The sequence below is a fragment of the Pseudomonas quercus genome (genome assembly GCF_012033695.1).
GTDB classification, from domain to species: domain Bacteria; phylum Pseudomonadota; class Gammaproteobacteria; order Pseudomonadales; family Pseudomonadaceae; genus Aquipseudomonas; species Aquipseudomonas quercus.
Genome location: NZ_JAAVJI010000004.1, coordinates 1 through 110,897, shown reverse-complemented (window position 1 = coordinate 110,897; position 110,897 = coordinate 1). Strand labels below are relative to the sequence as shown.

Annotated in this window: 115 protein-coding genes and 1 riboswitch (1 of these 116 running past the window's edge); of the genes, 26 read left to right on the top strand and 89 right to left on the bottom strand. The window is 61.1% G+C overall.

From position 1 onward, the window contains the following. Window positions 1-642, top strand: the 3' portion of a protein-coding gene (locus HBH25_RS09305; protein WP_168083636.1) for an amidohydrolase family protein. The gene continues 108 nt to the left of window position 1, outside the view; 642 of the gene's 750 nt are visible here — the last part of the coding sequence; the start codon falls outside the window, past its left edge; its stop codon occupies window positions 640-642. 20 nt (window positions 643-662) lie between these two features. On the opposite strand, the gene HBH25_RS09300 is transcribed toward HBH25_RS09305, so the two are convergent. Genes HBH25_RS09300 through cobO form a run of 10 tightly spaced genes read right to left on the bottom strand, consistent with a single transcriptional unit; the run spans window position 663 to window position 9,423 of the window. Continuing rightward, on the bottom strand, window positions 663-1,373 hold the full coding sequence (locus HBH25_RS09300; RefSeq protein ID WP_168083856.1) for an adenosylcobinamide-GDP ribazoletransferase: 711 nt from the start codon (window positions 1,371-1,373) through the stop codon (window positions 663-665). Then, entirely contained in the window at window positions 1,373-1,945 is a 573-nt protein-coding gene (locus tag HBH25_RS09295) for a histidine phosphatase family protein (RefSeq protein ID WP_168083635.1), read from the bottom strand. The genes HBH25_RS09300 and HBH25_RS09295 overlap by 1 nt, the downstream gene beginning before the upstream one ends. Further along, the gene (gene cobT / locus HBH25_RS09290) at window positions 1,942-2,994 is read right to left on the bottom strand and encodes a nicotinate-nucleotide--dimethylbenzimidazole phosphoribosyltransferase (RefSeq protein WP_168083634.1); all 1,053 of its coding nucleotides are present in this window, start codon (window positions 2,992-2,994) and stop codon (window positions 1,942-1,944) included. The genes HBH25_RS09295 and cobT overlap by 4 nt, the downstream gene beginning before the upstream one ends. Beyond that, a complete protein-coding gene (gene cobU, locus HBH25_RS09285; RefSeq protein WP_168083633.1) occupies window positions 2,991-3,512 on the bottom strand; it encodes a bifunctional adenosylcobinamide kinase/adenosylcobinamide-phosphate guanylyltransferase in 522 nt (173 codons plus the stop codon). The genes cobT and cobU overlap by 4 nt, the downstream gene beginning before the upstream one ends. A 1-nt stretch (window position 3,513) precedes the next feature. After that, a complete protein-coding gene (locus HBH25_RS09280; protein WP_168083632.1) occupies window positions 3,514-4,971 on the bottom strand; it encodes a cobyric acid synthase in 1,458 nt (485 codons plus the stop codon). Beyond that, window positions 4,971-5,960 (bottom strand): threonine-phosphate decarboxylase CobD, encoded by a 990-nt coding sequence (gene cobD, locus HBH25_RS09275; protein ID WP_168083631.1) that lies wholly within the window; start codon window positions 5,958-5,960, stop codon window positions 4,971-4,973. Before cobD ends, HBH25_RS09280 begins: the two co-directional genes overlap by 1 nt. After that, window positions 5,953-6,858, bottom strand: coding sequence for an adenosylcobinamide-phosphate synthase CbiB (cbiB, locus tag HBH25_RS09270; protein ID WP_420708468.1), 906 nt, complete (start codon window positions 6,856-6,858; stop codon window positions 5,953-5,955). The genes cobD and cbiB overlap by 8 nt, the downstream gene beginning before the upstream one ends. Then, window positions 6,858-7,508 carry a 5,6-dimethylbenzimidazole synthase gene (gene bluB, locus HBH25_RS09265; protein ID WP_168083630.1) on the bottom strand — a complete coding sequence of 217 codons (651 nt, stop codon included), beginning with the start codon at window positions 7,506-7,508 and terminating at the stop codon, window positions 6,858-6,860. The genes cbiB and bluB overlap by 1 nt, the downstream gene beginning before the upstream one ends. Then, window positions 7,505-8,815, bottom strand: coding sequence for a cobyrinic acid a,c-diamide synthase CobB (locus tag HBH25_RS09260; RefSeq protein WP_168083629.1), 1,311 nt, complete (start codon window positions 8,813-8,815; stop codon window positions 7,505-7,507). Before HBH25_RS09260 ends, bluB begins: the two co-directional genes overlap by 4 nt. Continuing rightward, the gene (gene cobO, locus HBH25_RS09255) at window positions 8,812-9,423 is read right to left on the bottom strand and encodes a cob(I)yrinic acid a,c-diamide adenosyltransferase (protein ID WP_168083628.1); all 612 of its coding nucleotides are present in this window, start codon (window positions 9,421-9,423) and stop codon (window positions 8,812-8,814) included. Before cobO ends, HBH25_RS09260 begins: the two co-directional genes overlap by 4 nt. A gap of 136 nt (window positions 9,424-9,559) precedes the next feature. Further along, window positions 9,560-9,771, bottom strand: a riboswitch (cobalamin riboswitch). Between the two features lie 94 nt (window positions 9,772-9,865). Here cobO and HBH25_RS09250 point away from each other — a divergent pair. Then, window positions 9,866-11,176: a PQQ-dependent sugar dehydrogenase gene (locus HBH25_RS09250; RefSeq protein ID WP_168083627.1), complete on the top strand. Its 1,311-nt coding sequence runs from the start codon at window positions 9,866-9,868 to the stop codon at window positions 11,174-11,176. Between the two features lie 22 nt (window positions 11,177-11,198). Here the strand turns inward: HBH25_RS09250 and HBH25_RS09245 are convergent, their stop codons facing one another. From HBH25_RS09245 to HBH25_RS09225, 5 genes are all read right to left on the bottom strand, one after another. Beyond that, entirely contained in the window at window positions 11,199-11,753 is a 555-nt protein-coding gene (locus HBH25_RS09245) for a C40 family peptidase (RefSeq protein ID WP_168083626.1), read from the bottom strand. 138 nt (window positions 11,754-11,891) lie between these two features. Then, window positions 11,892-12,551, bottom strand: a complete 660-nt coding sequence (locus tag HBH25_RS09240; RefSeq protein ID WP_168083625.1) for a C40 family peptidase — start codon at window positions 12,549-12,551, stop codon at window positions 11,892-11,894. 413 nt (window positions 12,552-12,964) lie between these two features. Next, the gene (gene hda, locus HBH25_RS09235; RefSeq protein ID WP_168083624.1) at window positions 12,965-13,672 is read right to left on the bottom strand and encodes a DnaA regulatory inactivator Hda; all 708 of its coding nucleotides are present in this window, start codon (window positions 13,670-13,672) and stop codon (window positions 12,965-12,967) included. A 107-nt stretch (window positions 13,673-13,779) separates the two neighbouring features. Further along, on the bottom strand, window positions 13,780-14,853 hold the full coding sequence (locus tag HBH25_RS09230; RefSeq protein WP_168083623.1) for an AI-2E family transporter: 1,074 nt from the start codon (window positions 14,851-14,853) through the stop codon (window positions 13,780-13,782). Between the two features lie 8 nt (window positions 14,854-14,861). Continuing rightward, a complete protein-coding gene (locus tag HBH25_RS09225; RefSeq protein WP_168083622.1) occupies window positions 14,862-15,917 on the bottom strand; it encodes a DUF2066 domain-containing protein in 1,056 nt (351 codons plus the stop codon). Window positions 15,918-16,119: 202 nt separating this feature from the next. Between HBH25_RS09225 and purM the strand changes: the two genes are divergently transcribed. From purM to HBH25_RS09205, 4 genes are all read left to right on the top strand, one after another. Beyond that, window positions 16,120-17,178: a phosphoribosylformylglycinamidine cyclo-ligase gene (gene purM, locus HBH25_RS09220; protein ID WP_168083621.1), complete on the top strand. Its 1,059-nt coding sequence runs from the start codon at window positions 16,120-16,122 to the stop codon at window positions 17,176-17,178. Then, the gene (purN, locus tag HBH25_RS09215) at window positions 17,178-17,828 is read left to right on the top strand and encodes a phosphoribosylglycinamide formyltransferase (protein WP_168083620.1); all 651 of its coding nucleotides are present in this window, start codon (window positions 17,178-17,180) and stop codon (window positions 17,826-17,828) included. The genes purM and purN overlap by 1 nt, the downstream gene beginning before the upstream one ends. Before the next feature lie 8 nt (window positions 17,829-17,836). Continuing rightward, entirely contained in the window at window positions 17,837-18,550 is a 714-nt protein-coding gene (locus HBH25_RS09210) for a DUF3108 domain-containing protein (RefSeq protein WP_168083619.1), read from the top strand. 235 nt (window positions 18,551-18,785) lie between these two features. Next, window positions 18,786-18,977 (top strand): hypothetical protein, encoded by a 192-nt coding sequence (locus HBH25_RS09205; protein ID WP_168083618.1) that lies wholly within the window; start codon window positions 18,786-18,788, stop codon window positions 18,975-18,977. A gap of 509 nt (window positions 18,978-19,486) precedes the next feature. Here the strand turns inward: HBH25_RS09205 and HBH25_RS09200 are convergent. From HBH25_RS09200 to HBH25_RS09160, 9 genes are all read right to left on the bottom strand, one after another. Continuing rightward, entirely contained in the window at window positions 19,487-20,026 is a 540-nt protein-coding gene (locus HBH25_RS09200; protein ID WP_168083617.1) for a DUF2058 domain-containing protein, read from the bottom strand. 18 nt (window positions 20,027-20,044) lie between these two features. Continuing rightward, window positions 20,045-20,896, bottom strand: coding sequence for a nucleoside triphosphate pyrophosphohydrolase (mazG, locus tag HBH25_RS09195; protein ID WP_168083616.1), 852 nt, complete (start codon window positions 20,894-20,896; stop codon window positions 20,045-20,047). Further along, window positions 20,893-23,139: a GTP diphosphokinase gene (relA, locus tag HBH25_RS09190; RefSeq protein WP_168083615.1), complete on the bottom strand. Its 2,247-nt coding sequence runs from the start codon at window positions 23,137-23,139 to the stop codon at window positions 20,893-20,895. Before relA ends, mazG begins: the two co-directional genes overlap by 4 nt. A gap of 79 nt (window positions 23,140-23,218) precedes the next feature. Further along, window positions 23,219-24,589, bottom strand: coding sequence for a 23S rRNA (uracil(1939)-C(5))-methyltransferase RlmD (gene rlmD / locus HBH25_RS09185; protein ID WP_168083614.1), 1,371 nt, complete (start codon window positions 24,587-24,589; stop codon window positions 23,219-23,221). Continuing rightward, window positions 24,589-25,491, bottom strand: coding sequence for a cysteine synthase CysM (gene cysM / locus HBH25_RS09180; protein ID WP_168083613.1), 903 nt, complete (start codon window positions 25,489-25,491; stop codon window positions 24,589-24,591). Before cysM ends, rlmD begins: the two co-directional genes overlap by 1 nt. Before the next feature lie 132 nt (window positions 25,492-25,623). Then, a complete protein-coding gene (locus tag HBH25_RS09175) occupies window positions 25,624-26,544 on the bottom strand; it encodes a 5-oxoprolinase subunit C family protein (protein WP_168083612.1) in 921 nt (306 codons plus the stop codon). Beyond that, complete coding sequence (locus HBH25_RS09170) at window positions 26,541-27,269, bottom strand: 5-oxoprolinase subunit B family protein (RefSeq protein WP_168083611.1); 729 nt, start codon at window positions 27,267-27,269, stop codon at window positions 26,541-26,543. The genes HBH25_RS09175 and HBH25_RS09170 overlap by 4 nt, the downstream gene beginning before the upstream one ends. Next, entirely contained in the window at window positions 27,266-28,000 is a 735-nt protein-coding gene (locus tag HBH25_RS09165) for a 5-oxoprolinase subunit PxpA (protein ID WP_168083610.1), read from the bottom strand. Before HBH25_RS09165 ends, HBH25_RS09170 begins: the two co-directional genes overlap by 4 nt. Before the next feature lie 95 nt (window positions 28,001-28,095). Further along, a complete protein-coding gene (locus tag HBH25_RS09160) occupies window positions 28,096-28,992 on the bottom strand; it encodes a LysR family transcriptional regulator (protein WP_168083609.1) in 897 nt (298 codons plus the stop codon). Between the two features lie 197 nt (window positions 28,993-29,189). Between HBH25_RS09160 and HBH25_RS09155 the strand changes: the two genes are divergently transcribed. The 4 genes from HBH25_RS09155 (at window position 29,190) to HBH25_RS09140 (ending at window position 34,222) form a co-directional block, all read left to right on the top strand. After that, a complete protein-coding gene (locus tag HBH25_RS09155; protein ID WP_168083608.1) occupies window positions 29,190-29,906 on the top strand; it encodes a DUF969 domain-containing protein in 717 nt (238 codons plus the stop codon). Then, window positions 29,903-30,853 carry a DUF979 domain-containing protein gene (locus HBH25_RS09150; RefSeq protein ID WP_168083607.1) on the top strand — a complete coding sequence of 317 codons (951 nt, stop codon included), beginning with the start codon at window positions 29,903-29,905 and terminating at the stop codon, window positions 30,851-30,853. The genes HBH25_RS09155 and HBH25_RS09150 overlap by 4 nt, the downstream gene beginning before the upstream one ends. A gap of 122 nt (window positions 30,854-30,975) precedes the next feature. Further along, window positions 30,976-33,738, top strand: a complete 2,763-nt coding sequence (locus tag HBH25_RS09145; RefSeq protein ID WP_168083606.1) for a response regulator — start codon at window positions 30,976-30,978, stop codon at window positions 33,736-33,738. A gap of 61 nt (window positions 33,739-33,799) precedes the next feature. Continuing rightward, window positions 33,800-34,222 (top strand): hypothetical protein, encoded by a 423-nt coding sequence (locus tag HBH25_RS09140; protein ID WP_168083605.1) that lies wholly within the window; start codon window positions 33,800-33,802, stop codon window positions 34,220-34,222. Here the strand turns inward: HBH25_RS09140 and HBH25_RS09135 are convergent. After that, complete coding sequence (locus HBH25_RS09135; RefSeq protein ID WP_168083604.1) at window positions 34,204-34,683, bottom strand: TlpA family protein disulfide reductase; 480 nt, start codon at window positions 34,681-34,683, stop codon at window positions 34,204-34,206. The genes HBH25_RS09140 and HBH25_RS09135 overlap by 19 nt on opposite strands. A gap of 67 nt (window positions 34,684-34,750) precedes the next feature. Between HBH25_RS09135 and arsC the strand changes: the two genes are divergently transcribed. From arsC to HBH25_RS09120, 3 genes are read left to right on the top strand one after another with little or no spacing between them, the layout of a single operon-like run. Beyond that, window positions 34,751-35,101: an arsenate reductase (glutaredoxin) gene (gene arsC / locus HBH25_RS09130; protein WP_168083603.1), complete on the top strand. Its 351-nt coding sequence runs from the start codon at window positions 34,751-34,753 to the stop codon at window positions 35,099-35,101. Beyond that, window positions 35,101-35,715: an NAD(P)H:quinone oxidoreductase gene (gene wrbA, locus HBH25_RS09125; RefSeq protein WP_168083602.1), complete on the top strand. Its 615-nt coding sequence runs from the start codon at window positions 35,101-35,103 to the stop codon at window positions 35,713-35,715. Before arsC ends, wrbA begins: the two co-directional genes overlap by 1 nt. Beyond that, window positions 35,716-36,387: a DNA-3-methyladenine glycosylase I gene (locus HBH25_RS09120; protein ID WP_168083601.1), complete on the top strand. Its 672-nt coding sequence runs from the start codon at window positions 35,716-35,718 to the stop codon at window positions 36,385-36,387. 3 nt (window positions 36,388-36,390) lie between these two features. On the opposite strand, the gene HBH25_RS09115 is transcribed toward HBH25_RS09120, so the two are convergent. From HBH25_RS09115 to HBH25_RS09075, 9 genes are all read right to left on the bottom strand, one after another. Further along, window positions 36,391-36,543, bottom strand: a complete 153-nt coding sequence (locus HBH25_RS09115) for a hypothetical protein (protein WP_168083600.1) — start codon at window positions 36,541-36,543, stop codon at window positions 36,391-36,393. Further along, window positions 36,540-36,896, bottom strand: a complete 357-nt coding sequence (locus HBH25_RS09110) for a DUF1120 domain-containing protein (protein WP_168083599.1) — start codon at window positions 36,894-36,896, stop codon at window positions 36,540-36,542. The genes HBH25_RS09115 and HBH25_RS09110 overlap by 4 nt, the downstream gene beginning before the upstream one ends. Further along, window positions 36,893-39,325 (bottom strand): fimbria/pilus outer membrane usher protein, encoded by a 2,433-nt coding sequence (locus HBH25_RS09105; protein WP_168083598.1) that lies wholly within the window; start codon window positions 39,323-39,325, stop codon window positions 36,893-36,895. Before HBH25_RS09105 ends, HBH25_RS09110 begins: the two co-directional genes overlap by 4 nt. Further along, on the bottom strand, window positions 39,322-40,026 hold the full coding sequence (locus HBH25_RS09100; protein ID WP_168083597.1) for a fimbria/pilus chaperone family protein: 705 nt from the start codon (window positions 40,024-40,026) through the stop codon (window positions 39,322-39,324). Before HBH25_RS09100 ends, HBH25_RS09105 begins: the two co-directional genes overlap by 4 nt. Before the next feature lie 123 nt (window positions 40,027-40,149). Then, entirely contained in the window at window positions 40,150-40,785 is a 636-nt protein-coding gene (locus HBH25_RS09095; protein WP_168083596.1) for a DUF1120 domain-containing protein, read from the bottom strand. Window positions 40,786-40,817: 32 nt separating this feature from the next. Continuing rightward, a complete protein-coding gene (locus HBH25_RS09090; protein WP_168083595.1) occupies window positions 40,818-41,426 on the bottom strand; it encodes a DUF1120 domain-containing protein in 609 nt (202 codons plus the stop codon). A gap of 113 nt (window positions 41,427-41,539) precedes the next feature. Further along, window positions 41,540-42,364 carry a tRNA 2-thiocytidine(32) synthetase TtcA gene (gene ttcA / locus HBH25_RS09085; RefSeq protein ID WP_168083594.1) on the bottom strand — a complete coding sequence of 275 codons (825 nt, stop codon included), beginning with the start codon at window positions 42,362-42,364 and terminating at the stop codon, window positions 41,540-41,542. Between the two features lie 118 nt (window positions 42,365-42,482). After that, on the bottom strand, window positions 42,483-43,346 hold the full coding sequence (locus HBH25_RS09080) for a DMT family transporter (RefSeq protein WP_168083593.1): 864 nt from the start codon (window positions 43,344-43,346) through the stop codon (window positions 42,483-42,485). A gap of 67 nt (window positions 43,347-43,413) precedes the next feature. Then, window positions 43,414-44,271 (bottom strand): aspartyl/asparaginyl beta-hydroxylase domain-containing protein, encoded by an 858-nt coding sequence (locus tag HBH25_RS09075; protein WP_168083592.1) that lies wholly within the window; start codon window positions 44,269-44,271, stop codon window positions 43,414-43,416. 78 nt (window positions 44,272-44,349) lie between these two features. Between HBH25_RS09075 and HBH25_RS09070 the strand changes: the two genes are divergently transcribed. From HBH25_RS09070 to HBH25_RS09060, 3 genes are all read left to right on the top strand, one after another. Further along, a complete protein-coding gene (locus HBH25_RS09070; RefSeq protein WP_168083591.1) occupies window positions 44,350-44,772 on the top strand; it encodes a LysR family transcriptional regulator in 423 nt (140 codons plus the stop codon). After that, a complete protein-coding gene (locus HBH25_RS09065) occupies window positions 44,673-45,233 on the top strand; it encodes a LysR substrate-binding domain-containing protein (RefSeq protein ID WP_168083854.1) in 561 nt (186 codons plus the stop codon). The genes HBH25_RS09070 and HBH25_RS09065 overlap by 100 nt, the downstream gene beginning before the upstream one ends. A gap of 92 nt (window positions 45,234-45,325) precedes the next feature. Continuing rightward, window positions 45,326-45,820, top strand: a complete 495-nt coding sequence (locus HBH25_RS09060; RefSeq protein WP_168083590.1) for a SprT family zinc-dependent metalloprotease — start codon at window positions 45,326-45,328, stop codon at window positions 45,818-45,820. Between the two features lie 47 nt (window positions 45,821-45,867). Here the strand turns inward: HBH25_RS09060 and HBH25_RS09055 are convergent, their stop codons facing one another. The 4 genes from HBH25_RS09055 to HBH25_RS09040 form a co-directional block, all read right to left on the bottom strand. Then, the gene (locus tag HBH25_RS09055) at window positions 45,868-47,190 is read right to left on the bottom strand and encodes a dicarboxylate/amino acid:cation symporter (protein WP_168083589.1); all 1,323 of its coding nucleotides are present in this window, start codon (window positions 47,188-47,190) and stop codon (window positions 45,868-45,870) included. Window positions 47,191-47,462: 272 nt separating this feature from the next. Continuing rightward, the gene (locus tag HBH25_RS09050) at window positions 47,463-48,812 is read right to left on the bottom strand and encodes an ATP-binding protein (protein WP_168083588.1); all 1,350 of its coding nucleotides are present in this window, start codon (window positions 48,810-48,812) and stop codon (window positions 47,463-47,465) included. Further along, window positions 48,809-49,486 carry a response regulator gene (locus HBH25_RS09045; RefSeq protein ID WP_168083587.1) on the bottom strand — a complete coding sequence of 226 codons (678 nt, stop codon included), beginning with the start codon at window positions 49,484-49,486 and terminating at the stop codon, window positions 48,809-48,811. The genes HBH25_RS09050 and HBH25_RS09045 overlap by 4 nt, the downstream gene beginning before the upstream one ends. Window positions 49,487-49,604: 118 nt before the next feature. Continuing rightward, on the bottom strand, window positions 49,605-50,807 hold the full coding sequence (locus HBH25_RS09040; RefSeq protein ID WP_229631867.1) for an aminotransferase-like domain-containing protein: 1,203 nt from the start codon (window positions 50,805-50,807) through the stop codon (window positions 49,605-49,607). Window positions 50,808-50,984: 177 nt separating this feature from the next. Between HBH25_RS09040 and HBH25_RS09035 the strand changes: the two genes are divergently transcribed. After that, complete coding sequence (locus HBH25_RS09035) at window positions 50,985-51,809, top strand: NAD-dependent epimerase/dehydratase family protein (RefSeq protein ID WP_168083586.1); 825 nt, start codon at window positions 50,985-50,987, stop codon at window positions 51,807-51,809. Between the two features lie 46 nt (window positions 51,810-51,855). Here the strand turns inward: HBH25_RS09035 and HBH25_RS09030 are convergent, their stop codons facing one another. Both HBH25_RS09030 and HBH25_RS09025 read right to left on the bottom strand, forming a co-directional pair. Continuing rightward, window positions 51,856-53,025, bottom strand: coding sequence for a zinc-dependent alcohol dehydrogenase (locus tag HBH25_RS09030; RefSeq protein WP_168083585.1), 1,170 nt, complete (start codon window positions 53,023-53,025; stop codon window positions 51,856-51,858). Beyond that, window positions 53,025-53,837: an SRPBCC family protein gene (locus tag HBH25_RS09025; protein ID WP_168083584.1), complete on the bottom strand. Its 813-nt coding sequence runs from the start codon at window positions 53,835-53,837 to the stop codon at window positions 53,025-53,027. Before HBH25_RS09025 ends, HBH25_RS09030 begins: the two co-directional genes overlap by 1 nt. Window positions 53,838-54,014: 177 nt before the next feature. Between HBH25_RS09025 and HBH25_RS09020 the strand changes: the two genes are divergently transcribed. The 4 genes from HBH25_RS09020 (at window position 54,015) to HBH25_RS09005 (ending at window position 58,938) form a co-directional block, all read left to right on the top strand. Further along, complete coding sequence (locus HBH25_RS09020; RefSeq protein WP_168083583.1) at window positions 54,015-54,545, top strand: hypothetical protein; 531 nt, start codon at window positions 54,015-54,017, stop codon at window positions 54,543-54,545. Between the two features lie 19 nt (window positions 54,546-54,564). Beyond that, entirely contained in the window at window positions 54,565-55,578 is a 1,014-nt protein-coding gene (locus HBH25_RS09015; protein WP_168083582.1) for a zinc-dependent alcohol dehydrogenase family protein, read from the top strand. A 108-nt stretch (window positions 55,579-55,686) separates the two neighbouring features. Continuing rightward, complete coding sequence (locus HBH25_RS09010; RefSeq protein ID WP_168083581.1) at window positions 55,687-56,682, top strand: sulfate ABC transporter substrate-binding protein; 996 nt, start codon at window positions 55,687-55,689, stop codon at window positions 56,680-56,682. A gap of 210 nt (window positions 56,683-56,892) precedes the next feature. Further along, window positions 56,893-58,938 (top strand): acyltransferase family protein, encoded by a 2,046-nt coding sequence (locus HBH25_RS09005; protein ID WP_168083580.1) that lies wholly within the window; start codon window positions 56,893-56,895, stop codon window positions 58,936-58,938. Here the strand turns inward: HBH25_RS09005 and HBH25_RS09000 are convergent, their stop codons facing one another. The 10 genes from HBH25_RS09000 to ccmA are packed head-to-tail and all read right to left on the bottom strand — an operon-like array spanning window position 58,939 to window position 66,162. Continuing rightward, entirely contained in the window at window positions 58,939-59,358 is a 420-nt protein-coding gene (locus HBH25_RS09000) for a hypothetical protein (protein ID WP_229631866.1), read from the bottom strand. It abuts the gene before it with no gap. Beyond that, window positions 59,355-60,533, bottom strand: coding sequence for a c-type cytochrome biogenesis protein CcmI (gene ccmI, locus HBH25_RS08995; RefSeq protein ID WP_168083579.1), 1,179 nt, complete (start codon window positions 60,531-60,533; stop codon window positions 59,355-59,357). Before ccmI ends, HBH25_RS09000 begins: the two co-directional genes overlap by 4 nt. Then, window positions 60,526-60,981, bottom strand: coding sequence for a cytochrome c-type biogenesis protein (locus HBH25_RS08990; RefSeq protein ID WP_168083578.1), 456 nt, complete (start codon window positions 60,979-60,981; stop codon window positions 60,526-60,528). The genes ccmI and HBH25_RS08990 overlap by 8 nt, the downstream gene beginning before the upstream one ends. Beyond that, entirely contained in the window at window positions 60,978-61,511 is a 534-nt protein-coding gene (locus HBH25_RS08985; RefSeq protein ID WP_168083577.1) for a DsbE family thiol:disulfide interchange protein, read from the bottom strand. Before HBH25_RS08985 ends, HBH25_RS08990 begins: the two co-directional genes overlap by 4 nt. Beyond that, window positions 61,508-63,475, bottom strand: a complete 1,968-nt coding sequence (locus HBH25_RS08980) for a heme lyase CcmF/NrfE family subunit (RefSeq protein ID WP_168083576.1) — start codon at window positions 63,473-63,475, stop codon at window positions 61,508-61,510. The genes HBH25_RS08985 and HBH25_RS08980 overlap by 4 nt, the downstream gene beginning before the upstream one ends. Further along, window positions 63,472-63,915, bottom strand: a complete 444-nt coding sequence (ccmE, locus tag HBH25_RS08975; protein ID WP_168083575.1) for a cytochrome c maturation protein CcmE — start codon at window positions 63,913-63,915, stop codon at window positions 63,472-63,474. Before ccmE ends, HBH25_RS08980 begins: the two co-directional genes overlap by 4 nt. Further along, on the bottom strand, window positions 63,912-64,088 hold the full coding sequence (gene ccmD, locus HBH25_RS08970; RefSeq protein ID WP_168083574.1) for a heme exporter protein CcmD: 177 nt from the start codon (window positions 64,086-64,088) through the stop codon (window positions 63,912-63,914). Before ccmD ends, ccmE begins: the two co-directional genes overlap by 4 nt. Beyond that, window positions 64,085-64,846 carry a heme ABC transporter permease gene (locus HBH25_RS08965; protein ID WP_168083573.1) on the bottom strand — a complete coding sequence of 254 codons (762 nt, stop codon included), beginning with the start codon at window positions 64,844-64,846 and terminating at the stop codon, window positions 64,085-64,087. The genes ccmD and HBH25_RS08965 overlap by 4 nt, the downstream gene beginning before the upstream one ends. A gap of 24 nt (window positions 64,847-64,870) precedes the next feature. Continuing rightward, window positions 64,871-65,536, bottom strand: a complete 666-nt coding sequence (ccmB, locus tag HBH25_RS08960; protein WP_168083572.1) for a heme exporter protein CcmB — start codon at window positions 65,534-65,536, stop codon at window positions 64,871-64,873. Continuing rightward, on the bottom strand, window positions 65,533-66,162 hold the full coding sequence (gene ccmA / locus HBH25_RS08955) for a cytochrome c biogenesis heme-transporting ATPase CcmA (RefSeq protein WP_168083851.1): 630 nt from the start codon (window positions 66,160-66,162) through the stop codon (window positions 65,533-65,535). The genes ccmB and ccmA overlap by 4 nt, the downstream gene beginning before the upstream one ends. A 167-nt stretch (window positions 66,163-66,329) precedes the next feature. On the opposite strand from ccmA, the gene fliK reads away from it, so the two are divergent. From fliK to HBH25_RS08940, 3 genes are all read left to right on the top strand, one after another. Further along, window positions 66,330-67,910 carry a flagellar hook-length control protein FliK gene (fliK, locus tag HBH25_RS08950; RefSeq protein WP_168083571.1) on the top strand — a complete coding sequence of 527 codons (1,581 nt, stop codon included), beginning with the start codon at window positions 66,330-66,332 and terminating at the stop codon, window positions 67,908-67,910. Continuing rightward, window positions 67,907-68,254, top strand: a complete 348-nt coding sequence (locus HBH25_RS08945; protein WP_168083570.1) for an EscU/YscU/HrcU family type III secretion system export apparatus switch protein — start codon at window positions 67,907-67,909, stop codon at window positions 68,252-68,254. Before fliK ends, HBH25_RS08945 begins: the two co-directional genes overlap by 4 nt. A 169-nt stretch (window positions 68,255-68,423) precedes the next feature. Next, window positions 68,424-69,224 carry an RHS repeat-associated core domain-containing protein gene (locus tag HBH25_RS08940; RefSeq protein ID WP_229631864.1) on the top strand — a complete coding sequence of 267 codons (801 nt, stop codon included), beginning with the start codon at window positions 68,424-68,426 and terminating at the stop codon, window positions 69,222-69,224. An 80-nt stretch (window positions 69,225-69,304) separates the two neighbouring features. Here HBH25_RS08940 and HBH25_RS08935 read toward each other — a convergent pair whose 3' ends face one another. From HBH25_RS08935 to fliL, 23 genes are all read right to left on the bottom strand, one after another. After that, on the bottom strand, window positions 69,305-69,544 hold the full coding sequence (locus HBH25_RS08935; protein ID WP_168083568.1) for a hypothetical protein: 240 nt from the start codon (window positions 69,542-69,544) through the stop codon (window positions 69,305-69,307). A 155-nt stretch (window positions 69,545-69,699) separates the two neighbouring features. Continuing rightward, window positions 69,700-70,098, bottom strand: a complete 399-nt coding sequence (locus HBH25_RS08930; protein ID WP_168083567.1) for a DUF2802 domain-containing protein — start codon at window positions 70,096-70,098, stop codon at window positions 69,700-69,702. A 1-nt stretch (window position 70,099) separates the two neighbouring features. Next, the gene (locus HBH25_RS08925) at window positions 70,100-70,579 is read right to left on the bottom strand and encodes a chemotaxis protein CheW (RefSeq protein ID WP_168083566.1); all 480 of its coding nucleotides are present in this window, start codon (window positions 70,577-70,579) and stop codon (window positions 70,100-70,102) included. A gap of 66 nt (window positions 70,580-70,645) precedes the next feature. Further along, window positions 70,646-71,644 (bottom strand): CheW domain-containing protein, encoded by a 999-nt coding sequence (locus HBH25_RS08920; protein ID WP_168083565.1) that lies wholly within the window; start codon window positions 71,642-71,644, stop codon window positions 70,646-70,648. A gap of 1 nt (window position 71,645) precedes the next feature. Continuing rightward, window positions 71,646-72,434 carry a ParA family protein gene (locus HBH25_RS08915; RefSeq protein WP_168083564.1) on the bottom strand — a complete coding sequence of 263 codons (789 nt, stop codon included), beginning with the start codon at window positions 72,432-72,434 and terminating at the stop codon, window positions 71,646-71,648. A gap of 22 nt (window positions 72,435-72,456) precedes the next feature. Next, window positions 72,457-73,338 (bottom strand): flagellar motor protein MotD, encoded by an 882-nt coding sequence (motD, locus tag HBH25_RS08910; protein ID WP_168083563.1) that lies wholly within the window; start codon window positions 73,336-73,338, stop codon window positions 72,457-72,459. After that, window positions 73,338-74,081, bottom strand: a complete 744-nt coding sequence (locus HBH25_RS08905; RefSeq protein WP_168083562.1) for a flagellar motor protein — start codon at window positions 74,079-74,081, stop codon at window positions 73,338-73,340. Before HBH25_RS08905 ends, motD begins: the two co-directional genes overlap by 1 nt. Next, window positions 74,081-75,187 (bottom strand): protein-glutamate methylesterase/protein-glutamine glutaminase, encoded by a 1,107-nt coding sequence (locus HBH25_RS08900; protein ID WP_168083561.1) that lies wholly within the window; start codon window positions 75,185-75,187, stop codon window positions 74,081-74,083. Before HBH25_RS08900 ends, HBH25_RS08905 begins: the two co-directional genes overlap by 1 nt. 49 nt (window positions 75,188-75,236) lie before the next feature. Further along, on the bottom strand, window positions 75,237-77,408 hold the full coding sequence (locus HBH25_RS08895) for a chemotaxis protein CheA (RefSeq protein ID WP_168083559.1): 2,172 nt from the start codon (window positions 77,406-77,408) through the stop codon (window positions 75,237-75,239). 85 nt (window positions 77,409-77,493) lie between these two features. Then, a complete protein-coding gene (locus HBH25_RS08890; protein WP_168083558.1) occupies window positions 77,494-78,282 on the bottom strand; it encodes a protein phosphatase CheZ in 789 nt (262 codons plus the stop codon). A gap of 18 nt (window positions 78,283-78,300) precedes the next feature. Next, window positions 78,301-78,675 (bottom strand): chemotaxis response regulator CheY, encoded by a 375-nt coding sequence (locus HBH25_RS08885; RefSeq protein ID WP_178088909.1) that lies wholly within the window; start codon window positions 78,673-78,675, stop codon window positions 78,301-78,303. Between the two features lie 92 nt (window positions 78,676-78,767). After that, the gene (gene fliA, locus HBH25_RS08880; protein WP_168083556.1) at window positions 78,768-79,511 is read right to left on the bottom strand and encodes an RNA polymerase sigma factor FliA; all 744 of its coding nucleotides are present in this window, start codon (window positions 79,509-79,511) and stop codon (window positions 78,768-78,770) included. After that, a complete protein-coding gene (gene fleN, locus HBH25_RS08875; protein ID WP_168083555.1) occupies window positions 79,508-80,341 on the bottom strand; it encodes a flagellar synthesis regulator FleN in 834 nt (277 codons plus the stop codon). The genes fliA and fleN overlap by 4 nt, the downstream gene beginning before the upstream one ends. A 165-nt stretch (window positions 80,342-80,506) precedes the next feature. After that, window positions 80,507-81,832: a flagellar biosynthesis GTPase FlhF gene (flhF, locus tag HBH25_RS08870; RefSeq protein WP_168083554.1), complete on the bottom strand. Its 1,326-nt coding sequence runs from the start codon at window positions 81,830-81,832 to the stop codon at window positions 80,507-80,509. An 11-nt stretch (window positions 81,833-81,843) separates the two neighbouring features. After that, on the bottom strand, window positions 81,844-83,961 hold the full coding sequence (gene flhA / locus HBH25_RS08865; protein WP_168083553.1) for a flagellar biosynthesis protein FlhA: 2,118 nt from the start codon (window positions 83,959-83,961) through the stop codon (window positions 81,844-81,846). 841 nt (window positions 83,962-84,802) lie between these two features. Further along, on the bottom strand, window positions 84,803-85,963 hold the full coding sequence (gene flhB, locus HBH25_RS08860; protein ID WP_168083552.1) for a flagellar biosynthesis protein FlhB: 1,161 nt from the start codon (window positions 85,961-85,963) through the stop codon (window positions 84,803-84,805). A 3-nt stretch (window positions 85,964-85,966) separates the two neighbouring features. Next, the gene (gene fliR, locus HBH25_RS08855) at window positions 85,967-86,743 is read right to left on the bottom strand and encodes a flagellar biosynthetic protein FliR (protein ID WP_168083551.1); all 777 of its coding nucleotides are present in this window, start codon (window positions 86,741-86,743) and stop codon (window positions 85,967-85,969) included. 1 nt (window position 86,744) lies between these two features. Beyond that, window positions 86,745-87,014, bottom strand: a complete 270-nt coding sequence (gene fliQ / locus HBH25_RS08850; RefSeq protein WP_168083550.1) for a flagellar biosynthesis protein FliQ — start codon at window positions 87,012-87,014, stop codon at window positions 86,745-86,747. Between the two features lie 16 nt (window positions 87,015-87,030). Further along, complete coding sequence (fliP, locus tag HBH25_RS08845; RefSeq protein WP_168083548.1) at window positions 87,031-87,783, bottom strand: flagellar type III secretion system pore protein FliP; 753 nt, start codon at window positions 87,781-87,783, stop codon at window positions 87,031-87,033. Continuing rightward, window positions 87,783-88,235, bottom strand: a complete 453-nt coding sequence (gene fliO / locus HBH25_RS08840; protein WP_168083546.1) for a flagellar biosynthetic protein FliO — start codon at window positions 88,233-88,235, stop codon at window positions 87,783-87,785. Before fliO ends, fliP begins: the two co-directional genes overlap by 1 nt. Next, entirely contained in the window at window positions 88,235-88,699 is a 465-nt protein-coding gene (fliN, locus tag HBH25_RS08835) for a flagellar motor switch protein FliN (RefSeq protein WP_168083544.1), read from the bottom strand. Before fliN ends, fliO begins: the two co-directional genes overlap by 1 nt. A 33-nt stretch (window positions 88,700-88,732) precedes the next feature. Beyond that, window positions 88,733-89,701: a flagellar motor switch protein FliM gene (gene fliM, locus HBH25_RS08830; RefSeq protein WP_168083542.1), complete on the bottom strand. Its 969-nt coding sequence runs from the start codon at window positions 89,699-89,701 to the stop codon at window positions 88,733-88,735. Window positions 89,702-89,710: 9 nt separating this feature from the next. Continuing rightward, the gene (gene fliL, locus HBH25_RS08825) at window positions 89,711-90,226 is read right to left on the bottom strand and encodes a flagellar basal body-associated protein FliL (protein WP_168083540.1); all 516 of its coding nucleotides are present in this window, start codon (window positions 90,224-90,226) and stop codon (window positions 89,711-89,713) included. A 154-nt stretch (window positions 90,227-90,380) separates the two neighbouring features. Between fliL and HBH25_RS08820 the strand changes: the two genes are divergently transcribed. Together HBH25_RS08820 and HBH25_RS08815 are read left to right on the top strand one after the other, a co-directional pair. Then, a complete protein-coding gene (locus HBH25_RS08820) occupies window positions 90,381-93,371 on the top strand; it encodes a dermonecrotic toxin domain-containing protein (RefSeq protein WP_168083539.1) in 2,991 nt (996 codons plus the stop codon). A 546-nt stretch (window positions 93,372-93,917) separates the two neighbouring features. Further along, complete coding sequence (locus HBH25_RS08815; protein WP_168083537.1) at window positions 93,918-95,249, top strand: hypothetical protein; 1,332 nt, start codon at window positions 93,918-93,920, stop codon at window positions 95,247-95,249. A gap of 70 nt (window positions 95,250-95,319) precedes the next feature. On the opposite strand, the gene HBH25_RS08810 is transcribed toward HBH25_RS08815, so the two are convergent. The 16 genes from HBH25_RS08810 to HBH25_RS08735 all read right to left on the bottom strand — a co-directional run. Beyond that, window positions 95,320-96,750 (bottom strand): flagellar hook-length control protein FliK, encoded by a 1,431-nt coding sequence (locus HBH25_RS08810; protein WP_168083536.1) that lies wholly within the window; start codon window positions 96,748-96,750, stop codon window positions 95,320-95,322. Window positions 96,751-96,821: 71 nt separating this feature from the next. After that, entirely contained in the window at window positions 96,822-97,166 is a 345-nt protein-coding gene (locus HBH25_RS08805) for an Hpt domain-containing protein (RefSeq protein ID WP_168083535.1), read from the bottom strand. Between the two features lie 24 nt (window positions 97,167-97,190). Beyond that, window positions 97,191-98,900: an ATP-binding SpoIIE family protein phosphatase gene (locus HBH25_RS08800; protein WP_168083533.1), complete on the bottom strand. Its 1,710-nt coding sequence runs from the start codon at window positions 98,898-98,900 to the stop codon at window positions 97,191-97,193. Further along, window positions 98,900-99,205, bottom strand: coding sequence for an STAS domain-containing protein (locus tag HBH25_RS08795; RefSeq protein WP_168083531.1), 306 nt, complete (start codon window positions 99,203-99,205; stop codon window positions 98,900-98,902). The genes HBH25_RS08800 and HBH25_RS08795 overlap by 1 nt, the downstream gene beginning before the upstream one ends. Window positions 99,206-99,287: 82 nt before the next feature. Then, window positions 99,288-99,737: a flagellar export protein FliJ gene (fliJ, locus tag HBH25_RS08790; RefSeq protein ID WP_168083530.1), complete on the bottom strand. Its 450-nt coding sequence runs from the start codon at window positions 99,735-99,737 to the stop codon at window positions 99,288-99,290. Window positions 99,738-99,743: 6 nt separating this feature from the next. After that, window positions 99,744-101,102, bottom strand: a complete 1,359-nt coding sequence (fliI, locus tag HBH25_RS08785) for a flagellar protein export ATPase FliI (RefSeq protein WP_168083529.1) — start codon at window positions 101,100-101,102, stop codon at window positions 99,744-99,746. Then, complete coding sequence (gene fliH, locus HBH25_RS08780; protein WP_168083528.1) at window positions 101,092-101,853, bottom strand: flagellar assembly protein FliH; 762 nt, start codon at window positions 101,851-101,853, stop codon at window positions 101,092-101,094. The genes fliI and fliH overlap by 11 nt, the downstream gene beginning before the upstream one ends. A 151-nt stretch (window positions 101,854-102,004) precedes the next feature. Continuing rightward, the gene (gene fliG / locus HBH25_RS08775; RefSeq protein WP_168083527.1) at window positions 102,005-103,021 is read right to left on the bottom strand and encodes a flagellar motor switch protein FliG; all 1,017 of its coding nucleotides are present in this window, start codon (window positions 103,019-103,021) and stop codon (window positions 102,005-102,007) included. Then, complete coding sequence (gene fliF / locus HBH25_RS08770) at window positions 103,014-104,834, bottom strand: flagellar basal-body MS-ring/collar protein FliF (protein ID WP_168083526.1); 1,821 nt, start codon at window positions 104,832-104,834, stop codon at window positions 103,014-103,016. Before fliF ends, fliG begins: the two co-directional genes overlap by 8 nt. 14 nt (window positions 104,835-104,848) lie before the next feature. Next, on the bottom strand, window positions 104,849-105,184 hold the full coding sequence (fliE, locus tag HBH25_RS08765; RefSeq protein ID WP_168083525.1) for a flagellar hook-basal body complex protein FliE: 336 nt from the start codon (window positions 105,182-105,184) through the stop codon (window positions 104,849-104,851). A 1,005-nt stretch (window positions 105,185-106,189) separates the two neighbouring features. Beyond that, window positions 106,190-107,665, bottom strand: a complete 1,476-nt coding sequence (locus HBH25_RS08760) for a sigma-54 dependent transcriptional regulator (RefSeq protein WP_168083524.1) — start codon at window positions 107,663-107,665, stop codon at window positions 106,190-106,192. A gap of 238 nt (window positions 107,666-107,903) precedes the next feature. Then, window positions 107,904-108,197 (bottom strand): flagellar protein FliT, encoded by a 294-nt coding sequence (locus HBH25_RS08755; protein WP_168083523.1) that lies wholly within the window; start codon window positions 108,195-108,197, stop codon window positions 107,904-107,906. 16 nt (window positions 108,198-108,213) lie between these two features. Then, window positions 108,214-108,612, bottom strand: a complete 399-nt coding sequence (gene fliS / locus HBH25_RS08750; RefSeq protein WP_168083522.1) for a flagellar export chaperone FliS — start codon at window positions 108,610-108,612, stop codon at window positions 108,214-108,216. A 159-nt stretch (window positions 108,613-108,771) separates the two neighbouring features. Next, window positions 108,772-110,214 (bottom strand): flagellar filament capping protein FliD, encoded by a 1,443-nt coding sequence (gene fliD / locus HBH25_RS08745; RefSeq protein ID WP_168083521.1) that lies wholly within the window; start codon window positions 110,212-110,214, stop codon window positions 108,772-108,774. 82 nt (window positions 110,215-110,296) lie between these two features. Next, on the bottom strand, window positions 110,297-110,575 hold the full coding sequence (locus HBH25_RS08740; protein WP_420708456.1) for a flagellar protein FlaG: 279 nt from the start codon (window positions 110,573-110,575) through the stop codon (window positions 110,297-110,299). A gap of 155 nt (window positions 110,576-110,730) precedes the next feature. After that, window positions 110,731-110,897 (bottom strand): flagellin (locus HBH25_RS08735; RefSeq protein WP_281361133.1); only part of this gene is annotated, 167 nt, incomplete at its 5' end.

Below are 110,897 nucleotides of genomic sequence, written 5' to 3'. Positions count from 1 at the left end.
ACGCCCTTGGGGGTGACCGGCGGCGCCGTGGTGTCGGGGTCCTTCCAGGCGTTTGACCAGGCCTACCTGATCGACGCATTGAAACGCCTGGGCAAGGGGTTCGTGGGCGTGACCCAAGTGGAAGCGACTGTCACAGACCAGGCATTGGCCGACCTGCATACCCATGGCATACGGGCCCTGCGGTTCAACCTGCGCCGCGGCGGCTCCGAGCCGCTGGGCCAACTGGAACGCATGGCCCAGCGGGTGCACGCATTATTCGGCTGGCATGTGGAACTGTACGTGGACAGCCGCGACCTGGCGGGCCTGACGCCCCGATTGCTGCGCCTGCCAGCGGTCAGCATCGACCACTTGGGATTGAGCGGCGAAGGCCTGCCTGCCCTGCAACGGCTGGTGGAGCAAGGGGTTCGGGTGAAGGCTTGTGGTTTTGGCAGGGTCGATTTCGCCGTGGGCCCGGCCTTGCAGCAACTGGATGCGGCCAACCCCCACGCATTGATGTTTGGCAGCGACTTGCCGTCCACCCGTGCGCCCAGGCCTTTCCAGGCGGCCGATATCACCTTGATCAAAGATGCGCTGGGCGAGGCACGAGCGCAGGCCGTGCTGTGGCGCAACGCCCAGGCGTTCTACCGCTGTGGCCACCCGTAGCCGTTGCAACCTTTCTCCGCTCAAGCGGCCAGGCCTACCAACAGCACCACTTCCAGGCATTCCACCAGCGCGCCGGCGGTATCGCCTGTGGTACCGCCAAGGCGACGCATCAGCCACCAACGCAGGCCAACAAAGGTGGCAATTCCAATCAGCATCACCGCGCCGAGGGCCATGAACCCGGCCAGCAAGCAGGCCCCCACTACCCACCACCCTGCCGAGCGAGGCACATGGGTGGCCAGGGTTTCTCCAAGCCCGCCAGGCCGTACGTAAGGGGTGGTGAGAAACAGCGCCAGCAGTGCGGCCCGGGCCAACACCGGCACCCAGAGCCAGGCATGCCCAGCGGGTGCTATTGTCACTAAGGCGGTGAATTTCAGCAGCAGGAGCACTATCAGGGCCACGACCGCCATGGGGCCGCTGCGCGGATCCTTCATGATCGCCAAGGTGCGCCTGCGATCCCCATAGCCCCCTACCCAGGCATCCGCTGTGTCGGCGAAACCGTCCAGGTGCAGGCCTCCAGTAAGGGCTACCCAGGCCGCCAGCAATAGCGCCCCATGAAGCAGTGCCGGTGCCCCAGCCAGCCCCCGGTCCAGCACGGCCAGCAAGGTAGCGAACAACACCCCTACCGCGGGATAGAACAGCAGCGAACGCCCGTTCTCAGCTGCTGTGGGGATACGCTTGAGCCGCACGGGCAAGCTGCTGAGAAACTGCAAAGCGATCCACCAAGGCAGGATCATAAGGCGCTCCACTGGCCGGCGTCGCTGAGGGCCACAGGGTGCAGCTCGCCATGCCCCACAACCACCTGCAACAGCTCGCCAGGTGGCAACCCGCGGGCCTGGGCCAGCAGCACTCGCATCACACCGGCGTGGCTGATCACCAGCAGCCGCTGGCCGGTGTAGTTGGCCTGCAGCAGGTCGACAGCGCTGTTGATCCGTGCGCAAAACGCTGCCAGCGGCTCACCACCGGGCGGGGTGAAGCTGAACGGGTCCTCCCAGAACCGGCCAAGGGCGTCGGCCTGGTCTACCATCAGCTCAGCGGCTGAAAGGCCTTCCCACGCGCCAAAATGCAATTCACGTAGGTCTGGCACGGTCAGCAGCGGCAGTGATAGACGATCAGCCAGCACCGCTGCAAAGGCGGCACACCGTTGCAAGGGTGAGGTGACGATGGCATCCCAAGGCCCCTGCCCCGTGACAGCGGTTTCCAGGGCTGCCCAGCCTGCTGGTGTCAGCGCGTCGTCCAGGCTGCCGCGAAAGCCACCGCCGCGCTCGGTTTCACCGTGACGCAGCAGGTCCAGGCGCAGGCTCATTGGGCGCGGTCCGCCACGGCTGCTTCGGCAAAGGTGGCCATACCGTTGTGCAGTTCACAGGCCAGCCTCATCAGTGGCACCGCCAAAGCCGCGCCACTGCCTTCACCCAGCCTCAAGCCCAATGCAAGCAACGGCTGTGCGTTCAATGCCTCAAGCAAGCGTGCATGCCCCGGCTCTGCGCTTTGGTGAGCGAAGAATAACCACGGCAGGCAGCCGGGGTTCAAGCGTACGGCCAGCAACGCGGCGACCGAGCAGATGAACCCATCGACCAGGCACGGCACCCCGGCCTGGGCGGCACCCAGGTAACTGCCCACCAGGCCTGCGATTTCAAACCCCCCGAAACAGGCCAGCGCCGCGAGCGGCGCCTGAAGCTGCGGGGCGTGAGCCTCAAGGGCCGCCTCGATCACATTCGCCTTATGGGCGACACCTTGAGGGTCCAGCCCGGTACCGGGGCCGACCAGCTCGGCAGGGGCACAGCCCAGCAGCCAGCACCCTAACGCAGAGGCTGCTGTGGTGTTGCCGATGCCCATTTCCCCACCGATGAACAACTGTGCCCCAGCAGCGGCAGCAGCCTGGGCCGTTTCCCGCCCCACGTGCAGCGCCTGCTCGCACTGTTCTGGCGTCATGGCGGGCTCATGGGCAAAGTTACGGGTTCCTGCACCCAGCCGCACCTGGCGAACGCCGGGCAGGTCCAGCGGCACGACCGTGCCCAGGTCCACCACCGCCATCTGTGCGCCCAGGCTCCTGGCTAGCACGCTGATAGCGGCGCCCCCATTGATAAAGTTGCGCAGCATCTGGCCCGTCACGGCCTGCGGGTAGGGTGAGACCCCTTCCGCCACGATACCGTGGTCCCCAGCGAACAGGCCGATGTGCACATTGGCGACCTTGGGCGAAGGCGTGCCCTGTAGCGCTGCGAGCCGAACCGCGATAGCTTCGAGCTGGCCTAGGGAGCCTGCAGGCTTGGTCAATTGACGCTGACGCTCCTGTGCAACAGCCGTGAACTGAGTATGTGCTTGCGCACAGGGCGCTAGCCACCAGGCCGTGGTCATGGGGTAGGTCCTTTCAAGGTCAGAGGAAGGCCAGCCACGGTAAGCACCACGTGCTGGCAGCGTTCAGCGATAGCCTGGTGGAGCAGCCCAGCTTCATCCACATAGCGGCGGGTGAGCTCACCCAAGGGAACGATGCCCAGGCCGGTTTCATTGCTCACCAGAATGATCTCGCCAGGCAACTGGCCTAACGTGACCAGCAGGGCGTCTCGCTCAGTGGCCAGGCGTTCGGGGCTGTCCAGCATCAGCAGGTTAGTGAGCCACAGGGTCAGGCAGTCCACCAGCACACAGGCTCCTGGGGCGGCATGGGCGCTCAGTACGCTGGCCAACGCCAGGGGCTCCTCGACCAGTGCCCATTCCGCCGGGCGCCTGGCTTGGTGCAAGCGCACGCGGGCATCCAGCTCAGCGTCCCGTGGTTCGCTGGTTGCGATGTAGGTAACGGGCAAGCCGCTGGCCATCGCAAGGCTTTCCGCCAGCTTGCTTTTACCAGACCGCGCGCCCCCCAGTATCAGCCGGCGCATGTCACATGCCTCCTTGGCACAAGGTGCGCAGCCGCGGTGTGTCCAGATGCTGCTCCACCAGGTCGGCCAGGCGCTCGATATCACGCTCACGCAGGCCGTGGTAGTCCAGCTCGTTCGCCCCTTGCAGCCCCGCCCAATGCAGCAGTGCCGCGCAGGCAGGTGCCGACTCGAACAGGCCGTGGACATAGGTGCCCATCACTTGGCCGTCTGCGCTGATGGCACCGTCGTCTCGACCATCGGCCAGGCGTAGCGCCGGGCGGCACAGGTCTGGCCCCTGGCTGATGCCCGCATGGATCTCATACCCCTGCACGGGCACCGCTTCGGCCGATAGCCAGCCACTAACGTTGCGTAACTGTTTATCTGCCGCCAGGGTAGTCTCCAGTGCTAGCCACCCCAGCCCCTCGCTTACCCCCGCAGGCCCCTCCAGGCCAAGGGGGTCGGCGATGCGCTGGCCCAGCATCTGCAAGCCGCCGCAGATCCCCAGCACCTTGCCGCCATAGCGCAGGTGCCGGGTGATGGCCGTGTCCCAGCCGCCCTCACGCAGCCGTGCCAGGTCGGCACGGACACTTTTGGAGCCCGGCAAGATGATCAGGTCGGCCGGTGGCACCGGCTCGCCTGGCCGCACGAAGGTGAGCGCGACCTGGGGATGAAGGCGCAAAGGGTCAAAGTCGGTGTGGTTGCTGATGCGTGGCAGTACGGGCACCACCACACGCAGCAACTCGCCCTGCTTGGCCGGTTGCCGGCTGTCGACCGCGTCTTCGGCTTCCAGATGAAAGTCCGTGAGGTAGGGCAACACCCCTAGCACTGGCTTTCCAGTGTGGGCTTCAAGCCAGTCCAGCCCGGGCTGGAGCAAGGCAAGGTCGCCTCGGAAGCGGTTGATCACGAAGCCCTGTACCCGCGCCTGCTCGGACGGCGAAAGCAGTTCAAGGGTGCCCACCAGGTGAGCGAACACGCCCCCTCGGTTAATATCTGCTACCAGAATCACCGGGCAATCCACGGCTTCGGCAAAGCCCATGTTGGCGATATCGCCCTCGCGCAGGTTGATTTCGGCAGGCGAGCCCGCCCCCTCCACCATCACCACGTCGTAGGCAGCGCCGAGGCGTTCGTGGGATTCAAGCACGGCCTGCATGGCCGTGGCCTTATAACCGTGGTAGCGCAAGGCATTCATATTGCCCACCGCCTTGCCATGAATGATCACTTGAGCCCCAGTGTCACTGTTGGGCTTGAGCAGCACCGGGTTCATGTCGGTGTGTGCCGCTAGCCCACACGCTTGGGCCTGAACAGCCTGGGCACGGCCAATCTCGCCGCCATCAGCCGTCACAGCACTGTTGAGGGCCATGTTTTGCGGCTTGAAGGGCACCACTGTTTTTCCTTCACGGCGCAGCCAACGGCACAGCGCCGTCACCAAGGTGCTCTTGCCTGCGTCGGAGGTGGTGCCTTGTACCATCAGGGTCGGCATCAGGCCTCCTTGCTAAATGAGGCCAGGCCTTCGCCAAGCCGTTGCCAATGGGCTTCGCTGCTGGGCAGGCCAAAACGAAGGCTGCGGTTATGGAGAAACAGCCGCACCAGAATGCCTTGCCTGGCCAGGTGCAGGTAAAGGGCTTCGGCACGCTCGACCAGCACCCATTGGAACAGCGCGCACCCCCCTTCAGGCGCCAGGCCGTGCTCGGCCAGCAGCGCCGCAAGACGATCGGCCGCTTCTGTGCAGCGGGCTATCTGCTGGCGATGCCCGGCCTCGTCCAGCAGGCAGGCATGGCCCAGGGCACGGGTAGGGCCGCTAACGGCCCAAGGGCCCAGGTGGTCCAACAAGCCGGCCAGCAAGCGGGGCTCGGCCAGCGCAAAGCCTAGCCGTACACCGGCCAGGCCGAAGAACTTGCCAAAGGAGCGCAGCACCACCAGCCCTGGAAGGTGAGCGTCAGCCGCCAGGCTGTGCTGGGGCGTCATGTCCATGAACGCCTCGTCTACCACCAGCCATCCGCCCCGTGCCGCGAGGCGCGCATGCCACGCCAGCAGGCAGCTGCGCTCCAGCAGGCGGCCCGTAGGGTTGTTAGGGTTCACCACCACCAGTACATCGAGGCGGTCCAGGTAATCATCGGCTTCGCTGTCGGCGATTTCGCGTACCACATGCCCGCCTTTGCGCCATGCTTCGGCATGCTCGGCGTAACAGGGCGCCAGCACGCCTACCTTGCCAATGCGGCGAAGACGGGGCAATACCTGGATAGCTGCTTGGGAACCGGCCACCGGCAATACCTGACGCGCCCCGTAGTACTGGCAGGCGGCGGCTTCCAGGCCGTCATCGGGTTCGGGAAGGCGTGCCCAGGCCTGCGCTGGAATCGCAGGCACAGGCCACGCCCAGGGCGCGATGCCCGTGGACACATCCACCCACTCCCCCTCGTCACGCCCGAACGCCTGTGCAGCAGCACGCAGCCGCCCACCATGCTCAAGCATAGAATTGCCCCCCTACACAGATAATCAGCAGCCACAGCCAGACCCCGCGCTGCACCAAGCCCCAGGCGTTTTCAATGGACGAGGCGTCGGCGACCGGGCCTTCACCCAGTACCGGCCGGTGATGGACCTCCCCGTGATACATGGCCGGCCCACCCAGTTCTACGCCCAGGGCACCGGCGCCGGCAGCCATGACAGGGCCGGCATTGGGGCTGTCCCATAGCCGACCTTGCTGGCGCCAGCATCGCCAGGCCAGGCGGGTTTTGCCCAGCACGGCATAGGTAAGCGCCACCAGCCTGGCAGGCATCAGGTTGAGCACGTCATCGATACGCGCGGCGGCCCAGCCAAAACGTTCGAAACGTTCGTTGCGGTACCCCCACATGGCGTCCAAGGTATTGGCCAGGCGGTACATCACCACACCGGGCACGCCCCCTACTACGAACCAGAACAAGGCAGCGAATACGGCATCGCTACCGTTTTCCAGCGCCGACTCTGTGGCCGCTTTGGCCACACCCGTTCCATCCAGGGCTTCGGTATGTCGGCTTACCAGGCGGCCTACCCGCTCGCGTGCGCGTTCGAGGTCCCCGGCACGTAAGGCCTGTGCTACCGGCAACAGGTGCTCGCCCAGGCTGCGCAAGCCCAACGCCCAATACAGCACCAGTACCTCTACCACACCGCCAATCAAAGGCAGCCACGACAACAAGGTCAATATCAGCACGGGGGGCACTACGGCCATCAGCCAGGCGGTCACACCATGGCTGCGCCAGCCGTGGCCTGCGAAGTTGAACCGTTGCTCAAGCCGTTGCGCCAAATTGCCAAAGCCCACCAGGGGGTGCCATCGGCGAGGTTCACCCAGCAAAGCGTCCAGCGCGACCCCGGCAACACAGGTCAAGGCCAGCATCACAGTGTTGCCCCCCATGTATCGTTGAACACCAATTCATCGAGTGGGCGTTCTTGTGCCCAACCTTCAAGCACCAGCATCGGCTCCGGATAGAACTGGGCCACCGGCCCCAGGCACAGCACCGCCAAGGGCTTGCCGCCAGCGGGTATGCCCAGCAACGCACTCAGGCGCTCAGGGTCGAACAGGGATACCCAGCCCATGCCCAGCCCCTCGGCACGGGCGGCCAGCCACAGGTTCTGCACCGCGCACGACAGCGAGGCAATGTCCATTTCCGGCAACGTACGGCGCCCGAACACATGCTGTTCGCGGCCATCGGCCAAGGCCACCACCAGCAGCTCGGCACACTCAAGTACCCCTTGCACTTTGAGGGCCATGAAATCGTCGGCCCGCTCATTCAAGGCCTGGGCCGTGCGCAGGCGCTCTTCTTCCACCAAATGATGGATCGCACGGCGAAGGGCCAGGCTGCGGATACGGATAAAGCGCCAAGGCTGCATCAGCCCTACGCTTGGCGCCTGGTGAGCCGCTAGCAGCAAGCGTTGCAACACGTCAGGCGCTACCTCCCCCCCTATGAAGTGGCGCATGTCTCGCCGCTCGGCAATGGCGCGGTACACGGCTGCTTTCTCTGCGTCGCTGTAGGCGTGCTCGCTCATGCGGCCTCCTCGGCGGGGCACAGCAATGCTGCACTGGCGGCAAGGTCGGACGGAAAGTAGAAATGTACATAGGAGGCCGTTAGCCGGCCTACGCGGTAGATCGCCTCGGCCCCCCGCCCGCCGTTAGGGCTCCGGCCACGGGTAGTAGGCGCCCAGGGCGATGTGGTCAGGGAATGGTGGTAGGTGTGCCCTTTCAGGCACCCCTCCTCCAGCGCTACCTCCTGCAATGCCAGGGCAGCCAGGCGCTTTTGTAGCACCGCCTCGCCAGGCATCAGGCCCAGGAGGCTAGCGCGCTCGCCCTCCACATTGGTCAGCCCATCCAGCAGGTACAGCATGCCGCCGCATTCGGCCAGCAGCGGCTTACCGGCACGGTGGTGTGCGCGAATAGCCTCTAGCATCGGCGTATTGGCGGCCAATTGATGGTGATGCAATTCCGGATAGCCTCCGGGCAGGTAAAGGCTGTCGCACGGCGGCAGTTCCTCATCAACCAGGGGAGAGAAAAAGACCAGCTCGGCACCCATGGCCCGGAGCGCGTCCAGGTTGGCGTTATAAAGGAACGCGAAGGCCTGGTCACGGGCGATGGCAATGCGTACGCCCTCCAGCAACAGCGCTGGGGCCGCAGGCTCGGGCGCGCTGAAACACACAGGGGGTGGCAACGCATCATCGCAGGTGGCCGCCAGCGCCTGAGCCGCCGCATCGAGCCGACGGTCCAGGTCTTCCAGTTCGCTGGCCTGCACCAGGCCCAGGTGCCGGCTGGGCAAATTGATTGCCTGTTCGCGCGGCAAGCCGCCGAACCAGCGAAGGCCTTCGGTCAGGCTGTCGCGCAACAACTGGCTGTGCCGTTCGCTGCCCACACGGTTGGCCAGCACGCCCACGAAGGACAACGCCGGCCGGTACCGGGCCAGGCCCAAGGCCAGCGCACCGAAGGTCTGGGCCATGGCCGTACCGTCGATCACGCCCAGCACGGGTACGCCCAGTTCGATGGCCAGGTCTGCACTAGAGGGAAGGCCGTCGAACAGCCCCATCACCCCTTCGATCAGGATCAGGTCCGCCGTTTCTGCCGCCTCCCAGAGTAGCCGCCGGCTTTGCGCTGCGCCTACCATCCACAGGTCCAGCTGGTACACAGGCGCGCCGCTGGCACGCTCGAGAATCATGGGGTCGAGAAAATCCGGCCCGCACTTGAACACGCGCACCTTGCGGCCACGGTTGCGGTGCAGGCGCGCCAGTGCAGCCGTGACCGTGGTTTTACCCTGGCCCGAGGCAGGCGCAGCGATGAGTACTGCAGGGCAGTGCCGGGCCGTACTCACCACTCGATACCCTTTTGTGCCTTGATGCCCGCTTGGAAAGCATGTTTGACCACGCCGATTTCGCTCACGGTGTCAGCCGCCTCCAGCAGTTCGGGGCGAGCCGTACGGCCCGTAACGATGGCATGCTGCAAGGGGGGCCGTGCTTGAAGGTCTGCCACCACCGTATTCACATCCAGGTAGCCATGCTTGAGGGCGATATTGAGCTCGTCGAGCAGCACGAAATCCACGGCGGGGTCGGCCAGCAAACCTTTGGCAACTGCCCAGGCCGACTCGGCCGCGGCAATGTCACGTTGGCGATCCTGGGTCTCCCAGGTAAAGCCTTCACCCATCACATGAAAGCTGACTTCCTCTGGAAAGCGGCGGAAAAACGCCTCCTCACCCGTGGAGTTGCGCCCTTTGATGAATTGCACCACGCCACAGCGCATGCCATGGCCCAAGGCGCGGGCCAACATGCCAAAACCGGAGCTGCTTTTACCTTTGCCATTTCCGGTCAGCACCAGCAGCAGGCCGCGCTCGTCAGCGGAGGCGGCAATGCGGGCGTCCATTACGGCCTTCTTGCGCACCATACGGGCCTGGTGGCGTTCGTCACGCTCGGTAGTGTCGTTCATGTGCTGCCAGGTCCTTCACTGCGGTCACTGGCGGGTGCGCACCGACGCCATGCCTCGGCCCTACGGGGAGGCATGGCGTAGATGCCGCGCTCACCCGCACGGCGATCTGTACTGTAATAAGGCGGGTTGCATCGCTCGCCCGATAAGGTTTCAGGCCGGTCTCCGGGCTTGTGAGGGGGCCGTTGTGCCCCACCGGCGCGCCTTCCCGGTTATCCCAGTGGCCTGTGCGGCGGTGTTCACTCACTTACCGTTGCGGGGGCAGCGCCGGCCTTGCCTTAGGCTCACCGGCTTCCCTGTTTCACCCTGGCGCGCGAATGTGGCCGGGGCACCTGAAACAATCGCGCAGGGTAAGGGGTCGGCCCAACAGCGTCAATTAAACATGTTGAACCTCCACCGCCTCGCTGCCTCTACGGTACACAACCCGGCTGCCAGGAAGCACACCATGCACATGTCCCGCCTTGCCTTGACCGTTGTACTTGCCGCCAGTGTGGCGGCGTGCGGCGAAAGCTCGAAACTGCAAGTGGCCGATGGTACAGGCCCTTCACCTAAACTCCCCGAACCCAACAAGACCCTGATCCCCACTGTCAATATTGCCCCAGCCGTGGGTTGGCCCCAGGGCGCCAAGCCCAAGGCTGCGCCCGGCACCCAGGTGAAGGCCTTCGCTGAAGGGCTCAACCACCCTCGCTGGCTGTACGTATTGCCCAATGGCGATGTGTTGGTCGCAGAAACCAACGCGCCACCCAAACCCGACGACACTAAAGGGATTCGAGGGTGGGTGATGGAGAAAGTCATGGGGCGTGCAGGGGCGGCCGTGCCCAGCCCGAACCGTATCGTGCTCCTACGCGACAAAGATGGCGACGGCGTAGCGGAAACCCATGAAGTGTTCCTGCAAAACCTCAATTCGCCTTTCGGCATGGCGTTGGTGGGCCAGAACCTGTACGTAGCAGACACGGACAAGATTCTGCGCTTCAACTACACCCCAGGCGCCACTCACCTGGACAGCGACGCCCAGACCGTCACCGACCTGCCCGCCGGCACGATCAACCATCACTGGACCAAGAACATCATTGCCAGCCGCGATGGCAAGAAGCTGTACGCGACCGTGGGTTCCAACAGCAACGTGGCCGAGAATGGCCTGGACAATGAGCAAGGCCGCGCCGCCATTTGGGAAGTGGACCTTGCTACTGGGCAAAAGCGCCTGTTTGCCAGCGGCTTGCGCAACCCCAATGGCCTCGCCTGGGAGCCTACGTCTGGCAAGCTTTGGACAGCCGTAAATGAACGGGACGAAATCGGCAGCGACCTAGTGCCGGACTACATCACCTCTGTAAAAGACGGCGCCTTCTATGGCTGGCCGTTCAGTTACTACGGCCAGCACGTAGACGTGCGTGTTGAACCTGGCAACCCGGACATGGTGCAAAAAGCGATTGCGCCTGATTTTGCGGTAGGGCCCCATACCGCCTCTCTGGGTTTAGCCTTCGCCCAGCCTGGCCAACTGCCGGCACCTTTTGATAAGGGCGCGTTCATTGGCCAGCATGGCTCTTGGAACCGCAAGCCACATAGCGGCTACAAGGTGTTGTTCGTTCCCTTCGCCGACGGCATGCCAAGCGGCCAGCCGGTGGACCTGCTGACGGGCTTTCTCAATGACAAGGAAGAAGCCATGGGCCGCCCGGTCGGTGTGGTCGGCGACAACAAAGGGGGGTTGCTGGTGGCCGACGACGTAGGCAACAAGGTATGGCGTGTGACCCGGCAATAGGTGCCACGCCCAGCCAGGGCCGTTATGGCAGTGCTGTTTGTGCCAAGCGCTCCGGCTGGATCACCCGCTTGGCAGCCAGGTAGGCTTTTTGCCAATACGGCTTGTTCAGGTATTCCAAGCGTACCGTGCCACCTGTGCGCGGTGCGTGAACGAACCGCCCTTCCCCCACGTAGATACCGGCATGGCTCACCTGCCCGTTGCGCTGCGTTGAGAAAAACACCAGGTCGCCGGAACGCAGGGCATTGCGGTCAATCGTGGGCGAACGCATGGCAATCAGGTCACGTGTGGTGCGTGGCAGCGCAATACCCGCCGCGTCGTGGTACACGAACCCGATCAGGCCACTGCAGTCGAAGCCGGCGGCAGGCGTGTTGCCTCCCCAGCGGTACGGCGTACCTACCAGGCCAATGGCACGAAACAAGACGTCGTCGGCCTTTACCGAAGCGTAATCCGTTGGGTCCACCATCAGCGGGCGGGGTGCAACCACCACAGCCTTGGGAGGTGGCGGTGGCGAACTCGCGCAGGCAGCCAGCAGCAAAAGCGGCGCCAACGCCAACAGGCGCAAAGAGGTGAAAGCCATGAGAAGAGGTTCCGAGTTCGACTGCCGGTGAAGAGTAGCGCTTAACTCGCTGAATTCAAAAAAAAAGAGTAGCGAAAGCGTGACCGCTCGTCGCTACTCTTTTACCCCCGCCATGTGGGGCTGGAAACGCCGTCGCGCTTAGCGGCGCGCCACCTCGGTGGTGGGCGCCATGGCCAATACACGCTTGGCTTCGATATAGGTTTTGCTCCAGTAGCTGTCACCCAGGTTATCCACGCGAACGCCTCCGCTGCGGCGTGAGCTGGAGTGGATGAACTGGTCATCGCCCAAGTAGATACCGGCATGGCTTACGCGACCACGGCGGCCTGTTGTGCCGAAGAACAGTACATCGCCTGGCTTGAGCTTGTTACGCGCGACCAAGGGCGCCTGAACGTTGATCATTTCGCGACTTGAGCGGGGCAAGGTCATGCCCGCTTCTTCGCGGAAGAGAAAATTGATGAAGCCTGTGCAATCGAAGCCGCTTTCAGTGGTGCCACCAAAACGGTAACGCGTACCAATCAGAGACTTTCCACGCTCCAGAATGCTGTCTGCCAGTACCGGCAGGCGGTAGGGCGCGGTGCTTGAGAAGGTAGGCATGTCATCCCGGTCCGCCGTGACGTCTTCGCTATCGAACGGAGAGACCTTGCCGGAGGGAGTGGACGTATGGGGCTGCGGGAGTGGCGCACGTAGGGCAGTAACCGGGGTGGACACCTGCTGTTGCGAAACCGGTGATTGGGCTGCGCAGCCGTACAGCAGGGTAACAAGTGCAAGAGGCACGAGGGGTGCTAAGCGCTTCAGCATGGGCACGACCGTGTCGATAAATTAATGAAGGTGCGAATATGCCTACTATCGGCACCATTTGCAAATTTTATAGAACGATTTGTGACTTATGGTGCCTTGCCTGACGTCTGGCAGCAAAACACGCAGTACGACAGGCGGTCAACGCTTACAACGCATTTGCAAGCCATTGATAAACATGAAGAATTGAGAGGCGAACGGCGGGCTCACGCTGCTTATAGGTAGGCAGGAACACAATGGGCGCCTGTTGCCTTATCTGTTGGTTTCCAGGGCCTATAAAGAAAAGCTATAGCAAAGGCATCAATAGCCCGCGACAGGCCTTTGGCGGCACAAAGCTGACGGATTATATAGCAGTGGTTATGAAAGCAAAAGCCCTGCCATGTGCAGGGCTATGTGATGGCCAGCGCCGAACGGCCCTACCAGCCTAGTGTTTCTTTCAGAAAAGGAATGGTGAGCTTGCGTTGGGCCTGCAATGACGCCTGATCCAGGCGCTCCAGCAGGTCGAACAAGGCGCTCATGCTGCGGCTGCCGCGGGTAAGAATGAAGTGGCCGACTTCATCAGTAAGGTGCAGGCCCCGCCGAGATGCCCTCAACTGGAGCGCGCGGAGTTTGTCCTCGTCTGACAGCGGCCGCATTTGGAATACCAGCGCCAGTGTGAGCCGGGACTTGAGGTCTGCCAGCTTCACCGGTAATTCCCGGGGGGAATGAGAGGCCGCAATCAGCAACCGACGGCCGCTATCGCGCAGGCGATTGAACAGGTGAAACAGGGCCTCCTCCCATTCTGGCTTGCCAGCGATGGCCTGAAGGTCATCCAGGCACACCAGTTCGTATTGGGCCAGGTAATCAAGAATGCCTACGCCCCGGTCGAGCAGTTGAGCCAAGGGCAGGTAAACCGCTGGTTGCCCTTGCTGCTCCATCCGCAGGCAGGCGGCATGCATCAGGTGGGTGCGCCCGACACCTTGCTTGCCCCATAGGTAGATAAGGCTTTCAGTCCACCCCGCCTCCGCATCGCACAGCCGCTCGACATAGCCGAGCGCCGCAGCATTGGCACCGGGATAATAATTCACAAAGGTGGCGTCGTCGCGCAGGCGCACACCCAGCGGGAGTTGGATCGGCTCTTTCATGCGGCCCGGGGTAACGCCTCAGATTAAAGGGGGCAAATTCTAGCGGCTTGGCTGGAAGCTGCAAGCACGATGCGCACCAAGCGGGCTTACCTGCAGCTTATGCAACCTTAAAGCTGAGGATCCTCGCCGCCACCGTACAGCTCAGACTGCTTGTACAGCGTATGCATGTGGCGGATAAGCACCATGATCACGGCCGCCACTGGCAGCGCGAGCAATACGCCAGTAAAGCCGAACAGTTCACCGCCCGCCAGAATGGCAAAAATCACGGCCACGGGATGCAGGCCAATGCGGTCCCCCACCAGTAAAGGGGTAAGCACCATCCCTTCCAAGGCTTGCCCAATGGCGAACACTGCGCCAATGGCGATCAGGTGCCAGCCATCGAGGCCGAACTGGAACAGCCCCGCCGCCATGGCCGCACTGATACCCGTGATGAACCCCATGTAGGGCACGATAGAGGCCAACCCGGCGATCACCCCCACCAACAGGCCCAGCTCCAGGCCCGTGAGCATCAACCCGACTGAGTAGATAACGCCTAGGGCGACCATCACCATCAATTGCCCGCGCACAAAGGCGCCCAGCACTTCATGGCACTCGTGAGCAAGCGCAACGATCCTAGCCTCGCGGTGACGGGGTAGCAGGCCACGGATCTTGGCCATCATCACATCCCAGTCTCGCAGCAGGTAAAACCCTACCACCGGGATCAGCACCAGGTTGGCGAGCCAGCCAATCAAGGCCAGGCCGGACGCCGTGGCGCGCGCTAGCACTAACCCCACGATATCGGTGGTCTGGCCCATGTGGGCTGAAACAGCCTCTTTGATCTTGTCGAACTTCCAGAACCCGTCCGCCAACCCCAGCCGATGCTGAACCCAAGGCAGCGCTGTGTTCTGCAGCCAGTCCAGGAACTGCGGGGTCAGCTCATACAGCCGCACCAGTTGCTTGGCCAGCATCGGTATCACCACCACCAGCGCAATCATCACGATCAAGGTAAACAGCACAAACACCACCGCGACCGACAGCGTTCGAGACAGCTTGAGCCGCTCCAGCCGATCTACCAAGGGGTCACCCAAGTAGGCGATCAGCATGCCCACCAGAAAGGGCGACAGAATGGCGTGGAGCTCGAACACAAACGCGCATAGCACCACGGCCATGCCCAACCAGAACCAGTTTTTCTTGTCTGTCATTGCCAGGCCTACCAGTGGAAGCGCAAAGGTTCAGGGCCTGTTACCGGCGCAGCGCCGGGCACTTGGCCGCCCGTGGCTGGCGAAGCAGGCTCAGGGGCTTGGGGCTGGACCGGGGCCGCAACCTCCTGCACGTGTGCCAAGGCCAGTTGCGCCCTCACCTGTTCAGGGCTTGCGCTAACCTGATAAAGCACCTTGTCGCCCGTTACCGAACGCAGGCGACCACCCAGGCTGTCCAGCACCCTGCCCAGTTCAGCGTAGTGGTCCAGTGTCATGCCTTGAACCTCTACCGTCAGCTCACCGGTTGCCCCTGGCTTGACCACATAGCGCGGGGCCAGCTTCTGCGCCACGGCCAGCATCACGGCATCGGCCAGGGCGCTTTGGTTGGCAGCCTGCACCGTGCCCTGCTCGCGCTGGCTGCCCAGCCAGAGGTGCCATTTAGCCTGCCATTTATCCCCATCCGCAACGGCATGCACGGCCAGCAAGCCATCGGCACCATAGCGCTGGGACACCGCCTGCAATGGCGCCGGGTCGGTGCCTTCAAGGTTTTTGGCGGTGGCAGCCAATTGCTCTTCCAGGTCGGCCATGGGCAGTTTCACTGGTAGCCCGCGATGGCTGGCCGCCTGGCGCACAGGGGCGGCGCTGGGCTGGGCGTCCCCTGCCAGCGTAGCGCCCGTGACGTTATCGGCCAGCCACCACACCAGCAAGGAGGGCCGGTTCGCGCCCCAGGCCGGCAGGCCCGCCTGGTGCAACGCCTTGTCGGTACTCACTGGATCAAAGTCCACCTGCAGACGTTGGGGTGTGCCGCCCTGGTAGCCGAACTGGCTAATGATCTGCTGAGGGTTCTTGCGTACGGCAGCCAGGCCAGGGCCGGCATAGGCTTTTGTATCCCCGGTCAGGCGCAGCACCAGCGTCTCCAACGCGCGCTGGGTCGCCTGGTCTCGCTCCTCGGGGGCCTGGCTGGCAACCGGTTCGCTGACCTGATAGAGGTTGGTCACTGTTTCGCCCCAGGCTACCGTGAACGGCAGGCTAAGCAGTGAAGCAAGCATAAAAGGGCGCAGACGCATGAGCAGGTTTCCAAAGGCAGGGGTACTGAAGTGAATGGGACACACTTTCCCGTAAAACATTCGCCCTGCCAACTGCCATGGAAGGCGGCGAGGCCTGCCTGCCCCGTGTTCTGGCCTGAATGGGACAAGCCTGATAAAATCGCGCGCCTTCGCAGACCCTTGTGGTCGTTTCCTGTATCGCCCCTTTTCAAAGGCCTGGATCATGAGCAAGCAACCCTCCCTGAGCTACAAGGACGCCGGTGTAGACATCGACGCTGGTGAAGCGCTGGTCGAACGCATCAAGGGCGTGGCCAAGCGTACCGCGCGGCCTGAAGTGATGGGCGGCCTGGGTGGCTTCGGTGCACTGTGCGAGATTCCGGCTGGCTACAAGCAGCCCGTGCTGGTGTCCGGCACTGACGGCGTAGGTACCAAGCTGCGCCTGGCGCTGAACCTCAACCAGCATGACAGCATCGGCATCGACCTGGTGGCCATGTGCGTGAACGACCTGGTGGTCTGCGGCGCCGAGCCGCTGTTCTTCCTGGACTACTACGCCACTGGCAAGCTGAATGTAGACGTGGCCGCCACCGTGGTAACCGGCATCGGCGAAGGCTGCACACAGGCGGGCTGCTCGCTGGTAGGCGGTGAAACCGCAGAAATGCCTGGCATGTACGAGGGCGAAGACTACGACCTGGCTGGCTTCTGCGTAGGCGTGGTAGAAAAAGCGGACATCATCGATGGCTCCAAAGTGGCTGCCGGCGATGCACTCATCGCTCTGCCCTCTTCAGGGCCGCATTCCAATGGCTATTCGCTGATTCGCAAGATCATCGACGTGTCCGGTGCCGACATCGCTACCGAGCAATTGAACGGCAAGCCACTGGCCAGCCTGCTGATGGCGCCCACTCGCATCTATGTGAAACCCCTGCTCAAGCTGATCGCCGACACCGGTGCGGTAAAGGCCATGGCCCACATCACCGGTGGCGGCCTGCTGGACAACATCCCACGCGTGCTGCCTGCAGGCGCCCAGGCGGTGATCGACGTGGCCAGCTGGCAGCGCCCCGCCGTCTTCGACTGGCTGCAACAGCAAGGTAATGTGGACGAACATGAAATGCACCGCGTGCTGAACTGCGGTGTAGGCATGGTGATTTGCGTTAGCCAGGCAGACGTAGAACGCACCCTGGCTGTGCTTGCCGCCGAAGGTGAGCAGCCTTGGGTGATTGGCCAAATCACTCAGGCCGCCGAAGGGGCTGCTCAGGTCGAGCTGAAAAACCTCAAGGCCCACTGATGCCCCGGCCTTGCAACCTGGTGGTCTTGCTGTCCGGCTCGGGCAGCAACCTCCAGGCCATGATCGACAGCTTCACGCAACCCGGTTCGCCTGTCTGCATCCGCGCCGTCATTTCCAACCGGGCCGATGCGTATGGCCTGGAGCGCGCACGAGAAGCCGGTATTGAAACCCGGGTGCTGGTGCACACCGGGTTCGAGGGCCGCGAAGCCTTCGACCAGGCCCTCATGGCCTTGGTTGACTGCTTCGAGCCGGATGCCGTAGCACTGGCAGGCTTCATGCGCATTCTCAGCCCGGCCTTCGTGCGCCATTACCATGGCCGCCTGCTCAACATTCACCCTTCCCTGCTGCCACGCCACAAAGGGCTGCATACCCACCAGCGTGCACTGGAGGCAGGGGACACCGAGCATGGCTGCAGCGTACACTTTGTGACCGAGGAACTCGATGGGGGCCCCTTGGTCGTACAGGCTGCCGTCGCGGTGGCTAGTGACGACACACCCGACACCCTGGCTCAGCGCGTACATGCCCAGGAACACCAGATCTACCCCTTGGCGGTGCGCTGGTTCGCCGAAGGCAGGCTGCGCCTTGGCCCCCATGGTGTAGTGTTTGATGGCAAACCCCTGGCCACCACTGGCCACTTGATTCGCCCTTAGGAGACCCTATGCGTCGCGCCCTATTGTTCGCCTTGGCCCTGTTCGCGCTTCCCAGCGTACAGGCTGCAGACCTCAAGCCCTTCTCTGCCAGCTATACCGCAGACTGGAAGCAACTGCCTATGAGCGGCACCGCCGAGCGTAGCCTTACAGCCAACCCGGATGGCACCTGGACGCTGGCGTTCAAAGCCTCGATGATGATCGCAAGCCTTAGCGAAATCAGTGTGGTTCGCCTGGACAAAGACACCCTTCTGCCACAGTCGTACACCTTCGAGCGTGGCGGCCTGGGCAAGGCCAAGAAGGTGGACCTGGATTTCGACTGGTCTGCCAAGAAAATCACCGGCACCGACCGGGGTGACCCCGTTACCCTACCCTTGAACCGCGGTGTGCTGGATAAATCCACCTACCAGCTTGCGTTGCAGCACGACGTGGCGGCTGGCAAGAAGAGCATGAGCTACCAGGTGGTCGATGGTGACGAGGTCGATACCTACGACTTCCGCGTGCTGGGTGAAGAAAAGGTTGCGACCAAGGCAGGCTCCATCGACGCCATCAAGGTAGAGCGTGTGCGCGACCCCACCCAAAGCAAGCGCGTGACCGTGCTGTGGTTCGCCAAGGCCTGGGACTACCTATTGGTGCAACTGCAGCAAATCGAAACTGATGGCAAGGAATACACCATCATGCTTCAGGACGGCACCGTGAACGGCAAGCCTGTTCAAGGCAGCTAAGCGGCTTTAACGAGTGGCCAAGCCCCCCCTTGGCCACGCAATACCCCTTCCTAAATTTTTCTTCACGCAGCTTCATGAAGTGCGACATTCTGCCGCAGCCCTTGCGGCCCGTGCCTTTCAGCGATTGGCGTGGTTAATGAAAAACTCCGTTGCACCTGTAACACATTCCTTTAGCCCGCTAACCGCTTTATAAAAGAAACACGTACTGGTTACGGCAACCCAGAGGAGTGTCAGCATGACTGTAAAAGTAAGCGAACGCGACGATGCACACATGTCCCATGAAGGCCTGGCCGCTGGCGTGCGCATTTGGGATGTATATCAGCAGGACCTGCTGGTTGGCATGTTCCATACCGAACACGACGCTGTGGCCTACCAGCAAGAGTTGCAGGCACACGAGGCACAGCGGGCAGAAGCACTGAGGTCGTAAACGGCCTAAGGCTGCCTCGCAGCTGGAAACAGGCCGCCGCGGTGTAGCGGCCGTTCCGGTTCGTCCGCTGCACCCGCGCTACGCGAACTCCCACAGACTTGCGGCGCCAGTGTTGAGTGCTGTGGGACCGGGCGCAGCCGGAGGCGAAGACCGGGAACAGGCCGGTGCGGCCGCTGCAGCCGCGCTACGCGAACTCCCACAGACTTGCGGCGCCAGTGTTGATTGCTGTGGGACCGGGCGCAGCCAAAGGCGGAGACCGGGAACAGGCCGCTGCGGTGTAGCGGCCGTTCCGGTTCGTCCGCTGCACCCGCGCTACGCGAACTCCCACAGACTCGTGGCGCCAGTGTTAATTGCTGTGGGACTAGGTGCAGCCAAAGGCGGAGACCGGGAACAGGCAGCTGCGGTGTAGCGGCTGTCTTGGTTCGTCCGCTTCGCAAACTCCCACAGGGGGTAGGCGGCGCCAGTGTTGATTGCTGGGAACAGGTCGCCGCCCAAGCCTGCTCGGCCTGTTACCACATCAGGTCATCGGGAATTTTGTAGGCGGCGTAAGGGTCTTCGCCTTCAGGCTCCTCAGTAGGCACGCTGAGCAGGACAATGCGGCGTGGTTCGCGCTCTTGCACCTTAAGCGCTGCTTCACGCGGGATGACCTCATACCCGCCTCCATGATGCACGATGGCAAGGCTACCGTTGGACAATTTGCTGCGCATCAGGCTATTAACCGAAATGCGCTTAACCTTCTTGTCGTCAGCAAAGTTGTAGTAGTCCTCAGTCGTCAGCTTGGGCAGCCGCGTGGCTTCGATAAGCTGCTTGACCTGTGCCGAGCGCGCCTTCGCTTCTGCCTTTTCCTGCTGCTGGCGGTTCAACTCCTGGTCCTTGCGCTGCTTCTCCGCAGCCGCTTCACGAGCCTGGCGCTGCTGGGTATCGTCAGCCTCTGCCTGGCCTTTCTTGACCAGGCGCTGTTGCTTCTGCTGGTCCTTGGCGACCTGCTTCACTTGTTTCTGATTGACCAGGCCTGCTTTAAGCAACTGGTCACGAAGGGAAAGGCTCATGTATTCACTCACTCTTGCTCAGCCGCAACCAAGCGGTTTTCGTTCCTGACGTTTCGCTTCGCCCCAAAGCGCATCGAGCGCCTCAAGATCGCAATCTTCAATGAGTTTCCCCTGTGCGCGCAACTCTGCTTCGATAAACCTGAACCGCCGTTCGAACTTGGCATTGGCCGCCCGCAGGGATTGCTCTGGGTCCAGCTTAAGCTTGCGTGCAAGGTTAGCCACCGTAAACAGCAGGTCGCCCACTTCCTCGGCCAAGGCCACGTCGTCAGTCCCGGCCATGGCTTGGAGCACCTCGTCCAGCTCCTCACGTACCTTGTCTACTACAGGGAGCGCCGCAGGCCAATCGAACCCGACGGTGCTGGCGCGCTTCTGCAACTTCACGGCACGGCTCAACGCGGGAAGCGTTCCGGGCACATCATCAAGCAACGACAGCTGCTCAGGCGTCGAGGCCTTTTCGGCACGCTCCTGGGCTTTGATGGCTTCCCAGCGCTCCTTGACCTGCGCCTCGTTCAAACGAGGCGTGCCTAACGGCGCATGCAACTGAGCAGTGGGAAACACATGGGGGTGGCGCCGGACCAGTTTGCGTGTAATGCCGTCCACCACATCGGCAAACACAAAGCGCCCCTCCTCCTTGGCCAACTGGGCGTAATACACCACCTGGAACAGCAGGTCCCCCAGTTCGCCTGGCAAGCTGTCGAAGTCTGCACGCTCGATGGCATCGGCCACTTCATAGGCCTCCTCCAGGGTGTGCGGCACCACGGAAGCATAGGTTTGCCTGAGGTCCCAAGGGCAACCGTGCTGCGGGTCACGCAGCCGGGCCATCAGGTACAGCAGGTCATCCAGGGTATAGCGAGGCACAGGCTGGCTCATGGCGTACGGTTACGCCGGGTTTCGATGATGTTGGGTAACTGGGAAATACGCCCCAACAAACGCCCCAGTGCGTCCAGGCCGGGAATTTCGATAGTCAGCGACATTTGCGCCGTGTTGTCTTCCTTGTTCGACCGCGTATTGACGGCCAGTACGTTGATGCGCTCGTTCAACAGCACTTGGGATACATCCCTGAGCAGGCCAGAACGGTCGTAGGCGCGAATGATGATGTCTACCGGGTAGGTAAGGACTGGAATCGGCCCCCAACTGACCTGAATGATACGCTCCGGCTCCTTGGCGCCCAGCTGCAGGACTGAGGCGCAGTCCTGGCGGTGAATGCTCACGCCCCGGCCTTGGGTGATATAGCCCACGATGGCATCGCCCGGCAACGGCTGGCAGCAGCCCGCCATTTGCGTGAGCAGGTTACCCACGCCTTGGATCTGGATATCGCCACGCTTGCCTGGTTTGTTGCCTGCGGGCTTGCGGGTAATGAAGTCGAAGACTTCGGTATGGCCACGCTCAGGCTCTGCCAGCTGCTGTGCAGCGTTTACCAGAGGTGCAAGGCGCAGGTCGCCAGCCCCCAGCGAGGCGAACATGTCTTCTGCAGTTTTAACGTTGGTTTTTTCAGCCAACCGCTCGAAATCCACCTGCGGCAAGCCCAGCCGTGTGAGCTCTCGTTCCAGCAGCGTGCGGCCGGCGGCCACGTTCTGGTCCCGAGCCTGAAGCTTGAACCAGTGCACGATTTTCGCCCGTGCCCGGGAGGTGGTCACGTAGCCCAGGTTGGAGTTCAGCCAATCCCGGCTGGGGTTGCCGTGCTTGCTGGTGATGATCTCCACCTGCTCGCCGGTTTGCAGGCTGTAGTTCAACGGCACAATGCGGCCGTTGATTTTGGCACCGCGGCAGTTATGGCCGATTTCGGTATGGACGCGGTAGGCGAAGTCCAGCGGCGTGGCGCCTTTGGGCAAGTCGATGGCGTGGCCGTCTGGGGTGAACACGTAGACCCGGTCCGGCTCGATATCGACGCGAAGTTGCTCTGCCAGGCCGCCGATATCTCCCAGCTCTTCGTGCCATTCCAGCACCTGCCTCAGCCAGGAAATCTTTTCCTCGTAATGATTGGAGCTTGGCTTGACGTCCGTGCCCTTGTACCGCCAGTGCGCGCACACGCCCAGCTCTGCTTCTTCGTGCATGGCATGGGTACGGATCTGGACCTCAAGCACCTTCCCCTCTGGGCCGATCACGGCCGTATGCAACGAGCGGTAGCCGTTTTCCTTGGGGTTGGCGATATAGTCGTCGAACTCTTTGGGGATGTGCCGCCATAAGGTGTGGACGATACCCAGCGCGGTGTAGCAGTCGCGCACCTCCGGCACGAGCACGCGCACTGCGCGCACGTCGTAGATCTGGCTGAACTGCAGCCCTTTGCGCTGCATTTTCCGCCAGATGGAATAGATATGCTTGGCTCGCCCACTGATGTCAGCCTTGACGCCAGTGTCTGCCAATTCCTGGTGCAGCTGGCTCATTACGTCCGAAATGAAACGTTCGCGGTCCAGCCGGCGCTCATGCAACAGCTTGGCAATCTGTTTGTACTGGTCGGGCTCCAGGTAGCGGAAGGAAATGTCCTCCAGCTCCCATTTGATATGGCCGATACCCAGGCGGTGGGCCAGCGGCGCGTAGATGTCGAACACTTCCCGGGCCACGCGTTGGCGTTTTTCCTCGGTAGCGTTTTTCACGGCCCGTATGGCGCAGGTGCGTTCGGCCAGCTTGATGAGGGCTACTCGCACGTCGTCGACCATGGCCACCAGCATTTTGCGCAGGTTTTCCACCTGCACCTGGCTGCCCAGCACCAGTGACTGGCGCGGCGTGAGGCTGGCACTGATGGCCGCCATGCGCAGCACCCCGTCGATCAGCTTGGCTACCACCGGGCCGAAGCGTTGGGCCACGTCCGCCAGTGCTACCTTGCCTTCTCGAACGGCCCGGTAGATGACCGCTGCTACCAGGGAATCCTGGTCCAGCTTGAGGTCTGCGAGAATTTCGGCAATTTCCAGCCCTGCCTGGAAACTGGACGTACCGTCTGCCCACGAATGCTTGGCTGTTTTCTCAGGCACGTCCAGATCGCGGGCGAACTGGCACGCCTGCTTCAACGCTTCCCGGTCCAGCGCCAGGTCGACGCTGACGATGTGATCGAGCCACGCATCGAGGTTGATGCTGCCGTCGTTGTTAACCGGCTGCTGTGCTCTCACCTGTACCATGCTGCTTACCTTCCCTAGGGCACACGCAACGCGTGCCCGTGTTCACTGGCCGCCGCCTTCGCAGGGCGAAGGCCACCAGTCATATAGCCTGGCCATCCTGGGCCTTTTCAAATAACGCCATCGCCTCGACATGGGAGGTTTGCGGAAACATGTCGAGCACGCCAGCACGTGTCAATCGGTAACCTTGCTTGTGCAGTTCGAGCGTATCGCGTGCCAGCGTTGCTGGGTTGCACGATACATAGATAATGCGACGAGCACCCAGCGAGGATATATGGCGAACTGTTTCAAACGCGCCATCGCGAGGCGGATCCAATAATACCGCAGAAAAACCCTTTTCTGCCCAACTGGCACCCTGCATTGGCTCAGACAGGTCCGCCTGGTGAAAGGCCGCATTGCCCTGCCCATTGCGCAGGGCATTGGCTGCTGCCCGTTCAACCATGCCAGCCGCCCCTTCCACCCCGACCACTGCCGCCGCCTTACGGGCAATAGGCAATGAGAAATTGCCCAGGCCGCAGAACAGATCCAGCACCCGCTCGCCCGGTTGTGGCGCGAGCCAGTCCAACGCCTGAGCAACCATGGCGTCATTGACGGCTTCATTGACCTGAACGAAATCCCCAGGCCGGTAGGCCAGGTGCAACTGCCAGGCTGACAAGGTATACCCCAGCTCAGCGTCGGGGTTATCTGCCACGGGCGCGGCTGCGCCCTGCCACCACAGCTGGGCACCGTGCTGCTTGCAGAAGGCACGCAGGTGGGCCTGGTCCGTGTCGCCCAAGGGCGCGGTATGGCGAACCAGAACAGCGGAGGCAGTACCGTGGAACAATTCAACGTGGCCAATGGCTTGCGGGGTATTCAATGCGCGGAGGGCTCCAGGTAACGCCTGGAAAATCTGCTGCAAGGGTTGTACCAGCACCATGCACTGCTCAATGGCCACGATCTGCTGGCTCGCCGCTGCGCGAAAGCCTACGTCCAGCCGGTGCTGTTTAGGGTCCCAGCGCACGGCCACGCGTGCCCGGCGGCGATAGCCAAACTCCGGGCTTACCAGTGGCGGTGCCCAGGCCTCTGGGGCGACGCTCGCTACTTTCATCAGTTGCTCGGCCAACTGCCGCTGCTTGAGGGCCAACTGATCCTCGTGGCTGAGGTGCTGTACCGTACACCCGCCACAGCGCTCCACATACGGGCATGGCGGTTTGCGGCGCTGGGCCGAGGCAACGATCACTCGTTCGGTGCGTGCTTCCACCACCTTGCCATGGGCAGCAAGCACGCGCACATCTACCTGCTCGCCCGCCAAGGCGCCTTGCACAAACCAGGTACGCCCTTCACTGAAGGCGATACCGCGGCCATCGGCGGCCAGGCGTTCGATACTCAGGCGCTGCTTCTTGCCCGCGGGCATGGCCGGTGTGCGTTGGCCACCGCTGGGCTGAAAGCGCAACCCGCCGTTCTTGCGCGCCATCAGTTGGGCGCATCGAACAGGCCGCTGGACAGGTAGCGGTCGCCGCGGTCGCAAACGATAGCCACGATCACCGCATGCTCCAGCTCCTGGCTCAAGCGCAACATCGCTGCCACTGCACCACCGGAGGACACGCCAGAGAAAATGCCCTCTTCCCGCGCAAGCCGGCGCATGGTGTCTTCGGCTTCAGCCTGGGCCATATCGATAATGCGGTCTACCCGCTCGGCCTGGTAGATCTTGGGCAAGTACTGTTCCGGCCAGCGGCGGATACCGGGGATGGCTGCGCCTTCCATAGGCTGCAGCCCGATGATCTGCACTGCCGGGTTCTGTTCCTTCAGGTAACGCGAGGTGCCCATGATGGTACCGGTAGTACCCATGGAGCTCACGAAATGGGTGATGCTGCCGCTGGTCTGCTGCCAGAGCTCAGGGCCGGTACTATGGTAATGCGCCTCGGGGTTGTCGCTATTGGCGAACTGGTCCAGCAGCTTGCCACGCCCTTCGGCCTGCATGCGCTCGGCCAGGTCTCGGGCACCCTCCATCCCTTCTTCACGGGTGACCAATATCAGTTCGGCACCATAGGCCGCCATGGCCGCCTTGCGTTCGGCCGTGGAATTGTCCGGCATGATCAGGATCAGCCGGTAGCCCCTGATGGCAGCTACCATGGCCAAGGCAATGCCCGTATTGCCGGACGTGGCCTCGATCAGCACATCGCCTGGTGCGATCTGCCCGCGAAGCTCGGCGCGGGTAATCATCGACAGCGCCGCACGGTCTTTGACCGACCCGGCAGGGTTATTGCCCTCAAGCTTTACCAACAAGGTATTAGTCGTCGCCCCGCCCAGGCGCTGCAGGCGAACCAGCGGGGTGTTGCCGACGCAATCGGCGATGGTGGGGTAATGCACGCTCATGGGCTTTTTCGTCATCCGGACAGCGGGGGCGCTATGATACGCGCATTCAGCGCCAGCCCATATCACGCAAAAGCAGGTGCTTATTCCTCAATAGCATAAAGCCGCCCGGGTGCGGCGGCCGTACCTTGATAATCAGCCAGCGAAACGTTGCAGGGCTTGAATATGCGCGGCCCTGGCTGTTTCTGCCAACGTGGCTCGCAGCCGCAAGCGGTCACCCGGAGAGGCCTGGGCCAGCCGTGCGCATGCCAAAGGTGTCAGGGCACCTAGCCGGGGATAGCCGCCAATGGTCTGCCGGTCATTGCCCAGCACGATCGGCTGGCCGTCCGGTGGTACCTGAATGCCGCCGAGGGGTATGCCTTCGGACACCAACCCCGGCCCCCTATACCGCAAAGGCGGCCCTACCAAGCGAACACCCATACGGTCAGCGCGGCTGTCGACCGTCCATTCACTGTTGAAGGCATCGAACAGGCTCTGGCCTGAGAAGTCCGCCGCCTGGGCACCTAATACCACTTCCAGAGGCTGGCGCAGGGAAAGGTCTGGGATACGTGCCACGGCTATTTCCCGGCCACAGCCCCCTGGCCCTGCGCAGGCCAGGCTGTCTCCGGCAGCCAGCGGCCTTCCGTTACCCTGCAGCCCACCCAAGCCGTCTCTGGCGACTGTAGACAGGCTGCCAAGCGCTGCCATGCCGCTGAAGCCACCTGGTGCTGCAAGGTAGGCACGCACCCCTTGAACCGGTGCCGTGAACACCAAGCGCTGCCCTGCCCGCACGTTGAAACTGCGCCATGGGAGAAGGGCCGCCCCCTCCAGTGTGGCCTGCAAGTCGGCACCCGCCAGGGCCAGGCAGGTGTCCTGCTGGGCTACCACCTCGAACCCACCCAAGGTGATTTCGATAACTGCCGCGCCTACGGCATTGCCCAGCAGCCAGTTGGCCCAACCCATGGAGAGCCAGTCGGCGGCGCCGCCTTGAGTGATCCCCAGGTGCCGTACACCGAAGCGGCCGGTGTCCTGCAATTGGCACAAAGGGTGGCTTTTTTTGACGCTCAACAGGCTCATGCGACTCCTCCCAAGGGCGTGGTATCTCCCCCCATCTCTACAAAACGGTGGCGCGTGATGGCTTCGAACTGGACGCTGTCGCCGGGCTGGAACAGGCTCACCCCTTCGCAGAACAGTGCCACTGGCGTACGCCCCAGGATATTCCAGCCACCTGGCGAGGCGCTGGGGTAGATTGCGGTTTGCCGCTCGCCAATGCCCACGCTGCCAGCGGCCACCTGCTGCCTTGGCGTGGTGAGCCGAGGCGCTGCCAGCGCTGGCTCTACCAACCCCATGAAGGCAAAACCAGGCGTGAAGCCCAGTGCAAATACACGGTACGGCTTGGCACAGTGCCGGCGGACCACCTCCTCCACCGCCAAGCCGCTGAGGTCGGCCAGGCGCGATAGGTCAGGCCCCACGGAAGGGTCATACCATACCGGCACGCGGTGCTCCCGGCCGCCCGCCAGCTCGGCAGGCATGAGCCCTTGCAAGGCAACCTTCACGTGTTGCCGGGCCGCCTCAGGCGTCATCGCCAGGATGTCGTACTGCACCATGACCGTTGTGTAAGACGGCACCACCTCTACCAGTGCTTCACCAAAGGTGTGCCGCAGCCGCTCGGCCAAGCCCAGCAGCCACCCCACGTTGCCCTCGTCGATGTGGGTGAACAGGCGCACCATCAGGGCGTCCAGTGCCACCGTTTCGATGCTGCCGTGCTGCCCCTGGCCAAAGGCGAAGCGCTGGCCACTCATGCTCGCTGTGCCCGCAACGCTTCCCGGATGCGCCGCACCGCCGCCACAGAGGCCGGGTTATCGCCGTGCACGCACAGGGTGTCGGTATGCAGCTGCAGTGTGCTGCCATCCCGAGCCGTCAGTGGTTCGCCCCGTGCCAGGGCCAAGGCCTGGGCTACGATGGTATCGGCCTGCTCATGCACCGCGCCAGGCAGGCGCCGGGACACTAGTTGGCCAGTGCCTTCATAGGCCCGGTCAGCAAAGCTTTCAAACCACAGCGTTACCCCCTGTTCGCTGGCGAGCGCCTGCTGGGCGCTATTGTCGGCAGTGGCCAGCAATACCAGCGGGACCTTGTAGGCCGCCACCGCCTTCAACACCGACGCCAGTAGCGTGGGGTTGACCATCATGTCGTTGTACAAGGCGCCGTGAGGTTTCACGTACTCCACACGGGTGCCATGCAGGGCACAGAACGCTTGCAGCGCACCGATCTGGTAATGCAGCAGGCTTTCGATTTCCTCACCGGAACAGGCCATGGAGCGGCGGCCAAAGCCGACCAGGTCCGGGTAGGCGGGGTGGGCACCGATGCGCACGCCATGCCGGGCTGCCAGCGCCACTGTGCGCCCCATGGTTACCGGGTCACCCGCGTGATAGCCGCAGGCGATGTTGGCGCAGTCGATCAGTGGCATCACCTCCTCGTCCAGGCCCATGTGCCACGCACCATAGCTTTCGCCGATATCACAGTTCAGAAGCATCACCGGTGACTCCAGTTCGAGGAATACCTGCACGGTAGAAGGCCGGGTTCCTCGGGGTCAACCCAGAAAAACCAGGCCGGGGTGATAACAATTGTTTAAGTGGACAGCGCAGGGGGTTCGGCGATCAGCCTTTGCGCCAGCACCACCACCTGTTCGGATAGCGCCATGCCAGGCCCGGTGCGCCAAGAGGCCACGATGTCCATGGCGGGAGGCGACTCGATGCCGTCAAGGGCGCGCAAGGTCCCTGCTTGCAGTTCCGCAGCCACCAGGGGCAGCGGCAGCAGGCCAATACCGAAGCCGTCGCGCACCAGCCGGATAATGGCCGAGGCGGAGTTCACGCAGTTGACTCGCGGCGCCGCCAGGTCGGCGCCGTGCAACAGGTTAAGCACGTCCTGGTGGGGCCGGGAATTGCGGGAAAACGTCACAATGCGCTCGCAGGCCAACTCATGCAGTGCGGTGTAGGGCCGGTTTTGCTCTGAATCGCAGGCTACCACCCACTTCATGTCATAGCGGTCCAGTAGCGCGTTGCGCACGGTGTCAGCGCGCACCATGTCGGTCTGGAAAATGATGTCCTGGTAGCCTTTTTCCAACTGTTCGCACAGGTTACGCGCGGTGTCAGCCGTGATTTCCACCTCTACATTGGGCCAGGCGGCGTTGATGCGCGCCACCAACGGGCTGAGCCAGGTATGGATCACGGTGTCCATGGCTCCGATGCGCAGGTGCCCGCGCCCCAGGCCAGGGTCCTTGAGTGCGGCTTTGAGCGCATGGAGCGTCTCTACCATGCGTTCGGCGTAATCCAGTACCCGCTGGCCCTCGGGGGTCAACGTCACACCCCGGGGGTCACGCACGAACAGGCGGCTGTCCAGTTCTTCCTCCAGCGCGGCGATTCGGCTGGAGATGGAGGCTTGGGTGGTGCACAGCTTTTCAGCCGTCAGGCGAAAGCTCTTGAGGCGCGCTACCCATACGAAGGTTTCAAGAAATCGGATGTTCATGCAGGCGGGGCCCTCCAGGTGCGAGCGAGTATTTACGGAAACGCTCAGGCGCGGCGATCAAGAAAAAGCTATCAGGGGGCACCGGATTTTATCACTGGACGCCAGCCGCGACGCCTTCCAACAATCGAGCCATAACAACAGTGTGTGCAACAACAATAAAAACCTGAAGCCTCTGCCGCCACTTAAAGGCACCCTACATGAACGAAACCCTCAACCTCTGGCCGCTGGCGGGCGTTGCTGTCATCGTCCTCGGCTTCATCCTGCGGTTCAACCCAATGCTGGTCGTAGCCATGGCTGCCGTAATCACCGGCCTGGCCGCGCATTTTTCGCTGGAACACTTGCTGGCAACGATTGGTACCGGGTTCATCAAGACGCGAACGCTACCCTTGATCATTCTGTTGCCCCTGGCTGTGATCGGGTTACTGGAACGCCACGGCCTGCGCCGCCATGCCCAGCACTGGATCGGCCGCTTCCGGCAGGCGACGGCAGGGCGCTTGTTGATTGGCTACCTGTTCGTACGTGAAACCACTGCCGCCTTGGGGCTCACCAGCCTGGGCGGGCACCCGCAGATGGTGCGGCCGTTGCTGGCCCCCATGGCCGAAGGCGCCGCTACCCGCCGCCATGGCCCCTTACCTGCCGCAGTGCGCCACCGCCTGCTCGCCTACTGCGCGGCGACCGACAACATCGGCCTGTTCTTCGGGGAAGATATATTCGTGGCATTCGGTGCTATTGCCCTGATGCATACCTTCCTGCTGGGCGTGGGTATCGACGTGGACCCGCTGCACATCGCGGTGTGGGGTATTCCTACAGCCCTGAGCGTATTTGTGATTCATGGCCTGCGGCTGTACCGGCTCGACCATTACCTGGCACGGCATACCCCCGCCGCGCGCGCGCCTGAGGGTGAGCGCCCATGATTCTGTCCCTTCAATACCTGTACTGGCTGGCTGGGGTAATCCTGGCGATTACCTGCGTAATGACGCTGACCGACAGCGCCCACCCCCGGCGCTGGCGTAGTGGGCTGTTCTGGGGGCTATTCGCAGTGGCCTTTCTAGTGGGTGAGCGCTTGCCGCCGGTAGCGGTCGGGGTGGGGGTGCTGGTGATGGCAGTCTTGGCCGGATGCGGCGGCGTGGCGGTAGGCAGCTACACCCCGTTGGCCGACAAGGCCCAGCAGGCCGTCGCTTCACGCCTGGGGAACCGGCTATTCATTCCTGCGCTGGCCATTCCCATCCTCACGGTGGCCCTGGCCCTAGGGTTGAAAAACATCAAAGTGGGCGACCTTTTTCTGCTGGACCCCGCCAACACCACCTTCGTAGCGCTGGGCATCGCCAGCCTGATTGCCTTCGCCCTCGCCTGCTGGCTCACCCAGGACACGCCGGTGCAGGCCTTGCGCGAATCCAGGCGCCTTACCGAAGCGCTGGGCTGGGCCTTGGTACTGCCCCAGATGCTGGCCATGCTGGGCTTGATGTTCACGGACGCTGGCGTAGGCAAAGCGGTGGCCTACATGGCCAGCACCTACATCAACATGGATTACCGGCTGGTGGCGGTGCTGGTCTATGTGCTGGGTATGGCGCTGTTCACCATGGTCATGGGTAATGGTTTTGCGGCTTTCCCAGTGATGACGGGGGGCGTGGGCGTTCCGATCCTGATAGGGGTATACGACGCCAACCCGGCAGTGGTGGCCGCTATTGGTATGTTTTCGGGCTACTGCGGCACCTTGATGACGCCCATGGCGGCCAACTACAACCTGGTACCGGCCGCCCTGCTGGAGCTGCCGGACCGCTATGCCGTGATTCGGGCGCAGGTGCCTACGGCGGTGGCCATGCTGGTGGTCAATAGCCTGCTGCTGTATGGGCTGATGTAAGGCCGCCCACCGCCTACCTGGGCATTCCACCGGCTGTACCCTTCAAGGCAGGTGCACGGCCGCCTTCGGCAAGGTATGGTTTGCTCAAACCCTGGGGTACCCCCGGCAACTGAGGTGTGGGCGTGTTAAGGAAAGTAGGAATAAAAGGCCGGGTCATCCTGTTGACCATGCTTCCGGCCAGCCTGCTGGCGGTATTGCTGGGCGGCTACTTCACCTGGGTACAGCAGGCCGAGCTTCGTAGCCAACTGATCAGCCGCGGAAACTTGCTAGCCGAGCAACTGGCGCCGCTGGTGGCGCCGGCATTGGCCAACCGTGACGCCGACCGGCTGGAGCGTGTTGCGGCACAAGCGCTGGAGCAGGCCGACGTGCGCAGCGTGGCGTTCCTGGACGCCGACCGCGGGGCGTTGGCCCATGCAGGCCCCAGCATGCTCAACCCTATTCCCGACAGCACCGGGCACCGCCTTGCACAGCGCAGCGGCAGTGACGCCACGCGGTACTTGCAACCGGTGTTTGGCCATGACCGGGACCTGGCAGGTACTCAGGTGCCTGGCGAATCAGAACGGTTGCTGGGCTGGGTGGAAATCGAACTTTCGCACACCAATACCCTGTTGCGTGGCTATCGCATGCTGTTCGCCAGCCTGCTGTTGATCGCCGCCGGCCTGGTGACTACCCTGCTGCTGGCCCTTCAACTGGGCCGCGGCATCAGTGCACCGCTGGGCCAGATAAAAGTAGCGGTGGCGCGCATCAAGGAAGGCCGCCTGGACTACCGCTTGCCCACCCTGGGGAACCATGAACTGGACGAGCTGGCCGCCGGCATCAACCGCATGGCGCAGTCGCTGGAAGAAGCCCATGAAGAATTGCAGCACAGTATCGACCAGGCCACCGAAGACGTTCGCCAGAACCTGGAAACCATCGAGATCCAGAACATCGAACTGGACCTGGCTCGCAAGGAAGCGTTGGAGGCCAGCCGTATCAAGTCCGAATTTTTGGCCAACATGAGCCACGAAATCCGTACCCCCCTCAACGGCATTCTTGGCTTTACCCACCTGCTGCAGAAAAGCGAGCTCACGCCCCGCCAGCTGGATTACCTGAATACCATTGAAAAATCGGCGGACAACCTGCTGGCGATCATCAATGAAATTCTCGATTTTTCCAAGATCGAGGCCGGCAAGCTGGTGCTAGACAGCATTCCGTTCAACCTGCGGGATGTGTTGCAGGACACCCTGACCATTCTGGCACCCGCTGCCCATGCCAAGCAGCTGGAGCTGTTAAGCCTGGTGTACCGCGATACCCCGGTGTCCCTAGTGGGCGACCCGCTGCGGCTCAAGCAGATCCTGACCAACCTGGTGAGCAACGCTATCAAGTTCACGCGCGAAGGCACCATCATTGCCCGTGCCATGCTTGAAGACGATGACGAAGACGACGGTACCGCCCAGTTACGCATCAGCGTGCAGGACACCGGCATCGGCTTGTCCAATGACGATGTACGCGCACTGTTCCAGGCCTTCAGCCAGGCGGACAACTCCCTGTCGCGGCAGCCGGGTGGCACAGGGCTCGGCCTGGTGATTTCCAAGCGGCTGGTTGAGCAGATGGGCGGCGAAATCGGCGTGGACAGCACGCCTGGCGAGGGCAGTACGTTCTGGATCAGCCTCAGCCTGCCCCGTGCACGGGAGGACGTCGAAGACCTGCCCTCTCCTGTTCTGCAAGGCCGGCAGGTGGCCGTGCTGGAGCCACACGACCTGGCGCGCCAGGCCCTTGAACACCAACTGCAGGACCTTGGCCTGAATGTGAACGCCTTCAGCACCGTAGAGCGCCTGGCCGAGGCCGTTGATGCCGCACGCCTGGGCGGGCAACCCATCGAGCTGGCCGTCATGGGCGTTACCAGCCAGCAGCAGCCGCCAGAACGCTTGCGCCCGCGCCTGCGGGAATTGGAGCAACGGGGCTGCCAGGCGCTGGTACTGTGCCCGACTACCGATCAAGCGGCGTTCCACCTCGTGGTACCCAACCCCCACAGCCAGCTGCAGGCCAAACCTGCCTGCAACCGGATCTTGCGCAGGGTACTTACAGAGCTGATCAGCCCTGCCCGATCCCAGCCGCTACTAGACACCGCTGCCTCGCCGGATCGCCCACCGCGCATTCTGTGCGTGGACGATAATCCAGCCAACCTGCTATTGGTGCAAACGCTGCTCGAGGACATGGGTGCCTTGGTACAGGCCGTCGACAGTGGCCAGGCAGCCCTGGAGGCCGTCCAGCAACGGTCGCTGGACCTGGTGCTGATGGATGTGCAGATGCCTGGAATGGATGGGCGTGAAACCACCGAACGCATTCGAAGCTGGGAGGCCGGCCGGCCGGGCCAACCCTTGCCTATCGTGGCATTGACCGCCCATGCCATGGCCAACGAAAAACGCGCGTTGCTGCACAGTGGGATGGACGATTACCTGACCAAGCCTATCAGCGAGCGGCAGCTGTCCCAGGTGGTGCTCAAGTGGACAGGGCTGTCTCTATGCGGCCAGCCTGCCGAGCGCCTGGGCGAATGGGCCATCAGCCAAAGCAATCAGCAGGTGCTGGATCACCAGGAAGGGCTGCGCCTGGCCGCTGGCAAAGAAGACCTGGCAGCAGACATGCTGGCCATGCTGCTGGCCGGCCTGGACGAAGACCGGCAGGCCATCCAGGCCGCCCGCGAGGCCCATGACCACCTTGCTTTGCTTGAACGTGTACATCGCCTGCATGGGGCCACGCGCTACTGCGGCGTTCCCCAGCTAAGGGCAGCTTGCCAACACAGCGAAACCCTTTTGAAACAGGAAGACGCGACAGCCGAAGCCGCCCTTGATGAACTGGACCAAGCCATCGTGCGGCTGGCCGAACAGGCGCGCATCAGCGCCTAGCGGGTACCGAGGTACAAGGTGGTCGCCCGTGCTACCATGCCTGCCCTTTTTCGGAGGCCCTATGGTCGAACACGATTTTCGCTACAGCCTGCTTACCCCACAGCACACGTTGATCGAGTGCCGCGCACTCACGCCAGGCCGCTATCAGGTAACAGGCAACGGCGGCGCCATTCGCCCCGAGGATGTGTTATTGGTCACGCTCAAGGGCAGCAAAACCCTCAGCATGCGGCTGACCGTGGACAAGGTCCGCCACCTGCTAGCCCCTCCTGGCCAGTGGACCGCCGTTGCCCGTGGGCCGGTGTTCAAGGAACTGGCCATCCACACCTGGGACGTAAACTGCGACAGCTGTGGCAAAACCATGAGCGTAGAGTTCGCTGTAGACGGCAGCTTAGGCGAAGCGGCGCTGGCACCTGCGGCGGCAGCGCGTGTGGCCGAACTGGGGTGGCGCGTGGATGGCGGCAAGCATTATTGCCCGGCCTGCTGAGCTGCCAGCGTTGCCAATTGCAGCCTAAGGCCGGCCGCCGTCTGCTCCCCCAGCAAGGTGGCCCGCACCTGGCGCGCAGGGTCCAGTATGAAGGTGACCGGTAGCCCTTGCGCCGCCGGCAGGTGCAATGCCTGGGCAGGGTCCTGTGCCAGGACCCGGTAGGCGATACCCATGCGTTGGGCGGCTTTGAGCAGGTCCTGGCCCTGCAACTGGTCGAAATTCACGCCCAGCACCTGCACCTTTTCCTGTGCCGCTGGTGAGGCCAAGGCATTGAGCTGGGGAATCTCTCGGCGGCACGGCCCGCACCATTCGGCCCAGTAGTTGATGACGAGCCATTGCCCCTCAAGGCTGGTGCGGGTGACCTCCGTGCCCTGCTGGTCCGGGCCCAGGCCCTGGTCACAACCGGCCAGGCAGAATAGGGCCAGGCCTGCCCATACTGCGATCTTGCACCCCCACGCCATGGCGGGCCTCGTTATCCGGAATCAGCGCGGTAGAATACCTGCCACTCGATAGCCAGGCGACCTTTCCATGAGCGACCTCACCCTGTACCACAACCCCCGCTGCTCCAAATCCCGTGCGGCGCTTGAGTTACTGCATGCCCGGGGCCTGGAACCTACGGTGGTGCATTACCTGGAGACCCCGCCCAGTGCCGAAACCCTCAAGGGCCTACTGCAACGCCTGGGTATCCCGGCACGGGCGCTGCTGCGCACTGGCGAGGACGCCTACAAAACCCTGAACCTCGCCAACCCGGCCCTGTCCGAGGAAGCGCTGATAGATGCCATGGTTAGCCATCCCAAGCTGATCGAACGGCCCATCCTGACCCGAGGTGAAAGGGCCGTGATCGGCCGCCCCGTGGACAAACTGCTGGAGTTGCTGTGATGACGACCCCTTATGTGCTGGTGCTGTATTACAGCCGCCATGGCGCTACGCGTGAAATGGCCTTGCAGGTGGCACGCGGCGTCGAGCGCGCTGGCCTGGAAGCGCGCATTCGCACCGTGCCGGCCGTGTCGGCGGACTGCGAAGCCACGGCGCCTTCCGTGCCCGAGCAAGGTGCCACCTATGCCACCCTGGACGACTTGGCCCAGTGCGCTGGCCTGGTGATGGGTAGCCCTACGCGCTACGGCAACATGGCCGCCGCCCTCAAGTATTTCCTGGACGGCACCAACAGCCTATGGCTCAGCGGAGCCCTGTCTGGCAAGCCGGCAGCAGTATTTACCTCCACCGCCAGTTTGCACGGTGGCCAGGAAACCACTCTGCTGTCCATGATGCTGCCATTGCTGCACCACGGCATGCTGATTGCGGGGCTTCCGTACAGCGAGTCGGCCCTGCTAGAGACCAAAGGCGGCGGCACGCCGTATGGCGCCAGCCACCACGCAGGTACAGACGGCAAACGGCCGCTGGATGAACATGAAACGGCATTGTGCCGGGCCCTCGGCCTGCGTGTGGCCGAAGCGGCGCAACGGCTGGCGCTGCCACTGAGGGGGCGCGCCTGAATGCGGGATTACCAGTGGCTGTATGAACACTGCCTGAACCGCTTTGGCTCCGTGCAAGCGTTGGAAGCACGACTGCCTCATCCTCGCTCCGACGAACAGCTGCGGGCCATGACCGATGATCGCTACCTGTCGCTGCTGGCATTGCGGGTGTTTCGGGCCGGCCTCAAGCACAGCTTGGTAGACGCCAAGTGGCCTGCGTTCGAGGCCGTGTTTTTCGGCTTTGAACCAGAAAAAGTGGTGCTGATGGGGGGCGACCACCTGGAACGGCTGATGCAGGACACTCGCATCATTCGCCACTTGGGCAAATTGCGCAGTGTGCTGATCAACGCACAGATGATCCTGGATGTTGGGCAAACCCATGAAAGCTTCGGGGCCTTCATCAGCCAATGGCCGGTAGATGACATCACCGGCCTGTGGCGCTACCTGGTGCGCAATGGCAACCAGCTGGGCGGGCTCTCTGCGCCACGCTTTCTACGCATGGCGGGCAAGGATACGTTTATCCCCTCCCAAGACGTGGTGGCCGCACTCAATGCCCAGGGCATCGTGGACCGTGCCCCTACCAGCCAACGCGACCTTGCCGCGGTACAGAGCGCTTTCAACACCTGGCGCGAGCAGAGCGGCCGGCCGCTATGCCAATTGTCGATGATGCTGGCCTATACGGCGAATCATTGAGCGTTACAGGGCGCGGATAAGCAAGGCCCCTTGAGCTTCGTAACGGTCGCGAGCCTGCCAGGCCTGCCACGGCAGCCTGGCATCAATAACCACCTGCACACGTAGCACGCGCCCTGGCCGGTCGGTGACCCAGGCTTGCCCAGGGACCAGGCTCACGCCCGCGCCCGTTGTTCCCCCGCTTCGCAGCCCCTGCGGCAACAGGGTAACAGGGTAACAGGCTGACCGTCCAGCATGGCTTCACCCAGGCTTGCTTGCAGGCTGCCCTGGCCAAAGGCCCAGCCTTGGCCGGCAGGCACGCCCTGTACGTGAAAACCCGGCCGCTGCCCAGGCTCACAGGCCACGGCCAGTTGCACAACACGGGCAGGCGAACGCCATTCGGCCCCCGCGCGCCCAGGGTAGAGTGGGCCAAAATCTACCGTTGGCTCGCTTAACTGCACGTCACACATCCCCTGAGCGCTCATGCTCACGGCGCTTAGCACTAACACTATCAGCCCGCTTCGCCACATCATGCAGCCTCCTCGATCAGGCATTGGGCCTCGGCGACGTCGTAAGGGGCGTGTTCATCAGCCATCAAAGGCAACTCGAACGCCAGCTGGCACCGCCGCTCCTCATCAAGCTGAATATGCAGCACCCCCGCTTGGTTGGCATCAGGCAGGTACACCTTGCCGCGTGCCCCCACTGCCGTGATCCATTGCCCCTCGGCAGACAGCACTGCGCTGCCTTTAGGTGGTAATTGCCCATTGGCGGTGGTGACCGAAAGCAGTACACGGCGTGTGCGCTGCACGTCGAATGTTACAAAGGGCACGGCCCCCCGGCCTGGGTTAAGGCTTTTGATCGCACTGGCAACATCTGCATCGCGCGGCAAGGTCCGAGCGACCAGGCGCACCTCGCTCTCCTGGTAAGGCGGCACGTGTGCCACAAGGGCACGCCCGTGGCGGTCAGTGTGCACCGAACCCGCTGGCGTCTCCAAGCGCGCACCCGCCACGTCGCCAACCGAAGCGATGGCAAAGGTGTCGCCTAGCGGGGCAGCCCCCAGGGTAATGCCTTGTGCATGCCAGGCTGCCGCGCCGCTGAGCCGGCCTGTGTAGGTACGGTAGCCGCCGCTGCTGTCATTCACGCCCACGCCCACCCGTGCCGTACGACCTTGCCAATCCACATCGCCACCCCTGTCCTGTGTGCCCCCTCGGCCCTCAGCCGCCTGCAAACGATACGTAACAGGCTCCGAAAGGCGGCCACTCAGCGAACTGCCCAGTTGCAGGCCCCGGCCAGCATCACGCGCATAGGCAGACCAGCGCGTGGCAGTGCCCAGGGGCAGACTGAAGGACACATGGAAGCGCTTGTCTCCACGCGCTACTGCCCCAGCGTAGGGCCTCTCGTCAACGGCCGTGCCGATGTCCTGTTCCAGGCGGGCACTCACGCTCAAGGGCCCGAAAGCACGGTTCCACCCCAGGCTCATGACCCGGCTGGACACGCCGCTGAAAGCCTGTACATAGCTCAATGAATAACCACCGAACCAAGGGTGCGAACCTCCCAGCGCCAGGCTCTGGATACGCTGAGCCGACCCACGGCCAGGCCCACGCGCCAGGGTCTGCGCCAGTTCCGTGAAACCTGCGCTGCGCTGGGTGAGGCCAGCACTAAGGCTGAGCCGCTCACCCAACTGATGACGCACGGTTGCTGTAGCGCTCAGGCCAGTAGAATCAGGCCTTTGATCCTGGTAGGACGCTGCCAGCGCCAGGGTGCCGCCGGTGCTGGGCGACCATTGCTGCTCAAGCGAGGCGCCCGTAGAGACATAACCGCTGGTAGCTGCCAGCGCACCTACTGCCAGGGTGCGCTCATGCCCTAGCGCAAACCCACGGCTCACACTGCCTAGCCAGGGCGTGTTGGTAGCGTAATCGCCGTAACTACGGGCTTGCCCCAAGGTAACGGACAGCCCTACAGGAGCCGAGGCATTGGCACTGAAGGCAGCAATGGGCACGATGGAGCGGCGCTCTTGGCCCGTGCTCTCACGCACGATCACCTCTAGGTCCTGCTGACGGTTCAAAGGCTGCACCCCTTCTAGCCGAAAGGGCCCTGAAGGCACCAGTGTGCTGTACACCACTGCCTGGCCTTGGCGCACTTCTACCTGCGCCGGCCCCTGAGCAGTGCCTTCGATAGGTGCTGACGGGCGGCGGCCACGCTCAAGTGCCGTTTCCGGAAGCCACTGCATGCCGGTGACAGGCAGCCCAGCCAGCACACTGTTCTGGACATTGATCTGGCCCAGCTGTAGCAGCGCCCCTTGCTCGGGGAGCGAGGTCTGGGCATAGCCATGCAACCACTGCCCCTGTTGAACGCCGTTGCTTTGGCTGAAACTCTGGCGGCTGCGCACCATCCAGTTGCCGGCATTGAACCCCAGTTCGGTGCCGGCGAACACTTGCTGGCTGGTCCCCCATTGGGAAACCTGCCGCGACCCATAAACGTCATAATTGAACATTGCCGCTGCCCCACCCGAGGTGTAGTTGCCCAAGGCAGCGTTACCTGAGGCCAGGGCCTGGGGGCTGACGATAAGGCTTACCGCCGCGTCCGCTGGCTGCAATTCAACGTAAGTGGACGGGTGGGCGCCCAGAAAATCCTGGCAACCGTTCTCGTCCTCCGGCTCCACGGGTGACGGGAGCGGCCTCAAACCCGCCATGCGTATCAGCGCTGCATCGAAACACAAGTGCCCCAGGCTGTCGAAACGCGCCAACAGTTTGCCCACCTGTCGACCATTGAGCGTCAATGTCACTCGGTGCGTCCCCGGCGTAAAACGCGGCGCCTCACGGAAATAACGGGCCATGGCCGGGTCCAGGCCACGACGGCGCAATTGCGCCTCATCAAACTCCAGCACCTGGGCTGACGCTCCCATTACGGCACTTGAGAACAGGCACATCGCGATGCCTGCACACCTATAACCAGTGCTCATGGCTGCTCAAGAGTGGCTTCATACGGCTGTACTGCATAGCCATACAGGCTGGCCGGTGTGAATTGCACCTTGGTGCCTGTAACACCTGCTCCCAGGGGTATCGCCTGCTGATGGCCGGGCAACAGGTAGGTCGCTGGCAGGCTCAACGGATGCTTGCCGGGCAACAGGCTGATTTCACTGGCCAGGCGCACCACGTAGGGGCTAGGGTTTTCGACCGTTAATTGCCCGGCCACCACACGCCACTTCAGTAAGGCCCAGGGGTCGCGCTTGAGGGGCAGATGCTCCGGGTGAATGATCACAGGCAAGTTATGCTGAATGGTCACCGCCACGTGACCACGCCCATCGGTGCGCCGTGGCGCAATCCCCTCGAACGTGGCGCGCACCATGCGCTGAGTCGTCAGCTCGGCCTCTGGCTGCAGAATGAAGCGAACGCTTTGCTGTTTACCAGGTTCCACACGCGATACCGGCGGCGTTACCAGCAGCAGCTCTTCGGGGTCTTCAGGAAGGTTGACCAGGGCAACGTGCAACAGGGCCGCCTGGTTGTCTGTGTTACGTACGGCAATGGAACCCTCGCCCTCGGCAGCTTTGACCAGTACAACAGTGGTTTCCGGTTGCATGCCAGCGGCGTTGGCTACGTGATGTTTGCCTGCGCCATACAGCGTTACAGCGACCATGGCCAAGGCAATATAACGGCGAAACATTACGCCTCTCCAATAAGTGACTACCGTGCCGGCCGACGGGCTGCCACGGTAGTGCACACGTGATGGTAACCCGGCCTGCACTAAGACGGGCCAACAACACCCGCCGCAGAAACGACCAGTGGCTTACAGGTAGGTCAGCGACATCGTGGCGTTACCTTCGATTTCGATGTTCTCTGACAGGTCTAGGTCTTTAGTTGGCGCGATATAAGCCGACAGATAGAAACGGCCGGTATGGCGAGTATATTGAGCCGGCGTTGTGGTGCCCTCAATGGCATAACTCATCATGTTCTGCCCGTTCGCATTGGCAATCCACGAAGAGACACTTTCCCATGTCGTGCCACCGTTACTGCTGTTGATCAATGGCCCCATGGTCCCATCCGCAGCATCCGAGGCACCATGGTGAACCAAGTGGTAAAATCCGATATTCTTACCGTTGTGTTCACCCAGGCCGAAGCCGGTTGGGTCTTGGCCATAAGCAGTGCCAGCCTTGTTATCTACCCAACTCACCCCTACAGCCCGAGCGCTAGGGCAGGTGGTGGTATAACTCACTTGCATCTCGGGCAACGCCGTTAGTTCTTCCTCGTTCAGATTTTCAGCGCGCACAGTGCCCAAATCGATATCCGGATTCGCCAGGCTAACCGAACAGGCGCCAGGAATAACACTTCCGGTGACTGACAGGGTAACCTCTTCAGCCGCAATTACTGGGGTCAATACTGACGCGCACGCAGCCGCTGCCAAGAGGGTTTTAATCACGTTCATTTAATAACTCCAAGACGTTTCAGAAACCTGACTTACAGGTAACGCAGTGAAATACTCATACTGCCGGCCAACTCCAGGGGTTGCGCCGTGTCGAGTTCGCTTCGCGGTACGATCTTGGGCGTAATGTTTAACGTAGCGCGAGCTGCGCTGAAGGCAACCGGTGGCTTGATCGGAGAAATAGCCCACCCATGCTTAGTATCTTTGTGTAAGTAATTCGCTGGTTCCCAATTGCCCGGTGCGGTTTCGCGCACTAATGTCGCGCTACGTTCGTCATAGTAAACGTTGCTGATGCTAACATCATAATAGCCGACCGACTTTTCGTCTTGGAAACCAAGGGAGAACTTTGTTTTATCCTGTTGCGCCGGGTCTGCCATGTTGTCGGTAATATCGATCAAGGCTGTACTGGAACGCCCGCACGCCACGTCTAGACGCACGCCCTTGCCAGGCAGGGTGGTCCATTCTGTTTCGCTCAGATCGTGGTAGCCGTAGGCACCAAAGTCCAGTGCGCCCCCGTTGCCGAAACTGACATTGCACACGCCGGGGGTGATAGCACCACCCACTGACAGGTTTACGCTGGGGGCTGGGTCGGCGATGGCCACGCTTGATAGCAAGGCCAACGCACTGAGGTATCTGTATCGCATGATTGCTCCCTACTTCTGATTGCCGCTGTACCCTTAAAGGGCTGCTGCAAGGTAGTAGGTAAGCCGTGCACCGTCTTCAGAGAAAGATCCTAAACGGGGCCGATCATAGGGCTTTAAAGGTTCATCAGCTCCACAAAACGCGGCGTTGCGGTTTCATCGATACGCAAATCGGTGAAGTTGAACAGGTCCCGGTCCGCCAACTGCGAGGGCACTACATTCTGCAGGCCACGGAAGATGCTTTCGGTACGGCCTGGGTGCTTGCGCTCCCACTCCACCAACATGTCCTTGACCACCTGGCGCTGCAGGTTCTCCTGGGACCCGCACAGGTTGCACGGAATGATGGGGAACTGCTTGAGGTCCGAATACGCCTGGATGTCTTTCTCGGCGCAATAAGCCAGTGGCCGGATCACCACGTTTCGGCCGTCGTCGGCCAGCAACTTGGGCGGCATGGCCTTCATGGCACCGTTGAAGAACATGTTGAGGAAGAACGTTTCCACGATATCGTCGCGGTGGTGCCCCAGGGCCATCTTGGTTGCGCCGATTTCATCGGCAAAGGTGTAAAGGGTGCCCCGACGCAGGCGGGAGCACAGGGAACACGTGGTCTTGCCTTCCGGGATCAGTGCCTTGACCACCGAGTAGGTGTCTTTTTCCAGAATGTGGTACTCAACACCCAGTTGCTTGAGGTAGGCCGGCAACACATGCTCGGGAAAGCCGGGCTGCTTCTGGTCCATGTTCACCGCCACCAGCTCGAACTTGATGGGGGCTACCTTCTGCAGGTGCAGCAGCACGTCCAGCATGGTGTAGCTGTCCTTGCCGCCGGACAGGCACACCATGACCTTGTCACCCTCTTCGATCATGTTGAAATCGGCAACCGCCTCTCCTGCCAGGCGACGAAGGCGTTTTTGCAGTTTGTTTTGATTGACCGAGAGGGTGCCCATGGTGGAAAGATCCTGATACGTGCCGACAGCGGAATACGAAGGCGCGCATTCTACCTGTAAATGCCTGACGAGCGTAGGCAAGGCTGACCACCTGCGGGTGCCGAGTGGCTTGGGCCCGTCAAACCCGGCTCAACCGCCCATACCCCCCTACCGCCAGCACCACAATGACCGCACCTAGCCCTGTGACGGTGGACAGGGTATTGCCGAAGGCCAGGTAATCGAAAGCTACGGTTAAGACCGGAACCAGGTAGAAAAGAACCGCCACCTGGCTGGCAGACCTTCTCGACAACAGATAAAACAACAGCAGCACGGCGCAGACCGAAACAACCACGATCATCCACCCGGCGGCCAGCACGAAGGGCACGGTCACCTCAAGGTGAAGGGGTGTGAAGGGCAAACCCAGGGTAAATATCAGGGCCGCCAGCAGGGTCTGGTAGAGTGCTGACACCAGGGGGTCTACCGTCGACGCCTTTTGCATCACGGCGCCGGTGCTGATGGACAGCACGGCGACCACGCCGAAGACAAGGCCAAGCCCAGTGACGGCCCCCACCTCGCGCGCGCCTGCCACCGCGATAACCAGGCCTATCAAACCCGCTAGCAGGCAACACATGCCACGCCATGGCAGGCGCTCACGCGCAATGAGCGGTGTGAGCACAGGCTGCAGGCCCAGCACAATCGCCAACATGCCAGGCGTGAGCTGGTAGTGCAGCGCTAGCACGTACGCCGTTTGGTAAACGACCTGCATCAATAGGCCAATGGTCAGCACACTCAGCAATTCCCGGGGGGCAAGCTGCACCTTGCGCAGAAAGCCTGCCTTGCGGAAAAGCCCGATGCACACCAGCAATAGCAAGGCCGCAGCGCCCACCGACCTAACGGCCAGGAACACTGAAACGGACGCATATTGCAGCCCCAACGCTGCGAATACAGCGCCGCTGCTCCACATCAAGAGAAATAGAAAAGGCGATACGCGGTCCAGGGTCATGGCAAAGCTCCAGCCTATGCGGGCCAATCATTCAAGACATACCGTTCACCCACCTCCCGGGCTTCGATCAGGTACCGGCGCAACGTGCGTGCTTTATCCAGAAGAATGGCATCCCTGTCATTTCCGCAGCGGCCACCAGCCAGTCGTGGCAGGCCGATACCGGTACGTCATAGGTAAAGTGATATTTGGACAGAAGGAAGAGCACGTCCTTGAACGTGTGCCTGTTCAGTAACCGTGCGGCGGCCGATAGCATGCCCTCCATCGCCGCGTGCTCAAGCGGCATTCTCTTGACATGCCAGGCCTGCCGAGGGGCAATGAGTTCGCGCGGCCGCGTAAAGATAGTCGGTGCCTCTACGGGTTGGTCGAACACATAATCCAGGCATAGAAACAGGCGGCTGTTGGTCCCGAAGTTTACCGCTGAATGATTGATTCCAGCACCCAGAAACCACACTTCCCCAGCCTTCATCTGAAAAACGCCCGATTCATCGGAATGAAAAGCCTGCGTGTTGTTTTCAAGGGCAATGAACACGCGATAGTACTGCCTGCCTTGTTCCAGCTCTACAAAGTCTCGGTGCGGAACTACCATGCCATCTATGAGGTTTCTAGCGCGAACCATGCGCAAGTGCTCGAACGTGAAATGACATAACAGGCGCTGGATGGCCGGGCAACGGGCAGCATGTTCAGTGGGCAGGCAGGCGTTGGCATTTCGATACTGGCTATCCCCCGCACGCCCGCTGTTGTTATATATAGAAACATTTTTCCAGTAGCCTTGGCCAAACTCATCGTATATTTCCGGTGCCTTGTGCACTGAATTGAGGTAATTCACGTCGGCGTCAAGACCAAACTCCGCCAAGTTAATTACACCTAGTATTTTTGATGGCATTAAGTGCGCTCCTAAGAAGAAGCGCAACAGTACCGAATCCATTGACGAAAGGATCGCGCATATTCATCATGCAGGCCATCTTGAATCGTGATAAAGGAAGAACGACTCTTGACTCTGGACATGAACCAACTCCGCGCCTTTGTAACAGTTGCCGAAGCAAGAAGCTTTTCGAAAGCCTCTCAACGGCTGCATCGCGTGCAGTCCGCTGTTAGCCAACAAGTGCAGAAACTGGAGCGCCAACTGGGCGCAGAGGTATTTCTGAGAGAAAAAACTGGACTAGTGCTGACAGTACAGGGAGAGCGCCTACTGAACTACGCGTTGCACATCCTGGCCCTCAACGACCAGGCGGTTAGCGCGTTGACAGGCGACGCCCACAAGGGCCTGGTTCGTGTCGGCACCTCCGACACCTACGCCCATCGGTTCTTCTCGGGCATTCTGCGCACCTGTGCGCACCGTTTTCCGACATCGAAGTCGAGGTCAACTGCGGTTACAGCAGTGCCATCTGGCAGCAATATGAAGCTGGGCTGCTGGATATCGTATTAACGCAGGGTTGCCCTGGCAGCATTGCCTCGGAGCTGCTGCACGCCGAGCCACTAAGCTGGATCTGTGCTCGCGGCAGCCGTGCCGCCACCCTAGACCTGCTACCCTTGGCACTGTTCACTCAAGGCTGCGGGGACAGAGACATCGTATTGGCCGCGTTGAACCGTGCAGGCATCCGTTACCGGATTGCCTACCACAGCACCAGTTATGCCGGCATCGTAAGCGCTGTGGCCTCTGGAGGCTGTGTATCAGCAGTATCATCGCTTGCTGCAGGCGAGGCGTTCGAAACACTCGGGCCAGCCGACGGGCTGCCTGCACTGGGCAACCTGGACATTTCCCTGGCCTGTCACCGAGCCTGCTCCGGCACGCCCGCACATACGTTGGCCGAAGTAATAAGGCGTTACTTCCAGGCTCTGCCGCGCAGTGAAGGCTGTGACTTATATCAAAGCGCTGTGGCTGTATGACCGCGTGGCTGGCACTTACCGTGAACAGTGACCAATGGCTCAGCTATCCAAAGCCCTACAAGGCATAATTGCGGCTTGCGGAGCGCTTACCTATGCCAGACACCCTTCTTATCCAGGTTGAAGCCTGCTACATACAGGCCGAAACCTTCTTCAAGCGCCCGTTCAAGCGCCCGGTCGTCAGCCTCGAACTGAAGGGGCAGAAGGCCGGCGTAGCGCATTTGCACGAGAACAAGCTGCGCTTCAACCGCGAGCTGTACCAACGCAATACCGAAGATTTCCTGCGCCAGACTGTACCCCACGAGGTGGCTCACTTGGTTGCCCACCACATGTTCGGAGACCGAATCGCCCCTCACGGCCAAGAATGGCAGCTCATCATGCGGGGGGTTTATGAACTGTCGCCGTTGCGCTGCCACAGCTATGAAGTCAAGCGTCGCCAGGTGTTGCGCTACCTGTATCACTGCCCCTGCCCAGGCAGTGAGTTCGCCTTTACCCCGCAACGCCATGGCCTGGTACGCAAGGGCCGTCGTTACCTGTGCCGGCAATGCCGGCACACATTGGTGTTCAGCGGGCAAACACGGGTGGAATGAAAAAGCCCGGGCACAGGCCCGGGCTTTGTTCCGCATGCAGCGCGCTATTACAACCGGGTGCCCTCGGCAACTTTCAGATCATCTTCGGGCTTGTTCAATTCCAGCGGGGTGCCGCCAGAAGCCAGCTCACGTTGCAGCGTGCCTTCGTCCAACTGGCCTACCCATTTGGCAACCACAACGGTGGCAACGGCGTTACCTACCAGGTTGGTCAGTGCACGCGCCTCGGACATGAAGCGGTCGATGCCTAGGATCAATGCCAAGCCAGCGACCGGCAAGTGACCTACGGCGGACAGGGTGGCAGCCAGTACGATAAACCCGCTACCGGTAACGCCTGCGGCCCCTTTGGAAGAAAGCAACAGCACCGCCAGCAGGGTGATCTGGTGGGTGATGTCCATGTGGGTGTCGGTGGCCTGTGCGATAAACACAGCCGCCATGGTCAGGTAGATGGAAGTACCGTCCAGGTTGAAGGAGTAGCCCGTGGGAATGACGAGGCCGACTACCGATTTCTGGGCACCCAGGCGCTCCATCTTGGCCAGCATGCGCGGCAGGGCCGATTCGGACGAAGACGTACCCAGCACGATCAGCAGTTCTTCACGGATATAGCGAACCAGCTTCAACACACTGAAGCCATGGGCACGGGCGATAGCGCCCAGCACCACTACCACGAACAGCACGCAGGTGATGTAGAAGCACAGCATCAACTGGCCCAACTGCACCAGTGAACCCACGCCATAGTTGCCGATGGTGAAGGCCATGGCGCCCAGTGCGCCCAGCGGTGCCAGCTTCATGATCATGTTGATGATGTTGAACATCACATGGGCGAAGCGATCGATCAGGTCAACCAGCAGTTTGCCGTAGCTGCCCAGACGGTGCAGGGCAAAGCCGAAGATCACCGAAAACATCAGCACCTGGAGGATATCGCCGTTGGCAAAGGCGCCGACAATGGTGGTAGGAATCACGTTGAGCAGGAAGCCCACAACGCTTTGGTCAGCACCCTGGGTCACATAGCTGGCGACCTTGGAGGCATCCAGGGTAGCGGGGTCGATGTGCATGCCGGCCCCTGGTTGCACCACGTTGACCACGATCAGGCCAATAATCAAGGAAATCGTGGACACGACTTCAAAGTACAGCAACGCGTAGCCGCCGGTCTTGCCCACGGCCTTCATGTTCTGCATGCCGGCAATACCGCTCACCACCGTACAGAAGATGATGGGGGCAATGACCATTTTGATCAGTTTGATGAAGCCATCGCCCAAGGGCTTGAGCATAGTGCCTGTCTGGGGATAGAAGTGGCCAAGCAGCACACCGATGATGATCGCGACGATCACTTGGAAATACAGGGACTTGTAGAGCGGCTGACGGGTCGTCATGGCGGTTTCCTCAAGTGTGACCAGCAGCGTAGGCCGGGCACAGCGACACATGAAGCGGAACCCTCCTCAGTGGAGGGATTTGTTCTGGGTCCTCACCTGCACGGCGGGCCTTGCCTATTGCATCGCAAGGCTCATGCCAACGCAGTACCTCGCGTGCCAGAACCCCTATGCTCAGGCCTTCAGCAAAGCGCCCACGCAAAGCATCCAAAAACAAATGGCGGAAAATCGCCATCGCCCTCCATTACCCGGTAACACCTGGCGGATATCCGCCACTACACTTTGGCAAAGCTGATACGGAACCGCGCCCCGCCCAGTGGCGAATCTTCGATTGCCAAGGTGCCCTGGTAGCTGCGGATGATGTCTTGGGCCATGGCCAGGCCAATGCCCTGCCCGGGGTGCTGTCGGTCCAACCGCTCGCCGCGCTGAAGAATACGCCCGCGTTGTTCCGGTGCAATGCCAGGGCCGTCGTCCTCTAATAGCAGCTCCAGGCGCTGGCCGATCACGCTCAAGCTTACGCTGATGTCTTCGAGGCACAGCCGCCAGGCGTTTTCCAGCAGGTTTCCGAGCAATTCCATCAATGCCCCTTCTTCGATGGGCAGAAGGCCCGGCGGCGCCAGTACGATATGCAGGTTCACCGGCTTGCCGGGGTACACTTTGCGCAAGCTGGCGGCCAGGCTGTCCAGTACAGGCCGCACCTGAACCTGGCGGCGCACCAGCCCGCCATGGCGCACGTTGGCCCGTTGAAGCTGGTAATCGATCTGTTGGCTCATGCGCGCCACTTGCCCCCGCAGGATACTGGCATGCTTGCCCTCCTCCCCTTGCGCGGCGCGCCCTGCTAACGTTTCGCCAATGCCTTGCAGCACGCTCAACGGGGTCTTGAGGCTGTGGGCCAGGTCCCCGAGGGAGTCCCTATAGCGCTGGCGCTGTTCCCCCTCGCTGGCCAGCAGGCGGTTCAGGGAACGAGTAAGCCGCAACAGCTCGCTGGGATGGTGTTCGCTCAACCCCTCCCGCTGCCCGGCTTCGATTTCATCCAGCTCATGGCTCAGGCGACGTAGCGAGCGCAAGCTCCAGGTCATGCCCGCCCAGAACAGCACCAGCAAGGTGAGCAGCGCCGCGCCGAAGCCCAGGTACAAACGGTCACGCAGGGCACCCAAGGTCCGTTGATAAGGCTCTACCGATTGCATGGCGACAAAACTGAACGCCGCCCTTTGACCCCCTAGCAGCTTTACTTCCACGTCATAGACCCAGTAGGCGTCACCGTCGCGCGTGGTGTAACGGGAAAAGCGGTTGCCCTGCCCATCGTACTGCGGGCTGTACTCAGGCAACGGGGAACCGGGGCTGTGCCACAGCAGCGCGCCTTGACGGTCGAACACATAGCTCAAGGAACGCTCGGCAGGGACTTCGAAACGTTCGTCCGGCATGGGCACGGGCATCTCCAATCGACCGTTTTGCAGCCGGGCGGCAGAAATCAGCGTGGTCACCTCCGTAGCCAAGCGCTCCTCCACCGATTCGCGAAGCGCCAGGCTGAAGGCCCCTTGAAGGGCAGGCAGCAAGCCGAGCATGAACAGCACCGCCAGCAGAGCCCCGGCCAGCATTAGCCGAAAGCGTAGGGAACGGATCACCGGCAACGCTCGGTGAACAGGTAGCCCAGGCCCCTTACGGTATCGATGGGTTTGAAACCGTCGGCCACTTCAAGCTTGCGCCGGATCCGCCCTACCAAGACTTCGATCACGTTGGGGTCGTGTTCCCCATCGTCTGGGTACAATTGCTCCATCAGGCGTTGCTTGGCGACCACTTGTTGATGGTGGCGCATCAGGTATTCAAGAATGCGGTATTCAAACGCTGTGAGCACCAGCGCCTCGTCTTGCAGGGTGGCCTGTTTGCGGTTCAGGTCCAGCGCCAGTGGGCCGGCCACAATGGTGGGCTGGGTGAAACCGCTGGCCCGGCGCAGCAAGGCGCCCAGCCGGGCTTCCACCTCTTCGAACTGGAACGGCTTCACCATGTAGTCGTCAGCACCGGCGGCCAGCCCCTCGACCTTGTCCTGCCAACTGCCCCGGGCCGTGAGTACAAGAATGGGAAACACCCGCCCTTGGGCGCGCCACTGGCGAATCAGCTCAAGGCCTGACAAGCCGGGCAGGCCCAGGTCCACGATGGCCAGGTCGAAGGTGGCGTCTGCCGCGTGCTGCAAGGCCGCCCTGGCGTCCGCTACGGCTTCAACAATATGGCCACCCTCGCTCAGGCGGGTATGCAGGTGGTGGCGCAACAAGGCCTCGTCTTCGACCAGCAGCAGTTTCATGCCCGTACCCTATGTGCTTCCAGGCTTCAGTGGGCGGCAAGAGTAACCTGCCTTTCCTTGAGCCGCCATCGGAGCGATACGCACACTGGCGGCCGTGAGCCTGTGCCAGCCCCAGGGCTCAGTTCAAGGCGCGGGCCAACCGCTTCACGCCCTCTTGAATCTGCTCCAGGCCTGGGGCTGCGAACGAAAGGCGGAAGCGGGAAGGGTTTGGCCGGTCAGCATAGAAAGCGCGCCCTGGCACGAACATCACATTGTGCGCGATGGCCCGGTCGAACAGGGGCTGGGCATCACTGCCGTCGGCCAGGCGGCCCCACACGAACATCCCCCCGGCGGGTGCTTCTACGTCCAGGCGCCCGCTGAGTGCGGCGAGGCCCTGGAGCATCTGCGCACACTTCTGGGCATAGCCCTCGCGCAATACCGGAAGATGGCGTTCAAGGGCACCGCTGGCCAAGTAATGGGCGGCAATCTGCTGGCTGATGGGCGAGGTACACAGGTCGACCGTCTGCTTGGCGATCACACAGCGCTGCCTGACCGGCGCAGGCGCCACCATCCAGCCTACCCGAAGCCCAGGCGCCACGATCTTGGACAAGCTGGACAAGTGCACGACCCGGCCTTCGGCACCTGGGACCTGCCCAGACAGTGCCAACAACGACGGCACCGGTTCCCCGGTGAAACGCAGCGCCCCGTAGGGGTCGTCCTCCACCAGCAGCACGTTGTGCTTGGCTGCCAGTGCCAGCAGTTCCAGGCGTCGCGTGTGGGGCATGCAGGCGCCGGTAGGGTTGGCGAAATCCGGCACGCAGTAGAGCAGGCGGTAGTGCCCTGGTACTGCCGCCCCTAACAGCTCGCCCAAGGCCTGGGTGTCCAGCCCCTGCGCGTCGCCAGGTACGCTGGTGACAGGGCAACCGGCCAGGCGGAACGCCTGCAGGGCGGCAGGATAGGTTGGGCGCTCTACCAGTACGCCGTCACCGGGGGCTAATAGCACACGAATCAGCAAGTCCAACCCTTGCTGGGAACCGGTGGTGACTACTATGTCATCAGCCGCCACGGCCGTGCCCCGCCGCGCCATCAATGCAGCCAGCTCCAGGCGTAGCGCGGGTGTACCTTCGGTCGCGCCGTACTGCAGGCTGGTGGCAGGCTCACTCATGGCCTTTGCGCTGGCGTCGGCCAAGCCTTGGGCATCGAACAGCCCCGGCGCTGGATAGCCACCTGCAAAGGAGATCATGCCGGGCTGCGACAGGTACTTGAACAGCTCGCGAATCGCCGAGCCACTGGGTGCTTCGAACGCCGGATTGAAACGGTACCGCTGCGCCATGGCACTCATCACAGAGCCTCTGATGTGCAAAGGCCCAGTATTCGGGAGGCAGAACCGGCCGGCAAACGAGCAATCCTCATCACGTCATGCCCTGGCGGCATGAAGAAGGCCTTTGACAAATAACAGCCTCTGGGGATACTGAGGCGTGTTATAGGACAACCGATAACGATAACAACAGGGGCAATCATGACCGCATCCAGCTACACCGCCACCCACTCCCGCCGCCTTCTGCTCACCGGCGCCGCAGGGGGGCTGGGCAAAGTGCTTCGGCACACGCTAAAACCTCACGCTTCTTTGCTGCGCCTGTCCGATATCGTGGCGCCCGAGGCTGCCCAGGCGTACGAAGAGGTCGTGCTGTGCGACCTAGCCGATAAAGCGGCAGTGGACCAGATGGTCAAGGGCGTGGATGCCATTCTTCACTTTGGCGGCGTCTCCGTTGAGCGCCCCTTTGAAGAGATTCTCGGCCCTAACATCGCGGGCACCTATCACATCTACGAAGCCGCTCGGCGGCACGCCGTGAAACGCGTGATCTTTGCCAGCAGCAACCACGTGATCGGTTTTTACAAGCAGACCGAAACCATCGATGCATTGGCCCCGCGGCGCCCTGATGGCTATTACGGTTTGTCCAAGTCCTACGGAGAAGACCTGGCAACGTTCTATTACGACCGCTACGGCATCGAAACCCTCAGCATTCGTATCGGTTCTTCATTCCCAGAGCCTCAAAACCGACGCATGCTGTGCACCTGGTTGAGTTACGAAGACCTGACCCAGTTGATCGTCAAAGGCCTGGAGGCCCCGCACCTGGGCCATACCGTTGTATTCGGCATGTCTGATAACCCTCAGGTGTGGTGGGACAATCGGTTGGCTGCTCACTTAGGGTACGAACCCCAGGGAAGCTCGGCGCCGTTCACGGCCAAGGTGGAAGCGCAGCCGCCTGTGGCGGCCGATGACCCAGCAGCGGTGTACCACGGGGGTGCGTTTACCGCCCAAGGCCCGTTTGAAACCGATTGACTAGGTGACAGGGTGCTCCGGGCACCCTGCACATGATCTACAGCCTTTAAGGCCTGAACACAGCCCTCAAGCATTGGTCGCCTTTTTCCTTGAACAACGCATAGCCTTGGGCGCTGTCCTCCAGGTCCATGGGGTGTGTAAGCATCCAGGACGGGTCCAACCGGCCCTCTTGAATGTGTGTGAACAGCTGGTTCGCATAGCGCTGCCCCGGCTGCTGCCCTGAGCGCAGGGTCAGGGCCTTGTTCATCACAGCCCCCATGGGGAATTTGTCCATCAGCCCCCCGTACACGCCAACCACGCTGACGGTACCGCCTTTGCGACAGGCCCGTATGGCTTGGCGCAGCACCGTGCCGCGCTCGGTGTGCAGCCGCATCAACTGCTTGGCCTTGTCATACGCATAGTCGATTTCGGTGCCATGGGCTTCCATGCCAACGCAGTCGATGCACCGATCGGGGCCACGGCCCCCTGTAAGCTCAAGCAGTGCCTGGTGAATATTGGTGGTTTCGTAATCAAGGGTAATAGCACCCCCTTTACTTTCAGCCAGGGCTAGGCGGTCGGCCAGCCGGTCAATGGCAATGACGCGCTCGGCACCGAGCAGGTAGGCGCTGGCAATCGCCATCTGCCCCACCGCGCCGCAGCCCCATACCGCAACCGTGTCACCGGGCTGTATGCCAGCATTGTCGGCCGCAAAATAACCTGTGGGTGCCGCATCGGAAACGAACACCGCCTGTTCATCGGTGACCCCGTCGGGCACCTTGAACAGGTTGGTGTCCGCATAGGGCACACGGATGTAGGTTGCATGGCTGCCCGCATACCCGCCAAAGGCATGGCTGTAGCCAATGATGCCGCCGCAGGGCTGACCATAGGCCGTTTCAGTCACGCAGGGGTTGGGGTTGGAGTTGTCGCAGCAGGAAAAATCCTGACGCACACAATGTTCGCACTCACCGCAGCCAATGATAGACACCGTGATGACACGATCGCCCTTCACGACGGTTTTTACGTGAGCGCCTACCTCCACCACTTCCCCTAGAAACTCATGGCCCAGAATGTCACCGGGGTGCATGGTAGGAACGTAGCCGCCCAGCAGGTGCAGGTCCGAGCCACACACTGAAGACAGGGTAACCTTGATGATCACGTCCTGTGGGTTGAGGAGCACAGGGTCCGGTACGGTGTCCACCTGCAGTGAGTTAGGGCCTTGCCATGTGAGCGCGCGCATCAGCGTTGGTCTCCATCAGGTTCGTTCGTTGCAGAGCGGTCCGCGTCGGTGCTGTGATCGGCATGAATGAACAGAAAGTCCCGTGCACCGTGCCGTGGTCGGTTGGTCGCCAGTTCACCGGTTTCGATCTGCTGTTTGAGCGCGCGCAGCAGGTACAGCAACGCTTTGTGGCTAAACCGGCTGATAAGGGACGCGACCGCATAACCCGCAGGCCCACGGGGCGGCTGGGTCGCCACCACCAAGCGAATTTCAGTGCCGCGGCCATTGGGTGCCTCGGTAAAGCGGGCGTCTGCCTCGTGCTGCCACACGCCGTTACCCGGCGTATTCCAACGCAAGGCGCGGCCCTGTTGTGGCTCGCTCTGGACCAGCGTCCAGCGGTAGCTGCGCTCGCGAGGCCCGCGCAATGTCCATTGATAGCGGTCGTCACCGGTTTGCTCAATGGCGTCCACCCAAGGAATCAGCGGGCCGATATTGGCCGGGTTACGGCACCACGCGACCACCTCATCCACGGGCCTGTTGACGGTGATACTACGGCTGATGACCTTGCTGCTGGGCCACCCCGTTTCGGCTTCCCATTCTTGTTCCATAGGGGTATGGGCCAGGGTGGCTTTCAATGCGCAGCGGCCTTGGTAACCGCGCCAAACCGACCAGCCGGCGAGCAGTACCTGGGCAGCGCCAGCCACGCCACGGGTGCGCAGGCCATTGAGCAACAGCAGGCTACCCCCTGCCAGGCACAGCGCCCGTTCTGGTGGGCTGAGGGTATCGGCACCCTCAGGTGCCTTGATTGATGCAAGTGAGGGGCGAGGCTTCATTAGCGCTTCCTTTTTGTAGGGGCTTTCAAAGGAGAGGGGCCAAGTGGCCAGGCGTTCCATCCCATCGGCAGCTTCCTGACCAAATCCTGAAGGCGCTAATACACAAACCCGCTAAACATTTGTGCTGCACGCAGGGTCTCACGCTAGCGATTAGCCAGTTGGATGGAGTACCGGAACGTGAATATCGTCTGCTTGGGGTGGGGCTCGCTGATCTGGAAGCCCGGGGCATTGCCCGTGGACGGGCCATGGTTCGAAGACGGCCCGGCACTGCCCATCGAGTTTTCCCGTGTGGGTGACGGTGGAGAACTTTCGACCGCCTTATGCATCAATGCCGAGCCGGTGCCTGTACTGTGGGCCAGGTTAGCCACGGCCTCCCTGGCGCAGGCCTGCCAGGCGCTCAAAGAACGTGAGGCCATACCCGCTGCCCGGGACGCCGGCATTGGTTGCCTACTGGTAGACGCCCAGGCCGCGGGGTACGTAGGTGAGTGGGCCAAGGCGCGGGGGATCGAGGCGGTGATCTGGACCAACCTGCCACCGCGCATTCACGACGTAGAGGGCCAGGTGCCCACGTGCAGCGAAGCGCTGCGGTACCTCACGTCACTTCCCGCGGATACACAAGGCCATGCCCGCACCTATATTCAAAACGTTCCCGCCCAAATTGACACGCCCTACCGGCGCGCTTTCGCGCAAACACTGGGCTGGACCTGACCTTGAGGATAACGCTGTTATGAAAGCCATGATCGTTCGCGCCCCTGGCGGCCTGGATCAATTAGCGCTGGTGGACCTCCCAGACCCCGGCGCACCTGGGCCCGGAGAAATCCGTGTTGCCATACACGCTACGTCGCTCAATTTCCACGATTTGCTGGTGGCCAACGGAAGCATTCCGGCAGCCGATAAACGTATCCCCATGGCGGACGGTGCTGGCGTTGTTGAAGCCGTAGGCACGGGCGTCACGGAATTCGCACCGGGGGATTCGGTGGTATCCACATTTTTCCCCCATTGGCCGGCAGGCCCTGCGTTTTCGGGCGTGGGCAACTTTGATGCTACGCCTGGAGATGGCGCAGATGGGTTTGCGGCCGAGTATGTGGTGCGGCCCGCCAGTGCCTTTACCCTGGCACCCAGGGGGTGGACCCATGCCGAAGCCGCCACCATCACCACGGCCGGCCTTACGGCATGGCGTGCGTTAGTGGGCGATGGATTGCTCAAGGCGGGTGATACCGTGCTTACCCTAGGCACGGGGGGCGTCTCCATCGCTGCCGTGCAGATTGCCAAAGCCATGGGCGCCAAGGTGATCGTCACGTCCTCCTCGGACGAGAAGCTGGCGCGGGCCATGGCCCTGGGTGCAGACCAGGGCATCAATTACCGGGAGCAAGCGGACTGGGGCAAGGTCGCTACCGAACTTACCGGTGGCAAGGGGGTAGACCATGTGGTTGAGCTCGGCGGCCCTGGCACGCTGGCCCAGTCCATCGCTGCGGTACGCGTAGGCGGGCATATTTCGTTGATCGGTGTGCTTACCGGCCGCCAGGGTGATGTACCTACCGCCCTGTTGATGGCCAAGCAGGCCCGCCTGCAAGGCCTGATCGTAGGCAACCGGCAACAGCAGCAGGACTATGTGGCGGCACTGGAGCATACCGGGCTGCGCCCAGTGCTGGACCGAAGCTTTGCCTTGAAAGACCTGGCCGAGGCCTTCCGCTTCCAGGAAAGCGGCAGCCACTTCGGCAAAGTAGTGGTCGAGTGGTAACACGGGCTCCCTGAGCCTGAGAGGACAGGCGCACACAGGGCTTTCAGCGGGTGTGGGGGTTGGCTATAGTCCCCCGCACCTGTCCCGCTGCCTTTCAAGGATCGATCTGTGAAGAAACTGCTTGCTGCCTCAGTGCTGGGTGCCGTCACCCTGTTTGCCGTCGGTGCCCACGCGGCCCCTACCTTGCTGAACGTGTCCTATGACGTGATGCGGGATTTCTACAAGGACTACAACACCGCTTTCCAGAAGCACTGGCAAGCCGAGCACCCCGAGGGCGTCACGGTACAGATGTCATTCGGCGGTTCCAGCAAGCAGGCACGTTCGGTGATCGATGGCCTGCCGGCGGACGTGATTACCATGAACATGGCCACCGACATCAATGCCCTGGCCGACAACGGCCAGTTGGTACCGGATAACTGGGTCACCTTACTCCCCAACCACAGCGCCCCGTTCACCTCGGCCACGGTCTTTATTGTGCGCAAGGGCAACCCAAAACACCTCAAGGACTGGCCCGACCTGCTTCAAAGCGGCGTACAGGTGATCGTGCCCAACCCTAAAACGTCCGGGAATGGCCGTTACACCTACCTGTCCGCCTGGGCCTACGTGCTTAAGAACGGCGGTGACGAGGCCAAGGCCAAGGCCTTCGTAGGCCAGCTGTTCAAGCAAGCCCCTGTGCTGGACACCGGCGGCCGTGCTGCCACCACCACCTTCATGACCAACCAGATCGGCGACGTGCTGGTGACGTTCGAGAACGAAGCGGAAATGATCGCGCGGGAGTTCGGCCGCGACCAGTTCGAGGTGGTGTACCCCAGCGTGTCCGCCGAGGCCGAACCTCCCGTAGCCGTGGTGGAAAAAGTAGTAGAGAAGAAAGGCACCCGCGCCCTGGCTGAGGATTACCTCAAGTACCTGTGGTCCCCAGAAGGCCAGGATATTGCAGCAGCCAACTACTTGCGCCCCCGTGACCCTGCCGTGTTGGCCAAGTACGCAGACCGCTTCCCGCAAGTGGACTTCATGTCTGTAGAAAAGACCTTCGGGGACTGGCGCACGGTGCAGAAAACCCACTTTGCCGACGGCGGCGTGTTCGATCAGCTCTACCAGCAGTGAGTACACGCCGCTATACCACGGCGCTGCACCCTCAATAAGTAGTGGCCAATTGTCATTGGCCCCTTGATCTTCCCTACCGCCACAGGTAGTTTGTACCGCCTCTCATACGCATATTCCTACCGCAGGGCCCTTTCTCGAAAAGGCCCTGCGGTAGCGCGCCTGCTTGCCTGACTTTCCTTCACTTTGCGGCCCCATGTGGGGAACACCACCATGACCACGACTCACACTCCCGCTGTGCCTTATCGGCCAGAGGTCGACGGGCTGCGCGCCCTCGCCATCCTGCCCGTGGTGCTCTACCACGCGGGCGTCCCCCTGTTTTCGGGTGGTTTCGTTGGCGTTGACATCTTTTTCGTGATCTCCGGCTACCTGATCACCTCCATCCTTCTGGCTGAACTGGCCCGTGGCCAATTTTCGCTGGTGCAATTCTACGAACGCCGCGCGCGGCGGATTCTGCCGGCCCTGACCGTGATGATGCTGGCGTGCTTGCCCATGGCATGGCTATGGCTGGACCCTTTGGACCTTAAAGCCTTCGCCAAAAGCCTGGTGGCCGTGCCGTTGTTTTCATCCAACGTATTGTTCTGGATGGAAAGCGGCTACTTCGATGGCGAGGCCGACCTTAAGCCGCTGATTCATACCTGGACCCTGGGCGTGGAAGAGCAGTACTACGTGTTGATCCCGCTATGGCTGATGCTGACCTGGCGGCTGGGCCTGCGCTTTCGCATCGCCAGCCTGGTGGCGGTAGCGCTCGCCAGCTTGGCTTGGGCCGAATACGGCGCGCAGCAGGCCAGCACAGCGGCCTTCTTTCTGTTGCCTGCTCGCGCTTGGGAGTTGCTGACCGGTTCGTTTGTGGCCCTTTATGCCACGCATCGGCCCCATCATGCTCAGAGTGCAGCCAAGCCCCAGCAACTGTTAGCGGCGACCGGGCTCGGGCTAGTGGCGCTGGCCATTTTCGGCTTTGATAGAAGCATCCCCTTCCCTGGCCTGCATGCGCTGGTGCCTACCGCAGGGGCTGCGCTACTGATTCTGTTCGCTGGCGGCAATACCTGGGTTGGTCGGTTACTGGGCACCCGGCCGCTCGTGTTGATGGGGTTGATCAGCTACAGCGCCTACCTCTGGCACCAACCTCTGCTGGCATTTGCCAGGCACCGCAGCCTGGTCCCGCCCTCGCTGGCTGAACTATTGGCGGTGGCAGCCGCCTCGCTGGTAGTGGCCTGGCTGAGCTGGCGCTATGTGGAACAGCCCTTCCGTCAACGGCGGCGTTTTAGCCGCCAGCAGGTGTTTGCCTGTGGGGCGCTGGCTTCGGCCCTGTTCATGGCCATTGGCTTGGGCGGCTACCTGACCCAAGGCTTCAAGGGGCCTGGCAATGACGATACGCGCCTGGCACAAGGGTTCGAAGACCCCACGGCTCGCGCAGGGTGCGACCGGGACTACCGTGGCGACGGTTGGGGCATTGGCGTGTGCTATTTCGGTGCTCCACGGCAGGCCGGCACGGCCGAGGTCGCCGTGTTCGGCGACAGCCATTCCGAAGCCCTGCTGCCAGCCTTCGACGCTGCGGGGCGCAGCCTGGGCTTGAGTATTGCCCACCTGGGCGTAGGGGGCTGCCCGCCTCTGCTGGGGGTAGATGTGGCGGTGGGGAACTATGGGCCAGGCGCCTGTACTGACCTGGCGCAGCGGCAGTTGGCCTACGTACGTGAGCACGGCATCAAGCGGGTGGTGCTGGTAGCGCGCTGGACGCTGTACACCGATGGCAACTACGGGCAGGCCCGGCTGACGCGGTACTTCCTGGTAACGCCTCAACAGCAGGCCCTGGACCAGACGACCTCACGGGCTGTGTTCAGGGCAGCGCTGGAGAAAACGGTGGAGGCCTACCGCGCACTCGGCGCCGAGGTGGACGTGGTAGCCCAGGCGCCGCAACAGCGGGCCAACCCCAAATACCTGTATTACCGCTTGGCACACACCGCAGCGGCCAACCCGGTTGAACAGCAGCAGGCGGTGCGTGCACTGTCCATTTCAGTGGCCGAGCACCGCCAATTGCAGCAGTACACCCGTGAGGTGTTTGACGCGGACCAGGCCCAGGGCCGGCTGCGGTTGGTGGTGCTGGACAGCCGCCTGTGTGATGCCGAGCGGTGCCTGATCGGCGATACCGCGTCCTTCTACAAGGACAGCGACCACCTCAACGAACACGGCGCACGCCTGTTCATTGAGGCTATGCAGCAGTTGCTCACGCCCCTGCCGTCACCCATGGCCACCCGGTGATTACGGATGCTGACGCCCTAGCCCCGGCGGCACACCGCTGCTGTCGGTAGCTTCCCACGGGCCGTTGGGGCTGGTTGCCCACCCCCAGCCGTTGTTCCAGCGGTAGTAGGTGCGCTGGCGGTAGTAGGTGCCCGGCTGGTTATCCAGCACGTACACCCCAAGCCCCTGGTCCCAATGGCTGGGGCCACCCGGCGGCGGTGCGAAGCTGGCCGAAGTACTCGGCGCTGGGCGAGGCGCCTGGGTAGGCGGTGCAGGTGGCGCAGGCGGCGTAACCGGCGGCTGGGCAGCCGGCCCTGCAGGCACAGGCGGCAGTGGCCGTGGCGCCGACTCGCTGGCCGGGCGCTGCGCGGAACAGGCACCCAGCCCCAGCACCAGGGTCAACAACATCAGGCGAGAGGCAAGGGGCTTCAAAGGCATCATGGTCTGGTTTCCGGGCTATCGATGGTGAGCGTATACGTGTCGCCGCTGTGCGTGGCCGCCCCTACCCATTCACCGTGCAGCGGCTGGCCCGCGCGGCTGACGCGTGCCATCACATGGACTTCCCCGAACCCCGAGAGTTTCAGGGCGGGCTGCATGGCATCGGCATCGCTCAATACCAGCGTGGTGGGCAGGTCTGCTACGCGCAGGCGCTTGACGGCCAACGGAACGGGCGGGCCATCTGCCGCACGCGCGAACACGAACACCGTGTCCTGCGGGCTGACGTGGGTGGCTACAGAGGGCGCCAACTTCACGGTCACGTTCAGCCGGCGGCCTTGAACCTGAGCGCCGCCCTCCTCCTCCAACGCATGGCGGGCGCGGTCGATGCCGGCCTGCAAGGTATCCCGCGTAGGGTCATTGGGCGCCAACCCTGCCTGTAGCCGGGCCCAGTAGGCCGCTGCGGCGGCCCAGTGCTTGCCTTCGAACGCAGCGATGCCCAACAACCCCAGGCTCGTGCTCTCGTTCGGGTCACCCTGCAGGGCTTCGTCTACCAGCGCTTGAATGCTCGCAGACCATTGCCGGCTGGCTGCAAAGTACAGTGCCTGTGCCCACTGGCCGAGCAGGGCCGGAGGCCGACCGGCCAACTGGGCCGCCTGTGCGAACAGGGGCACTGCCTCAGCAGCCCGGTTCTGGGCCATGTAGGTGCGCGCCAGTAGAAACACGGCGTCTGGCGCGTCCGGCTGCGCCTGCACCGTGCGCTCCAGCCGTGACAATGCTTGCTCGGGCGAACGGGCCGGGGTGGCCAATTCACGGGCCAGTTCCAGACGGCTCAGGGCGCCGAAGTGCAGGTAAAGGGCAATAGCCGCGGCAGGCACCAGCACCATCACGAGGCCCAAAAGCCAACGCCCGTTTCGCCTGGCCAGCGGCACCGTCTGTTGACCAGGCACATCGGCCAGCAGCGCCTTGGCCGCTTCCACCTTAGCGGCTTCCCAGGCCTCATCTTCGAGCCGGCCCGCCTCGTGCTCCTCGCGCAAGCCGGCCAGCCGCTCCTCGTAGACCTGCACGTTCACCGTGTCGCGGGGTGCCGCTGGCCGACGGCGCGACACCATCAAAGGCCAACCCAGCAGGGCACCGACGGCCAGCAGCAGGGCCATGGCAACCACCCAGAAATCAGTCATCTTCAGTGCCCTTCAACACATGGGCCAGCCGAGCCTGCTCGGCGTCGGTCAAGGTAACCGTAAGCGGGCTGCGCCGGCGCAACAGGCGGTAGCCGATCACGCCGCCAACCAGCAGAAACACCCCTGGCCCCAGCCACAACAACCAGGTACGCGCCTCGAATGCGGGCCTGTAGCGCACAAACTCGCCATACCGGTCCACCAGGTACGTGATGACCTGCTCATCGCTGTTGCCTTCCACCATCAACCGGTGGATTTCCCGGCGCAGGTCGGCGGCGATGGGCGCGTTGGAATCGGCCAGGTCCTGGTTCTGGCATTTGGGGCAGCGCAACTCCCGGGTGAGCGCGGCGAAGCGCGCCCGTTGCGCGTCGTTGTCAAACCCATAGGTCTCGATGGCCGCCTGGGCCATGCCCGCCCACATCAGGGCCAGTACCAGCCAGAACGCCCTCATGGTGCCGGCTCACTGACCAGGGCCTGGTAGCGCGGCGCCAGCTCACGCTGCCACACGTGGTCGTCCACGATCCCCACATGTTTGTAGCGGATCACGCCTTGGGCATCGATCAGGAAGGTTTCAGGCGCGCCATAGACGCCAAGGTCCAGGCCGAGGGTGCCTTGGGGGTCACTCACGTTGACCTGGTAAGGGTTGTGCAGGGTTTGCAGCCACTGGGTGGCCGCCGTGGTGTCGTCCTTGTAGTTGATGCCGTGGATCACCACGCCTTGCCGGGCCAGCCGGGCCAGCGTGGGGTGTTCCTCACGGCAGGCCACGCACCAGGTGCCCCACACGTTGACCAGCGCAGGCCTGCCCAGCAACGCTTCACGGCCTAGCGGCTGGCCACTGAGCGATGTGAGGGCAAAGGCCGGGAACGGCTTGCCGATCAGCGCCGAGGGTAGCTCGGCCGGGTCCAGGTACAGTCCTCGGTATAGCATGGCGGCCATCCCTACGAACAAGAGGAGCGGAACAGCCAACCAGCGGCGGTTCATGGTTGTACCTCTTCGGTAGCCACAGGCCGCACTCGCTGGCGCAACCGCGCTCGGTAGCGTGGGTCCAGCGCCGCCAGCACACCGCCTAGCGCGGTCAACAAGCCACCGAGCCAGATCCAGCGTACAAAGGGTTTAACCTGCAAGCGCACGGCCCAGGCCCCTTCCGGTAACGGTTCGCCCAGCGCCACATACAGGTCGGCAAACAGGCCGGCGTCGATGCCCGCCTCCGTCATCACCGAACCCTGCGCAGCGTACAGGCGCTTCTCTGGGTGAAGCACGCTTTGGGTATGGCCCTCCCGGCTCACTTCGATAATGGCCCTGTCGCCGGTGTAATTAGGGCCGCGCATGCTCTGCGTGCCTCGAAAGATAAACGTGTAGCCCCCTACCTCGGCACTGTCATTGGGTGCCATGCGCAGGTCCCGGGCGGCGTCCAGCTGAGTAGAAAACACGACACCGATGGCGGCGATGGCCAAGCCCAGGTGCGACACCTGCATGCCCCAGTAACTGCGGCGTAGCGTGCGTAGCCCGGCCATGCCTTGGTGACGGAGCTTGTCGGCCAGGTCCCGAAGGCCGGCGCCTACAACCCACGTGGCCAAGGCAAGCACAGCCAGCAAAGGCCAGTGCCGGTAGCCGCCCACCAGCCCACCCAATACAGCGCAGAGCACGGCCGCTGCCAGCACCGGCATCAGCATACGCCGCAACCACGCACTGGGGGTGGTTTTCCAGCGCATCAGTACACCCACGCCCAGGGTGGCCAGTAACAGGCCCATCAAGGGCACGAACAGGCTATTGAAGTACGGCGGCCCCACGGACAACCGGTCGCCGGCGAGGGCGTCCAGCAACAAGGGGTACAGGGTGCCTAGCAAAATGGTCGCAGCCGCGACCACCAGCAGCACGTTGTTCACCAGCAACAGGGTTTCCCGGGACGCCCAACCGAACCGCACGTGGCTGCGGACCACCGGGGCGCGCAATGCAAACAGCACCAGGGCGCCCCCCGTGACTACCAGCAGGAAGGCCAGGATAAACACACCACGGGTAGGGTCCGAGGCAAACGCATGGACCGACGTCAGCACCCCGGAACGGACCAGGAAGGTGCCCAGCAGGCTCAGCGAAAACGCCGCGATGGCCAGGAGCACCGTCCAGCTTTTGAACACGCCACGTTGCTCGGTGGCCGCCAGGGAGTGAATCAATGCCGTGCCCACCAGCCAGGGCATGAAGGAGGCGTTTTCGACCGGGTCCCAGAACCACCAGCCCCCCCAGCCCAGCTCATAGTAGGCCCACCAGGACCCCAGGCTGATGCCAATACCCAGAAAGCTCCAGGCCACCAGCGTCCAAGGCCGTGACCAGCGCGCCCAGGCCGCGTCCAGTTGGCCGCCCAGGAGCGCGGCGATTGCAAAGGCAAACGCCACTGAAAAGCCCACATAGCCCATGTACAGCATGGGCGGATGAACGATCAGGCCGATGTCCTGCAAAAGAGGATTCAGGTCCCGCCCTTGCAGTGGCACTTGCGGCAGAATGCGTGCGAACGGATTGGACGTGGCCAGCAGGAACAGTAGAAAGCCCGTGCTGATCACCCCCATCACCCCCAGCACCCGCGCCAGCATGGCAGCCGGTAACTGCCGGGAAAACAGGGACACGGCTAGGGTCCAGCCGCTCAATATCAACGCCCATAGCAGTAACGACCCCTCATGGGCACCCCAGACCGCGCTGAATTTGTAGTACCAAGGCAGTGCCGTATTGGAGTTCTCCGCCACGTAGGCCACGGAAAAGTCATCATGCAAAAACCCGTGGGCCAGGCAGCCAAAGGCGAGCACCAGGCAGGCGCATTGCCCCCAGGCCGCAGGCCTGGCCACCGCCATCCACAGCGGCACCCCGCGCCACGCACCCAACAGGGGCACTACTGTTTGTGCAAACGCCAGGCACAGCGCCAGGGCCAGGGCCAACTGCCCAAATTCAGGAATCATGGGGTGGCTCCTAGGCGGCCGCTGTCCTTGAGGGCCTTGGTGACTTCCGGGGGCATATACTTCTCATCGTGCTTGGCCAGCACTTCGTCTGCCTGCACGACACCACTGGCATCGATCACGCCCATGGCCACAATGCCCTGCCCTTCACGAAACAGGTCTGGCAGGATGCCCTGGTAATGGATAGTGACCGAGCGGGTGAAGTCCGTGACCACAAAGCGTACGTCCAGGCTGTCGGCACTGCGCACCAGCGAGCCCTTTTCCACCATGCCGCCTGCGCGAATGCGCTGGCCTGGGGGCGCTTCACCACGGGCGATCTGTGTAGGCGTGTAGAACAGGTTGATATTTTGCTGCAACGCGCTCAGCGCCAAGCCAGCCGCCAGGCCGACCCCAAGCAATAGCCCCAGCACGATCATCAGGCGTTTTTTCCGAACCACGTTCATCGGGCCTTGCTCCGTCGCACCCGGCGCGCCTCTTCATCAAGCAGGCGACGACGTGCCCGCAGGGGCACCATCAGGTTCCACAGCAGGACCAGGGCGCAGCACCCGTAGGCCGACCAGACATAAAGCCCATGGTGGCCCATGGCGAGGAAATCCCCCCACGTGGAAAAACTCATGGTGCCCTCCTCACAGGTGTCGCCGTGGCCATTACCGCCTGAGCCCACTGGCTTCGCCCTTCCCGGCGGAGCAGCTCGGTACGCATGCGCAGCAACACCACACACGCAAAGAATAAGTAGAACCCCGGCACGGTGAACGCCAGGGGGAGCCACATTTGTGCAGGCATGGCCGGCTTGGCCGTCAATGTAAAGGTGGCGCCCTGGTGCAGCGTACTCCACCACACCACGGAGTATTTGATGATGGGCACATTGATCACGCCCACGATGGCCAGCACTGCACAGGCTTTGGCGGCACTGTCGCGATTGCCGATGGCCTGGCCAAGGGCAATCAGGCCCGCATACAGGAACAACAGGATGAGCATGGAAGTGAGCCGTGCATCCCATACCCACCAGGCGCCCCAGGTGGGCTTGCCCCAGATCGACCCGGTGGCCAATGCCAACGCCGTCATGGAGGCGCCCACGGGCGCTGCGCATTTCAAGGCGATGTCTGCCAGCTTGATCTTCCACACCAGCGACACCACCCCGGCCACCGCCAGCATCACGTAACAGGTTTGCGCCAACAGGGCCGCTGGCACATGAATGTACAGAATGCGCACGCTATCGCCCTGCTGGTAGTCCGGTGGCGCAAAGGCCAGGCCCCACGTAACGCCTACGGCCAGCAGTAGCGCCGACAGGCTACCCAGCCATGGCAACAGGCGCCCGGCAAGCGTGTAGAAGCGCGGCGGTGAGGCCAGCCGGTGTAACCATGCCCAGCTCATACGCTGATCATTTCCCCTAGGTGTTCATTCATTGAGGCTGATCCGCAGGCCAGCCACCACGGCCCATGGGCCAAGCGTGAGCGCCAGTACTGCCAGGCTGGCCAGCCATAATAAAAAGCCGTCCACCGGCAGGCCGTCGAGTGCGGCCCGCAGGGCACCGCTGCCCAGGATCAGCACTGGAATATAAAGGGGCAGCACCAGCAGGGCCAGCAGCAACCCGCCACGGCGCACGCCCACGGTGAGGGCCGCCCCTATGGCCCCCAACAGCGTTAATACTGGCGTGCCCAGGGCCAGCGTGGCCATCAGAGTGGGCACTGTGCGAGCAGGCAAGCCCAGCATCAATCCCAGCACAGGGGCCAGCACACACAATGCCAGGCCCGTGAGCAACCAATACGCCGTGATTTTCGCCAGCACCGGCACAATCATGCCATGGTGGCCCAAGGCCCACTGCTCCAGCGAACCGTCTTCGAAGTCTTCACGGAACAGGCTGTCCAACGACAGCAGCACCGCCAGCACCGCCGCTACCCATACCAGCCCGGGGGCCATTTTGCGCAACAGCGCTGGGTCTGCCCCAATGGCCAAAGGAAACAGCGTGGCCACCACCGCAAAGAACACCAGCGGGTTGGCCAGGGCGGCCGGGCGACGTGCCAGCAACCTGCCTTCCCGGTGCAACAACTGCACGAAGCTCATGCAACGCCTCCCAGCGCGACGGCTCGATAGCTCGATGGCCGAATCGCCAGTTCGTGGTGAGACGTGAACGCCACCAGCCCCCCTGCCTCACAATGCTCGGCAAGGCGCCGCTCCAATTGGCTCACCGCTGCCCCATCCAGCGACGTAAAAGGCTCGTCCAGCAACCAGACCGGCGGTGCGTCCAGGTACAGCCGAGCCAACGCTACCCGCCGCTGTTGCCCGGCGGACAGGTGCTGGCAGGGCTGGTCTTCATAGCCTCCCAGGCCCATAACATGCAGCGCCTGGTCAATGGCCGCTGGGTTCGAGGGCCTGCCCAAGGCACCCCACCCTGCCAGGTTCTCGTGGGCGGTAAGGCTGAGTTTGATAGCCGGGGCATGCCCTAGCCACACCAGCTGGGCAGCCAGGGCCCGCAAGGCCGTGGGCAGCGGCTGGCCATTGAACCGTACCTGGCCAGCAGAAGGGACCGCCAGGCCACTGAGCAGCCGCAGCAGCGAGGTTTTGCCTGCCCCGTTGGGGCCGGTGATCTTCACCAGGTCGCCAGCGCGCAGGCTCACGTCCAGCCCTTCGAACAGCAGTCGCCCGTCACGTTCGCAAGCCAGCGCCAGCCCTTCCAGATGAACCGTCACATCAAACCCTGTAGGCGGCCACCACGGCGGGTTCAAGTCCTCACCGGGGGGGCCGATAGAAATAAGCAACGAAGACCCTGCGGTCGTGGTTAAAGCAGCGCGCGAGTATACACGCAGGCGTACCGCTGGGCATTGAAGGCGCAGCACTTTCAAAGGTTTGCCACACGATGACAAATGAAATCAGCGCCGTTGCCGCTGCCGCCAGCCTGGCCGGGGCCACCCGCCCTGCCACAGGTGCCGGTGAACTGGTCACCCTGCTGCAATCCACGGAAGGCGTGCTGGAGCCAGGGCAGACCGCCAAGGCCGAGGTGCTGTCCATCAAGCAGTTGCCGGCTGATTTTCAGCTGCTGCTCAAGCTCACTCTGGAAAACGGCCGCCAGACCACGGTGCAGGTGGGGGCGCTGCAACCCCTGGCCATTGGTACGCCGCTGATGGTCACGCGCATGCTGTCTGAGCAGTTGTCCGTCAGCCTGGCCGGTGCGCCGCGGACCGGCCTGACCGAGCTGGACACCCGTGCGCTGCCCGTGGGCACCTTGCTGCAAGGCAAGGTGGTTACCTCGTTGCCCGTGGCCACAGGGGACGGCCCGCCCACCTTCCGCGCCATGGTCACGTTGCTCAACAGCGCCTTGGCGGGGCAGACGCTGACCATCGACAGCCCGCAACCACTGCGGCTGGGCAGTTTGTTGAGCGCGCAGGTGCAAGGCAGCCAGGCCTTGAGCCTGGTGCAGGTGGGTGGCCAGCTGGACGCGCTGGCCCTGGCCCAGCAAGTGACCAGCCAGAACACGCGCCAGGCGTCCTTGCAAAGCCTGCTGTCTATGATTCAGTCCGCCCAAGGGCAAGGTTCGCTACCGCCGGCCGTGAGCGCCAGCGCTGCTGCCCTGCTCAACGCGCTGCCCAGTATCATGGACCTGCAAGACCCTGACCAGGTCGCCAAAGCGTTCAGCAGCAGCGGGCTGTTCCTGGAATCCGGCCTGCTAAGCGGCACCCTTGAAGCGCCTGAGACAGACCTCAAAGGCGCCCTGTTACGGCTGGTAGCCCAAGTGCTGCCCCATGTGCCCTCCGCACCCGGTGCGGCACCCCTCAACCCCGCGACCCTGGCCACCATCGTTCAGGCAGCGCCCGGCTTTTTGCGCAATGCCTTAGGCATTCTGGGCCAGGTAGGCCCTCGCGCCCAGCAAGGCTCTGGCTTCCCCTTGGCCAGCCGTGCCCTGCAAAAAAGCGAAGGTGAGGACGACCTCCATGCCTTGTTAAGGCTGGCGTCTGCAGCCCTGTCCCGTATCCAAAGCCATCAGCTGGCCAGCCTGGAACAAGGCGCGGCCTCGCCCCATGGGCCGCAGCAGCACAGCTGGCAGCTGGAAATTCCCCTGCGTGTGCTCAACGACATCGTGCCGTTGCAGGTACGGGTGAATGCTCAGGATGAGCCCAACGATCAAGCGCAGGAGCGCGAGCGCGACGCCGAAGGCAACCCTTTGCCCCTGCGCAAACTATGGCGCGTGGACCTGGCCTTCGACCTGCCCGGCCTGGGGCCGCTACAGGTGCAGGCCCAGCTGTTCAATGCCAACTTATCCAGCCAGGTGTGGGCCGAAACGCCCGCCACGGTAGCCATGGTACAGCGCGAACTGCCCTGGTTCCGCGAACGCCTCACCGCTGCCGGCCTGGAAGTGGGCGAACTCAACTGCCACAGCGGCCGCCCCCCTCAAGGCCACCGCACACACCTCGAGCAACGCTGGGTGGATGAAAACGCATGAACAACCGCTACCCCCGCCAGGCCATCGCCCTGAGCTACGACGGCACCCAGGCCCCTACCCTGTCCGGCAAAGGCGACGACGATGTGGCCGACGCCATCATCGCCATCGCCAAGGCCCACGAGGTGCCCATCTACGAGAACGCCGAGCTGGTGAAAATGCTGGGGCAGCTGGAACTGGGCGACAGTATTCCGAGGGAGCTGTACCTGACCATTGCCGAGATTATTTCGTTTGCGTGGTATTTGCAGGGGAAGGTGCCGGTGGGGGTGGATATACGGCCGGTGGATCGGGGGGAGCGGGATGTTACGCCGGTTGGGTTGTTGCCTAAGCTTGAACAAGGTGGGTAGCTTCGTTACGTAAGCGCATAACCTGACAAGAATCAGCACCGACAATAAAAAATGCTTGCTGGCTGACTTTTCTGACAGCCCCTAGGGCACGGCTACCTAACACTTTGCCAGGTTACACCAAAATGGCTTTCGGAATTTAATAATGGGGCATCTCCACGAGGATACCATTATGCCCACCTCCATGAATATCGGTGCGCCTTCTACGCTTAAGGGCACAGACCAACAAGGCTCGGTTGTAAAAGGCTCAGCAAGCTTAGCCAAAGCACTCATCACTTACACCCCATTTGGTTACACGCGTGAACACAGCCTCGGCACCACAGGCTTTGTGGGTGGTTTTAAAGAATTAGCGATGGGGTGCTATCTCTTAGGGAATGGCTACCGAGCCTACTCACCTACATTGTACCGTTTCGTCGCCAGTGACAGCCTTAGCCCCTTTGGTATAGGAGGAATAAATGCGTACGCTTATTGCACAGGTGATCCAGTCAACTATATTGACCCAGACGGGCATGGCGTTCTTTCCGCATTTAAAAAAATTTTTGGAGGAAATGGGGAGGAAAGCCTAAGAGCGCTAAAAGGCCTGTCCCCACGTCCTCAGGAGGAAAGTTTTTTCAGTAGACTTTTTAGCGCGAACAGGAAGGAAACCCGAGAAGCGTTAAGTAGCCATTTTGTACCTCCTAGGAATAAAAAAGTTCCTAGGAGCCAAGCTAGCACGCCTCCCCTCGCTAGCACACCGGCAAGTAATGCCCCAAAAAAAACCAATCAACACATACTCAATGCACGGAACCCCCTTCAAAGACCAAATACCATGCAAAAAACCACAAGCCAAAATAACTCTCCCGTTTATACACCCCTTTCCAGGGAAGAGCATAGATCAATACAGAGTAAAGTGAATGCTGATTATGGTAGGGAAGTAGATCTAAAAACATTGCCCAACTTTAGGCGCGCAGCTTACGGCCTTCCGCCCATATAACAGGAGGCCTGATTTGGCCCAATATTAGTGGACAAGGCTTGGTGGCCTAGGCTCCAAGTGCAGCAGTCAGTTAATCGTGCTCAGCTGATTTGCCGCCAGCAGCTGTACTGGCCTTCGATCTGCCCAGCCAAGGGCTGCTGCAGGTCGAAGGCCCTGCTGTTCAATGCCAACTTGTCCAGCCAGGTGTGGGTCGAAACGCCTGCTGCGGTGGCCATGGTGCAGCGCGAACTGCCCTGGTTCCGCGCGCCGCCTTCACCTAACGTAACATCACCGAGAATACAGCCATCGTCAGACCACTCATGACTAAAGGATCCGAGCATAGCCTTAAAACCTAGTATTCGAATATACGCACGTGAACTGTTATTCCGATTTTAAGAAGGCGGCAGCACATGCGAATTGATGCACGCGCTGGGCGTAATTGAGCGCACACCGTTAACAACTACTTTAATACCACCTACACCTTTCCACCTAAGTTTCAAGCCTGCTGCCCATGCAACTTACTCATCAACTCCGCCTCGGCCTGTGTCAAACCACAAGCCTGGGTAAGTTCATCAATGGTAGCCCCCATGTGCACCAATTTCGCGGCCTGTTCAAAGGACAGGTTGTCCGGGTCCCGCTGTTCCAGTTGCAGCATTTTGTCTGGCAGCGGCGCGACCACGGCGCGCAGTTCGTGCAGCGCCTCGCCCATGCGCACCGTGCCATTCTGGTAGTCCTCCAGGCGCTTGGCGAGTTCGCGGATGCGCTGGTCGCGCAGGGCGTCGCCGGCGGCCTGTTCGGCCGCAATGCGTTGCTGGTTGCGGCTGTACGAGAGGAACATCGCTACCGCGCCAACCCAGAGGATGGCCAGCACGATAACGGCGGCTTCGAGTATCAACTCAGAGGTTCTCCAGGTCCGACCATTCTTCTTCGGACATCATCTTGTCCAGTTCAACCAGAATGAGCAACTCGCCGTTCTTGTTGCACACGCCCTGAATGAACTTGGCAGACTCTTCATTCCCCACGTTCGGCGCTGTTTCCACCTCGGACTGGCGCAGATAGACCACTTCGGCCACGCTGTCCACCAGAATACCCACTACCTGCTTGTCAGCTTCGATGATCACGATGCGCGTGTTATCGCTGACGTCGCTGGAAGCCAGGCCGAACCGTTGACGGGTGTCGATGACCGTAACCACGTTGCCGCGCAGGTTAATGATGCCCAGCACATACGCGGGGGCACCCGGCACCGGCGCGATTTCCGTATAACGCAGCACTTCCTGCACCTGCATCACATTGATGCCATAGGTTTCGTTATCCAGGCGGAAGGTGACCCATTGCAGGATCGGATCTTCGGAACCCTTGCCAGACGCTTTACTCATACCCTACCCCTCGCTCCCGCCATTGCGGTCTAGTGTTCACTGCCAAGGCCATCGGGGCCTTGGGATTTATCGTTTACCACCACGGGCGGCTTGCGCCCGGGCTTTTGCATCCGCTGCGGCTTTGGCCCGGGCTTCGGCGTCTTGCCGTTGCACCGCACCGCTGGCAATCATCTCCGCCAGTTGGGCAACGTCTACCAAGGCGCACATGTGTTCAATCACGGTGCCCGCCAGCCAGGGGCGCTGCCCGCGCTGGGCGCGCCACTTGATCTGAGACGGGTCCATACGCAGCGAACGGCTCACCGAGTGCACTGCCAAGCCCCATTCATAGCCTTGGACCGAGATCACGTACTGCAGGCCTTGCTGGAAATCATCCCGGTAGCGGTCCGGCATCACCCAACGGGCCGTGTCCAGTACCTTCAGGTTACCGCCGGGCACTGGCAGCAGGCCCAGGAACCATTCGGGCTGGCCGAACAACGGTGTCAGCTCCTGCCCTGCCAGGTTGTAGATAGAACCCAGGCATACCAGGGGCACGGCCAGGGTAAGGCCGGCCACGTCAAATAACAGGCACTCGAACGATTCACCCGCCCAGGCAGGCAGGCCCTCGTCTACAGGGGTGACCGGGCCACCGGTTGCCGGTGGCTGCTCAGTCACTGGTTCAACGGTAGGCGTCGCTGGCGCAGGCGCTGTAGGCGACTCCGGCTCGACCACAGGCGCCAGTGCTTCCTTCAGCACCTGAGGGGCCACTTGAGGTACTAACAACGGCCCTCGCCACGCGGCGGGCTCCTCGAACCTGGCAAGGGTCACACCTTCGGCTGCCGAGCGTACAGGGGCTTGCTGCGGTGCAGGCGCGGGCCGACCGGTACGGGCATCCCGTTGCTGCTCTTCCAGCACCGTGGCCTGGAATTCGTCCAATGCAGCCGGCTCGGGCTGTACCAGCCTTGCAACGGGCGCAGGCGCTGGGGCAGCGTCTTCGTCTTCCGTGGCTTCCTGTAATAAGCCGTCCAGGTAGGCCTGCAAGGCCTGGCGGGGACGACGAGCAACGTCAAGGTCGATGGGGCGGATCATGTCAGGCCACCTGCGTCAGAAGTTGCTGGCTCAGCAAATGCTTGAGCAGCGCACGGTACGCCACGACCCCACGGCTTTTAGGGTCGAACCGAGAGGGTGCCGTACCGGCCCGGCTGGCGTCGCGCAAGCGCGTGTCAACCGGAATATAGCCTTCCCACACGCTGCTCTCCCAACGGTCACGCAGCAGTTTGAGGGTGCCAAGGGAGGCCTGGGTACGGCGGTCAAACAACGTGGGCACAATGCTGTAGGGCAACGGCACCTTTCGAGAACGGTTGATCATCGCCAACGTATTGATCATGCGCTCCAGGCCATTGACCGCCAGGTGCTCGGTTTGCACAGGCACCACCAGCTGCTGGCTGGCGGCCAGGGCATTGACCATCAGCACGCCCAGCAACGGGGGGCTATCGATCAGGGCGTAGTCGAAATCCTGCCAGAGCTGAGCCAAGGCCTTGGCGACTACCAGGCCCAGCCCGCTTTGGCCAGGGGACTGGCGCTCCAGCGTGGCCAGTGCCGTACTAGAGGGCAACAACGAAATACGTTCATCTTTGGTGGGCAGCAGCAGTTGCCGTGGCAAGCCATCGGGCACGCTGCCCTTGTGCAGAAACAGGTCGAAACAGCTTTGCTCCTGGGCATCCGGGTCATTGCCGAAGTAGCTGGTCAACGAACCGTGAGGGTCCAGGTCCACCACAACGACACGCTTTCCTGCATCGGCCAACAGGCCGGCAAGCGCGACGGTGGTGGTGGTTTTACCCACCCCTCCTTTTTGGTTGGCAACTGCCCAGACTCTCATGTGCACGGTTCCAATAACGGGTTTACAACGCCGGTGACGGGGTTTTGACAACTTGCCCCTGAACAGGCTGTATTGCTGCGGACGGTGCACTTTGTGTGCCAGCCCGCTTAAGGGCTGCATCTGGCTTGGCATTGGCCGTACCAGAACCGGTAAGGCTACGGCGTACCTCCAAGTTGCGAGAGATCACCAGCACGACCCGGCGGTTGCGCGAGCGCCCGTCGGCATCATCGTTGCTGGCCACTGGCTGGTATTCCCCGTATCCCACCGCTGCGAGGCGGCTAGGGTCCACGCCATCCATGGCCAGCATGCGCACAATGCTGGACGCACGCGCCGAGGACAGTTCCCAGTTGGTGGGGTACTGCGCCGTTCGAATGGGCTGGTTATCTGTAAACCCTTCTACGTGAACCGGGTTGGCAAAGGGCTTGAGAATACCCGCCACTTTTTCGACGATGGCGAAGGCGCGATCGCTTGGAATGGCGTCACCGCTGCCAAACAGCAAGCCGGACTTGAGCTCGATCTCAATCCACAGTTCGTTACCACGTACGGTCAACTGGTTGGTGGCGATCAGGTCACCAAACGCCGTGCGCACATCGTCCGTGATTGTCTTGAACGCATCTGACTCGCTGACAGCGGCATCTGGCTCATCGCTTTGGGTCTTCAAGGGTGTGACCGGCTGCGTGGTACGCGGGCGCTCGTCGCCGATAGGGATGGGTTTGAGGCTGCGATCCTGGTCATTGAACACGCCAACCAAGGCATCCGAGAGCACCTTATATTTGCCTTCGTTGACCGAAGAAATGGAGTACATGACCACAAAGAACGCGAACAGCAGCGTGATGAAGTCCGCGTAGGAGACCAGCCAGCGCTCGTGGTTTTCATGTTCTTCTGGCGGTCGACGACGTCGCATCATTGCTCCATGAAGCCTTGCAGCTTGAGTTCGATGGAACGGGGGTTTTCGCCTTCAGCAATCGAGAGCAGCCCTTCAAGGAGCATTTCCCGGTAGCGGGCCTGGCGCTGCGCCTGCGCCTTGAGTTTGTTGGCAACGGGCAGCAACACCAGGTTGGCTGACGCCACACCGTAGATAGTCGCAACGAATGCAACCGCAATGCCACTGCCTAGCTGGGAAGGGTCGGCCAGGTTACCCATCACATGAATCAGCCCCATGACTGCACCGATGATGCCGATGGTAGGCGCATACCCGCCCATGCACTCGAATACCTTGGCGGCCTGGATGTCACGGCCTTCCTGCGTGAAGAAGTCCAGCTCAAGAATGCTGCGGATCGCTTCCGGGTCTGCCCCATCGACTAGCAATTGCAGGCCTTTGCGGGCATAACTGTCCACTTCACCGTCAGCCACGCTTTCCAGCCCTAGCAGGCCCTCCTTGCGGGCAACCAGGCTCCAGCCTACAACCTTGTCTACACCCCCGGCGATGTCGATACGGGGTGGAAAGAAAATCCATGGGAATATCTGCAAGGCGCGCTTGAATGCACTAATGGGCGTTTGCAGCAATGCCGCCGCCAACGTACCACCCAGCACGATCAGGCCTGCGGGCCCGTTCAACAGGGACGGCAGGTGGCCCCCTTCCAGAAAGTTGCCGCCTACGATGGCCACGAACGCCAGAATAATGCCGATAAGGCTCAGTACATCCATTACTGGCACGCCTCCGACAGGTAGCGACCCATGTCATCCAGGCTGTACACCGCATCGGTCAAACCCGCCTTGGCGACGGCCATGGGCATGCCATAGATCACACAACTGGCCTCATCCTGTGCCCACACCTGGCTACCACTTTGCTTAAGCAGGCGCGCCCCTTCACGGCCATCGGCGCCCATGCCGGTCAAAATCACCGCCAGCACCTTGTCGCCGAACGATTTAGCGGCTGACCCGAAGGTAATGTCCACGCAAGGCTTGTAGTTCAAGCGTTCGTCGCCCGGCAAGATCTTCACCACACCGCGTGCGTCCACCATCATCTGCTTGCCACCTGGTGCCAGCAACGCCAGGCCCGGGCGCAACTGATCCCCGTCCTCGGCTTCCTTCACACGAATACGGCACAGCTTGTCCAGGCGCTCTGCAAAGGCCTTGGTAAAGGCGGCAGGCATGTGCTGGATCAACACGATCGGTGCTGGAAAACTGGCAGGCAGTTGAGTGAGGACTTTTTGCAGGGCGACTGGCCCCCCAGTGGAGGTGCCAATGGCCAGCAGTTTATAGGCCTTGCGCTTGGGCGGGCCGCTGTTGGCAGGTGCGGCCTGGCGTGCGGGCAACGGTGCAGCTGGCGCTGGACGAACAGGCGCCCGGCTCGGGGCTGGCTCGCGTGCGGCCGGTGCCGGAGCGGCATAGGTACTGGCGCCCAGGCGCCGATTGCTACGCGCGATGGAACTGACCTTCTCCACCAGCAACTGCCGAACCTTGTCGGGGTTTTTGGAAATGTCTTCGAAATTCTTGGGCAGGAAATCGACCGCGCCCGCATCCAAGGCATCCAGAGTGACCCGGGCACCCTCGTGAGTAAGCGAGGAAAACATCAGCACCGGTGTTGGGCACCGCTGCATGATGTGGCGAACGGCCGTGATGCCATCCATCATGGGCATTTCATAGTCCATGGTGATCACATCAGGCTTGAGCGCAACGGCTTGGTCGATGGCTTCACGCCCATTGCTGGCGGTGCCTACCACCTTGATATTGGCATCTTGGGACAGGATTTCGGTAAGGCGGCGGCGGAAAAACCCCGAGTCGTCCACTACCAGGACTGTGAGTGCCATAGTTACTCCGTGACAGACCGCCGGGCCTTGCGGCCCGGCGGCAGCGGTATCAGATACGCCGTGCGGCGTAGCGCTTGAGCATGCTCGGAACGTCCAGGATCAGCGCAATGCGACCGTCACCGGTAATGGTAGCCCCAGACATGCCAGGTGTGCCCTGAAGCATTTTGCCCAGCGGCTTGATGACCACTTCTTCCTGGCCCACCAACTGGTCGACCACAAAGCCGATGCGTTGCGTGCCTACCGACAGGATCACCACATGGCCCTCACGCTGTTCGCTGTCCTCGGCGCCGGGTACCAGCCAGCGCTTGAGGTAGAACAGAGGCAACGCCTTGTCGCGCACGATCACCACTTCCTGGCCATCCACCACGTTGGTGCGTGACAGGTCGAGGTGGAAGATCTCGTTCACGCTCACCAGTGGGAAGGCAAAGGCCTGGTTGCCCAGCATCACCATCAGGGTAGGCATGATTGCCAAGGTGAGCGGCACCTTGATGACGATCTTCGAGCCCTGGCCCTTGGCCGAGTAAATGTTGATCGAGCCGTTGAGCTGGGAGATCTTGGTTTTCACCACGTCCATGCCCACGCCACGGCCAGAGACGTCGGAGATCTCGGTCTTGGTGGAGAACCCTGGGGCGAAAATCAGGTTGTAGCAGTCGGTCTCGGAGAGGCGCTCGGCCGCATCCTTGTCCATCAACCCCTTCTCAACCGCTTTGGCACGCAGTACGGCCGGGTCCATACCCTTGCCGTCATCGGAAATGGACAACAGGATGTGATCGCCTTCCTGCTCGGCCGACAGCACCACCTTGCCTGAGCGAGGCTTACCGGATTCTTCACGCTCGCCTGGCATTTCCACGCCATGGTCGACCGCGTTGCGCACCAAGTGGACCAGCGGGTCGGCCAAGGCCTCCACAAGGTTCTTGTCCAGGTCGGTTTCTTCGCCCACCAGCTCCAGGTTGATTTCTTTCTTGAGCTGACGTGCCAAGTCGCGTACCAAGCGCGGGAAGCGCCCGAACACTTTCTTGATAGGCTGCATGCGGGTTTTCATGACAGCGGTTTGCAAGTCTGCCGTGACCACGTCCAGGTTGGACACGGCCTTGGACATCGCCTCGTCCCCGCTGTTAAGGCCGAGCCGAACCAGGCGGTTACGCACCAGCACCAGTTCGCCCACCATGTTCATGATTTCGTCCAGGCGCGCCGTGTCTACCCGCACCGTGGTCTCAGCTTCAGAGGCAACAGGCTTCTCACCAGTTGGGGCTGGCCGTGCAGCAGGTGCCGGCGCGGCAGCGGGCGCAACCGTGGCAGCGGGTGCACGGGCCGGTTCGGCCTTGGGTGGAGCAGGCGCAGGCGCGGCGACTGCAGACGCCCCAGCAGGAGCCTCAGCGCCGTTCTCGGCACTGAACTTGCCCTTGCCATGGAGCTGGTCCAGCAGCGCTTCGAATTCGTTGTCGGTGATCAGGTCCCCGCCCCCGGCAGCGGCGGGTGCAGTGGCGACCACAGGCGGTGCCGTCTGGGCGCCTGGCAAGTTGTCAGCAGCGAAGCTACCTTTGCCATGAAGCTGGTCCAGCAGGGACTCGAACTCGGCGTCGGTGATTTCATCTCCGGCCGCAGGCGCCACCGGCGTAGCTGGGGACGGTGCGGTCACGTGAGCGGCCGGCTGCCCCTTGCCATGAAGCTGGTCGAGCAGGGATTCGAACTCGGCATCGGTAATTTCATCGCTCTGTACAGCACCTGCCGGCTCTTCGTCCAGGCTTTCCAGCAAGGCTTCGAAGGGCGTGGCCACTGGCGCTGCCACAGGGGCGGCTACGGGGGGCGCAACGGGTGCTGGCGCGGCACCAGCAGGTTCTGCCAACCGTGCCAGGGCGGCCAGTAGCTCTGGAGTTGCTGGGGTAAGCGCAGAGCGCTCACGCACTTGGCCGAACATGCTGTTGACCGTATCGAGGGCCTCCAGCACAACGTCCATCAGTTCGGAATCAACGCGGCGCTCCCCCTTGCGAAGGATGTCGAACACGTTTTCGGCGATGTGGCAGCACTCGACCAGCTCATTGAGCTGGAGGAAGCCGGCGCCGCCCTTGACAGTGTGAAAACCACGAAAAATCGCATTGAGCAGGTTCGCGTCGTCGGGGCGGCTTTCCAGCTCCACCAACTGTTCGGACAACTGCTCCAGGATCTCGCCGGCCTCTACCAGGAAGTCCTGGAGGATCTCTTCATCGGCGCCGAAGCTCATACGGGTTGCTCCCTCAATTCTGTAAGTGGCATCCGGCCCGGATAGCGCAGTTCAGCGCCTGTTCGATGGTTCCGCCAAACAGGGTTCAGAAACCCAGGCTGGACAGAAGATCATCCACATCGTCCTGACCGGATACGACGTCTTCACGCTTATCGGCATGAATCTGCGGACCTTCACCCTTGAAGGCATCTTTTTCCGATTTTTTTTCTGCAACCAGACTAGCGGGATCATGCTCGATGCCAGCCACACGCTCCACCTGGCTGGCCATGAGCACCAGCTTGAGCAGGTTCGCTTCCACGTCCGTTACCAGGGTGGTGACGCGCTTGATGACCTGGCCGGTAAGGTCCTGGTAGTCCTGTGCCAGCAAGATGTCATTCAAGTGGGACGACAAAGCCGCCGCATCGCTTTCGCTGCGTACCAGGAAGGCATCCACCCGCTTGACCAGGTCTCGAAACGCCTCTGCATCCACTTCACGGCGCATGAAGCGTTGCCAGTCCTCACGCAGTGCATGGGCGTCTTCGGCAAAGCTGTGCACCACAGGCGTGCTCTGCTCTACCAGGTCCATGGTGCGATTGGCAGCGTTTTCGGTTAGCCGCACCACGTAGTCCAGCCGCTCGGTGGCATCCGTAATCTGGGACACCTCCTCGGCCTTAGGTGAGCGAGGGTCGATCTGGAAGTTGACAATAGCGCTGTGCAGCTCACGGGTGAGCTTGCCCACTTCCATGTACAGCCCGCGATCGCGGGCCTGGTTGAGTTCAGAGATCAATTGCACCGCGTCGCCGAAGTGACCTTTTTCGAGGCTCTCCACTAACTGACGGGCATGGCTTTTCAGGGTGGACTCGAAGTCCCCCAACGACGTATTACTGGACTCCATGACGCCCCCTGTGCGGCCTCAGCTGTTGACGCGCTCGAAGATTTTATCGATCTTTTCTTTCAGCACTTGCGCAGTGAAAGGCTTGACCACGTAACCGTTTACTCCGGCCTGGGCCGCCTCGATGATCTGCTCCCGCTTGGCCTCGGCTGTTACCATCAATACCGGCAGGTGCTTGAGGCGGTCATCGGCCCGGACAGTACGCAACAGCTCGATGCCGGTCATGCCAGGCATGTTCCAGTCCGTTACCAGAAAGTCGAACGCGCCACTTTGCAGCATGGGCAGCGCCGTGTTGCCATCATCGGCTTCGGATGTGTTAGTAAACCCCAGGTCGCGCAACAGGTTCTTGATGATCCGCCTCATCGTCGAGAAATCGTCAACGATCAGGATTTTCATGTTCTTGTCCAAGTAGACCTCCAGCAGTCTCGAACGCGGCCTCTCCGGGCCGCGCGGTTCAATTCGTTAATACCTATACCTTCAGGACTGCTTCAACGTGCTCGCCATTCACCCAGGCGGCTGCGCAAACGTGCTGCGCACTGGCTGTGCAACTGGCTTACACGTGACTCGCTGACCCCCAGCACTTCACCGATTTCCTTGAGGTTCAGCTCCTCGTCGTAATAGAGCGACAATATCAGCCGCTCCCGCTCCGGAAGGTTGGCAATGGCATCGGCCAACGCGCCCTGGAAGCGTTCATCTTCCAGCCCACGGGCCGGTTCGCCACTGCCGCCGGCGCCGTCTTCATGCAAACCTTCGTGTTCGCCGTCCTGCAACAGGTCGTCGAAACTGAACAGGCGGCTACCCAACGTATCGTTAAGCATCGAGTAATAATCCTCGAGCTTGATGTTGAGTTCGGCAGCAACCTCGTGATCTTTAGCCTCACGGCCCGTTCTTGCTTCAATTTTTCGAATAGCGTCGGTCACGGTACGGGTATTGCGATGGACCGAACGAGGCGCCCAGTCACCTTTTCGTACCTCGTCCAGCATGGCGCCGCGAATACGAATACCGGCATAGGTCTCGAAACTCGCCCCTTTGCTGGCATCGTATTTGTTGGCCACTTCAAGCAAACCGATCATGCCTGCCTGGATCAGGTCTTCTACCTGAACACTGGCTGGCAACCGTGCCAGCAAATGGTAGGCGATTCGCTTCACCAGCGGGGCGTACCGCTCGATCAGTTCATGCTGCTGCGATTGCCGAGAAGCATTGTTGTACATCCGGTATCCACTGGCGCTCATGAGACAGGCCCCGCACTGGTTTGCTGTACCAAACGTTCGACAAAGAACTCCAGGTGCCCCCGCGGGTTAGCGGGCAGCGGCCAAGTGTCGACTTTCTGAGCGATGGCCTTGAAGGCCAAGGCACATTTCGAGCGCGGGAATGCTTCATACACAGCCCGCTGTTTCTGGACGGCCTTGCGTACGGTTTCGTCATACGGCACCGCACCTACGTATTGGAGTGCCACATCAAGGAAACGGTCAGTTACCTTGGTGAGCTTGGCAAACAGGTTGCGCCCTTCCTGGGGACTCTGGGCCATGTTGGCCAATACCCGGAAGCGGTTCATACCGTAATCACGATTAAGCAACTTGATCAGGGCATACGCATCGGTGATGGACGTGGGCTCGTCGCAGACCACCAACAGCACTTCCTGGGCCGCGCGCACAAAGCTCACCACGGAATCGCCGATGCCTGCGGCCGTATCGATCACCAGCACATCCAAGTTGTCGCCAATTTCGCTGAAGGCCTGAATAAGGCCCGCGTGTTGGGCTGGAGTCAGGTGAACCATGGTCTGGGTACCCGACGCCGCCGGCACAATTCGGATACCTCCCGGCCCCTGCAGAAGTACATCGCGCAGTTCACAGCGCCCTTCGATCACGTCGGCAAGCGTACGCTTGGGCGTAAGCCCCAGCAGTACGTCCACGTTGGCCAGGCCAAGGTCGGCGTCCAGGAGCATCACCCGGCGGCCAAGCTCAGCCAACGCCAGAGAAAGGTTCACTGACACGTTTGTCTTGCCGACGCCACCTTTGCCGCCGGTCACCGCGATCACCTGTACGGGATGCATGCTGCCCATTCGTTCTTTACCTTGTCACTGAGACACTGGCTACACCATGGCACGCTGGCCCTGCAGGCCAATTGACGCTGCCCATGGTGGAGGTCGGTTTCAAGCTGGACAGCGAACCCCGAGGTTCGCTGGCGCGCAACCACTTGCGCATGCATTCATTCATATTCATTCACCTCAGCCCGCGCGCTTGCTGGGGCTGTGGTAGAGGTCGGCGAACATGTCGGCCATGGCCTCTTCGCTGGGTTCCTCCTGCATCTGCACGCTGACCGCACGGCTGACCAACTGGTGCTTGCGGGGCAGGTGCACATCGTCTGGTATACGTGGGCCATCGGTCAGGTAAGCCACGGGCAGTTGATGACCAATGGCCAGGCTCAGCACTTCACCCAGGCTTGCCGTTTCATCAAGCTTGGTAAGGATACAACCTGCCAGGCCGCACCGCTTGTAACTGTGGTAAGCCGCAGTCAGTACCTGCTTCTGGCTGGTAGTAGCCAGCACCAGGTAATTGCGTGCGCGAATCCCACGCCCAGCCAAGCTTTCCAGCTGCAGCTTGAGGGCCGGGTCACTGGCTTGCAGCCCTGCGGTATCGATCAGCACGACACGCTTGCGTAGCAGCGGCTCCAAGGCTTGCGCCAAGGACTGGCCAGGGTCCACCTGGGTAACCGGCACGTTGAGAATTCGGCCCAAGGTTTTAAGTTGTTCCTGGGCGCCAATACGAAAACTGTCCATGCTTACTAACGCAATGTTTTGCGCGCCGTATTTAAGTACGTATCGGGCAGCAAGCTTGGCTAGCGTAGTTGTTTTGCCCATACCGGCAGGCCCGACCATGGCAATGACCCCACCCTCTTCGAGCGGCTCCACTTCGGGCGTAGCGATCATGCGAGCCAGATGGGCCAGCACCAGGCGCCAGGCCTGACGGGGGTCTTCCACGTCGCCAACCTGTTCCAGCAGGTCACGGGCCAAGGGGCCAGACAAACCGATGCGTTGCAGTTTGCGCCACAAGGTGGCCTGGTCGGGCCGGCTGCCCTGAAGCTGCGTCCACGCCAGTGAGCCCAGCTGAACCTCCAGCAATTCACGCAACCCGGATAGCTCCGAGCGCATGGAGTCGAACAGGCGCTGGTCTACAGGAGAAGCTTCAGGGGTTACCGCTGACGCATGCACACGAGGCGCTTCAGTCAATGTGGGTTCGATCAGCGGCTCGGCAGCGGTCAAAGGCAGGCCCGCCACCAATTGGCGATTGACCACGCCGTCGCCGTGGCTCCGGGTGTCCAGTTCGGCCTGGGCCGACACAATGCGGGACTGGGTTTTTCGCAGTTCATCTTCCAGCGCCACGTTAGGCACGCGTGGGGCTAGCGCCGACAGTTTGTAATCCAAGGCTGCAGTCAGTTCCACCCCGCCAGCAATGCGGCGGTTGCCGATGATCGCGGCATCAGCGCCCAGCTCGTCACGCACCAGTTTCATGGCTTGACGCATGTCCGCTGCGAAAAAACGCTTCACTTGCATATCCCGCTACCTCAGCCGTTGGGCCCTACTGTCGCCACGATCGTAACTTGCTTGTTGTCCGGTATTTCCTGATACGCCAACACATGAAGGTTAGGCACTGCGAGCCGACCGAAGCGTGAAAGCATCGTGCGGATGGGCCCGGCTACCAGCAGAATGGCGGGCTGGCCCTGCATCTCCTGACGTTGTGAGGCGTCAATCAATGAACGCTGCAGCCGTTCAGCCATGCTGGGTTCTAGCAAAACGCCTTCTTCCTGACCCATTCCCGCCTTCTGAATACTATTGAGCAATATCTGTTCCAACTTCGGCTCAAGGGTGATCACAGGCAGCTGCGACTCAGTCCCCACAATGCTTTGCACGATTGCGCGGGATAAACCAGCCCGTACGGCACTCACAAGCGCGGCGGTATCTTGACTCCTTACCCCACTGTTAGCGATAGCTTCGGCAATGCTGCGGATGTCTCGCACCGGCACTTGCTCAGCCAACAGTGCCTGCAACACTTTGAGTAAAGCAGACAAGGTAATCAGCCCAGGCACCAGCTCTTCTGCCAGCTTCGGCGAACCTTTGGCCAGCACTTGCAGCAATTGCTGAACTTCTTCATGGCCGATCAGCTCATGGGCATGCTTTTGAAGAATCTGGTTCAGGTGAGTGGCAACCACCGTACTGGCGTCAACCACGGTGTAGCCCAGGGACTGGGCTTGGCTGCGCGCACTGATCTCGATCCACACCGCTTCCAGCCCGAAAGCTGGGTCACGGGCCTGGATACCGTTCAACGAGCCGAATACCTGGCCTGGGTTGATGGCCAGTTCACGGTCCGGATAAATCTCGGCCTCAGCAAGGATCACTCCCATCAAGGTTAGCCGATAGGCGCTGGGTGCCAGGTCCAGGTTGTCGCGGATGTGGACCGTAGGCATCAAGAAGCCCAGGTCCTGGGACAGTTTCTTGCGAACGCCTTTGATACGGGCCAGCAGTTGCCCGCCCTGGTTGCGGTCTACTAGAGGAATCAAGCGGTAGCCCACTTCCAGGCCGATCATGTCGATAGGTGTGACATCATCCCAACCTAGCTCCTTGGTTTCCTGAGAGCGCTGTGGGGACGGCAGCAGTTCCTGCTGGCGCTGGACTTCGGCCGCCGCCGCCACCTTGATCTCGTTCTGCTTTTTCCATAACAGGTAGGCGCCGCCACCCGCCGCTGCCGCCAACGACAGGAAAGCGATATGGGGCATGCCCGGCACCATGCCCATCACCGCCATCAGCAAGGCGGACACTCCAAGAGCCTTGGGCGAATTGAACATTTGCCGGCTGATCTGCCGGCCCATGTCCTCGGAACCGGAGGCACGGGTGACCATGATGGCGGCGGCTGTGGACAGCAGCAGCGACGGCAACTGCGCAACCAGGCCGTCACCGATGGTCAGCAGTGCATAGGTGCTGCCAGCGTCTGCGACGGTCAGCCCGTGCTGAAGGATACCGATGGCCATGCCACCGATCAGGTTGATGAACAGGATGAGCAGGCCCGCCACGGCATCCCCGCGCACGAACTTGCTGGCACCGTCCATGGAGCCATAGAACTCTGCTTCCTGGGCGACTTCGGCCCGGCGGTGTTTGGCCGCTGCCTGGTCGATCAGGCCAGCGTTGAGGTCCGCGTCAATAGCCATCTGTTTACCCGGCATGGCGTCCAGGGTAAACCGCGCGCTCACTTCGGAAATACGGCCAGCGCCCTTGGTGACTACCACGAAGTTGATGATCATCAAGATGGCAAACACCACCGCACCTACCACGTAGTTGCCGCCGATCACCACTTCACCGAACGCCTGGATCACCTTCCCCGCCGCCTGGTGGCCTTCATGGCCATGGAGCAGCACCACGCGAGTAGAGGCCACGTTCAGCGCCAGCCTCAATAGCGTGGCCACCAGCAGAATGGTAGGGAAGGCTGCGAAGTCCAGTGGTCGCATGGCATACACGCACACCAGCAGCACCACGATCGATAGCGCGATGTTGAACGTGAAGAACACGTCCAGCAAAAACGTGGGCACTGGCAGGGTCATCATGGCCAGCATGGTGAGCAACGCCAGCGGCACCCCCAGGTTGCCCTGGCTCAAGCTGCGCGCGCCGCTGATCAATTGAGTCCTGTCCATCGCCATCTTTCATTCCCCACAAACTTTTGACGCTTACGCGCTTTCCAGGGGCCAGTGCAAAAAGCTCTCCAGTTATGGCACTGCCTGCCGAGTAGCGTTCAATCGAGGGCAAATGTGGAGGACACACGTCAGTGAGTGATCGATTCCCGGTCTCCGCCTTTGGCTACGCCTAGCCCTACACCGGCAGCGTACGACACACCATCTGTGGGAGCCTGCGAAGCGCGGGCGAAGCGGGCGAACCTGGCACCTCAGCCGTGTGGGAGCGTCTTAGGTTCCCGGTCTCCGCCTTCGGCTACGCCCAGTCCTACACCGGCAGCGTACGACACACCACCTGTGGGAGCCTGCGAAGCGCGGGCGAAGCGCGGGCGCAGCGCGGGCGCAGCGGGCGAACTTGGCAACTCAGCCGTGCGGCGGCGTCTTAGGCTCCCGGTCTTCGCCTTCGGCTACGCCCAGTCCTACACCGGCAGCGTACGACACACCATCTGTGGGAGCCTGCGAAGCGCGGGCGAAGCGCGGGCGAAGCGGGCGAACCTGGCACCTCAGCCGTGTGGGGGCGTCTTAGGTTCCCGGTCTTCGCCTTCGGCTACGCCCAGTCCTACACCGGCAGCGTACGACACACCACCTGTGGGAGTCTGCGAAGCGCGGGTGCAGCGCGGGCGAAGCGCGGGCGCAGCGGGCGAAATTGGCACCTCAGCCGTGCGGCGGCGCCTTAGGTTCCCGGTCTCCGCCTTCGGCTACGCCCAGTCCTACACCGGCAGCGTACGACATACCATCTGTGGGAGCCTGCGAAGCGCGGGTGCAGCGCGGGTGCAGCGCGGGTGCAGCGGGCGAAATTGGCGGCTTAACCCTCCGGCGGTGCCTCGCCGGTCTCATTGCGTTGCAGGTCAGTCGGGATGGGTACGTTTTTTGGCGCTTCAGGGCGGGGACCGTTACCGGGGCGGTATTGGCGGATCTGGTACACGTACGCCAGCACCTGGGCCACGGCCAGGTAAAGGCCTGACGGGATCTGCTGGTCGATTTCCGTGGAATAGTAGATGGAGCGCGCCAGTGCTGGGGATTCAAGTACCTGCACCTGGTGGGCCACGCCGATCTCGCGAATTTTCAGGGCCAGCATGTCCACACCCTTGGCCAACAGCATAGGCGCCCCGCCGCTATCGGCGTCGTACTTCAAGGCCACTGCGAAGTGGGTAGGGTTAGTGATGATCACATCCGCCTGGGGGATGTTGGTCATCATCCGCCGCTGGGACATTTCCCGTTGCATCTGCCGGATACGCCCTTTCACTTCAGGCCGCCCTTCGGCGTCCTTGTGCTCGTCGCGTACTTCCTGCTTGGTCATCTTGAGCTTTTCCTTGCCTTGATACAGCTGCAAGGGCACGTCGATGGCCGCAATGAGCAACAGCCCCAAGGCCATGTACAAGGCGCTCCACCCCACCACCTGGAGGGAATGGGCAATGGCCGTTTCCAAGGGCTCATGGGCGATGGCCAGCAGGTCGGCCTGGTCGCGCCTGAGTACCCACACAGCCACGGCCATGGTGATCCCGAATTTACCTAGCGCCTTTAGCAACTCGGTCAACGCATTCTTGGAGAACATGCGCTTAAGCCCGCTGGCCGGGTTCATGCGGCTGAATTTCGGTGCCATCGAACCTGCGGCGAACAACCAGCCGCCCAGGCAGATAGGGCCAATGATCGCCGCCAGCAGCAGTACAGTAAGAATGGGCTGGACGGCCTGCAGGGCCATTTTGCCGGCGCTGAACAGAAACAACGCCATCTGGTTAGTGTCGGTCAGCACTTCACGGCGCAGGGTAAAACTGTACTTCATGATGGCCATCAGCGCTTCGGCCAATGCGCCGCCGAACGCCAGAATGCCGCCAACCCCTGCAAGCATGACCACAAAGGTGTTGAGCTCCTTGGACCGGGTGATCTCACCTTTTTCCCTGGAGTCTTTCTTTCGTTTGTCTGTGGGGTCTTCTGTCTTGTCTGCGCCGCTTTCGCTCTCAGCCACCGCTCACCTCACTTCAGTCAGCGCACGCAGCCAACGCAGGCTTTCCATGGCCAGCGGCTGGTACTGGTTGAGAATGTCCGCCATGTTGATCCACAGAATGATCATGCCCAGCACCAGGGTCATGGGCATGCCTACGGAAAAGATATTCAGCTGTGGGGCTGCGCGCGTCATGATGCCCAAGGCGACGTTGACCACCAGCAGTGCCGTGACCGCAGGCAACACCAGCATTAACGATGCACCTAGTACCCAGCCTACCCGTGTTACCAGGTCCCAGAACTGGGCCGTGGACAGTGCATGGCCTACTGGCAAGGTGGTAAAGCTGTCCGTGAGCACTTCGAACACCACCAGGTGCCCGTTCATGGTGAGAAACAACAAGGTGACCAGCATGTTGAAGAACTGGCTGACCACTGCCACGTTCACGCCGTTGGTAGGGTCTACCATCGACGCAAAGGCCATGCCCATCTGGATCGCCACAATCTGCCCTGCAATCACAAAGGCCTGGAACAGGAAGTGAATGGACAGGCCCATGAGGGCGCCGACGATGATCTGCTCGGCCACCAGCAGCAAGGCGCTCAGGTCCAAGGCATGGACTTCAGGCATGGCAGGCAGCCCCGGTACGATCACTACTGTAATTGCCAGGGCGAAATACAGCCGAACCCGTGACGACACCGTGTTGCCCCCAAACAGCGGCATGGTCATCAGCAGGGCCATTACCCGAAACAGGGGCAATATGAACGAGGCGACCCAACTGCCGATCTGGGTGTCGGTAAGTGCCAGCATGCTAGCCGATCAATCCAGGAATGCTGGTGTACAAGCCTGTGATGTACTCCATGAACTTCTGCACGATCCACGGCCCCAGCACGATCAGCGTAACCAGCATCACCAACATGCGAGGCAGGAAGCTTAGGGTCTGTTCGTTGATCTGGGTCGCGGCCTGGAACATCGCCACGAGGAGGCCCACCAGTAGGCTGGGCAATACCAGAATGGCCACCATGATGGTAGTCAGCCAAAGGGCTTCGCGGAACAGGTCTGTGGCAACTTCCGGGGTCATGGCCGGCTCCTGTGAATCAAACGCCGCCGAAGCTGCCGGCAAGGGTACCGATGATCAATGACCAGCCGTCTACCAGCACGAACAGCATGATCTTGAATGGCAATGAAATGATCAGGGGCGACAGCATCATCATCCCCATGGCCATCAATACACTGGCAACCACCAAGTCGATGATCAGAAACGGAATGAAGATCATGAAGCCGATCTGGAACGCCGTTTTCAGCTCTGAGGTGACAAACGCTGGAACCAGAATGGTCAGGGGCGCCTGGTCTGCACTGGGAATATCCGTGCGCCGGGAAAGCCGCATGAACATGTCCAGGTCGCTCTGGCGCGTCTGCCCCAGCATAAAGTCCTTGATAGGGACCTCGGCCTTGGCCAGCGCATCCTGGGCACTCATGGTTTCTGCCAGGTAAGGCTGCAAGGCGTCGTTATTCACCCGGTCGAACACCGGCGCCATGATGAACAGGGTCAGGAACAGTGCCATGCCGGTGAGCAACTGGTTGGAGGGCGTTTGCTGCAGGCCGAGGGCCTGACGCAGGATGGAGAACACAATAATGATGCGGGTAAAGCTGGTCATGAGCATCACGAACGCAGGAATGAAGCTCAGCGCCGTCATGATCGCAAGTATCTGCAGGCTGACCGAGTACTCCTGCTGCCCATTGGCGCCGGTGGTCATGGTAATCGCCGGCAGCGACAGCGGGTCGGCAGCCAGTACGCAAGGGGCGAACAGCACCCCGCATAGGGGAATCAACCAGCGCAAGTGACGCATCACTTCTTGTCCTTATTGTCTTTACCCAGCAGTTCCATCAGCCGCTGGGCGAACTCAGGCGCCACAGGCTCACCCGGCGCAGGCGCTGCTACGGGGTGAGCCAACACGTGCAGCGGTGTAATACGGCCAGGGGACAGCCCCAGCAGAATCTGTTCCTGCCCCACCTGCACCAGGATCAGCCGGTCCCTGGGGCCTAACGCACGAGCGCCCAGCACCTCGATCACCTGGCCGCCACCCGGACGCACCTGCTGCAGGCGCCTCAGCACCCAGGCCAGGCCGAGAATCACCCCCACCACGGCCAGCAGGCCCAGGGCCGTCTGCCCAAGCTGGCCGGCCATACCCGCGCCAGCACTCACCGCAGGCGCAGGCGGGGCAGCGGGCGCAACCACCGCCGGCTCTGCCGCCATCGCCATGAGCGGCACGCTTAACATCATTGCCAGCCACGCTCGCATCAGCGCAGCTTCTTGATGCGTTCGGCGGGGCTGATCACGTCAGTGAGCCGGATGCCGAATTTTTCGTTCACAACCACCACCTCGCCGTGAGCAACCAGCGTGCCGTTGACCAGCACATCCAGCGGTTCCCCCGCCAAACGGTCCAGTTCGATCACCGAACCTTGGTTGAGCTGCAACAAGTTGCGGATGTTGATCTCCGTGGCCCCCACTTCCATGGAAATGGTGACAGGAATGTCCAGGATCACATCCAGGTTCGGACCTTCCATGCCTTGGGATTCGGAGAACTTGGGGGAAGAGCCAAACTCTTCCATCGGCAGCCGTGTGCCTGCGGGCTTGGCCGCCGCATCGGCCTGCAGCAAGGCATCAATATCAGCCTGGCCACCGTCGCCAGACTCATTCAGGGCCGCTGCCCACTCGTCAGCCAAAGCCTGGTCGTCGGCAGGGGTGTCTTTATCATCAGCCATGGTCTTTCCTCAGTATTCGATGTTTGACGCGCGTCAGCGGCGTTCGACCGGTGTCGTGATCTGCAGCGACAGGGTCCCCTTGTGGGAGCCCAGGCGCGCCTTGAACGCGGGTACGCCATTGGCGCGCATGATGAGTTCTTCCGGCAGCTCTACAGGGATCACGTCCCCAGGCTGCATGTGCAGAATGTCGCGCAGCTTGAGCTGACGACGGGCAACAGTGGCCGAAAGCGGCACAGACACGTCCAGCACGTCCTCGCGCAGCGCCTTGATCCAGCGCTCGTCCTGGTCGTCCAGGTCCGATTGGAAGCCGGCGTCGAGCATTTCTCGCATGGGCTCGACCATTGAATAAGGCATGGCCACGTGCAGGTCACCGCCACCGCCGTCCATTTCCACATGGAAGGTGGACACCACCACGGCCTCGCTCGGGCCCACGATATTGGCCATGGCAGGGTTCACTTCGGACTGTATGAACTCGAAGTTCACCTCCATGATCGCGTGCCAGGCTTCCTTAAGGTCAATGAAGCATTGGTCCAGCACCATGCGCACGACGCGAAGCTCGGTGGGGGTAAACTCCCGGCCCTCGATCTTGGCATGGCGCCCGTCACCGCCGAAGAAGTTGTCGACCAGCTTGAACACCAGGCGCGCGTCGAGGATGAACAAGGCCGTCCCACGCAAGGGTTTTATCTTGACCAGGTTAAGGCTGGTAGGCACGTACAGGGAGTGGATGTACTCCCCGAATTTCATCACCTGCACACCGCCTACCGCCACGTCTGCCGAACGGCGCAACAGGTTGAACATGCTGACGCGGGTGTAGCGGGCAAACCGCTCGTTGATCATTTCCAGGGTGGGCATACGCCCGCGCACGATGCGGTCCTGGGTGGTGAGGTCATACGTTTTGACACTGCCCGGTTCGACCAGGGTTTCGGTCTGTACCAGGCCATCGTCCACGCCATGCAACAGCGCGTCGATCTCGTCCTGTGACAACAGGTCCTGCATGGCCATGAGGGCTTCCTATTGCAATACGAAATTGGTGAACAGCAGTTGGTCCACCACCAGTTTGCCAACCTCTTTCTGCGCCACTTCCTGAACGCTGGCCGTTGCTTTCTGCCGCAGCATCTCGATCCCGATAGGGCTGGCCAATGTGCCGAAATCCTGACCCGACAACAGCATAACCAGATTATTGCGAATCACCGGCAGGTGCTCTTTCAGGGCATCCAGGCCGGCCTGGTCATGGGTCAGCAACGTGATGCTGACCTGAAGATAGCGCTGTTTTCCGTCCTGGTTCAGGTTCACCACAAAGGCCGGCGACAATGACTCATAGATCGCAACGGGCTTGGCAGCGGCTGCGCCAGCAGCATCAGGTGCTTTCTCATCCTTGCTGTTCTGGGACTTGTGCATGAAGTACCAGGTTCCGCCTACGGAACCCCCAACTGCCAGCAACAACGCGATCACGATGATCAGGATCAGTTTGAGCTTGCCCTTCTTTTTCTCGGGGGCCGCGCCTGCATCTTCGTCTTTCTTAGCCATGCCAATATTCCGTCGCAATAGAGGGTTACAACTGCTCTGGCCGTTGATTCAGCAAGTGTTATGCCATGTCCGCTTACATACTCAAGCGATATACACCGCCTTGCCTGTGCACGGCGCGTGCAAGGTGCAGGCCCGTTTCGCCAGAGTGCTTGCCATGCCCGCCTTGCAGACCCCCGATATGAACGAACTGCTGGACCTGAGCCACCGGTGGTTCATCGATTACCCTGACCTCAGCCGTGCGGCAGAAACCGAAGCTGGCCGCTTGCTGCGCCTTCATCAGCTCCCTGCCCTGGATGTTCACAAGGTGTACTGGCACCGGTTTGACAATGCCCAGTCCAGCCACCTCAGCTTCTCCGGCTGGGCCCACAACGGCCCTCCTGTTGAAAGCCTTACCTTGCCACAGCTGATACTGCGCCGGTTTGCCGCCAGCGACCAGGACAGCCTCGATGACTTGAACGTAATGAGTGGGTTCTACAGTGTGGGCCCGCAGGAAGATCGCTACGATCACGGCCACGAGGTATGGCTACTGCCCAGCCGTGTCAGCCAGGATTTCTGGCACGCCAACTTTGCTGACCAGTACCAGCGCCAGCTGAGCCATTTCTGGGCCACTCGGTTGCACGATTTCGTGATTCTGGGGCGTGCCAGCGCATTGGTTGCCATTGGAAATGCAAGGCGCCTGGGGCTGATTGGCGAGGGCGAGCAAGCCACCCTGCTCAATGCCTTCGCTAATGGGCTGGGCAGTGAATACACCTTGTCTACTCTTGGCCAGCAACGCCACCCCGCGCCAGGCATTCACCTACACAGGCTTGGGATATTGGATGCCAAAGCACGTGATGTACTTTGGGTGCAAACCCCAAACGGCCAACATTTCCTGTACCTGCCTAACGATGGCCGGTGCCTCTATGCATTCGATACGGCGGGGGCGCTGGAGCAGTGGATGGCCTACCAAGCCAGTACTGTGGAAGGACAATCGCGCCTGCTGAGCCACTTCGACCCAAGTGACCCACGCGCCAAAGACGCTGTGCTTGCACTAGGCGCAGGTCGACTGTCACCAGGCTGGTTGCGTGGCGATGTATTGCCTGCCCACCTCGACCCGTTCGCGTGGCTGGGGGAACAGGCCGCGCTGGAGATGCACCAGCATGCCGACGTGGCCCTCACCACCAACGACAGGTTGCGCAAGGACCTGGCCATTGCCTTTTTATCTACGTTGGCACGCTTGGGTGCCAACCTCGCCCCAGTCGGATGGCCCATAGCCTTAGGCACCGTGATCAGTGCTACCGTGGCCATGGGCCTGGATATCGATAAGGCTGTCCATGCCCGCTCAGCCGCTGAGCGGGATGCTGCCATTGGCGCAGCGGTCAGTGAAGGGCTGACAGCCCTGTTCACCTTGCCTTTCCTGGCCAGTGGCGAGGTCACAGATTGGCCGTGGGAGATCCAGGAAGAAAAAGCAGCAGAGGCGCTGCCCACTCCCCCTTCCCTACCGGCGTCGCCAGTCTCAGCCACACCACTCAATAGCATCGGCATGGTCGAACAGCTTGACTGGGAGGGGGTGTTCGCAGTGGAAGAAGCCCAGCGGGGGCAAGCGCCTACAAAGATATTGAACTGCGGGCTAACGCCTACACGGCGGTTCGAGCGCTTGCCCGCCATGGTTAGCAGGCCTGCCCGGCAGGTGTTCGGCAGCGCTGAGGGCGCGCTTGCCTATGCCCAGGCCAATATCGATGGGCCTTTTCATCTGTTCCGAATACAGGCACAAGGCCTGCGGGTTGCGTCGCTGCGTGCCAACCTTCGGCTCAACCGCGCCAATACACTGGCATCCCTTGGGCAACTGGACAGGCCCATTGCTTCAGAAGAGCTTCAGACGCTAGCCGAGGGGGCGTGGCTCGAACATGAATGCCATGTGGCTATGGACGGTTTGACACCTGCGCGCCTGCGCTTGCTTTCACCTATTTCCTCCCAAGCGCCTGATCTACCCACCTCACGGGTTTTGCGTGGCGTACAACAGCAACCCATGAGCGCTGGCGTGTTGACGAGTTGCCTGATAGAAGTTGAAGACAGCCTGCGCGTAGTGCGTTTCGATCCCTTCAGCGACAGCTGGCGGACCTTGGGGGGCACAGCCTTCCGCTACAATGCCGGCACCCGCAAATTTGACCTGTTCGACCCGGCCGCCGCGGCGGAGCCCCAGGCACGTGACATTGAAGCGGCTACGGCCGAGCTTGGCATTCCGGCCACCTACCCCTGGGAAATTCCGCCTATACCCACGGAGGGGAAGCTGCCGATTCCCCGCGTGGTGCACAGTGTGTGGCTGGGCGGGCGCTTGCCGCGCCGCCTGGCAGACAACCTGATTCAGAGTGCTATCCGCGCTGGGCGGGGCCGACAGCCCTTCGAATATCGGCTGTATGTGCATATAAACGACCCCGTCGATCACAGCCTGACCCTGGCAGACTTGGCCAGTGCGCCCTCAAACTTCAAGGTGCAATCACTGGACGCCACCGATTTCTGGCCGGCTTTCCAGCAAAGCCCGTATTACGAGCAGTTCCTGGCGGCCACAGAAGGTTCAGGCATCAACTACGCCAGTGCCACAGATGTGTTGCGCTACCGCTTGCTGAACCACTATGGCGGCGTGTACATGGATGTGGACGACATGATTTATGACAGCACATTAAGCAATGACGGTTTTTCCGATCAGGATTGGACAATCGCCCCGGGTCGCCTGATGCTCAATGACTTGGTCAGCGAGCCCCGGCTGGGCCTGCTGTGCGGGTTCAATAACAGCAACTTTGCCAGCCTGGCGCAGAACCCGCTGCTCGACGCTATTTCCGAAGAAAGCTACACCCGCTTTCTGGCCAATCAGGACTTGTATTTTCAACGACCCTATCAGGGCTCGGACAGCAAAGAGGCGGTGCTAGCCTATGCCCGGCGTATCAATCACGTCACAGGGCCCGGCGTGTTCAACGACGTAATGACCGCCCGGCTGCCGGATGTGCGCCAGTTCCGCGCCATTGCCCGTATCACTACCGAACTCTATATCCCGCCTCGCTACAGGTTTAGCCTGCACCGCGAAATGCGTCGGAGCACGCCGTACTATTGCCCACTGGCGTGGCGTATAAAGATCGGGTCCACGGCCAGTTGGTTGCATACGCGGTAAGTGCGGCCCAGGGCAGCACGGCTGCCCTGGGCCTTTGAGAGGGGTTAGCACAGCTAGCATGCCGAGTTCACCCAACCAGCTGCAACCAGTTTAGATACAGTGAAAACGTGCGCACTTCATTCCTTATGATTGTGGCCACCTAAGCCTCGCAAGGTTGAAGATGCGGAATTTGCTGAGGAAATAGAAAGCATCGCTGCACCCTGAAAATTCTCAGGATTCAGAGAAAGGTTCCTGCTGCCTGTTGATCTTTCGCTAATTTTATTCGCCGAGAATCTGCCAGAGGTGACATGTGAATTAACAAGCCATTGACTGAAAGTTGTCAAACTAGAATTTCGAGTATGATGCAGTACTTTTCAAGAAAACAAGGAGTTATAAGGTCAAGGATTTTAATGTTTGCTCGAAGCGCTCAAACTTACGGTCATCATGCAGAATGACTAATCGGAGTCCATCTATAATTGGGGCAGGCAGATCAGGATTGAGCGATTTATACGAGTTAAAATACATATACCAATGTAGCATAATATTTTTCCCACTAGGAGCTCTATCATGCTTGAGATATCGACCATCACTCCTGGATTTACCGTAAGCACCATAATAAATTCCCCTCAGCCCAAAGAAGCTCGTAAACTTATAGCAATTATATCTGTCGACAACTCCACGAGAACCCCAAAAAGCATGCTAGTAGACATGCCATTAAAAGATGCGTATAGATTCGACGCAAATAATAAATTAATTCCTTCTGCCGCTAGAGTTCAGTTAAAAGCTTTGGGCCTGAACAAGAAAGGGCGAGCACAACTTGAGATAACGCCACCCGCAACAAACCCTAATTCTTCGGAATTGGACCGTTGGGGAAAACCTTCCATAACTTTTAAAGAGGCGCATAAAGGTAATTACTTCTTAAATACTCAAGAAGACCAAACTCGCTACGTGGGAAACGTATGGCTATTAAAATACGAAAAAGCCCCACCAACGCTAGCTATAGAAATTCCGGAGCTTCGAGAAAACAGTTCTGAAAACGAAAACACATCTGCTACGGAACAATCAGGATATAAAACTTTAAAAGACTCAGCCTATAAAACGCGACAGTATAAATCTACATCACTCGAACGTATAGCAACCCGCATGCAGACGAGGTGGGATAGCATAGCATCTTATTTTTCTAAGCCCGATACAGCATTCGATAAGCTGAAAGTACCTCAACACGTTATGGAAACACTGGGGCTGGGTGAGAGCTCAAATGCCAAAGAAGGAACTTCAGGGAATGCTTCGAATCACTCACCACGAAATAGCTTGACCTCTGATCATAGCAATGGATTAAAACCTTCAAATTCACCAGAAACACTTGGAAATTCAAGTGTTTCACAGAAAATCTCAACTCAGCATCTACCATCGAAGGTAATTTTCATAAAAGCAAAAGGCTATTTGGCAGCTGCTGACGGTCAAAAGAGACCTGCCAATAACGCGGGCAATATATTCCAGTACACAGACAACAAAAATATTCAGCCAGGACAGATTCGTAGGCCGAGTGAAACATCAGATACCGGCCAACTAGTGGATGAAAGCAATTATGTGAAATTTCCTGCCCTGGAACCAGATTTTGAAACTCATGAAACACGCCCGTATTTTTTGGCTTCCAGTCAGAAAAATGGGGTTCCGACAAGTTCAGCATCTTACCTTGGAGAAGCGCGGAACCCACGTTTTTTAAACAACTCCCTAGCATTTAAAGAAGACACCAGGCCTACTTCATCTGAAGAATCCCGGACACCCCCGGCAGCACACTCAACCAGAAAAACGGAAGCACGCACACAAGCATTTTATAACCCCACAAACAACCCCAATAACCCACTAAAATTATTCGCTTCTAGCGGATTGAAGTAGACGTTCAGCGCCATGCTCACATGTCACGAGGCTACAACCGGCCAAGCCGGTATAACCTCGTGACCTAAGCTCAAGCGTAATAATCCACCAAGCTGCTGCCCACCACGTGTTGGGTGGCAGCAGCTTCAGCCAAGGCCGACACCTCGCCACCTTCAACCCCACCGTCTACCTGACCAGCACGGCTACCCGTACCCTGGCTAGCGTGTGCTTGCGCCTGTTGATGTTGCTGTTGCTGCCGCGACTGGTCGGACACGTTTACGTCCACCTGGGTAAGGCCCTGTTGGGTCAGCATGTCTCGCAGGCGGCCCTGCTGGCTTTCCAAAGCATCGCGCACGCCCAGATGGGCACTATGGAACGTGACTTGAGTGGTCTGGTCCGCCGTGACGTCAATGCGGATGTCCAAGCGGCCCAGTTCCAGGGGATGAAGTTGTATATCAGCGGATTTCAGGTTTTGGCTGGACAAGTACATCACGCGGTTCACCACGCCTTCGCTCCAGCCGCTCTGATGCATGTTCAGCGGCGTGGCCGGTGGCGTTGCGACGGCCGAAGCCGTTTTCCCTGTTACCGCTTGGGTAAGTGAATCCAGCCGGCCATTGAGGTCGGTTACACGGGTGCCGCTACCGTCCCCGCCAGCGCCCTTCACCTCGCCTATGGCGCCTAACCCGTCGCTGTCTTCCGACACCTTGGCACCGTCCGCTGTTTTCTGGTCAAGCAACCCGCTCATGGTCTGGGCAAACGCATCGGCGGGGGCTGGGTCGTTGGGCACCGAGGCCGCCGGTGCGTCTGTTTGGGCATGTACCGACGTAGTGCCTTGAGCCTTGGCATTCTGTTCCAGCGCCATTCTCACCATGGGCAGGTCGGCCAGCGCGTCGGCATGGGGGTTAAACGTATCCGTGGGCGGTGTAACGGGTACCGCGGCACTCTGCAGTTGTGCGGGATCTATGGCCAGCGGAGGCACTTGAGCCGGGTCTGCAACGGGCGGTACGGGTGCAGGCGGTGCGGCAGTGGGGTCCAAGACAGGAAGCGGCACGCCGGTGCTGTCGGCCACTGTCACCTCAGCCTTTATGTCGTCTGTGGCTTTGACAGGCTCGTCCTGGTCATCGTCTACAGCATCCACAGCCTGGTCGTCTGCATCTGCTTTGGCCTGTTTATCAGCCTGGGCCGCTTTGCCTGCTTTATCTGAGCGGTCTGGTTTATTGACAGGCGACGATTTATTGTCAGCCGCAACCGCCGGTTTATCGTCTTTGTGCGAAACAGCGGCCGTTGGCTTTTTGTCGTTCGCTGCCAGGTGCTGGCTTACGCGCGCGGTGCTGCTGATACTGGCCTTCGACGCTACAGGTACAGACTTGTGTGCCTGAGCATAAGCCTCCGCAAAGCTGAAACCCCCGTCCTTTGTGCTATCAGCGACGTTGGAAAGCGCATTCAATGCGGTGGTTTTGCCGGTGCTGGACGGAGCAGCGGATGGCCCGGTTTGCAGCAGTGGGTTTGAAGCGATAGCCATGACGACGACCCCGCGCGTGGGTAGGTGGACGGTATACATGGCTTAAAGCAAAAGGCGGGCCAGCTTGTGGCTCAATGCGCCTCGGTTGCCAGAACGGCAAGAAAGGCGGCACGAACTTGCATGAATTCGCTGTGAATCTGCTCACGCAAGGCACTGACCTCTGCTTGCGGAGCGGCGAGCGGCAGCTGTTCCAGGTCGCAGCACAGCCGGGCCAGGGCCGTGGCGCCCATGTTGCTGCTGCTGCCTTTGAAACTGTGGGCGCTGTCGCGCAGCGCTTTGGGGTCTTGCGCTTCAAGCAAGCGCGTGAGGCGCGCTTGGGAGTCTTCAAGGTAGGTGGTTACCAGCATCGGGTAATCCTCCCCCATGATGTCGCGCAATGCAGCCAATACAGCCAGATCCAGATGACTCAGGGTCACGTCCTCCTCCTTGAACGCGACCGATTATGCATCAGCGCCCCAGGCAAATTCCACGCGTGCGCTACGCCCGTCGTCGGACCAGCTCACACCGTGGCTAAGCGCCTTGACCAGCTTCATGCCACGGCCAGAGTAAGCCACCCCTTCGTTGACCCGCGCCAGGGTGCTGGCGACATCGAACCCCGCGCCACTGTCCTCAACCGTAATCACCAATCGCCCCCCGCTACGCTCCTCTGGCTGCACGGTAAGGCCCACTTTCACGTAGCCCTCTTCAAGCTGCCGCAGGCGCTCTTCACGCCATTGATAATATTGAGCAAACCCTGCGGCATCGCGTTTGAGGCTGGAGTCTAACGCCAGCACACCATGCTCGAGGGCGTTGGAGTAGAGTTCGGTCAATACGGTGTACAGGTCTCCGCTCTGTGCCTTGAGCCCCTGCACTTCCTGTAGCAGCTGCAATAGAAAGGGCAACGGGTTGTAGCGCTTAAGGGTTTGTGCACGAAACTCGAAGTTTACTGACCAGTCCGTGGGCGTAGGCTGGCCCCGGTCCAGTGCCAGTGCAACTGGCGGCAGGCTGGCGGTGTCCACCACCTTGACCTGCACCATGCTGACATCGTCACGGCTTTCGCCATGGAACCCTTGCAGCGCTTCCCGAATGTCCTCGAACAGCCGATCACGGTCCTGGTTGCGGTCCAGTACGGCTTCCAGGCGCTCTACCCCAAACAAGGTCTCGTCATGGTTGGTGGTTTCGATCACGCCGTCGGACAGCAAAAAGATACGGTCGCCTTCTTCTATGGAATAAAACTGCGTGGTGGGTTCAAAGCGCTCTGGCGAAAGAATGCCCAGCGGCAGCGCCCGCGAAGGTAGAGGGAGGCGCTCACCATTCTGACGCAGCAGGTAACCGTCCGGCATGCCCCCATTCCACACTTCCACCACCCGCCGGTTCACACTGACGCTGATCAGCGCCGCGCAACAGAACATGTCGGGCGGCAGAATGCGTTTCAGCTTGGCGTTCATTTCACGCAGGGTTTCGGCCAACCCATAGCCTTTGGCCGTCATCCCGTAGAACACATCGGCCAGTGGCATGGCGCCTACCGCTGCCGGCAGCCCGTGGCCTGTGAAATCGCCCAACAAAATATGCAGGTCGCCCCCAGGCGCAGATGTGGCTAGCAACAAATCACCGTTGAAGAGGGCATAGGGTGACTGCAGGTAACGAATGTTGTGAGCGCCCAGGCAGCCTGAATGCGCTACCTGGTCGAACACCGCTTTGGCAACTCGTTGCTCATTGAGCAGATGCCCATGGTGGCGCGCTAACTCATCACGCTGCTTGAGCACCGTAGCCTGCAAGCGCCGCATGCGCTCCATGGCGTGGATCTTTGCCGCCAGGATGATCTGGTTATAGGGTTTGGGTAGAAAATCGTCGCCCCCCGCCTCCAGGCAGCGCACCAAGGCCTCGTCCTCCGACATGGACGTAAGGAAGATCACAGGCACTAGCGCTTCGCCTGCAAGGGTTTTGATACGGCGCGCTGCTTCAAAACCATCCATCACCGGCATCATCACATCCAGCAGCACAATGTGCGGCCGCATCTGCTCGAATACCTTGACGGCTTCCTCGCCATTGCCCGCCTGAAGCACGTGGTGGCCTTGCCGCCGAACGATACTGGACAGCAGCATGCGGTCGGTCATGTTGTCATCGGCAATCAATACCGAAATCGACGGGCTGTGGCTGTGGCCAAGCATCAGATATCAAACAGTTGTGTGAAGTTGGAGATGGCCAATATCTTGCGCACATCGGAGCTGGCGTTATGCAGCCGGATCTTGGCGTTGTCGCCCCCCGCATAGTCACGCAACAGCAACAGCATCCCCAAGGCCGAGCTGTCCAGGTAGGTCGTTTTACCTAAATCAATAACAAACCCATCAGCTGGGCGTGGCTGCTTTTCATAGGCATCGCGGAAAGCCTGATGGCAGGCAAAATCGAATCGGCCATCAATATGGATGGTCAACTTCCGTCCATCCTCGGACGGTAATGCAGTAACAGCTGACATAAGTCGGTCCTTCTTTTAATGCGAAAAGGTCAAAAGGGATATCAAGCGCCAACCAAGCCTGTTGCGTCCGGCAAGAGGCGCCTCAATACGCATCAGACCGCGGCAACCGCTGGGAAAGTTCATCGAGCAAACGCTGTTCACGTTTGTCTTCAAGGGTTCTTGCTTCAGTCATGTAACGCATTACCAACTTGCGTAGCCCCTCCACCCGTGCGTACGCCTTTTGCCAGGCATCACGCGCGTTGTTGAGGTTATTCTGGTGCCACGCCAAGCTCTTGCGCTGCTGCGCTACGGCAGTTTCCAATTGATTGAGAAAGCGTTGGTAGTTCATCAACCACTGGCCAGACACCCCTTGGGTGCCGTTGGTGATCCATTGCTGCTGATAGCTGAGGCGAAACTGTTCGAGTTCCTGCAGTTTGGCCTCAGCCAGGCGCACTTGACCTTGGAAGTGGCCAAGCCGTTGTACAGCGGTGCGCTCGGCTTTCTCGGCCATCTCCACCACGGGCGCCAGGCGGGCTGCGCGACTGTTAGCCATGGCTTATCAACCTGGCGCCATGGGGCGGAAAACGGTAGCCAGGCGCTCACTGCTGGCCTTTAGGCTCTCGTTGTCATGCAGCCCCTGGCGCAAGTAGTGCACCAGTTGAGGGTGCAGGTTGATGGCCAGGTCCGTCTCCCGATCACCGCCGGGCACATAGGCGCCTACGCTGATCAGGTCTCGGCTCTGCTGATAGCGAGACCAGAGCTGCTTGAATTGCTGTGCCTGTATCATGTGCTGCGGTGTAACCACTGACGGCATGACCCGGCTGATAGACGCTTCGATATCGATAGCCGGGTAATGACCTTCTTCGGCAAGGCGCCGGGACAGCACAATATGGCCGTCTAGCACCCCCCTGGCAGAGTCCGCGATAGGGTCTTGCTGATCGTCGCCTTCGGACAGCACGGTATAAAACGCCGTGATAGAACCACCACCCGCTTCGGCGTTGCCAGCCCGCTCTACCAACTTGGGTAATTTAGCAAACACCGAAGGTGGATAACCCTTTGTGGCAGGCGGCTCGCCGATGGCCAAGGCAATTTCACGCTGGGCCTGAGCATAGCGCGTGAGCGAGTCCATGAGCAGCAGAACATTCTTGCCCTTGTCCCTGAAGTATTCAGCAATGCGCGTGCAGTACATGGCCGCGCGCAGGCGCATCAGCGGCGCTTCGTCGGCAGGGGCAGCCACTACGACCGAACGCTTCAGGCCCTCGGGCCCCAGGATATGCTCGATGAATTCCTTTACTTCCCGCCCGCGCTCGCCAATCAGGCCCACCACGATGATTTCCGCTTCAGTGAAGCGGGTCATCATGCCTAGCAGTACGCTCTTGCCCACCCCGGTACCGGCGAACAGGCCTAGCCGCTGACCACGCCCTACCGTCAACAAGCCGTTGATAGAGCGAATGCCCACGTCCAGTGGCTGGCTGATGGGGTCACGGTTAAGGGGGTTGATGGTAGGGCCATCCAGCGGCACCCAATCTTCAGCCCGCATACGCCCCTTGCCGTCCAGGGCCCGCCCGGCCCCGTCAAGGATGCGGCCCAGCATGCTCATACCCATGGGTAGCCGGCCGGTATCCGCGAGCGGCACCACCCGTGCACCTGGGGCGATACCCGCTGCACTGCCTACAGGCATCAGAAACACCTTGCTGCCTGAAAACCCCATCACTTCTGCTTCCACCTGAGACGCATGGTAGCTGTCGTCATTGATGACCATGCAGCGCGTACCCATGGCGGCGCGCAGCCCCTCTGCTTCCAGGGTAAGGCCCACCATACGGATCAAACGCCCCTCCACTACCGCCTGGCGCGGCAAATCCACCGCAGGGGCATAGGTGCTTAAACGGCGGGCGAAGCTTGTGCGATCAAGTTGCATCGCTGGTCTCCAGCGTCAAATGCAAGTCAGCCTCGGCTGGGTGCATGCCTTGTTCGTGCAACTGGTCGAACAGCAAGGCCAGGGCTTGGGTAATACGGGTTTCCACCGTACCGTCAATGCGGCTGTGCTCACTTTCCACACGGCAACCGCCAGGCATCAGGGCAGGGTCTTCCAGGATTTTCCAGTGCTCTTCATGGCGCTCCCGCAGGGCCTTGATCTGCTCGAAGTCCTGGGGGTTTACAAAGATGCGGATGTTGTTAGCGCCCATCGGCAGCAGCTTCAAGGCCTCCTGAATCACGCGCTCGATTTGCGTAGACTCGAGTTTCAGCTCTCGCTGGATCACCTCTCGTGCAATATGGCTCACCAGCTCTACCAGCGAACGCTCGATCTGGGTGTCCTGCTCGGCAATGGGCGCCATCAGGCTTTGCATCAAGGTTTCAAGCGTTGCCAGGCGTGCGGCAAGTGCAACCTCTGCCTCCTGCCGCACCTTGAGTTGGGTGGCGTGAAAGCCGTCCCGTTCACCCGCCGAGAAACCTTCGTTGTAGGCCTCCTGGCGGATCGCTTCGACTTCTTCAAGCGTCAGGGGCTGAACCTCTTCAAGAGGTACTTCCTCACTTTCAACGAGGCTTTCGGGCTCTGGCTCAGGTTCCGGCACGTGCGGGTCGAAACTGGGGAGCCGCCACACATCCACACCAATCAGGTCCCTGGCACGGATAAGCTCGCTGGCAGGTTCTTTGTTCGATTGGCTCATTTACATTTCCCGGCAAAATGATCGCAGCGTGTTAATCCGCGTTAGCGCACAGTAGCATGTGCGCGGTGCGATCCATGAACGCAAGCGGATGTTTACACCTATCAGAGGCGGGTCGACCGGCATGGCACGGTCGACGGCGCACCCCTACAGGTCAGATCATTTCCTCGCCGCCTTTCCCGCCCAATACGATTTCCCCTGCCTCGGCCATTCGACGTGCAATGGTGAGGATTTCTTTCTGCGCCGTTTCTACATCGCTAACGCGCACTGGCCCTTTGGAATCCAGGTCGTCACGCAGCAGTTCGGAAGCACGTTTGGACATGTTCTTGAAAATCTTTTCTTTGATGCCGTCGTCTGCGCCTTTGAGGGCGACCACGAGCACTTCGGAAGACACTTCGCGCAACAGGGCCTGGATGCCACGGTCGTCCACATCCTTGAGGTTGTTGAACACAAACATCAGGTCTTCGATCTGCACCGACAGCTCCGTGTCGATCTCGCGAATCGAATCCATGAGCTGCCCTTCCACCGAGCTGTCGAGGAAGTTCATGATGTCGGCCGCACGCTTGATACCACCCAGCGTAGTACGGGCAGTGGTGGAGTTGCCTGCGAACTGCTTTTCCAGAATGGTATTGAGCTCTTTCAAGGCAGCAGGTTGCACCGTGTTAAGGGATGACACCCTTAACACGATGTCCAACCGAACCTTGTGGTCGAAGTGCCCGAGCACTTCGCCGGCTTGGTCCGGGTCCAGATAGGCCACTACGATTGCCTGGATCTGCGGGTGCTCATAGCGGATCACGTCGGCAACAGCACGAGGCTCCATCCACTTGAGGCTGTCCAGGCCACTGGTGTTGCCGCCAAGCAGAATACGGTCGATCAGGCCATTGGCCTTGTCTTCGCCAAGTGCGGACGTGAGCATCTTGCGAATATAGCCATCCGAGCCTACGCCCAGGCTGGTCTGGTCTCCCACAGCCGATACAAACTCGGTCATCACCTCTTCGACCTGCTCGCGGTGTACGTTGCGCATCTGCGCCATGGCGACGCCCACACGCTGGACCTCTTTAGGGCCCATATGGCGCAACACCTGCGCGGCATCGTTTTCACCCAGCGACAGAAGCAGGATGGCGGCCTTGTCGACCTTGCTCAGCTTAGGTGCAGTCAGTTGGCTACTCATCTGCGTTGATCCACTCTTTCACGACCTGCGCGACACGGCCCGGGTCTTCGGCCACAAGACTTTTGATTGCATTCAACTGGGCGTCATACCCTTCGGTTGGGCTCGGCAGCATGATGCTGCTTGGCCCACCCAGGCTGACCCGATCATCGGCCAGCTCCCCGCTCATACCTGTAAAGCTGCTGCCGCTGCCGGCGATACCACCGCCGCCACCTAGCCCGCCGTCACCCTCTACTGCCAACTGTTTGGATTTGCTGCCGCCTGTAATGTTGTTGAGCACCGGGCGCAGCACGCCAAACACCAGCAGCAAAATGAAGACAACACCCAAGCCCTGCTTGACCACGTCCCAGAACCAGGGTTGCTGGTAGAACGAGGGCTCCGCAATCACTTCGCCACGGTCAGGGCTGAACGGTGCGTTGATGACCGTTACGCTGTCACCCCGGCTGGCATCGAAGCCTACTGCGTCCTGAACCAACCGTTGCAAGCGCGACAACTCGTCAGCCGTCCACGGCGTGTGGGTGATTTCGCCATTGGCCGCGTTGAGTTTCGCCTGGTCATCCACTACGACAGCTACCGACAAGCGGGTCAAACGCCCTTGTTGCTGGCGGGTATGGCTGATGGAACGGTCTAGCTCAAAGTTACGCGTAGACTGCTGACGCTTATCCGCCGGGTAAGGGGCCAGCATGGGCTGCCCAGTGGCCGGGTCCATGATCTGTTGGCCGTTGGCGTCCAGCAACGGTTGGCCTGGCTGGATAGCCTGAGGCGCGCCCGCCGCTGCACCACCACGGGTAGTCTGCGGTGCACTGGCTGGGCTCGGTGGCTGATTGCTCAAGGCGCCCGGTACGCCGCCATTGCTGCTGCCGCTTGAACGCTGCTCGGTAACAGACTGCTCACTGCGCAGCGCGGGCTGGTCAGGGTTGAACTGTTCGGAGGTAGACTCCACAGCACTGAAGTCCACCATAGCCGACACTTCAGCCTTGAACCGGTCGTTGCCGATCACTGGCTGCAAGATGCTCTGCACGCGTTGGGTCAGCATGCTTTCCATACGGCGCGTGTAGTCGAACTGCTTGCCGGCCATGCTCAGCTCGGAGTTCTCGCCCAGGTCGGACAACAGCGTGCCCTTCTGGTCCACAACCGTCACGCCATTGCGGTCCATTTCAGGCACGCTCGTGGCCACCAGGTTGACGATCGCCATCACCTGACCTGGGTCAAGGGTGCGGCCGCCATACATTTCTACCAGTACCGACGCCGTTGGCTTGCGTTCGTCACGAACGAATACGGAGCTTTTCGGGATGGCCAAGTGAACGCGTGCACCTTTCACCCCATTGAGGGCAGAAATGGTCCGCGCCAGTTCACCTTCCAAGCCTTGGCGATAGCGAGCTGCTTCCATGAATTGGCTGGTGCCAAGCCCATGGTCTTTGTCCAGAATTTCATAGCCCGTGTTGCCATCGCCCTGCACAACACCTGCTGAGGCCAGCTTGAGGCGGGCACGGCCAATGTCATCGGCCTTGACCAACAAGGCACCTGAATTCGGTTCGACGGTGTAAGGAATGTCTGCTGCCGCCAACGTATCGGTGACCTGTTTAGCGTCCATTCCCGACAAACTGGTCAGCAATGGGCGGTAGTCTGGCTGCTGCGACCACAGCACTACAGCGAAGCCAATGGCCACGCTTGCTGCCAGCCCCACCAGCAGGCCGACCTGCCGCAGCACGGGCATCTTGGAGATATTTTCCAGGAAGGCCATGCCAGGCACGGCCTTGCCGCCCACTGCCACACCGGCCTTCGCTGGTACATTATCTGTCGTTGCTTCCGCCATGACCTAATCTGCCCTCAAACCGGCATTTGCATGATGTCTTGGTAGGCCTGAACCAGTTTGTTGCGCACCTGGGTCATGGCCTGGAAAGACACGCTCGCTTTCTGGGAAGAAATCATTACATCCGTCAGGTCCACACCGCTTTTGCCGATTTCGAAGGCATTGGCCAATTGGCTGGCGGCTTGCTGGGTATCGTTCACCTTACCGACGGCATTGCCCAGCAGGTCAGCGAAGCTGCTGCCGGAGGTTGCCGACACGGCCTGTGCTGCGGCGGCCTTGGACGTACCCATGGCCTCCATCTGCATGGAACGCATGTCCATCATCAAGCGATTGAATTCAACACCTTGGCTCATGGGCTGCTCTCCGGAACCTGCAAAAAATTGACGCTGAAACCGTCAGTTATCGTAGAGGTAGCAAGAGCGATGCCAACGGCCGTGGCGCACGTCAACTTGATCGACATGAGCCTGATAAATGTGTGCAGGTGTGTGTTGTTTGAACAACCCCCAAGCCAGAGGTTCGCTCAATAGAGGGCAACTGCTGAACGGCAGTTGTTTGGAAGCCGTGCGGGCGTGGGGGTCATTCGCCCGCTGGCGCGGGCTCCTACAGGTGGCACGCCGAAACGTGCCTTGTGGTCGCGGCCACTAGGCCGCGAACGGAAGCAGGTTACTCGTCCCCCGCCTCATCCCCATCACGGCAGCTCATACCGTACTAAGGGTCATTCACCCGCTGGCGCAGGCGCCTACAGGTGGCACGCCGAAACGTGCCTTGTGGTCGCGGCTGCCGGGCCGCGAACGGAAGCAGGTTACTCGCCCGCCGCCTCGTCCTTGTCATGGCGGCTCATACCGTACTAAAGGTCATTCGCCCGCTGGCGCAGGCTCCTACAGGGGGCACGCCGAAATGCGCTTTGTGGTCGCGGCTGCCAGGCCGCGAACGGAAGCAGGTTACTCGCCCGCCGCCTCGTCCTTGTCATGGCGGCTCATACCGTACTAAAGGTCATTCGCCCGCTGGCGCAGGCGCCTACAGGTGGCACGCCAAAACGTGCCTTGTAGGAGCGGCTGCCAGGCCGCGAACGGAAGCAGGTTACTCGCCCGCCGCCTCGTCCTTGTCATGGCGGCTCATACCGTACTAAAGGTCATTCGCCCGCTGGCGCAGGCGCCTACAGGGGGCACGCCGAAACGTGCCTTGTAGGAGCGGCCACCAGGCCGCGAACAGGAGCCGGCTACTTGTCCCCCTCCTCATCCCCATCACGGCAGCTCATACCGTACTAAGGGTCATTCGCCCGCTGGCGCGGGCGCCTACAGGTGGCACGCCGGAACGTGCCTTGTAGGAGCGGCTGCCAGGCCGCGAACGGAAGCAGGTTACTCGTCTCCCGCCTCGTCCCCGTCACGGCGACTCATGCCGTACTTGCGCATTTTTTCCACCAGCGTAGTGCGGCGAATGCGCAGGCGTTCGGCGGCACGGGCCACAATGCCATTGGCGTCATCGAGCGCCTGCTGAATCAGCCCCTGCTCCAATCCGCCCAGATAGTCCTTAAGGTCCAGGCCTTCAGGCGGCAGCAAGGCACTGGAGGTGAAGTCCGGCGCATGGCCATTGATCGCTACGCGCTCTTCCAGGTCGCTGCGCAGGCTGTCCACCAGTTGCTCGTCTTCGTCGTCCACATAGCGGAATTTCTTTGGCAGCTCCGCCACGCCTATTACCCCGTAGGGGTGCATGATGGCCATGCGCTCTACCAGGTTGGCCAGTTCCCGTACGTTACCCGGCCACGCATGGCGGCAAAGCGACATGATGGCGGCCGAGTTGAACCGGATAGAGCCGCGCTTTTCATGCTCCATGCGCGAGATCAACTCGTTCATCAGCAATGGAATGTCTTCCACTCGCTCACGCAACGGTGCCATTTCGATGGGGAATACATTGAGCCGGTAGTACAGGTCTTCCCGGAAGCTGCCGATTTCGATCATGCTTTCGAGGTTTTTATGGGTGGCGGCAATGATACGAACATCGATGCTCTGGGTCTTGTTGCTGCCCACGCGCTCGAAGGTGCGCTCCTGCAGTACCCGCAGCAGCTTCACCTGCATAGGCAAGGGCATGTCGCCGATTTCGTCAAGGAACAGCGTGCCGCCGTTAGCCAGTTCAAAACGGCCCGCCCGGCTGGTAATAGCGCCTGTAAACGCGCCTTTTTCATGGCCGAACAATTCGCTTTCCAGCAGCTCAGCAGGAATGGCGCCGCAATTGACAGGCACAAAAGGCGCATCGCGGCGCTTTGAGTGATAGTGCAGGTTGCGCGCAACCACTTCCTTGCCGGTACCTGACTCACCAAGAATCAGCACACTGGCGTCCGTATCGGCCACCTGCTGCATCATCTGGCGAACATGTTGAATGGCACGGCTGGTGCCGACCAGGCTACGGAACAGGTTAGGCTCGCGCTGCCGACCGCGATCGCGGGCCTGGTCGTACATTTCCCGGTACACCTGGGCCCTGTGCAGGGAGTCGAGCAGCTTGCTGTAGCTGGGCGGCATTTCCAATGTGGAGAGCACGCGACGCCGCTGGTCATCGGGCAGGTCCAGATGAGAGCTGTCACCGAGCAGCAGCACGGGCAGGAATTCATCCCAGCCAGCGATCGTTTTAAGAAGCCCCGGCAGGTTGGCGGGCGCATTGAGCGTTCCAACCAGCACGCACAGCACTTCTCGGCTGGCTGCCAGGCCCTCGACAACTCGTTGCCAGTCCCCACTGCCACAGGGAAGGTTATCTTCACCGAGGAAGCTCAGGATCACCGCCATGTCGCGGCGGCGAGCGCTATCGTCATCAATCAGCAGAATTTTCGTTTCACGCCACATGCAATAGCAACTTCCCTAGTCAATCCAATGCCCGCTACGGCGCCTGTCACAATGACTTGCCACCTCAGGGCGATATCCGTGAGACGCCGGAACCTGATAACCAGGCACTAGTAAAGTCAAAAACACAGGCACAGTCAAATTTATGGCGCATCTAAATTGGAAAAGTTTTCACATCACAGTATGAACTTTTTCAAAGGCGCCGACGCAGGCGCCTTGCTCAGGCTTTACGCAGCAGGCTTCAGGTAAAGAGGTGATACACCTTGCTGGCGGTATGGCCTTGGCGAACCTGCTTGAGTTCTTCCACTACGGCTTGGCGCTCACCACGGCTGGCGTCTACCAGTTGGTGATACAGCCTTAACAGCGACTCCAAGCTATGGCGCAAGATGGCGGGGTCCACGGTTACGCTGTCCAGCAGCCCATCGAGGCAGGCACGAATCTGCTGGTCCAGTGTGCCGATGGCGGCCCAGTCTTTTACCGCCAGTGCTTCGGTAAGGGCCGCACGGGTATACTCGATGCGTTCAAGGGCACTCATGGTCGAGTCCTCGCGATTATTCCTGAGCAACATGGCCAATGGCATCCCAACCAGCCTTGACGGTGATCATCAGGCGAGCAACCTCGTCGACGATGTTCGGATCGTTCTTACGGTTAGCCTGAATCAGTTGCTTCATCATGTACGCGTACAGTTGGTCCAGCTTGGCAATGCCTTTCTTGTCGTCGGTCTTCTCAGGGTCAAGCCCCTCACGAAGGCCGCCGATGATCTCGATGGCTTTGCCCAGCATCACACCCTTCTCAGCCACCTGATTGCGAGCCATGGCCCCTTTGGCCTGGGCCAGGCGGTCCAGCACGCCTTCCATCAGCATCTGCACCAGGCGATGTGGGCTGGCCTCGGACGCTTGCGCATGGGAGTTCACTTTCTGGTATTGGCGAAGCGCCTTCATCGGATGCATTGCGGTAAGCCTCTAAGGGTCAGGGCGAAAGTTTGCGGGACCAACAAGTCCCCATGCTCAGTTTATCGACATGAGGCCGGCGAACTTTAGTGGGTCGCCAGAATGAAAAAGCCCGGCAACCTGCAACAGTTACCGGGCAAAAGAAACAAATGAGCAGGGTTAATCGCTGTTGGACTTGGTCATGGCTTCCAAGGTCTTGAGCACACTGCTACTGGTAGCATTGAGCTGCGCGACCAAGGTGTCCATGGCCGTGTACTTGGCTGTTAGAACAGCCGTGAGCGAGTCGGTCCGTCGATCCAGGGTGGCCTGCTGGTCATCCAGGTCACTCAACTTGGCGTTGAGGGACTTCTGCCGGGTTTCCAGCACGCCGCCGGTCTGGGTATAGCCGTCAAGAATCCCGCTCATGCGCGTGAGCAGGCCATCTTTGCCCGTAAACAGGTTGGCAACGTTCCCGTACTGGGTGGTCATTGCCTTGTTCCACTTGGTGTCATCCAGGGACAGCAGCCCTGTGGTGGAGTTGGTACCCACGCCCAGCTGGGAAAGCACACTCAAGGAGCCGCTAGAGGTACTGACGCTCGTCAAGGCACCATGGATCTCCGCCACCAGCTTGCGCACCATAGGGTCACCGGTCAACGGCCCGCTGGTGGTAGCCGCCGACGTACTGGTGCTGGAAGTAGCACCCGTGGCGGTCACCTTGGTCTGGTTGTTCACCACCGTCATCATGGTGTTGTAGGCGTCCACGAAGGTCTGGACGGATTTTTTCAACGTGTCGCTGTCGGACGCTACCGAGATCGTGGCGCCTGCGTTGCCTGTAATGCCCTTGAGTGTCAGGCTAAGGCCGCTAACAGCTGAATTGATCTGGTTGCTGCTGCTGGTCATCTCCAAGCCGTCGATGCTGTAGCTCGCATCCACAGGCCGATCCGTGATGTAACCTGCGCTGCTCGTATTCGTGGGATCGAGCTTGCCTGTGCCATCGATGGTCAGCTCTGGAATACCACTGGTAGAAATATCCGAGCCTGCCCCCGTGGTGGTCGAAGTCAGTACCAAACGCGACCCTTTGGCATCTGTCACGATGTTGGCGCTGATGCCGCTGGACGAGAGGGAAGAGTTGATTGAGTCCCGCACGCTGCTTAGCGTCGCCCCGGAGCCCACGTCGACTGAATAATTCTTGCCGCCTTGGCTAATTGCCAAGGTGCCAGAACTGATGGCAGTCGTTGCCCCGCTTGTGAACAGCTGGCTCGCTACCTTAGATGCCGTAGCAATCTTGTTAACCACCACCGTATAGCTGCCGGTGGACGCCGTGTTGTCAGAGGTCACCTTAACCGCGCTTTCCAGCGACGACGTCGAGGTGAGGCCCATAAAGGTGTTGGTGTTGTTCAGCGCAGCCGCGGCCGTCTGGAAGGCTGCCAGGGCGCTTTTCAAGCTGCCGATACCGGACAGCGTGGTATTGGTCGCGGACTCGGCTTTGGTGATCTGGGTCTGCTTGGGGCTAGTGGATGCTTTTACCAAGGCGCTGACAATCGCCGAGGTATCGATACCAGAGCCGACACCACTGACGGTAATACCGCCACTGGAGCTGACAGACGTGCTGGATGTAGTCATTCGTGCTCTCCTGTAGGCTAGGCCGCCGACATTCCGGCGGCCTGCCTTTCTTCACCGGAACATTACAAATTCCGTGCCCGAATCAAGCCTGCTCGTCGAACAGCAGGCTGTGGGGATCCTTCAAGCGTTGCGCCATCTTCAGCGCTTCCTCGGACGGCAGCTGGCGAATGACTTCACCGCTAGTGGTCGCCACGATTTTCACAACAACGTCGCCCGTGGTCTCGTCGATAGAGAAATCAAGGTTGCGCTGATTGGAATCGACAAACGCTTGGATATCCTTCACCGCCTGCTCGACCTGATCACGCTCAACCTTGCCGGTGGCCGCCACATGGCCGCTTGCCTTTTTATCGGCGGCGGTCATTGTGGTATCCCCAGGGGTTGGCGCAGCCGCAGGTTTTGCTATGTCAAGCGTCGGTTTTACTGCACTGACACTCATGTCCATAACCATTACCTCAGGGTTAAAACAACGAAAGGGCACGCATCGCGCACCCCCTCGTCATTGGCCATCAACCGTTATTACTGAAGCAGTTTCAGTACAGACGACGGGATCTGGTTAGCCTGGGACAGGATCGCGGTGGAAGCCTGTTGCAGGGTTTGCTGCTTGGTCAGCTCAGCGGTTTCAGCGGCGAAGTCCACGTCCTGGATGGTAGAGCGAGAAGCCGTGGCGTTTTCGATGATGTTGC

What these genes read in the sequence shown, in the direction of transcription:
- HBH25_RS09140 (WP_168083605.1), top strand. Translation starts at nt 33,800, where the DNA reads ATGGTCGAACACGATTTTCGCTACAGCCTGCTTACCCCACAGCACACG.
- HBH25_RS08895 (WP_168083559.1), bottom strand. Translation starts at nt 77,408, where the DNA reads ATGAGCTTCGGCGCCGATGAAGAGATCCTCCAGGACTTCCTGGTAGAG.
- fliG (WP_168083527.1), bottom strand. Translation starts at nt 103,021, where the DNA reads ATGAGTAGCCAACTGACTGCACCTAAGCTGAGCAAGGTCGACAAGGCC.
- HBH25_RS09055 (WP_168083589.1), bottom strand. Translation starts at nt 47,190, where the DNA reads ATGACGACCCGTCAGCCGCTCTACAAGTCCCTGTATTTCCAAGTGATC.
- HBH25_RS09295 (WP_168083635.1), bottom strand. Translation starts at nt 1,945, where the DNA reads ATGAGCCTGCGCCTGGACCTGCTGCGTCACGGTGAAACCGAGCGCGGC.
- HBH25_RS08940 (WP_229631864.1), top strand. Translation starts at nt 68,424, where the DNA reads ATGCCCACCTCCATGAATATCGGTGCGCCTTCTACGCTTAAGGGCACA.
- rlmD (WP_168083614.1), bottom strand. Translation starts at nt 24,589, where the DNA reads ATGGCGCGCAAGAACGGCGGGTTGCGCTTTCAGCCCAGCGGTGGCCAA.
- fliK (WP_168083571.1), top strand. Translation starts at nt 66,330, where the DNA reads ATGACAAATGAAATCAGCGCCGTTGCCGCTGCCGCCAGCCTGGCCGGG.
- HBH25_RS08740 (WP_420708456.1), bottom strand. Translation starts at nt 110,575, where the DNA reads ATGACCGCCGCCGATAAAAAGGCAAGCGGCCATGTGGCGGCCACCGGC.
- fliR (WP_168083551.1), bottom strand. Translation starts at nt 86,743, where the DNA reads ATGCTGGCACTTACCGACACCCAGATCGGCAGTTGGGTCGCCTCGTTC.
- HBH25_RS09250 (WP_168083627.1), top strand. Translation starts at nt 9,866, where the DNA reads ATGCACATGTCCCGCCTTGCCTTGACCGTTGTACTTGCCGCCAGTGTG.
- HBH25_RS09105 (WP_168083598.1), bottom strand. Translation starts at nt 39,325, where the DNA reads ATGAGCACTGGTTATAGGTGTGCAGGCATCGCGATGTGCCTGTTCTCA.
- HBH25_RS08810 (WP_168083536.1), bottom strand. Translation starts at nt 96,750, where the DNA reads ATGGCTATCGCTTCAAACCCACTGCTGCAAACCGGGCCATCCGCTGCT.
- fliL (WP_168083540.1), bottom strand. Translation starts at nt 90,226, where the DNA reads ATGGCTAAGAAAGACGAAGATGCAGGCGCGGCCCCCGAGAAAAAGAAG.
- fliI (WP_168083529.1), bottom strand. Translation starts at nt 101,102, where the DNA reads ATGCAACTTGATCGCACAAGCTTCGCCCGCCGTTTAAGCACCTATGCC.
- fliJ (WP_168083530.1), bottom strand. Translation starts at nt 99,737, where the DNA reads ATGGCTAACAGTCGCGCAGCCCGCCTGGCGCCCGTGGTGGAGATGGCC.
- purM (WP_168083621.1), top strand. Translation starts at nt 16,120, where the DNA reads ATGAGCAAGCAACCCTCCCTGAGCTACAAGGACGCCGGTGTAGACATC.
- HBH25_RS09040 (WP_229631867.1), bottom strand. Translation starts at nt 50,807, where the DNA reads ATGAGTGCCATGGCGCAGCGGTACCGTTTCAATCCGGCGTTCGAAGCA.
- HBH25_RS08800 (WP_168083533.1), bottom strand. Translation starts at nt 98,900, where the DNA reads ATGCTTGGCCACAGCCACAGCCCGTCGATTTCGGTATTGATTGCCGAT.
- HBH25_RS09175 (WP_168083612.1), bottom strand. Translation starts at nt 26,544, where the DNA reads ATGAGCCTGTTGAGCGTCAAAAAAAGCCACCCTTTGTGCCAATTGCAG.
- ccmE (WP_168083575.1), bottom strand. Translation starts at nt 63,915, where the DNA reads ATGAACGTGGTTCGGAAAAAACGCCTGATGATCGTGCTGGGGCTATTG.
- HBH25_RS09090 (WP_168083595.1), bottom strand. Translation starts at nt 41,426, where the DNA reads ATGCGATACAGATACCTCAGTGCGTTGGCCTTGCTATCAAGCGTGGCC.
- HBH25_RS09150 (WP_168083607.1), top strand. Translation starts at nt 29,903, where the DNA reads ATGATTCTGTCCCTTCAATACCTGTACTGGCTGGCTGGGGTAATCCTG.
- cysM (WP_168083613.1), bottom strand. Translation starts at nt 25,491, where the DNA reads ATGAGCGTGCATTACCCCACCATCGCCGATTGCGTCGGCAACACCCCG.
- HBH25_RS08945 (WP_168083570.1), top strand. Translation starts at nt 67,907, where the DNA reads ATGAACAACCGCTACCCCCGCCAGGCCATCGCCCTGAGCTACGACGGC.
- HBH25_RS08820 (WP_168083539.1), top strand. Translation starts at nt 90,381, where the DNA reads ATGCCCGCCTTGCAGACCCCCGATATGAACGAACTGCTGGACCTGAGC.
- fliE (WP_168083525.1), bottom strand. Translation starts at nt 105,184, where the DNA reads ATGAGCCAAGGTGTTGAATTCAATCGCTTGATGATGGACATGCGTTCC.
- HBH25_RS09060 (WP_168083590.1), top strand. Translation starts at nt 45,326, where the DNA reads ATGCCAGACACCCTTCTTATCCAGGTTGAAGCCTGCTACATACAGGCC.
- HBH25_RS09015 (WP_168083582.1), top strand. Translation starts at nt 54,565, where the DNA reads ATGAAAGCCATGATCGTTCGCGCCCCTGGCGGCCTGGATCAATTAGCG.
- HBH25_RS08990 (WP_168083578.1), bottom strand. Translation starts at nt 60,981, where the DNA reads ATGAGGGCGTTCTGGCTGGTACTGGCCCTGATGTGGGCGGGCATGGCC.
- relA (WP_168083615.1), bottom strand. Translation starts at nt 23,139, where the DNA reads ATGGTACAGGTGAGAGCACAGCAGCCGGTTAACAACGACGGCAGCATC.
- HBH25_RS09100 (WP_168083597.1), bottom strand. Translation starts at nt 40,026, where the DNA reads ATGTTTCGCCGTTATATTGCCTTGGCCATGGTCGCTGTAACGCTGTAT.
- cbiB (WP_420708468.1), bottom strand. Translation starts at nt 6,858, where the DNA reads ATGCTGGCCTTGACCTGTGTTGCCGGGGTCGCGCTGGACGCTTTGCTG.
- fliO (WP_168083546.1), bottom strand. Translation starts at nt 88,235, where the DNA reads ATGCGAGCGTGGCTGGCAATGATGTTAAGCGTGCCGCTCATGGCGATG.
- fliA (WP_168083556.1), bottom strand. Translation starts at nt 79,511, where the DNA reads ATGAGCGCCAGTGGATACCGGATGTACAACAATGCTTCTCGGCAATCG.
- cobT (WP_168083634.1), bottom strand. Translation starts at nt 2,994, where the DNA reads ATGACCACGGCCTGGTGGCTAGCGCCCTGTGCGCAAGCACATACTCAG.
- HBH25_RS08915 (WP_168083564.1), bottom strand. Translation starts at nt 72,434, where the DNA reads ATGAGAGTCTGGGCAGTTGCCAACCAAAAAGGAGGGGTGGGTAAAACC.
- HBH25_RS08985 (WP_168083577.1), bottom strand. Translation starts at nt 61,511, where the DNA reads ATGAACCGCCGCTGGTTGGCTGTTCCGCTCCTCTTGTTCGTAGGGATG.
- HBH25_RS09095 (WP_168083596.1), bottom strand. Translation starts at nt 40,785, where the DNA reads ATGAACGTGATTAAAACCCTCTTGGCAGCGGCTGCGTGCGCGTCAGTA.
- HBH25_RS09035 (WP_168083586.1), top strand. Translation starts at nt 50,985, where the DNA reads ATGACCGCATCCAGCTACACCGCCACCCACTCCCGCCGCCTTCTGCTC.
- HBH25_RS08925 (WP_168083566.1), bottom strand. Translation starts at nt 70,579, where the DNA reads ATGAGTAAAGCGTCTGGCAAGGGTTCCGAAGATCCGATCCTGCAATGG.
- HBH25_RS09200 (WP_168083617.1), bottom strand. Translation starts at nt 20,026, where the DNA reads ATGAGCCTTTCCCTTCGTGACCAGTTGCTTAAAGCAGGCCTGGTCAAT.
- HBH25_RS09155 (WP_168083608.1), top strand. Translation starts at nt 29,190, where the DNA reads ATGAACGAAACCCTCAACCTCTGGCCGCTGGCGGGCGTTGCTGTCATC.
- fliS (WP_168083522.1), bottom strand. Translation starts at nt 108,612, where the DNA reads ATGCATCCGATGAAGGCGCTTCGCCAATACCAGAAAGTGAACTCCCAT.
- HBH25_RS09005 (WP_168083580.1), top strand. Translation starts at nt 56,893, where the DNA reads ATGACCACGACTCACACTCCCGCTGTGCCTTATCGGCCAGAGGTCGAC.
- HBH25_RS08900 (WP_168083561.1), bottom strand. Translation starts at nt 75,187, where the DNA reads ATGGCACTCACAGTCCTGGTAGTGGACGACTCGGGGTTTTTCCGCCGC.
- HBH25_RS08965 (WP_168083573.1), bottom strand. Translation starts at nt 64,846, where the DNA reads ATGAGCTGGGCATGGTTACACCGGCTGGCCTCACCGCCGCGCTTCTAC.
- fliH (WP_168083528.1), bottom strand. Translation starts at nt 101,853, where the DNA reads ATGAGCCAATCGAACAAAGAACCTGCCAGCGAGCTTATCCGTGCCAGG.
- HBH25_RS09030 (WP_168083585.1), bottom strand. Translation starts at nt 53,025, where the DNA reads ATGCGCGCGCTCACATGGCAAGGCCCTAACTCACTGCAGGTGGACACC.
- ttcA (WP_168083594.1), bottom strand. Translation starts at nt 42,364, where the DNA reads ATGGGCACCCTCTCGGTCAATCAAAACAAACTGCAAAAACGCCTTCGT.
- fleN (WP_168083555.1), bottom strand. Translation starts at nt 80,341, where the DNA reads ATGGGCAGCATGCATCCCGTACAGGTGATCGCGGTGACCGGCGGCAAA.
- HBH25_RS08760 (WP_168083524.1), bottom strand. Translation starts at nt 107,665, where the DNA reads ATGTGGCGTGAAACGAAAATTCTGCTGATTGATGACGATAGCGCTCGC.
- HBH25_RS08905 (WP_168083562.1), bottom strand. Translation starts at nt 74,081, where the DNA reads ATGGATGTACTGAGCCTTATCGGCATTATTCTGGCGTTCGTGGCCATC.
- bluB (WP_168083630.1), bottom strand. Translation starts at nt 7,508, where the DNA reads ATGAGCGAGCACGCCTACAGCGACGCAGAGAAAGCAGCCGTGTACCGC.
- HBH25_RS09000 (WP_229631866.1), bottom strand. Translation starts at nt 59,358, where the DNA reads ATGATGCCTTTGAAGCCCCTTGCCTCTCGCCTGATGTTGTTGACCCTG.
- HBH25_RS09240 (WP_168083625.1), bottom strand. Translation starts at nt 12,551, where the DNA reads ATGCTGAAGCGCTTAGCACCCCTCGTGCCTCTTGCACTTGTTACCCTG.
- HBH25_RS09135 (WP_168083604.1), bottom strand. Translation starts at nt 34,683, where the DNA reads ATGGCGTGGGGGTGCAAGATCGCAGTATGGGCAGGCCTGGCCCTATTC.
- fliD (WP_168083521.1), bottom strand. Translation starts at nt 110,214, where the DNA reads ATGACTACATCCAGCACGTCTGTCAGCTCCAGTGGCGGTATTACCGTC.
- arsC (WP_168083603.1), top strand. Translation starts at nt 34,751, where the DNA reads ATGAGCGACCTCACCCTGTACCACAACCCCCGCTGCTCCAAATCCCGT.
- HBH25_RS09025 (WP_168083584.1), bottom strand. Translation starts at nt 53,837, where the DNA reads ATGAAGCCTCGCCCCTCACTTGCATCAATCAAGGCACCTGAGGGTGCC.
- HBH25_RS08890 (WP_168083558.1), bottom strand. Translation starts at nt 78,282, where the DNA reads ATGGAGTCCAGTAATACGTCGTTGGGGGACTTCGAGTCCACCCTGAAA.
- flhA (WP_168083553.1), bottom strand. Translation starts at nt 83,961, where the DNA reads ATGGACAGGACTCAATTGATCAGCGGCGCGCGCAGCTTGAGCCAGGGC.
- HBH25_RS08885 (WP_178088909.1), bottom strand. Translation starts at nt 78,675, where the DNA reads ATGAAAATCCTGATCGTTGACGATTTCTCGACGATGAGGCGGATCATC.
- HBH25_RS08935 (WP_168083568.1), bottom strand. Translation starts at nt 69,544, where the DNA reads ATGCTCGGATCCTTTAGTCATGAGTGGTCTGACGATGGCTGTATTCTC.
- cobU (WP_168083633.1), bottom strand. Translation starts at nt 3,512, where the DNA reads ATGCGCCGGCTGATACTGGGGGGCGCGCGGTCTGGTAAAAGCAAGCTG.
- HBH25_RS09230 (WP_168083623.1), bottom strand. Translation starts at nt 14,853, where the DNA reads ATGACAGACAAGAAAAACTGGTTCTGGTTGGGCATGGCCGTGGTGCTA.
- HBH25_RS09225 (WP_168083622.1), bottom strand. Translation starts at nt 15,917, where the DNA reads ATGCGTCTGCGCCCTTTTATGCTTGCTTCACTGCTTAGCCTGCCGTTC.
- HBH25_RS08815 (WP_168083537.1), top strand. Translation starts at nt 93,918, where the DNA reads ATGCTTGAGATATCGACCATCACTCCTGGATTTACCGTAAGCACCATA.
- HBH25_RS09210 (WP_168083619.1), top strand. Translation starts at nt 17,837, where the DNA reads ATGCGTCGCGCCCTATTGTTCGCCTTGGCCCTGTTCGCGCTTCCCAGC.
- purN (WP_168083620.1), top strand. Translation starts at nt 17,178, where the DNA reads ATGCCCCGGCCTTGCAACCTGGTGGTCTTGCTGTCCGGCTCGGGCAGC.
- ccmB (WP_168083572.1), bottom strand. Translation starts at nt 65,536, where the DNA reads ATGAGCTTCGTGCAGTTGTTGCACCGGGAAGGCAGGTTGCTGGCACGT.
- cobD (WP_168083631.1), bottom strand. Translation starts at nt 5,960, where the DNA reads ATGCTTGAGCATGGTGGGCGGCTGCGTGCTGCTGCACAGGCGTTCGGG.
- HBH25_RS08920 (WP_168083565.1), bottom strand. Translation starts at nt 71,644, where the DNA reads ATGATCCGCCCCATCGACCTTGACGTTGCTCGTCGTCCCCGCCAGGCC.
- HBH25_RS09075 (WP_168083592.1), bottom strand. Translation starts at nt 44,271, where the DNA reads ATGGATTCGGTACTGTTGCGCTTCTTCTTAGGAGCGCACTTAATGCCA.
- HBH25_RS09110 (WP_168083599.1), bottom strand. Translation starts at nt 36,896, where the DNA reads ATGATGTGGCGAAGCGGGCTGATAGTGTTAGTGCTAAGCGCCGTGAGC.
- fliF (WP_168083526.1), bottom strand. Translation starts at nt 104,834, where the DNA reads ATGGCGGAAGCAACGACAGATAATGTACCAGCGAAGGCCGGTGTGGCA.
- ccmI (WP_168083579.1), bottom strand. Translation starts at nt 60,533, where the DNA reads ATGACTGATTTCTGGGTGGTTGCCATGGCCCTGCTGCTGGCCGTCGGT.
- ccmD (WP_168083574.1), bottom strand. Translation starts at nt 64,088, where the DNA reads ATGAGTTTTTCCACGTGGGGGGATTTCCTCGCCATGGGCCACCATGGG.
- HBH25_RS09080 (WP_168083593.1), bottom strand. Translation starts at nt 43,346, where the DNA reads ATGACCCTGGACCGCGTATCGCCTTTTCTATTTCTCTTGATGTGGAGC.
- HBH25_RS09120 (WP_168083601.1), top strand. Translation starts at nt 35,716, where the DNA reads ATGCGGGATTACCAGTGGCTGTATGAACACTGCCTGAACCGCTTTGGC.
- fliN (WP_168083544.1), bottom strand. Translation starts at nt 88,699, where the DNA reads ATGGCTGATGATAAAGACACCCCTGCCGACGACCAGGCTTTGGCTGAC.
- fliM (WP_168083542.1), bottom strand. Translation starts at nt 89,701, where the DNA reads ATGGCCATGCAGGACCTGTTGTCACAGGACGAGATCGACGCGCTGTTG.
- mazG (WP_168083616.1), bottom strand. Translation starts at nt 20,896, where the DNA reads ATGAGCCAGCCTGTGCCTCGCTATACCCTGGATGACCTGCTGTACCTG.
- HBH25_RS09045 (WP_168083587.1), bottom strand. Translation starts at nt 49,486, where the DNA reads ATGAAACTGCTGCTGGTCGAAGACGAGGCCTTGTTGCGCCACCACCTG.
- HBH25_RS08755 (WP_168083523.1), bottom strand. Translation starts at nt 108,197, where the DNA reads ATGAGTGCCCTTGAACGCATCGAGTATACCCGTGCGGCCCTTACCGAA.
- wrbA (WP_168083602.1), top strand. Translation starts at nt 35,101, where the DNA reads ATGACGACCCCTTATGTGCTGGTGCTGTATTACAGCCGCCATGGCGCT.
- hda (WP_168083624.1), bottom strand. Translation starts at nt 13,672, where the DNA reads ATGAAAGAGCCGATCCAACTCCCGCTGGGTGTGCGCCTGCGCGACGAC.
- HBH25_RS09170 (WP_168083611.1), bottom strand. Translation starts at nt 27,269, where the DNA reads ATGAGTGGCCAGCGCTTCGCCTTTGGCCAGGGGCAGCACGGCAGCATC.
- fliQ (WP_168083550.1), bottom strand. Translation starts at nt 87,014, where the DNA reads ATGACCCCGGAAGTTGCCACAGACCTGTTCCGCGAAGCCCTTTGGCTG.
- flhF (WP_168083554.1), bottom strand. Translation starts at nt 81,832, where the DNA reads ATGCAAGTGAAGCGTTTTTTCGCAGCGGACATGCGTCAAGCCATGAAA.
- HBH25_RS09070 (WP_168083591.1), top strand. Translation starts at nt 44,350, where the DNA reads ATGAACCAACTCCGCGCCTTTGTAACAGTTGCCGAAGCAAGAAGCTTT.
- HBH25_RS09160 (WP_168083609.1), bottom strand. Translation starts at nt 28,992, where the DNA reads ATGAACATCCGATTTCTTGAAACCTTCGTATGGGTAGCGCGCCTCAAG.
- HBH25_RS08795 (WP_168083531.1), bottom strand. Translation starts at nt 99,205, where the DNA reads ATGTCAGCTGTTACTGCATTACCGTCCGAGGATGGACGGAAGTTGACC.
- cobO (WP_168083628.1), bottom strand. Translation starts at nt 9,423, where the DNA reads ATGAACGACACTACCGAGCGTGACGAACGCCACCAGGCCCGTATGGTG.
- HBH25_RS09205 (WP_168083618.1), top strand. Translation starts at nt 18,786, where the DNA reads ATGACTGTAAAAGTAAGCGAACGCGACGATGCACACATGTCCCATGAA.
- HBH25_RS08980 (WP_168083576.1), bottom strand. Translation starts at nt 63,475, where the DNA reads ATGATTCCTGAATTTGGGCAGTTGGCCCTGGCCCTGGCGCTGTGCCTG.
- fliP (WP_168083548.1), bottom strand. Translation starts at nt 87,783, where the DNA reads ATGCGTCACTTGCGCTGGTTGATTCCCCTATGCGGGGTGCTGTTCGCC.
- HBH25_RS09280 (WP_168083632.1), bottom strand. Translation starts at nt 4,971, where the DNA reads ATGCCGACCCTGATGGTACAAGGCACCACCTCCGACGCAGGCAAGAGC.
- HBH25_RS09165 (WP_168083610.1), bottom strand. Translation starts at nt 28,000, where the DNA reads ATGCTTCTGAACTGTGATATCGGCGAAAGCTATGGTGCGTGGCACATG.
- motD (WP_168083563.1), bottom strand. Translation starts at nt 73,338, where the DNA reads ATGCGACGTCGTCGACCGCCAGAAGAACATGAAAACCACGAGCGCTGG.
- HBH25_RS09245 (WP_168083626.1), bottom strand. Translation starts at nt 11,753, where the DNA reads ATGGCTTTCACCTCTTTGCGCCTGTTGGCGTTGGCGCCGCTTTTGCTG.